This window comes from Pseudomonas sp. FeN3W (assembly GCA_030263805.2).
Taxonomy (GTDB): domain Bacteria; phylum Pseudomonadota; class Gammaproteobacteria; order Pseudomonadales; family Pseudomonadaceae; genus Stutzerimonas; species Stutzerimonas stutzeri_G.
Genome location: CP136010.1, coordinates 4,757,701 through 4,873,043, shown reverse-complemented (window position 1 = coordinate 4,873,043; position 115,343 = coordinate 4,757,701). Strand labels below are relative to the sequence as shown.

Annotated in this window: 108 protein-coding genes, 2 tRNA genes, 1 other RNA gene and 3 pseudogenes (2 of these 114 only partly in view); 49 read left to right on the top strand and 65 right to left on the bottom strand. The window is 62.3% G+C overall.

The annotated features are described in order from the left end of the window. On the top strand, positions 1-1,628 hold the 3' portion of the coding sequence (locus P5704_023055) for a patatin-like phospholipase family protein (GenBank protein ID WOF78836.1). Its footprint begins 559 nt before the window's first position; 1,628 of the gene's 2,187 nt are visible here — the last part of the coding sequence; its start codon lies beyond the left edge, outside the window; the stop codon is at positions 1,626-1,628. A gap of 244 nt (positions 1,629-1,872) precedes the next feature. Here the strand turns inward: P5704_023055 and P5704_023050 are convergent, their stop codons facing one another. Beyond that, complete coding sequence (locus P5704_023050) at positions 1,873-2,304, bottom strand: MarR family transcriptional regulator (protein WOF78835.1); 432 nt, start codon at positions 2,302-2,304, stop codon at positions 1,873-1,875. 181 nt (positions 2,305-2,485) lie between these two features. Continuing rightward, positions 2,486-4,615: a DNA helicase RecQ gene (gene recQ / locus P5704_023045; GenBank protein ID WOF78834.1), complete on the bottom strand. Its 2,130-nt coding sequence runs from the start codon at positions 4,613-4,615 to the stop codon at positions 2,486-2,488. A gap of 160 nt (positions 4,616-4,775) precedes the next feature. Between recQ and P5704_023040 the strand changes: the two genes are divergently transcribed. Together P5704_023040 and P5704_023035 are read left to right on the top strand one after the other, a co-directional pair. Then, on the top strand, positions 4,776-5,363 hold the full coding sequence (locus P5704_023040) for a YecA family protein (protein WOF78833.1): 588 nt from the start codon (positions 4,776-4,778) through the stop codon (positions 5,361-5,363). 241 nt (positions 5,364-5,604) lie between these two features. Further along, complete coding sequence (locus tag P5704_023035; protein WOF78832.1) at positions 5,605-6,024, top strand: YbaN family protein; 420 nt, start codon at positions 5,605-5,607, stop codon at positions 6,022-6,024. Positions 6,025-6,192: 168 nt separating this feature from the next. On the opposite strand, the gene P5704_023030 is transcribed toward P5704_023035, so the two are convergent. Next, complete coding sequence (locus P5704_023030) at positions 6,193-6,777, bottom strand: DTW domain-containing protein (protein WOF78831.1); 585 nt, start codon at positions 6,775-6,777, stop codon at positions 6,193-6,195. Positions 6,778-6,864: 87 nt separating this feature from the next. On the opposite strand from P5704_023030, the gene P5704_023025 reads away from it, so the two are divergent. Further along, entirely contained in the window at positions 6,865-7,536 is a 672-nt protein-coding gene (locus P5704_023025; protein WOF78830.1) for a glutathione S-transferase, read from the top strand. 13 nt (positions 7,537-7,549) lie between these two features. Here P5704_023025 and P5704_023020 read toward each other — a convergent pair whose 3' ends face one another. Both P5704_023020 and aceK read right to left on the bottom strand, forming a co-directional pair. Continuing rightward, entirely contained in the window at positions 7,550-7,672 is a 123-nt protein-coding gene (locus P5704_023020; protein ID WOF78829.1) for a PA1414 family protein, read from the bottom strand. Positions 7,673-7,864: 192 nt separating this feature from the next. After that, positions 7,865-9,586, bottom strand: coding sequence for a bifunctional isocitrate dehydrogenase kinase/phosphatase (gene aceK / locus P5704_023015; GenBank protein WOF78828.1), 1,722 nt, complete (start codon positions 9,584-9,586; stop codon positions 7,865-7,867). 126 nt (positions 9,587-9,712) lie between these two features. On the opposite strand from aceK, the gene P5704_023010 reads away from it, so the two are divergent. Continuing rightward, entirely contained in the window at positions 9,713-10,627 is a 915-nt protein-coding gene (locus P5704_023010) for a DMT family transporter (protein ID WOF78827.1), read from the top strand. Between the two features lie 24 nt (positions 10,628-10,651). Here the strand turns inward: P5704_023010 and cysK are convergent, their stop codons facing one another. Beyond that, entirely contained in the window at positions 10,652-11,626 is a 975-nt protein-coding gene (cysK, locus tag P5704_023005) for a cysteine synthase A (protein ID WOF78826.1), read from the bottom strand. 123 nt (positions 11,627-11,749) lie between these two features. On the opposite strand from cysK, the gene P5704_023000 reads away from it, so the two are divergent. From P5704_023000 to P5704_022965, 8 genes are all read left to right on the top strand, one after another. Continuing rightward, positions 11,750-12,820: a DUF748 domain-containing protein gene (locus P5704_023000; protein ID WOF78825.1), complete on the top strand. Its 1,071-nt coding sequence runs from the start codon at positions 11,750-11,752 to the stop codon at positions 12,818-12,820. Positions 12,821-12,963: 143 nt separating this feature from the next. Beyond that, positions 12,964-13,812 carry a MoxR family ATPase gene (locus P5704_022995; protein WOF78824.1) on the top strand — a complete coding sequence of 283 codons (849 nt, stop codon included), beginning with the start codon at positions 12,964-12,966 and terminating at the stop codon, positions 13,810-13,812. A 52-nt stretch (positions 13,813-13,864) separates the two neighbouring features. Further along, the gene (locus P5704_022990) at positions 13,865-14,269 is read left to right on the top strand and encodes a GFA family protein (GenBank protein ID WOF78823.1); all 405 of its coding nucleotides are present in this window, start codon (positions 13,865-13,867) and stop codon (positions 14,267-14,269) included. A gap of 50 nt (positions 14,270-14,319) precedes the next feature. After that, positions 14,320-15,498 carry a VWA domain-containing protein gene (locus P5704_022985; GenBank protein ID WOF78822.1) on the top strand — a complete coding sequence of 393 codons (1,179 nt, stop codon included), beginning with the start codon at positions 14,320-14,322 and terminating at the stop codon, positions 15,496-15,498. An 89-nt stretch (positions 15,499-15,587) separates the two neighbouring features. Next, entirely contained in the window at positions 15,588-16,133 is a 546-nt protein-coding gene (locus tag P5704_022980; protein WOF78821.1) for a hypothetical protein, read from the top strand. A gap of 351 nt (positions 16,134-16,484) precedes the next feature. Further along, positions 16,485-17,669, top strand: a complete 1,185-nt coding sequence (locus P5704_022975) for a PepSY domain-containing protein (protein ID WOF78820.1) — start codon at positions 16,485-16,487, stop codon at positions 17,667-17,669. After that, entirely contained in the window at positions 17,666-18,199 is a 534-nt protein-coding gene (locus P5704_022970) for a thiamine pyrophosphate-binding protein (GenBank protein ID WOF78819.1), read from the top strand. Before P5704_022975 ends, P5704_022970 begins: the two co-directional genes overlap by 4 nt. Further along, complete coding sequence (locus P5704_022965) at positions 18,199-18,519, top strand: hypothetical protein (GenBank protein WOF78818.1); 321 nt, start codon at positions 18,199-18,201, stop codon at positions 18,517-18,519. The genes P5704_022970 and P5704_022965 overlap by 1 nt, the downstream gene beginning before the upstream one ends. A 16-nt stretch (positions 18,520-18,535) precedes the next feature. Here the strand turns inward: P5704_022965 and P5704_022960 are convergent, their stop codons facing one another. The 9 genes and pseudogenes from P5704_022960 to P5704_022920 form a co-directional block, all read right to left on the bottom strand. Further along, entirely contained in the window at positions 18,536-19,909 is a 1,374-nt protein-coding gene (locus tag P5704_022960) for an efflux transporter outer membrane subunit (protein ID WOF78817.1), read from the bottom strand. An 11-nt stretch (positions 19,910-19,920) separates the two neighbouring features. Continuing rightward, the gene (locus P5704_022955; protein WOF78816.1) at positions 19,921-21,867 is read right to left on the bottom strand and encodes a MacB family efflux pump subunit; all 1,947 of its coding nucleotides are present in this window, start codon (positions 21,865-21,867) and stop codon (positions 19,921-19,923) included. Beyond that, positions 21,861-23,021, bottom strand: a complete 1,161-nt coding sequence (locus P5704_022950; protein WOF78815.1) for an efflux RND transporter periplasmic adaptor subunit — start codon at positions 23,019-23,021, stop codon at positions 21,861-21,863. Before P5704_022950 ends, P5704_022955 begins: the two co-directional genes overlap by 7 nt. Positions 23,022-23,192: 171 nt before the next feature. Continuing rightward, positions 23,193-25,621, bottom strand: a pseudogene (locus P5704_022945) (TonB-dependent siderophore receptor). A gap of 197 nt (positions 25,622-25,818) precedes the next feature. Beyond that, positions 25,819-26,787: a FecR domain-containing protein gene (locus tag P5704_022940; protein ID WOF78814.1), complete on the bottom strand. Its 969-nt coding sequence runs from the start codon at positions 26,785-26,787 to the stop codon at positions 25,819-25,821. Beyond that, positions 26,784-27,275 (bottom strand): sigma-70 family RNA polymerase sigma factor, encoded by a 492-nt coding sequence (locus P5704_022935; GenBank protein ID WOF81314.1) that lies wholly within the window; start codon positions 27,273-27,275, stop codon positions 26,784-26,786. Before P5704_022935 ends, P5704_022940 begins: the two co-directional genes overlap by 4 nt. 120 nt (positions 27,276-27,395) lie before the next feature. Beyond that, positions 27,396-27,911, bottom strand: a complete 516-nt coding sequence (locus tag P5704_022930; protein ID WOF78813.1) for a DUF2937 family protein — start codon at positions 27,909-27,911, stop codon at positions 27,396-27,398. Continuing rightward, entirely contained in the window at positions 27,905-28,687 is a 783-nt protein-coding gene (locus P5704_022925; GenBank protein WOF78812.1) for a class II glutamine amidotransferase, read from the bottom strand. Before P5704_022925 ends, P5704_022930 begins: the two co-directional genes overlap by 7 nt. A gap of 35 nt (positions 28,688-28,722) precedes the next feature. After that, positions 28,723-29,190 carry an MFS transporter gene (locus P5704_022920; GenBank protein WOF78811.1) on the bottom strand — a complete coding sequence of 156 codons (468 nt, stop codon included), beginning with the start codon at positions 29,188-29,190 and terminating at the stop codon, positions 28,723-28,725. Between the two features lie 269 nt (positions 29,191-29,459). Between P5704_022920 and P5704_022915 the strand changes: the two genes are divergently transcribed. Continuing rightward, positions 29,460-29,900 carry a universal stress protein gene (locus tag P5704_022915; GenBank protein ID WOF78810.1) on the top strand — a complete coding sequence of 147 codons (441 nt, stop codon included), beginning with the start codon at positions 29,460-29,462 and terminating at the stop codon, positions 29,898-29,900. A 48-nt stretch (positions 29,901-29,948) separates the two neighbouring features. On the opposite strand, the gene P5704_022910 is transcribed toward P5704_022915, so the two are convergent. Further along, positions 29,949-30,641 (bottom strand): hypothetical protein, encoded by a 693-nt coding sequence (locus P5704_022910; protein ID WOF78809.1) that lies wholly within the window; start codon positions 30,639-30,641, stop codon positions 29,949-29,951. Between the two features lie 169 nt (positions 30,642-30,810). Continuing rightward, positions 30,811-32,721 carry an ATP-binding cassette domain-containing protein gene (locus P5704_022905; GenBank protein WOF78808.1) on the bottom strand — a complete coding sequence of 637 codons (1,911 nt, stop codon included), beginning with the start codon at positions 32,719-32,721 and terminating at the stop codon, positions 30,811-30,813. A 292-nt stretch (positions 32,722-33,013) separates the two neighbouring features. On the opposite strand from P5704_022905, the gene P5704_022900 reads away from it, so the two are divergent. Next, positions 33,014-34,936, top strand: a complete 1,923-nt coding sequence (locus P5704_022900) for a transglycosylase SLT domain-containing protein (protein ID WOF78807.1) — start codon at positions 33,014-33,016, stop codon at positions 34,934-34,936. Between the two features lie 55 nt (positions 34,937-34,991). Here P5704_022900 and P5704_022895 read toward each other — a convergent pair whose 3' ends face one another. From P5704_022895 to yegS, 3 genes are all read right to left on the bottom strand, one after another. After that, positions 34,992-35,792 (bottom strand): MOSC domain-containing protein, encoded by an 801-nt coding sequence (locus P5704_022895; GenBank protein WOF78806.1) that lies wholly within the window; start codon positions 35,790-35,792, stop codon positions 34,992-34,994. Positions 35,793-35,872: 80 nt separating this feature from the next. Further along, on the bottom strand, positions 35,873-36,805 hold the full coding sequence (locus P5704_022890; GenBank protein WOF78805.1) for a chemotaxis protein CheV: 933 nt from the start codon (positions 36,803-36,805) through the stop codon (positions 35,873-35,875). Positions 36,806-36,922: 117 nt separating this feature from the next. Further along, a complete protein-coding gene (yegS, locus tag P5704_022885) occupies positions 36,923-37,834 on the bottom strand; it encodes a lipid kinase YegS (GenBank protein ID WOF78804.1) in 912 nt (303 codons plus the stop codon). Positions 37,835-38,209: 375 nt separating this feature from the next. Here yegS and P5704_022880 point away from each other — a divergent pair, with 375 nt between their 5' ends. From P5704_022880 to P5704_022830, 11 genes are all read left to right on the top strand, one after another. Continuing rightward, positions 38,210-39,637, top strand: coding sequence for an undecaprenyl-phosphate glucose phosphotransferase (locus tag P5704_022880; protein ID WOF78803.1), 1,428 nt, complete (start codon positions 38,210-38,212; stop codon positions 39,635-39,637). Between the two features lie 155 nt (positions 39,638-39,792). Further along, positions 39,793-40,230 carry a low molecular weight protein-tyrosine-phosphatase gene (locus P5704_022875; protein ID WOF78802.1) on the top strand — a complete coding sequence of 146 codons (438 nt, stop codon included), beginning with the start codon at positions 39,793-39,795 and terminating at the stop codon, positions 40,228-40,230. A gap of 13 nt (positions 40,231-40,243) precedes the next feature. Further along, positions 40,244-42,460: a polysaccharide biosynthesis tyrosine autokinase gene (locus P5704_022870; protein ID WOF78801.1), complete on the top strand. Its 2,217-nt coding sequence runs from the start codon at positions 40,244-40,246 to the stop codon at positions 42,458-42,460. 130 nt (positions 42,461-42,590) lie between these two features. Then, positions 42,591-43,670 (top strand): glycoside hydrolase family 5 protein, encoded by a 1,080-nt coding sequence (locus P5704_022865; protein WOF78800.1) that lies wholly within the window; start codon positions 42,591-42,593, stop codon positions 43,668-43,670. An 18-nt stretch (positions 43,671-43,688) separates the two neighbouring features. Then, positions 43,689-44,876, top strand: a complete 1,188-nt coding sequence (locus P5704_022860) for a polysaccharide pyruvyl transferase family protein (GenBank protein ID WOF78799.1) — start codon at positions 43,689-43,691, stop codon at positions 44,874-44,876. A gap of 2 nt (positions 44,877-44,878) precedes the next feature. Next, complete coding sequence (locus P5704_022855) at positions 44,879-46,111, top strand: oligosaccharide flippase family protein (protein WOF78798.1); 1,233 nt, start codon at positions 44,879-44,881, stop codon at positions 46,109-46,111. A gap of 64 nt (positions 46,112-46,175) precedes the next feature. Further along, positions 46,176-47,426 carry a Coenzyme F420 hydrogenase/dehydrogenase, beta subunit C-terminal domain gene (locus P5704_022850; GenBank protein ID WOF78797.1) on the top strand — a complete coding sequence of 417 codons (1,251 nt, stop codon included), beginning with the start codon at positions 46,176-46,178 and terminating at the stop codon, positions 47,424-47,426. A gap of 44 nt (positions 47,427-47,470) precedes the next feature. After that, a complete protein-coding gene (locus tag P5704_022845) occupies positions 47,471-48,724 on the top strand; it encodes a hypothetical protein (GenBank protein WOF78796.1) in 1,254 nt (417 codons plus the stop codon). Further along, positions 48,684-49,559: a glycosyltransferase family 2 protein gene (locus P5704_022840; protein WOF78795.1), complete on the top strand. Its 876-nt coding sequence runs from the start codon at positions 48,684-48,686 to the stop codon at positions 49,557-49,559. Before P5704_022845 ends, P5704_022840 begins: the two co-directional genes overlap by 41 nt. Continuing rightward, entirely contained in the window at positions 49,552-50,319 is a 768-nt protein-coding gene (locus P5704_022835; protein ID WOF78794.1) for a WecB/TagA/CpsF family glycosyltransferase, read from the top strand. Before P5704_022840 ends, P5704_022835 begins: the two co-directional genes overlap by 8 nt. 448 nt (positions 50,320-50,767) lie before the next feature. Then, a complete protein-coding gene (locus P5704_022830) occupies positions 50,768-51,868 on the top strand; it encodes a polysaccharide biosynthesis/export family protein (protein WOF78793.1) in 1,101 nt (366 codons plus the stop codon). A gap of 239 nt (positions 51,869-52,107) precedes the next feature. On the opposite strand, the gene P5704_022825 is transcribed toward P5704_022830, so the two are convergent. Together P5704_022825 and pap are read right to left on the bottom strand one after the other, a co-directional pair. Then, positions 52,108-53,292: a thiolase family protein gene (locus tag P5704_022825; GenBank protein ID WOF78792.1), complete on the bottom strand. Its 1,185-nt coding sequence runs from the start codon at positions 53,290-53,292 to the stop codon at positions 52,108-52,110. Between the two features lie 316 nt (positions 53,293-53,608). Beyond that, positions 53,609-55,108, bottom strand: coding sequence for a polyphosphate:AMP phosphotransferase (gene pap / locus P5704_022820; protein WOF78791.1), 1,500 nt, complete (start codon positions 55,106-55,108; stop codon positions 53,609-53,611). 330 nt (positions 55,109-55,438) lie between these two features. Between pap and P5704_022815 the strand changes: the two genes are divergently transcribed. Next, complete coding sequence (locus P5704_022815) at positions 55,439-56,176, top strand: 4'-phosphopantetheinyl transferase superfamily protein (GenBank protein ID WOF78790.1); 738 nt, start codon at positions 55,439-55,441, stop codon at positions 56,174-56,176. 184 nt (positions 56,177-56,360) lie between these two features. After that, on the top strand, positions 56,361-56,768 hold the full coding sequence (locus P5704_022810; protein ID WOF78789.1) for a PA2817 family protein: 408 nt from the start codon (positions 56,361-56,363) through the stop codon (positions 56,766-56,768). Between the two features lie 126 nt (positions 56,769-56,894). On the opposite strand, the gene ihfB is transcribed toward P5704_022810, so the two are convergent. The 4 genes from ihfB to P5704_022790 all read right to left on the bottom strand — a co-directional run bounded on the left by ihfB (position 56,895) and on the right by P5704_022790 (position 62,632). Next, positions 56,895-57,179, bottom strand: coding sequence for an integration host factor subunit beta (gene ihfB / locus P5704_022805; protein WOF78788.1), 285 nt, complete (start codon positions 57,177-57,179; stop codon positions 56,895-56,897). 257 nt (positions 57,180-57,436) lie between these two features. Next, positions 57,437-59,107 carry a DEAD/DEAH box helicase gene (locus P5704_022800; protein WOF78787.1) on the bottom strand — a complete coding sequence of 557 codons (1,671 nt, stop codon included), beginning with the start codon at positions 59,105-59,107 and terminating at the stop codon, positions 57,437-57,439. Between the two features lie 339 nt (positions 59,108-59,446). Next, complete coding sequence (locus P5704_022795; GenBank protein ID WOF78786.1) at positions 59,447-61,609, bottom strand: methyl-accepting chemotaxis protein; 2,163 nt, start codon at positions 61,607-61,609, stop codon at positions 59,447-59,449. 273 nt (positions 61,610-61,882) lie between these two features. Continuing rightward, positions 61,883-62,632 carry a spermidine synthase gene (locus P5704_022790; GenBank protein WOF78785.1) on the bottom strand — a complete coding sequence of 250 codons (750 nt, stop codon included), beginning with the start codon at positions 62,630-62,632 and terminating at the stop codon, positions 61,883-61,885. Between the two features lie 132 nt (positions 62,633-62,764). Between P5704_022790 and P5704_022785 the strand changes: the two genes are divergently transcribed. Next, positions 62,765-64,114 (top strand): 3-deoxy-7-phosphoheptulonate synthase class II, encoded by a 1,350-nt coding sequence (locus tag P5704_022785; protein ID WOF78784.1) that lies wholly within the window; start codon positions 62,765-62,767, stop codon positions 64,112-64,114. Between the two features lie 130 nt (positions 64,115-64,244). On the opposite strand, the gene efp is transcribed toward P5704_022785, so the two are convergent. Then, positions 64,245-64,811, bottom strand: coding sequence for an elongation factor P (gene efp / locus P5704_022780; protein WOF78783.1), 567 nt, complete (start codon positions 64,809-64,811; stop codon positions 64,245-64,247). Between the two features lie 163 nt (positions 64,812-64,974). Then, positions 64,975-65,511 (bottom strand): annotated as a pseudogene (locus tag P5704_022775) (HNH endonuclease). 64 nt (positions 65,512-65,575) lie between these two features. On the opposite strand from P5704_022775, the gene P5704_022770 reads away from it, so the two are divergent. Beyond that, positions 65,576-66,738 (top strand): IS3 family transposase gene (locus P5704_022770; protein ID WOF78782.1). Its coding sequence is split into 2 segments (ribosomal slippage): positions 65,576-65,831 and positions 65,831-66,738, totalling 1,164 coding nucleotides; the frame shifts between segments, so codons are not numbered across the junction. A 9-nt stretch (positions 66,739-66,747) separates the two neighbouring features. Here P5704_022770 and ltrA read toward each other — a convergent pair. From ltrA to ffs, 3 genes and pseudogenes are all read right to left on the bottom strand, one after another. Continuing rightward, positions 66,748-67,950 (bottom strand): annotated as a pseudogene (gene ltrA, locus P5704_022765) (group II intron reverse transcriptase/maturase). A gap of 1,200 nt (positions 67,951-69,150) precedes the next feature. Next, positions 69,151-70,305 carry an elongation factor P maturation arginine rhamnosyltransferase EarP gene (gene earP, locus P5704_022760; protein ID WOF78781.1) on the bottom strand — a complete coding sequence of 385 codons (1,155 nt, stop codon included), beginning with the start codon at positions 70,303-70,305 and terminating at the stop codon, positions 69,151-69,153. A 195-nt stretch (positions 70,306-70,500) separates the two neighbouring features. Then, an RNA gene (gene ffs, locus P5704_022755) (signal recognition particle sRNA small type) lies at positions 70,501-70,597 on the bottom strand. A gap of 309 nt (positions 70,598-70,906) precedes the next feature. On the opposite strand from ffs, the gene P5704_022750 reads away from it, so the two are divergent. The 3 genes from P5704_022750 to P5704_022740 all read left to right on the top strand — a co-directional run bounded on the left by P5704_022750 (position 70,907) and on the right by P5704_022740 (position 73,526). After that, on the top strand, positions 70,907-71,893 hold the full coding sequence (locus tag P5704_022750) for an NAD(P)/FAD-dependent oxidoreductase (protein WOF78780.1): 987 nt from the start codon (positions 70,907-70,909) through the stop codon (positions 71,891-71,893). A 101-nt stretch (positions 71,894-71,994) separates the two neighbouring features. Next, the gene (locus P5704_022745) at positions 71,995-72,810 is read left to right on the top strand and encodes a MotA/TolQ/ExbB proton channel family protein (GenBank protein WOF78779.1); all 816 of its coding nucleotides are present in this window, start codon (positions 71,995-71,997) and stop codon (positions 72,808-72,810) included. Further along, positions 72,807-73,526, top strand: coding sequence for an OmpA family protein (locus tag P5704_022740; protein WOF78778.1), 720 nt, complete (start codon positions 72,807-72,809; stop codon positions 73,524-73,526). The genes P5704_022745 and P5704_022740 overlap by 4 nt, the downstream gene beginning before the upstream one ends. A gap of 4 nt (positions 73,527-73,530) precedes the next feature. Here P5704_022740 and P5704_022735 read toward each other — a convergent pair whose 3' ends face one another. Then, positions 73,531-74,463: a ZIP family metal transporter gene (locus tag P5704_022735; GenBank protein WOF78777.1), complete on the bottom strand. Its 933-nt coding sequence runs from the start codon at positions 74,461-74,463 to the stop codon at positions 73,531-73,533. A 188-nt stretch (positions 74,464-74,651) separates the two neighbouring features. On the opposite strand from P5704_022735, the gene P5704_022730 reads away from it, so the two are divergent. From P5704_022730 to P5704_022700, 7 genes are all read left to right on the top strand, one after another. After that, the gene (locus P5704_022730) at positions 74,652-75,836 is read left to right on the top strand and encodes an efflux RND transporter periplasmic adaptor subunit (protein ID WOF78776.1); all 1,185 of its coding nucleotides are present in this window, start codon (positions 74,652-74,654) and stop codon (positions 75,834-75,836) included. Between the two features lie 4 nt (positions 75,837-75,840). Next, entirely contained in the window at positions 75,841-77,061 is a 1,221-nt protein-coding gene (locus tag P5704_022725; GenBank protein ID WOF78775.1) for an FtsX-like permease family protein, read from the top strand. Next, positions 77,054-77,785, top strand: a complete 732-nt coding sequence (locus P5704_022720; GenBank protein ID WOF78774.1) for an ABC transporter ATP-binding protein — start codon at positions 77,054-77,056, stop codon at positions 77,783-77,785. Before P5704_022725 ends, P5704_022720 begins: the two co-directional genes overlap by 8 nt. A gap of 154 nt (positions 77,786-77,939) precedes the next feature. Next, positions 77,940-78,803: an MBL fold metallo-hydrolase gene (locus tag P5704_022715; GenBank protein WOF78773.1), complete on the top strand. Its 864-nt coding sequence runs from the start codon at positions 77,940-77,942 to the stop codon at positions 78,801-78,803. A 22-nt stretch (positions 78,804-78,825) separates the two neighbouring features. Beyond that, positions 78,826-80,574 (top strand): bifunctional protein tyrosine phosphatase family protein/NAD(P)/FAD-dependent oxidoreductase, encoded by a 1,749-nt coding sequence (locus P5704_022710; protein WOF78772.1) that lies wholly within the window; start codon positions 78,826-78,828, stop codon positions 80,572-80,574. After that, entirely contained in the window at positions 80,571-82,349 is a 1,779-nt protein-coding gene (gene sulP / locus P5704_022705; GenBank protein WOF78771.1) for a sulfate permease, read from the top strand. The genes P5704_022710 and sulP overlap by 4 nt, the downstream gene beginning before the upstream one ends. After that, complete coding sequence (locus tag P5704_022700; GenBank protein ID WOF78770.1) at positions 82,346-82,726, top strand: rhodanese-like domain-containing protein; 381 nt, start codon at positions 82,346-82,348, stop codon at positions 82,724-82,726. The genes sulP and P5704_022700 overlap by 4 nt, the downstream gene beginning before the upstream one ends. A 71-nt stretch (positions 82,727-82,797) precedes the next feature. Here the strand turns inward: P5704_022700 and P5704_022695 are convergent, their stop codons facing one another. Genes P5704_022695 through P5704_022680 form a run of 4 tightly spaced genes read right to left on the bottom strand, consistent with a single transcriptional unit; the run spans position 82,798 to position 84,182 of the window. Next, positions 82,798-82,998, bottom strand: coding sequence for a DUF2892 domain-containing protein (locus tag P5704_022695; protein ID WOF78769.1), 201 nt, complete (start codon positions 82,996-82,998; stop codon positions 82,798-82,800). Between the two features lie 13 nt (positions 82,999-83,011). Then, complete coding sequence (locus P5704_022690; GenBank protein ID WOF78768.1) at positions 83,012-83,431, bottom strand: DUF6691 family protein; 420 nt, start codon at positions 83,429-83,431, stop codon at positions 83,012-83,014. 2 nt (positions 83,432-83,433) lie between these two features. Beyond that, on the bottom strand, positions 83,434-83,868 hold the full coding sequence (locus P5704_022685; GenBank protein WOF78767.1) for a YeeE/YedE family protein: 435 nt from the start codon (positions 83,866-83,868) through the stop codon (positions 83,434-83,436). Continuing rightward, the gene (locus P5704_022680; GenBank protein ID WOF78766.1) at positions 83,865-84,182 is read right to left on the bottom strand and encodes a metalloregulator ArsR/SmtB family transcription factor; all 318 of its coding nucleotides are present in this window, start codon (positions 84,180-84,182) and stop codon (positions 83,865-83,867) included. The genes P5704_022685 and P5704_022680 overlap by 4 nt, the downstream gene beginning before the upstream one ends. A 181-nt stretch (positions 84,183-84,363) precedes the next feature. On the opposite strand from P5704_022680, the gene P5704_022675 reads away from it, so the two are divergent. Next, complete coding sequence (locus tag P5704_022675) at positions 84,364-84,654, top strand: metal-sensing transcriptional repressor (GenBank protein ID WOF78765.1); 291 nt, start codon at positions 84,364-84,366, stop codon at positions 84,652-84,654. A 222-nt stretch (positions 84,655-84,876) separates the two neighbouring features. Here P5704_022675 and P5704_022670 read toward each other — a convergent pair. Continuing rightward, positions 84,877-84,952: transfer RNA gene (locus tag P5704_022670), tRNA-Gly, on the bottom strand. A 15-nt stretch (positions 84,953-84,967) separates the two neighbouring features. Continuing rightward, positions 84,968-85,043 (bottom strand) — tRNA-Glu (locus tag P5704_022665). Positions 85,044-85,272: 229 nt separating this feature from the next. On the opposite strand from P5704_022665, the gene P5704_022660 reads away from it, so the two are divergent. Together P5704_022660 and P5704_022655 are read left to right on the top strand one after the other, a co-directional pair. Next, the gene (locus P5704_022660) at positions 85,273-86,028 is read left to right on the top strand and encodes a hypothetical protein (GenBank protein WOF81313.1); all 756 of its coding nucleotides are present in this window, start codon (positions 85,273-85,275) and stop codon (positions 86,026-86,028) included. A 36-nt stretch (positions 86,029-86,064) separates the two neighbouring features. Then, entirely contained in the window at positions 86,065-86,742 is a 678-nt protein-coding gene (locus P5704_022655; protein WOF78764.1) for a glutathione S-transferase family protein, read from the top strand. Positions 86,743-86,784: 42 nt separating this feature from the next. On the opposite strand, the gene P5704_022650 is transcribed toward P5704_022655, so the two are convergent. From P5704_022650 to msrB, 3 genes are all read right to left on the bottom strand, one after another. Further along, on the bottom strand, positions 86,785-87,675 hold the full coding sequence (locus tag P5704_022650; protein WOF78763.1) for an ATP-binding protein: 891 nt from the start codon (positions 87,673-87,675) through the stop codon (positions 86,785-86,787). 88 nt (positions 87,676-87,763) lie between these two features. Next, the gene (locus tag P5704_022645; protein WOF78762.1) at positions 87,764-88,246 is read right to left on the bottom strand and encodes a glutathione peroxidase; all 483 of its coding nucleotides are present in this window, start codon (positions 88,244-88,246) and stop codon (positions 87,764-87,766) included. A gap of 26 nt (positions 88,247-88,272) precedes the next feature. Continuing rightward, a complete protein-coding gene (msrB, locus tag P5704_022640) occupies positions 88,273-88,671 on the bottom strand; it encodes a peptide-methionine (R)-S-oxide reductase MsrB (protein WOF78761.1) in 399 nt (132 codons plus the stop codon). A gap of 190 nt (positions 88,672-88,861) precedes the next feature. Between msrB and P5704_022635 the strand changes: the two genes are divergently transcribed. The 4 genes from P5704_022635 (at position 88,862) to P5704_022620 (ending at position 92,234) form a co-directional block, all read left to right on the top strand. Next, positions 88,862-90,073, top strand: coding sequence for a pyridoxal phosphate-dependent aminotransferase (locus P5704_022635; protein WOF78760.1), 1,212 nt, complete (start codon positions 88,862-88,864; stop codon positions 90,071-90,073). 3 nt (positions 90,074-90,076) lie between these two features. Continuing rightward, a complete protein-coding gene (locus P5704_022630; GenBank protein ID WOF78759.1) occupies positions 90,077-90,547 on the top strand; it encodes a hypothetical protein in 471 nt (156 codons plus the stop codon). Between the two features lie 88 nt (positions 90,548-90,635). Continuing rightward, positions 90,636-91,508 (top strand): protease HtpX, encoded by an 873-nt coding sequence (htpX, locus tag P5704_022625; protein ID WOF78758.1) that lies wholly within the window; start codon positions 90,636-90,638, stop codon positions 91,506-91,508. 81 nt (positions 91,509-91,589) lie between these two features. Then, the gene (locus P5704_022620) at positions 91,590-92,234 is read left to right on the top strand and encodes a DUF2959 domain-containing protein (GenBank protein WOF78757.1); all 645 of its coding nucleotides are present in this window, start codon (positions 91,590-91,592) and stop codon (positions 92,232-92,234) included. Between the two features lie 25 nt (positions 92,235-92,259). On the opposite strand, the gene P5704_022615 is transcribed toward P5704_022620, so the two are convergent. From P5704_022615 to ccmA, 15 genes are all read right to left on the bottom strand, one after another. Further along, a complete protein-coding gene (locus P5704_022615; GenBank protein ID WOF78756.1) occupies positions 92,260-92,919 on the bottom strand; it encodes a thiopurine S-methyltransferase in 660 nt (219 codons plus the stop codon). Positions 92,920-92,981: 62 nt separating this feature from the next. After that, positions 92,982-94,370 carry a sigma-54 dependent transcriptional regulator gene (locus P5704_022610; protein WOF78755.1) on the bottom strand — a complete coding sequence of 463 codons (1,389 nt, stop codon included), beginning with the start codon at positions 94,368-94,370 and terminating at the stop codon, positions 92,982-92,984. Positions 94,371-94,375: 5 nt separating this feature from the next. Next, positions 94,376-95,563 carry an ATP-binding protein gene (locus P5704_022605; protein WOF78754.1) on the bottom strand — a complete coding sequence of 396 codons (1,188 nt, stop codon included), beginning with the start codon at positions 95,561-95,563 and terminating at the stop codon, positions 94,376-94,378. Between the two features lie 169 nt (positions 95,564-95,732). Then, the gene (locus P5704_022600) at positions 95,733-97,202 is read right to left on the bottom strand and encodes a sigma-54 dependent transcriptional regulator (protein ID WOF78753.1); all 1,470 of its coding nucleotides are present in this window, start codon (positions 97,200-97,202) and stop codon (positions 95,733-95,735) included. A gap of 375 nt (positions 97,203-97,577) precedes the next feature. After that, a complete protein-coding gene (locus P5704_022595; GenBank protein WOF78752.1) occupies positions 97,578-97,874 on the bottom strand; it encodes a flagellar protein FliT in 297 nt (98 codons plus the stop codon). Positions 97,875-98,025: 151 nt separating this feature from the next. Beyond that, on the bottom strand, positions 98,026-98,466 hold the full coding sequence (locus P5704_022590; protein WOF78751.1) for a hypothetical protein: 441 nt from the start codon (positions 98,464-98,466) through the stop codon (positions 98,026-98,028). A 17-nt stretch (positions 98,467-98,483) separates the two neighbouring features. After that, complete coding sequence (gene ccmI / locus P5704_022585; GenBank protein WOF78750.1) at positions 98,484-99,704, bottom strand: c-type cytochrome biogenesis protein CcmI; 1,221 nt, start codon at positions 99,702-99,704, stop codon at positions 98,484-98,486. After that, complete coding sequence (locus P5704_022580; protein ID WOF78749.1) at positions 99,701-100,171, bottom strand: cytochrome c-type biogenesis protein; 471 nt, start codon at positions 100,169-100,171, stop codon at positions 99,701-99,703. Before P5704_022580 ends, ccmI begins: the two co-directional genes overlap by 4 nt. Continuing rightward, entirely contained in the window at positions 100,168-100,698 is a 531-nt protein-coding gene (locus tag P5704_022575; protein ID WOF78748.1) for a DsbE family thiol:disulfide interchange protein, read from the bottom strand. Before P5704_022575 ends, P5704_022580 begins: the two co-directional genes overlap by 4 nt. Before the next feature lies 1 nt (position 100,699). Continuing rightward, positions 100,700-102,673 (bottom strand): heme lyase CcmF/NrfE family subunit, encoded by a 1,974-nt coding sequence (locus tag P5704_022570; GenBank protein WOF78747.1) that lies wholly within the window; start codon positions 102,671-102,673, stop codon positions 100,700-100,702. Beyond that, positions 102,670-103,137 (bottom strand): cytochrome c maturation protein CcmE, encoded by a 468-nt coding sequence (gene ccmE, locus P5704_022565; GenBank protein ID WOF78746.1) that lies wholly within the window; start codon positions 103,135-103,137, stop codon positions 102,670-102,672. Before ccmE ends, P5704_022570 begins: the two co-directional genes overlap by 4 nt. Next, on the bottom strand, positions 103,134-103,310 hold the full coding sequence (gene ccmD / locus P5704_022560; GenBank protein WOF78745.1) for a heme exporter protein CcmD: 177 nt from the start codon (positions 103,308-103,310) through the stop codon (positions 103,134-103,136). Before ccmD ends, ccmE begins: the two co-directional genes overlap by 4 nt. Then, positions 103,307-104,062: a heme ABC transporter permease gene (locus tag P5704_022555; protein WOF78744.1), complete on the bottom strand. Its 756-nt coding sequence runs from the start codon at positions 104,060-104,062 to the stop codon at positions 103,307-103,309. The genes ccmD and P5704_022555 overlap by 4 nt, the downstream gene beginning before the upstream one ends. 92 nt (positions 104,063-104,154) lie before the next feature. After that, on the bottom strand, positions 104,155-104,826 hold the full coding sequence (ccmB, locus tag P5704_022550; protein ID WOF78743.1) for a heme exporter protein CcmB: 672 nt from the start codon (positions 104,824-104,826) through the stop codon (positions 104,155-104,157). Beyond that, positions 104,823-105,458, bottom strand: a complete 636-nt coding sequence (gene ccmA, locus P5704_022545) for a cytochrome c biogenesis heme-transporting ATPase CcmA (protein ID WOF78742.1) — start codon at positions 105,456-105,458, stop codon at positions 104,823-104,825. The genes ccmB and ccmA overlap by 4 nt, the downstream gene beginning before the upstream one ends. 136 nt (positions 105,459-105,594) lie before the next feature. On the opposite strand from ccmA, the gene P5704_022540 reads away from it, so the two are divergent. Together P5704_022540 and P5704_022535 are read left to right on the top strand one after the other, a co-directional pair. Next, on the top strand, positions 105,595-107,124 hold the full coding sequence (locus tag P5704_022540) for a flagellar hook-length control protein FliK (GenBank protein ID WOF78741.1): 1,530 nt from the start codon (positions 105,595-105,597) through the stop codon (positions 107,122-107,124). Continuing rightward, positions 107,121-107,447, top strand: a complete 327-nt coding sequence (locus tag P5704_022535) for an EscU/YscU/HrcU family type III secretion system export apparatus switch protein (protein WOF78740.1) — start codon at positions 107,121-107,123, stop codon at positions 107,445-107,447. The genes P5704_022540 and P5704_022535 overlap by 4 nt, the downstream gene beginning before the upstream one ends. Here the strand turns inward: P5704_022535 and P5704_022530 are convergent. From P5704_022530 to P5704_022490, 9 genes are all read right to left on the bottom strand, one after another. Next, positions 107,428-107,868 carry a rhodanese-like domain-containing protein gene (locus tag P5704_022530; protein WOF78739.1) on the bottom strand — a complete coding sequence of 147 codons (441 nt, stop codon included), beginning with the start codon at positions 107,866-107,868 and terminating at the stop codon, positions 107,428-107,430. The genes P5704_022535 and P5704_022530 overlap by 20 nt on opposite strands. Before the next feature lie 137 nt (positions 107,869-108,005). Continuing rightward, positions 108,006-108,419, bottom strand: a complete 414-nt coding sequence (locus P5704_022525; GenBank protein WOF78738.1) for a DUF2802 domain-containing protein — start codon at positions 108,417-108,419, stop codon at positions 108,006-108,008. A 3-nt stretch (positions 108,420-108,422) separates the two neighbouring features. After that, positions 108,423-108,902, bottom strand: a complete 480-nt coding sequence (locus P5704_022520) for a chemotaxis protein CheW (GenBank protein ID WOF78737.1) — start codon at positions 108,900-108,902, stop codon at positions 108,423-108,425. An 84-nt stretch (positions 108,903-108,986) separates the two neighbouring features. Then, entirely contained in the window at positions 108,987-109,802 is an 816-nt protein-coding gene (locus P5704_022515) for a CheW domain-containing protein (protein WOF78736.1), read from the bottom strand. An 87-nt stretch (positions 109,803-109,889) separates the two neighbouring features. Next, a complete protein-coding gene (locus P5704_022510) occupies positions 109,890-110,678 on the bottom strand; it encodes a ParA family protein (GenBank protein ID WOF78735.1) in 789 nt (262 codons plus the stop codon). Positions 110,679-110,765: 87 nt separating this feature from the next. After that, on the bottom strand, positions 110,766-111,608 hold the full coding sequence (gene motD, locus P5704_022505) for a flagellar motor protein MotD (protein WOF78734.1): 843 nt from the start codon (positions 111,606-111,608) through the stop codon (positions 110,766-110,768). Positions 111,609-111,613: 5 nt separating this feature from the next. Next, on the bottom strand, positions 111,614-112,354 hold the full coding sequence (locus tag P5704_022500) for a flagellar motor protein (GenBank protein WOF78733.1): 741 nt from the start codon (positions 112,352-112,354) through the stop codon (positions 111,614-111,616). 16 nt (positions 112,355-112,370) lie between these two features. Continuing rightward, complete coding sequence (locus tag P5704_022495) at positions 112,371-113,486, bottom strand: chemotaxis response regulator protein-glutamate methylesterase (GenBank protein WOF78732.1); 1,116 nt, start codon at positions 113,484-113,486, stop codon at positions 112,371-112,373. A gap of 53 nt (positions 113,487-113,539) precedes the next feature. After that, on the bottom strand, positions 113,540-115,343 hold the 3' portion of the coding sequence (locus tag P5704_022490; GenBank protein ID WOF78731.1) for a chemotaxis protein CheA. Its footprint extends 392 nt past the window's final position; the window shows 1,804 of its 2,196 coding nt (coding positions 393-2,196); the start codon falls outside the window, past its right edge; its stop codon occupies positions 113,540-113,542.

Sequence of the window (115,343 nt, the reverse complement as noted above, 5' to 3'; positions counted from 1 at the left end):
GCGCCAGCATGTCGATTCCGGCCGTGTTCGCACCGGTTGAGCTGGACGGCCGCCTGCTGGTGGATGGCGGCATGGTCGACAACATCCCGATGGACGTGGCGCGCGACATGGGCGTCGACCGCCTGATCGTGGTGGACATCGGCACACCGCTCAAGCCGCGCAACGAATTGTTGACGGTGGTCGACGTGCTCAACCAGACCACCACCATGATGACTCGCCGCAACTCCGAAGCGCAGCTGGCCACCCTGCAGTCGCAAGACCTTCTGATCCAGCCGCCGTTGGCTGCTTACGGCTCTACCGATTTCGCCCGCGCCGAACAGCTGGTCGACGCCGGTTACCGTGCAACGTTGGCTCTGGAGGGACGTCTTGCCGAAATGCGCATCACCGCCGGTGGCAATCCGGCATTGAGTCTTGCGCGTTCCAGCGACCCGCGTACACCGGTCATCACCGCAATTCGGGTAGAGAACGATTCGAAGGTCAGCGATGCGGTGATCCGTCGGCATGTCCGTCAACCGATCGGCGAACCGCTGGATCTGGAGGATCTGCAGAAGGACATGGGCACGCTCTACGGCCTGGACTATTTCGAGCGCGTGGAATATCGCGTCCAACGCGGCAAGCTTGGCAATACGCTGGTCATCAACGCCCGCGAGAAGCGTACCGGCACCGATTACCTGCGGCTGGGTCTGAGCCTGTCCGACGACTTCCGCGGCGACAGTGTATACAACCTCGGCGCGAGCTATCGGAAGAACGGCATCAACGAACTGGGTGCCGAGTGGCTGACCCGTCTGCAGCTGGGCGATCGCCAGGAACTCTACAGCGAGTTCTACCAGCCGCTGGATGCCGGCTCGCGCTGGTTCGTCGCACCGAATCTGTTCGTCGAGGCGCAGAACGTGGAGTCCATTCTCGACAACGATCCGATTGCCGAATATCGCCTGCAACGCTATGGCTACGGTTTCAATCTCGGCAGGCAGATCGCCAACAATGGCGAGATACGCTTTGGGATCGGCCAAGCCTGGGGTGAGGCCGATGTGCGAATCGGCGAACAGGATCTGCCCGACTTCAGCTTCACCGAGGGCTACTACGAGCTGCAGTACTCGTTCGACACGCTCGACAACATCGATTTCCCCCGCGAAGGCGAGGACATCCGCCTGACCATGCGTCAGTACGACCCCAGCCTGAGTTCGGACCAGCGTTATCGGCAATGGCACCTCACGCTGGACAAGGCGCTCAGTCACGGTGCCAACACCTGGGTGCTCGGTGGGCGCTACGGTCGCACGCTGGACGACGCGGAAGTGGTGACCTCGAGCTTTCTGCTCGGCGGGGCGCGTCAGCTGTCGGGCTTTCGTCAGAATGCCCTGGCCGGGCAGAACGTCAGCCTGGCGCGCATGGTGTACTACCGTCGTGTGACGCCGCGAGCGTTTCAGCCGTTGGACTTCCCGCTCTATCTCGGTGGATCACTGGAGCGCGGCCGCGCCTGGAACGCCGACAATGCCTTCGACAGCGGCTATATCAACGCCGCGAGCATCTTTCTCGGCTACGACACGCCACTGGGGCCGCTGAACTTCGGCTACGGCTTCAATGACGAGGACGAACAGGCTCTGTATATGAATCTGGGGCGCAGCTTCTAAGGCGAACGTGGGTCGGCTGGCCACCGAGGTCGGGGCGCCTCCCAACGAGCACGGCCCGCCCGGTTTTCGGGATTGCCCAACAAACGCGCGGCCAAGCCATTGATTCGGCCGTCGCAGGGCTTGTCGCACAGTGTGGCGTTGGGCTTCGTCGCTGCGCGACTCAACCCACCCTACGGTCTACAGCCTGTGCCGCTACGTAGGTTGGGTTGAGCGCAGCGAAGCCCAACGAGTGCGCAGATAACGCTCAGCGCTTGTCCAGATTGGCGAGGATTCGCGCATGCACCTGCTGGCACTTGCGCAGATCGGCTTCGTCGATACCGGCGAACGCCTCGTGGCGCACCTGCGTGGAAATCGCCTCGATCTTCTCGATCAGCGGTCGCGCCGGTGCCCCCAGAGAAATCCGTTTGGCCCGGCGGTCCTCGGCGGATGCCTTGCGATGCACCAGCCCCTGCGCTTCGAGACTATCGAGCAAGCGGGCCAGCGTCGGCCCTTCAACGGCAACGCTTTGGGCCAGTTCGCGCTGGGTGGGTTCGTGGTCGAAACGGGCCAGGTGCAGCAGCACCAGCCAGCGCGCCTGCGAGAGTCCGAGATCGGCCAGGCGTCGATCCAGTTCGGCGCGCCAGCCACGGGAAAGTTGCGCCAATTGCATGGCAAAGCGATGTTGCTCGGCGTACATGTACTGCCATTCCTGCAAAAACTAATTATTAGTGAGCTAACCACAGCTCTGGAAAGCAGGCAAGACGACCTTCGAACCCTGATCGAGCGATAGAAGTCGTAATGATGGCACGGCGAGAGTTGCGGCCCGGCAGACACCAGCTATCGCAGCGGCTTCAGGCCGAGCCGCAGGATGCACCTGGTTACAATTCGAACTCGACCTGCAGTGCAGCACGCACGCAATAAAGCACTTGTTCGGGTACTCGCCCGGCGAACTGCTCGGCGACGGCGCTCACCGGTGGCAGTTCGCCCTCGCCGTCGAGAAAGGCCTCCTGGATTTCGCCGAGCAGATCCTCGGGCAGATCCAGCGCCTGCTCCAGACTCAGCTGTTGCAGACCGATGGCCTCGGCGAGCATGGCGTAGACGTTCTTTTCGCTGCAGTCGAGCTGACGCGCGATCTGTGCAGGCGTCATGCCGGCGCGCGCCAATGTGATCAATTCGTGTCGTAGATCGGCAGGCGACTTGGCCACTTCGACACCGCCTTGCAGGACCTCCAGGAAGGCCTGACCGTAACGCTCCAGCTTGCGTGCGCCGACACCACTGATGGTGGCCATGTCCGACAGTGAGGCGGGCTGGCTGCGCAGCATTTCCAGCAGAGTTGCATCCGGGAAGATCACATACGGCGGCACACCGTGTTCTTCGGCCAGCTTGCGGCGCAAGGTGCGCAGCGCCTCCCAGGTCTCGCGCTCCTCGCCACGTACCAGTTGGCTGGCGGGGCTCTTCGACTGGCCCTTGGCGGCCTGCTGCGGCTTGAGGTCGCGGCGCAGTTCCAGGGTGACCTCGCCGCGCAGCAATGGCCGGCAACTGTCGGACAGGCGCAGGCCGCCGAAACCGTCGAGATCGACGTCCGCCAGTCCCCGCGCGACCAACTGGCGGAACAATGTGCGCCACTCACCTTCGCTCAACGCCTTGCCGACACCGAACACGGACAGATGCTGATGGCCGAAACCACGCACCTTGTCGTTGTCGCGCCCCAGCAGGATATCCACCAGATGACCGACGCCGTAACGCTGGCCGCTGCGGTAGATCGCCGACAGCGCCTGACGCGCCGGCTCGGTGGCGTCCCAGGTCTGCACGCCGTCGGCGCAGTTGTCGCAATGGCCGCAGGGCGTGGGCAGTTCCTCGTCGAAGTACGCCAGCAGCGCCTGGCGGCGGCAACGGGTTTCCTCGCACAGTGCCAGCATGGCATCGAGCTTGTGCTGCTCGACCCGCTTGTGGCGCTCGTCGCCCTCGGAGTTGTTGAGCATCTGCTTGAGGAAGATCACGTCCTGCAGGCCGTAGGCCATCCAGGCATCGGCGGGCAGGCCATCGCGCCCCGCTCGTCCGGTTTCCTGGTAGTAGGCCTCCAGCGACTTGGGCAGGTCGAGGTGGGCGACGAAGCGCACGTTGGGCTTGTCGATGCCCATGCCGAAAGCGATGGTCGCCACCATGATCAGGCCTTCCTCATTGAGAAAGCGCTTCTGGTGGTAGGCGCGCAGCTCGTTGGGCAAGCCCGCGTGATAAGGCAATGCCGGAAAGCCCTGTTCGGAGAGGAATGCCGCCAGGTCATCGACCTTCTTGCGCGACATGCAGTAGACGATGCCGGCATCACCGCGGCGTTCGGCGAGAAAACCCAGCAGCTGCTTGCGCGGCTGCTCCTTGGGCACGATGCGATAAAAGATGTTCGGCCGGTCGAAACTGGAGAGAAACCGTTCGGCGTTTTCCAGATGCAGACGCTGGACGATTTCTTCCCGCGTCCGCTTGTCCGCCGTTGCGGTCAACGCGATACGCGGCACACCAGGGAACAGTTCGGCCAACTGGCCCAGTTGCAGGTACTCGGGACGGAAATCGTGCCCCCACTGGGAGACGCAATGGGCCTCGTCGATGGCGAACAGCGCGACATTCAGTCGCTGCAGGAAGGCCAGCATGCGCGGCTGCACCAGGCGTTCAGGCGCGAGATAGAGCATCTTGATCTCGTTGCGCCGAATGCGCTCGGCAATGTCGCGCTGCTCATCGGCGCTCAGCGTCGAGTTGAGCGCCACGGCCGAGACGCCCAGCTCGTCGAGTGTCGCGACCTGGTCGTCCATCAGTGCGATCAGCGGCGAAACCACCACTGCCAGTCCTTCGCGCAATAGTGCGGGAACCTGGTAGCACAAGGACTTGCCGCCGCCGGTCGGCATCAGCACCAGCGCATCGCCGCCACTGCCGACACGCTCGATGATCGCGCCCTGGTTGCCACGAAACGCGTCGTAGCCGAAAACGTCTTTGAGGATGCGCTGTGCCTGGTCGAGCATGCCGGTCTCCGAAACAAGGCGCGCAGTATACGCGAGCGAACCGTTGAGTTCAGGATCGCGCGACCAATACGGACGACGCGTCATCCGAAGGCACGAGTAGCCTGCGCCCCGCGCCTCGTCTAGAATCCGGGTTGTCTTCCAGCCCCCAAGGTAGTTCCCGATGTCATTCGCCGAGCAACTCGCCCGCCTGCAAGTCTTTCTTGATGCAGATGACCTGCACGAGGAAGCACTGGATTACATCGCCGCCCATGGCTACCTGACAGCGCTGTGCATCTGTTCCGAGCAGGTGCCCGAGCGTGAATGGATCGATGCACTGTTCTCCGAACCACCCAAGTACAAAGACGACACCGAGCGCGAAGCCATCGAGGCCACGCTGATTCAGCTCAAGGCACACATTGCCCGCCAGCTGGCCAGTGACGAGGACATGGAGCTGCCGTGCGAACTGGACCTGGGCGAGGAGCCGGACGAATCCGATCTGCGCGGTTGGTGCATCGGCTTCATGGAAGGCGTGTTCATGCGCGAGGCGATCTGGTTCGAGGATTCCGAAGAGGAAGTCAGCGAGCTGCTGCTGCCGATCATGGTCGGCTCGGGCCTGTTCGACGAGCAACCGGAATTCGCCGATATCGCGGACAACCCCGAACTGGTCGACGAAATGGTGGCGCAGATCCCGGAGCTGCTGACGGCGCTCTACCTGATCTGCCATGCACCCGAGGAAAAGCCAGCCCTGCTCAAGCCACGTCGCCACTGACCGGCTGCAACGTGGCCAAGCGCCAAGGTGAGCGTCACACCCACCTGCGACAGTGCGACTGCCGGGGCACAGTCGCTGGCGCGCTGCCCCACTGCCGGACCTGTCCCGCTGGCTAGCATCACAGGAGGGAAGGCATTGTTCTGCACATCCCGATGCTCATCACGAATCTGTTATGAGACTGGCGTGAGCCAGCCGCTTGGCACAGGTCGTAGCGAATCGAAGATCCGGGCTGACTAGCATCATGGCCCATCGCGATATCCAGCAGCATCGCAACCCTCTGATCCGATCGTTCCTGCTCGGCGTCGGCTGGCTGGCCGTGGTGCTGGGCGTTGTCGGCATCTTCCTGCCCGTTCTGCCGACCACGCCATTCCTGCTGCTGGCCGCGGCCTGTTTCGTACGTAGCTCGCAACGTTTCTATGACTGGCTGGTAGGCCACCCACGGCTCGGTCCATGGTTTCGTGACTACCTGGAAGGAAACGGTATTCCGCTCAAGGGCAAGGTATACGCCATCGCCACCATGTGGATCAGCATCGGCATATCCTGCTGGCTGGTGCCGCTGATCTGGGCCCGAGTTGGAATGCTGCTGAGCGCGACGCTCGTGACGCTCTACATTCTCAGGCAGAAGACATTGCCAGTCGGCAACGACACCGGCGTCAGGTAAATCAGCGCCACACGGCCACTGCGCGGTCGCAGGCAAACCCTCTAGTGGCCCGGGCGGTGAGTTGATGGAGGCCAATTCGGATGAGCATGACTCCAAGACAAGGAGCAGCGACACAGTATCGAGGCCATGGGTGCCGAAATTGACCAACTGAACTTACCAAACAGGCCACTAGGTATCGACATGGTTACGCCGATATACCTCCTGCCCCATTGCATCGATCTGCCCCTCGATCAATGCGTCGAACGGACGGAGCAATTCATCGAATCGGCTGGGGCTTTCCAGTAGGTTAAGTGCCGTGACGATCGCCTCGATGGTCGACAACGCGCCGGGCATTGGCGCCTTGCGCAAGCGATAGCGGGAGCTCAGCCCTTCTGGCAGCGCCACCCGCGGCAACCCAGCCAACCATGGATTGACGTGCAGGATCTTGCGCGCCTTTCGCCAAGTGCCATCCGGCACGATCAGGCGCACGGGTTGGGCGGCACCGGCCAGACTCCCGAGCGGCACGGCGTCTTCGCCGGGAAATAACAGATAGCTCGGCCGGGCGGCATCGGAATCGTCCTCGAAGCACTCGCCCACCCGCAGCTCTGCGTTGCGCAGCCCCAACACGGCCAGGCGCGCCGTATTGAGCGCATGACTCGCTTCACTGGAATGCTGAAGGATGAGCACCTGGGTACGGCTATTCAGTGTTGGTATCAGCGCGCAAAGGCACAGGGAGGACGGGCGCTGGCAGCGTGAGCATAGTGGACGGGACATGGTTCACCTCGGCGGCGGAGTCTGCCATATCGGGCACTGCTCTGCAGAGCGGCTATGCTTGCGACGTCCCCGCAATGAGGAGCAGGCATGATCACCGTCCACCACTTGAACCACTCCCGCTCGCACCGCGTCCTTTGGCTGCTGGAAGAGCTGGAATTGCTTTACGAGCTGAAGCGCTACCCGCGCGACCCGAAAACCATGCTCGCGCCAGCAGAGCTGAAAGCCGTACACCCGCTGGGCAAGTCTCCGGTGATCACCGACGACGACCTCACGCTGGCCGAGTCGGCAGCCATCCTCGAATATCTGCTGGAACGCTATGGCAACGGACGCCTGATGCCGCAGAACGGCACTCCGGAATACCGTCGCTTTCGCTACTGGATGCACTACGCGGAAGGCTCTGCGATGCCCCCACTGCTACTGCGGCTGGTATTCGACCGCGTCGCCAATGGGCCGATGCCGTTTTTTGTTCGCCCCGTCGCACGCGCTATCGCCAAGGGCGCTAACAGCGCCTTCATCGGGCCACAACTGAAGACCCATCTCGACTACATGGAAGCGGAACTGGAGAAGTCCGACTGGTTCGCTGGCAACGCATTCAGTGCAGCGGATATACAGATGAGCTTCCCACTGGAAGCTGCCCGTGCCAGAGCCGGCCTGGACGAGAGCCGCCCGCGCCTGATGGATTTTCTGCAGCGGATACAGCAACGGCCCGCTTATAAACGAGCCGTGGAGCGCGGAGGACCCGCCTTGCCCACCGCATAGACCCCCACCAGACTCAGTGGCGGCGGCGATCCTGCTCGCGCTGGGCGCGTACTGGAATAGGCTGCATACGGGGCGGTTCGATCAAACCAAGAGCGACCGCCAACTTCCAGAACATCTCGTTGAGCCTTGCTTTCATGGTCACACCCTCCTGCGAAATAACGGGCTACATCGGAGCCATGCGGGCTTCGAGGACAGCATAATTCAACTTCGGCTCCGGCGCTCGTGCGCTTTGCAAGCGCGAGCCCCGAATGAACGCCGCTTTGTTACGGCGCTTTACAACTGCGACCGAGGCGGCGCAAAGGCGTTCAAACGAATTCACCGCCGGTCTTCAGTTGCGATCGGCCTTGCGTCGATAAGGGAACACATCGATCACCTTGCCGCCGCTGATGGCGTCCTGCAGCCCTTTCCAGTAATCAGCATCGTACAGCTCGCCATGCAAGCTGGCGAAAAGCCGGCGCTGGCCATGATCTGCGAACAGAAAGCGCGGGAATTCCTCGGGGAATACGTCGTTCGGCCCCACCGAATACCAGGGCTCCGAGGCCATTTCATCCTCCGGATAGCGCGGCGGTGGAATATGGCGGAAATTCACTTCGGTGAGAAAGCTGATCTCGTCATAGTCGTAGAACACCACCCGACCATGGCGGGTGACGCCGAAGTTCTTCAGCAGCATGTCCCCGGGAAAGATATTGGCCGCCGCCAGTTGTTTGATCGCCAGTCCGTAGTCTTCCAGCACCTCGCGCACCTGCTCGTCGCTGGCATGCTCGAGGTAGAGATTCAGGGGCGTCATGCGGCGCTCGGTCCAGCAGTGGCGCACCAGCACGGTATCACCCTGCACCTCGACCGTTGACGGCGCCACCTCTAGCAGTTCGGCCAGGCATTGCGGATCGAATTTCGCCTTCGGGAAACGGAAATCGGCGAACTCCTGGGTGTCGGCCATGCGCCCTACCCGGTCGACGCTCTTCACCAGGCGATATTTCTCGATCACCGTGGCTCGGTTGACGCTCTTGATCGGAGAGAAGCGGTCCTTGATCAGCTTGAACACCGTATTGAAGCCCGGCAGCGTGAACACCGTCATCACCATGCCGCGAACGCCGGGCGCCATGACGAAGCGGTCGTCGGTATTGGCCAGGTGATCGATCAGCGCACGATAGAACTCCGACTTGCCGTGCTTGTAGAAGCCGATCGAGGTATATAGCTCGGCGATGTGCTTGCCGGGCAGGATGCGCTTGAGAAAGCCGACGAACTCCGCCGGAATCGGCACCTCGACCATGAAATACGAACGGGTGAAGGAGAAGATGATCGACACCTCCGCCTCGTCGGTGATCAGCGCGTCGGCAATGATGCCTTCACCCTCGCGGTGCAGCAGCGGAATGACCAACGGCCACTGTTCGTCGCGGGTGAAGATCCGCCCAAGCAGGTAAGCCCCCTTGTTGCGATAGAGCACCGAGACGAACAGCTCCACGGTCAGCTCCGGGTCCTTGCAGACCCAGTCGGGCAGGGTTTCGTGCAACTGCGTCTGCAGGCGTCGCAGGTCTCCTGGCAAGTCGCAGTACGGCACCGCGAATGCGTAATCGCCAAGGATCTGTTCGAGCATCCCGCTCAAGTCGCCGTTGGGCTGGTAGGTACGGGTTTGCGCCAGCCGTTCATGAGCACGCACCGCCGGCCGGGTGGTATGGATGAACATGGTGCCGTCGCTGATGCAGTCATGGCTGAACAGCCCACAGAAGATCGAGTTGTACCAGGTCTCCGACAGCTCGTCGTCGAAGCGTGGGTTGATCAGCTCGATGTAGGCGCTTTTGATCTGCGGCCAGGCCTCGACCTGAAGCAGGTCGGCGTGATCGAAACCGACCAGAAGGCCGCGCCGGGTTTCACCAACCTTCTCTTCGTAGAGGTTGATCCGCGCCGCCGATGCGCGCTGCGCTTCCTGCCATTGCGCCTGCTCGAAGCGCACCCGCGCGCCTTCGGTGATCAGGCGAAAGTGCTCTCGGTAGTCATCGAAGCCCAGGAGGATCTGCCGAGCAATTTCAGCGGTCAGTTTCTGCTGCACCATGATGCACCCACTGCAGGACATGAACGTCCGCCGAGCTTAGCAGCACGCAGTTTGAAAGTCGGTTTCGGATTGCCAGTTGGCTGATGGACGACAACACTTGCAGCTCCCCTCCGGTGGAGCCGCCCCATGCGTCCGCTCGACATGTTCCGCCTGCTTGCTCTCGCCGCCATCTGGGGTGCGAGTTTTCTTTTTCTACGCATCATCGCACCAGTGCTCGGCACCTTTCCCACGGCGTTCTTTCGTGTGCTGCTGGCAACCGCAGGGTTGCTGGCCATCCTGCTGTTGCTGCGCACGCGCTGGGATTTCCGCGGCAAGCTGGGGTTGTGCCTGGTGCTGGGCGTGATCAATTCCGGCTTGCCGTTCGCGCTGTATTCGGTGGCCGCGCAGCTGGTGCCGGCTGGCTATTCGGCGATCTTCAACGCCACCACGCCGATGATGGGCGTGCTGATCGGCGCACTGTTCTTCGCCGAGGAGCTGACGCTCGCCAAGATAATCGGCGTTTTCAGCGGACTCGGCGGCGTGGCATTGCTGATGCGAATCGGGCCGGTGCCATTCGACATGGAGCTGCTGCTCGGCGCGCTGGCCTGCCTGGGCGCCACCGCCTGTTATGGCTTCGGCGGCTTTCTCACCCGCCGCTGGATCAACCAGGGCGAAGGCCTGAACAGCGAGGTGGTCGCGTTCGGTAGTCAGCTCGGTGCGGCACTGTGCCTGTTGCCACTGTTCGGATTGTCGTTACTGAATGCGCCGCCGGTGGACTGGGGAGACTCGACGGTCTGGCTGAGTCTGCTGGGTCTGGGACTGGTCTGTACGGCGTTCGCCTACATCCTCTACTTCCGCCTGCTGGCGGATATCGGACCGGTCAAGACGCTGACGGTGACCTTTCTGATCCCGCCGTTCGGTGTGCTATGGGGCGTGATCTTTCTTGATGAGCCACTTTCGTGGGCTTACGTCCAGGGCGGTGCGTTGATCGCGCTGGCGCTGTGGTTGATTCTGCGCCAGGCGCCAATCACACGGCCAACGGCGCAGTTGCGACGCAGCTGACTTGCTCAGCTGCGTCGCCCTGCATCACTGCACCAGTTCCTGCTCGCTGAACATGTCGGTGAACAGCATGCTCGACAGGTAACGTTCGCCGGAATCCGGCAGGATCACCACGATGTTCTTGCCCTGCATTTCCGGACGCTCGGCCAGACGGACCGCGGCAACCATGGCCGCACCGCAGGAAATGCCGCAAAGAATGCCCTCTTCGCGCATCAGCCGCAGCGCCATCTGCTTGGCCTCCTCGTCGTCGACCAGTTCGACCTGATCGACCATGGACAGGTCGAGGTTCTTCGGCACGAAGCCTGCGCCGATTCCCTGAATCTTGTGCGGGCTGGGCTTGACCTCGTCACCCGCCAGGGTCTGGCTGATGACCGGCGAGCTGCTCGGCTCCACGGCAACGCTGAGGATCTGCTTGCCCTTGGTGTTCTTGATGTAACGCGAAACACCGGTAATGGTGCCGCCCGTTCCGACGCCGGCGACCAGCACATCGATGCTACCGTCGGTGTCGTTCCAGATTTCCGGGCCGGTGGTCTTTTCATGGATCGCCGGGTTGGACGGGTTCTCGAACTGCTGCGGCATGTAGTACTGCTCGGGGTTCGAAGCCGCGATTTCGGCCGCCTTTTCGATCGCGCCCTTCATGCCCTTCGCCGGTTCGGTAAGCACCAGTTCGGCACCCAGCGCCTTGAGTACCTTGCGCCGCTCCAGGCTCATCGATGCCGGCATGGTGAGCATCAGTTTGTAGCCGCGCGCCGCGGCGACGAAGGCCAGACCGATGCCGGTATTGCCGGAGGTCGGCTCGACCAGCGTCATGCCGGGCTTGATCCGGCCGCTGTCTTCGGCGTCCCAGATCATCCCGGCACCGATACGGCACTTGACGGAGTAGGCCGGGTTCCGGCCTTCGATCTTGGCCATGATGCTGACGCCCTTGGGACCAAGGCGATTGATCATGACCAACGGGGTGTTGCCGATGGAGCGTGCGTTGTCTGCGAATATGCGACTCATGGGAATGCCCTGTCCGAGGTGTACCAGACCAATCAGCCTATGCGCAGTCCAGGCGTCAGTCCAGCCGAACTCACGGCGGAAACCTGGGGTCCATCGTCTATACGCCCACATCTCCGGAACGCCATGACCCGTCGCCTGCTTCCCCTGTGGATTCTTCTCGCACTCGGCCTGCTGCTGATCGTGCTGCACCTCGCCCTGCCCCACCTGGTGCGCAATTATCTGAACGAAAAGATGGCCGACATGGGCGACTATCAGGGCCATGTCGAAGACGTCGATCTGGCTTGGTGGCGCGGGGCTTACCGCGTCGAAGGGCTGTTGATCGAGAAGAAGGACAAACGCGTACAGGCGCCACTGCTGAAGGCGCCAGGCATCGATATCTCCATCAGCTGGGACGCAATCCTGCGCCACCGCGAGATCGTCGGTGAGGTGATCTTCGAACAACCGCACCTGAACTTCGTCGATGGCGGCGACAGCGGCGAATCACAGAGCGGCGAAGGAGTCGATTGGCGCGATCAGCTCGAGGCCCTCGTACCGATCACGCTGAACGAGATTCGCGTCGTCGATGGGCAGCTTTCCTTTCGCAACTTCTCTTCCGATCCACAGGTGCACGTCTACGCGAACGATATCCAGGCCAGCCTGTATAACCTGACCAACACCGATGGTGCCGATGGCACCCGCACGGCAGCGTTCGAAGGCACCGGCAAGCTGTTCAACCATGCGCCGATCGAGGCGCAGGCCAGTTTCGACCCGTTTACCGACTGGGAAGACTTCGAGGTCAACCTGCGCGTCACCGAGGTACCGCTAAAGCAGCTGAACGACCTCAGTCGCGCCTATGCCAATTTCGATTTCGCCGGCGGGACGGGTGATCTCGTCCTCGAAGTGCAGGCCACCGATAGTCGACTCGACGGCTACATCAAGCCGTTGCTGCGCAACGTCGATATCTTCGATTACGACCAGGATGTGGCGAACGAGGAAAAGGGTTTCTTCCGCGGCCTTTGGGAGGCCGTGGTCGGCGGCGGACAGGAGGTGCTGGAGAACCAGCGCAAGGATCAGTTCGCGACCCGTGTCGAACTGTCCGGCACCACCCACGAAACCGACGTGAGCCCATTCCAGGCCTTCGTCGCGATACTGCGCAACGCCTTCGTCGAAGCCTTATCGGCTCGTTTCGAACGGTCCCTGGGCGAGGACGAGTAATCATGCAGCGTCACCAGAAGCGCACTCGCAGCCATTCAGTGACTGAATGATGCGCTCGCGTTCACAGTCACGCGAGCTTCCCTTATAGTCCCCTCCTGACTACAACGAGCGCCTGCGTGCCAGGCCCGCCGAAGGAATCCGCAATGAAATTCGAAGGCACCCAGTCCTACGTCGCCACCGACGACCTGAAACTCGCAGTCAACGCCGCCATCACCCTGCAGCGCCCGTTGCTGGTCAAGGGCGAACCCGGCACCGGCAAGACCATGCTGGCCGAGCAGTTGGCCGAATCCTTCGGCGCCAAACTCATCACCTGGCACATCAAGTCCACCACCAAGGCGCACCAGGGCCTTTACGAATACGATGCGGTAAGCCGCCTGCGCGACTCCCAGCTGGGCGTGGACAAGGTCCATGACGTGCGCAACTACATCAAGAAGGGCAAGCTGTGGGAGGCCTTCGAGAGCGAAGAGCGGGTCATCCTGCTGATCGATGAAATCGACAAGGCCGACATCGAGTTCCCCAACGACCTGTTGCAGGAACTCGACAAGATGGAGTTCTACGTCTACGAGACCAACGAAACCATCAAGGCGACCCAGCGGCCGATCATCATCATCACCTCGAACAACGAGAAGGAACTGCCTGACGCCTTCCTGCGCCGCTGCTTCTTCCATTACATCGCCTTCCCTGATCGCGAGACGCTGCAGAAGATCGTCGATGTGCACTACCCCGGCATCAAGCAGTCGCTGGTCAGCGAGGCGCTGGACGTATTCTTCGACGTGCGCAAGGTGCCGGGCCTGAAGAAGAAGCCCTCGACCTCCGAGCTGGTCGACTGGCTGAAGCTGCTGATGGCCGACAACATCGGCGAGGCGGTGCTGCGTGAGCGCGACCCGACCCGTGCCATCCCGCCGCTGGCTGGCGCCTTGGTGAAGAACGAGCAGGACGTGATGCTGCTGGAGCGTCTAGCCTTCATGAGTCGACGCGCCAACAGCCGCTGATCGCTGCCGGCTTCGGTGGCGCCGGTCGCGCACTCACTGGAGGAAAGAAACCATGCAAACGCATACCGGTAGTTGCCTGTGCGGCGTCGTGCGCTATCGCATCGACGCCCCCATCGACGAGCTGACCCACTGCCACTGCAAGATGTGCCGCAAGGCTCACGGTGCCGCCTTCGCCAGTTACGCGAGCGTGCCCTTGGACGCACTGCATTTCATGTCGGGCAAGGATCAGCTGGGCGTCTACCACTCCTCCGAACATGTGACGCGCACCTTCTGCATCCGCTGCGGCTCCAACCTGCTGTTCGTCGACAACCGCGAGCATGAGGTCGGCGTCGCTGCCGGGACCCTCGATTCACCGCTGTCGGCGCCGCCGCAATCGCACATCTTCGTCGACTCCAAGGCGGCGTGGTACGAGATTCACGACGCACTGCCCCAACACAACGGCGACAGCCCCGGCTGAGCGCCCCGAACATTGCGCACTACCCCACGGTGCGCCTGAGGTTTTCTGCCATGCTGCTTGGCCTGTTCAATGAGATGCGCGCTGCCAAGGTGCCGGTATCGGTGCGCGAACTGCTGGACCTGATCGATGCGCTCAAGCACCGCGTCGTGTTCGCCGACATGGACGAGTTCTATTTCCTCGCACGCACGGTGATGGTCAAGGACGAGCGCCACTTCGACAAGTTCGACCGGGCCTTCGGTGCCTATTTCAAAGGTCTGGAAAACCTCGATCAGCATCTCGAGGCGCTGATCCCCGAAGACTGGCTGCGCAAGGAATTCGAGCGCAGCCTGACGGACGAAGAGCGCGCGCAAATCCAGTCCCTCGGCGGCCTGGACAAGCTGATCGAGGAATTCAAGAAGCGTCTCGAGGAACAGAAGGAGCGCCATGCCGGCGGCAACAAGTGGATCGGCACCGGCGGCACCAGCCCCTTCGGCTCGGGCGGCTACAACCCCGAAGGCATCCGCATCGGCGATGCCGGCAAGCGCCAGGGCAAGGCGGTGAAGGTCTGGGACCAGCGCGAGTACAAGAATCTCGACGATCAGGTCGAGCTGGGCACGCGCAACATCAAGATCGCCCTGCGCCGCCTGCGCAAGTTCGCCCGCCAGGGCGCGGCGGACGAGCTGGACATCGACGGCACCATCGACCATACCGCCCGCGACGCCGGCCTGCTCAACATTCAGATGCAACCGGAGCGGCGCAACGCGGTGAAGTTGCTGATCCTGTTCGACATCGGCGGCTCGATGGACGCCCACGTGAAGGTCTGCGAAGAGCTGTTCTCAGCCTGCAAGACCGAGTTCAAGCATCTGGAGTACTTCTACTTCCACAACTTCATCTATGAATCGGTGTGGAAGAACAATTTCCGCCGCACTTCGGAACGCACCTCGACCCTGGACCTGCTGCACAAGTACGGCGCGGACTACAAGGTGGTGTTCGTCGGCGATGCGGCGATGGCGCCCTATGAAGTCACCCAGCCGGGCGGCAGCGTCGAGCACTGGAACGAGGAAGCCGGCTACGTGTGGATGCAGCGCTTCATGGAGAAGTACAAGAAGCTCATCTGGATCAACCCTTACCCCAAGGATACCTGGGGCTACACCACGTCCACCGGCATCATCCGCGAGCTGGTGGAAGACCGCATGTATCCGCTGACCCTGAGCGGGCTGGAAGAGGGCATGCGGTTCCTGGCGAAATAACCGGGCGAGCCGGCGCAGGCCGGGTTCGCCAGCGCCTTGGAAATGGGCTACTCCTTACGACTCCGAGCACACGCCGCAGGAGAACGCCCGTGAATGACGAAGAACCACGCCAGTTGCCCACTGCCCTCTTTGTCGAGGCCCTGACCCTGGTCACATCGGTGCTGGGCGGCGCGAAGGATGGCAAGGAACTGCTGGAAAGCCTCGGCAGCCGGATCGACCCCACCAGGCCGCTGCGCTACGCCGTGCAGACCTGCGAACGACGCGACGACCATATCCTCGTTCGGGTCCAGGTTCGCAACAGCGGCGAGCACGGTGTCCATGTGCAGTCCCTCGACACCGAGGAGACGCTCAAGGCCGACATTCTCGAAGTCCGCGACATCACGGGACGCAACGCCCGAGTTGGATTCCAGCGTTCATCGGACAGCGGCGCCGCGCCCTCGGACGCTCCTCTGTTCCTCGACGCAGGAACCGCACGATTGCTGGAGATCAGACTGCAGGCCTTCGACGAGCGACGCCTGCGCAACGCGCCGTACGGCAAACTGGTGTTCGGCTACGTGGTGAATGGTGTGGCGAGAAGCAACCTGAGCGACGAGGTGGAATTCGCCTTTCCCACCCGTACCCGGCTTCTCTCGTGATATCGAGACTTCCTTCGCGAGGGGCGCGCCGTAGTTCAGTGTGCCCCATGCCTTGCGGGGAACGCCGCTTCCGAAACGATGCTTTTGCGTTCTGAGCGCTGAGTGGACGACCGATAACGGCTAGCGAACGCCAGACCGGCCTGCCAGTAACATTTTTTTTCATTTGCAGTTGCGGGTTTTCGCTCTCTCATCCGTCTTGTTCATTGAGACATCCAAAAAACCGCACCACGCCCTGCATGCGCAATGACATACGGGGCGCTCGGCTTGTCCTAACCGAGCCCAGCACATTGACGTGCCTGCGCAGCATCACCGTTACCGAATCCACCGCCCTCAGCCATAGACCTTGCCCTCATGTCCAAGAAGTCCCGCTCCAGACTCTGGTTTCTCGTTCACAGCTGGCTGGCCCTGCCGATCTGGTTCTTTCTGCTGATCATCTGCGTGACCGGCACCCTCGCCACGGTCAGCCAGGAGATCGTCTGGCTGGCCAACCCGGACGTGCGCGCCAGCAAGCCCTCGGCCGACGCCGAGCGGCTCGATTACGGCCAGATCCTGCAGGCCGTGCAGACGCAGGAGCCGAGGCTCGCCGTGCTCGGCCTGTCGCGCCCGCAGGAGGATCACTTCGCGCTGCTGGCGCAAGTCGCCTACCCCGACGCCACTACCGCGACCCTCTACGTAAACCCCTATTCCGGCGCCGTCCAGGGCACCAGCCCGCTGTTCGATTTTCGCCAGTTCACCCGCGCCCTGCACGGCTGGTGGCTGGCGCCCTGGACCGACGGCTACAGCTGGGGCTGGTATCTGGTATGCAGCCTCGGCCCGCTGATGCTGGCCTCGCTGATCACCGGCCTGGTGGTCTACAAGCGCTTCTGGCGCGCTTTCTTCAAGCCGCGGCTGCGCCTGAACCAGGGCGCGCGGGTGTTCTGGGGCGACTTCCACCGGCTATCGGGCATCTGGTCGATCTGGTTCATCGCCATCATCTCGATCACCGGTACCTGGTTCCTGCTGCAGGCGATCCTCTCGGACTTCGACATTCCCTACGTCGAGAGCCGCCCACCCGCGGTGATCCAGCGTGACGCGGTGACAACTACCGCCGGCCAGGCGCCGCCGACCCTGGGGCTCGACGAAATCACGCGGATCGCCCAGGCGCGGGTGCCGGGCTTCGAGCCCAGCTTCATCCGCCTGCCGGAAAGCGCCTATGGACCGGTCACCATCGGCGGGCGTGGCTGGTATCCGCTGATGAATCAGTCGCTATCCATCAACCCCTACGACGGCAGCATCGTCGGCACCAACCTGCTCGACGACCGCCCTGCCCTGTCCTTCGTCACCGAATCCATGTACCCGCTGCATTTCGGTGACTTCGGCGGACTCTGGCTGAAGCTGGTGTGGTTCCTGTTCGGCCTGCTGCTGACCTTCATGGTTCTGAGTGGCCTGCTGATCTGGAGCAAGCGCACGGTCAAGGCCACCGCTCAGCGACTGCGTCGCCCATCCCGCGCAACGCGCGGCACACACCTCGAAACCGCCGTGGAGAACACCCCATGAGCTCTGCTTCCACCGCCCCCGGTAGGCTGCGTGCGGCCTGGCTGCGCTGGCGCTTCCACCTCAACGTGCTGCTGCTGATCGTGCCGCTGGCGCTCATGTCGCAATACTTCCAGAACCAGGCCAAGTTTCGCGGCCTGATGGGTCTGGGCGAGCGCGAGATCGGCGAAATCCAGGTCGGCCCCTGGAGCGCGCGGCTGGCCGAACACGAACTGGGCGGCCCTCACGACGAGGGCATCTACGGCTTCCACAAACCGTTCGTGGTCGCCTTCTGCGAAACCTGCCTGCCACAGATCAAGGCGGCCTACCTGCGCATCGGCGAGCCGCAAAGCCTGCGGGCCGCTGGCGCCCTGCTGATGGGCAACCCCTACGCGCTGGAGGGCGAAGTGGTGGTGCCGCCGCGCGCCTCGCCGGACAGCGAACTCTGGCTGACCGTCGAAGGCTGGGACGGCAGCGTCCACCAGGCTTCCATTCCACTGGCCCAAGCCTCGCCCGATACCCGGGCCTGGCTCGAACAACGAGGCAACCGCTGATGCTCATTCGCCGGATCGAATTCACCCTGGGCGCCTTGCTGCTCGCCGGCGTCGTCCAGACCGCCGCGGCGCACCAGGCGCCTTTCTGCCAGTGCAAGGCCGTCGACGAACGCAATATTCGCTGCGTCGGCGGCTTCAGCGGCGGCGTGCCCGCCATCGGGGTGACGCTCGACGTGATCGGCTACGACCAACGCACCCTGGTGGCCGGCAAGCTGGACGAACAGGCATCCTTCACCTTCGAGCGGCCCGACGCGCCCTTCTACATCCTCTTCGACGCCGGCCCCGGCTACACCGTCGAGATCGACCATCAGGACCTGTGACCGCAAACAAGGGATTTCAGCGGGCGTCTACCTTGCGCCAGCCACCACCGAGCGCCCTGGCCAGCGCCACGCGGCTCTGTAGGCGAGCCAGGCGTAGCTGGGCGCTCCGGTCTTCGGCCTCGTACAGGGTGCGCTGGGCATCGAGCAGGTTGAGCAGATCCTCGGCGCCAGCCTGGTAGCGCCGTTCGGCCAGTTGCAGGGCGCGCTCGGCCTGGGCCTGGACCTCTTGCTGGGCCTGCCATTGAGCTTCCACGCCAGTGCCGGCATTCAGCGCCACCTGCACATCGGCGAAGGCTTCGATGATGCGTTGGCGGTAGCTGGCCAGCAGCTCCTCACGGCGGGCCGCGCTGCGCTCGCGTGTGGCGGCCAGGGCGCCGCCGTCGAAGATCGGCGCGGCCAGCGCGGCAGTCAGCGAATACAGCGGATCGGCGAGAACGCGGCTCAGGCTGCCGGCCGCGCCGCTGGCGCCAGCGGACAGGTCCAGGCGCGGCAACAGGGCGGCACGCGCCGCACGCAGGTCGGCATCGGCAGCGCGCAGTTGCGCCTCGGCGCTGGCCAGATCCGGACGGCGCAGCAGCAGGTCGCTGGGCAGTCCGGAGATAAACGAGGGTGCTTGCAGCGCCCCGAGTGAGGCCGAGGAGACCGTCGCCGGCTCGCCCTGCCCCAGCAATACAGCCAGCTCGCTGCGCACATCGTCAGCCTGCTGGCGCAGGGCTTCGCGGCTACGCCGCTGCTCGGCCAGCAGGCCACGTTGCTGGGCCAGTTCCAACGGCGTGGCGGCGCCCGCCGCCTGACGCGCCTGCACGGTAGCCAGTACCCGTTCGGCATTGTTCAGGTTGAGTTCGGCCAGGCGCAGGCGCTCGGCCAGGGCGGCCTGACGCAGCCAGGTATCGACCAGGCTGGCGGTCAGGCTCAGACGCAGGGCCTCGCGGTCGAAGCGACTGGCGGCCAGTTCGGCGCGGGCGACATCACGATCGGCGGCCAGGCGGCCCCACAGGTCCACTTCGTAGCGGGCGACGAGGCCGCCGCCATAGCGATTGCCGGCATTTTCGCCATTGCCACCCAGGCGGCCTTCGCGGCTGGCGCCGAGGTTGCCATCCAGGCGTGGCAGCAGCGCTGCACCGGCGGCACGGGCGCTGGCTTCGGCCTGGCGCAGGCGCGCAGCGGCGGCGGCCAGGTCCTGGTTGTCGTTCAAGGCCTGCTCAACCAGGGCGTCCAGCTCGCCGCTGGCGAAGCCGCGCCACCAGGTATCGGTTGGCGTTTTTCCATTGTCCCGGGCATGGCGCCATTCGCCTGGGGCGGCAGGCAGGTTGGCCGGCGTTTCGGCGGTATGGCTGCAACCGACCAGCAGCAACGCGCCGCACAACGTCGGCAGAAGGTATCGGGTCATGGAAAGTCCTGTCATTGCACGGCCAGAGCCACCACCGGGTCGAGCCGCACCGCAGTCCTGGCCGGCAGGTAGCCGAACACCAGGCCGGTGCCCACCGCGCAGGCGAAGGCCAGCAGCATCGCCGACAGCGAGAACACCAGCGGCACCTCCCAGAGGATCAGCAAAGCGCCGAACAGCAACCCGCTGACCACGCCGACGCTGCCGCCGACCAGGGTGACCAGCACCGATTCGGTGAGGAACTGGCGCATGATGTCGCGCTGGCGCGCGCCGGTCGCCATGCGGATGCCGATCTCGCGGGTGCGTTCGCGCACGGTCATCAGCATCACGTTCATCACGCCGATGCCGCCGACCAGCAGCGACACGGCGGCAATCAGGCCGAGCATCAACGTCATGCTCTGCCGCGTCTTGGCCTCCGCCTGCAGCTTGGCGGCGGAGTTGTACACGCGAAAATCCTCGCGACCGTGGCGCTGCAGCATGAGTTCTTCCACCGCGCGTTGCGCCTGTAACACCAGCTCGCTGCGCTTCACCTCGATCGCCACGTAGCTCTCGTCGCGCAGCTTGGGGAACACCCGCACCACACCCGTGCTGTGCGGCACCAGCACCTGCTCGTCCGGGTAGTTGCCACCGGCCTCGCTGCCCTTTTCGCTCATCACCCCGATCACCTCGAAGGGCGAACTGTCAATCAGGATGATGCTGCCCAGCGGATCACCGCCATCCGGGAAAACGCTGGTGTATACCTCATGGCCGAGCACCGCCACCGGGGCGATCTCGCGGTTCTCCGCGGCGCTGAAGAAGCGTCCGCGCGCCACGGGCCAATGGTGGATCTGCGGCAGCTCTTCGCCCACGCCGAGCACCTCGGTCTGCAGCGCCTGCTGGCCATGGCGAATCAGCGCCGGGTCGCGCAGGATCGGCATCACCCGTGCCACCTCGCGCAGCTCGCCGATGGCCGCGAAGTCGTCCAGCGTCAGCACGCCGACAGGGCCGCCAGTGCGTGGCACATCGCTGCCGATGTACATCATGTTGGCGCCCATCACGCCCATTTCGGCGACCACCTTCTGCCGTGCGCCTTCGCCGACGGCGAGCATGACGATCACCGAGGCCACGCCGATGACGATGCCGAGCAGGGTCAGCGCCGTGCGAAAACGATGGATCAGCAGCACGCGCCAGGCGCCGCGCAGCATCTCGCCCAGCTCGCCGAGAAAGGACGCGCCGCCGTCACGTCCGGCCTGGCGCATGTCCGGCGCGGGCAGCGCATTGGACGGGGCGGTGGCACCGCTGTCGCCGATCACTTCACCGTCACGGATCTCGATCACCCGCCGCGCCTGGGCGGCGACGTCGCGGTCGTGGGTGATGAGGATGATGGTGTGGCCGGCATCGGCCAGCTCGTGCAGCAGCGCCATGACCTCCTTGCCGCTACGGCTGTCCAGCGCGCCGGTGGGTTCGTCCGCAAGGATGATACGCCCGCCGTTCATCAGCGCCCGGGCAATCGACACACGTTGTTGCTGACCGCCGGAGAGCTGGTTGGGGCGATGTTCCAGGCGCTCCTCCAGGCCCATGCGCCGCAGCAAGGCCGAAGCGCGCTCGCGGCGCTGCTCGCTCGGCATGCCGGCATAGATGGCCGGCACCTCGACGTTCTCGCGCGCCGACTCGGTGGCGATCAGGTGGTAGCCCTGGAAGACGAAACCGAAGGCCTCGCGGCGCAGCCAGGCCAGCTGGTCGGCATCGAAGGCGGCCACGTCCTCTCCGGCGAAGCGGTAGCTGCCGGCGCTGGGACGATCCAGGCAGCCGAGGATGTTCATCAGGGTCGATTTGCCGGAACCGGAGGCGCCGACGATAGCGACGAATTCGCCCGCCTGGATCGACAGGTCGATGCCACGCAGCACGTCTACCGCCGGTGCGCCGTCGTCGCCGCCGTAGGTGCGACGGATGCCCTGCAGCTCGATCAGCGGCGCTACCACTGGAACCTCGGCATGCCGGCCTCGGCCTGCGCTTCGCCGGTCACCAGGCGTTCGCCCTCGTGCAGGCCTTCGAGAATTTCCGCCACCTGGCGATCCCGCGCGCCGACTTTCACCGCACGCAGTTCGGGCTGCCCGTCGTCGCCGAGAATGCGCACCTGATAGCTGCCCGGTTTGCCCTGCAAGGCATCCAGCGGCGCAGTGAGCACGCCCTTGGCCGAGGCGGTGACGAACACCACCTGGGCGGTCATCTGCGGCATCAGCTCGCCGTCGTCGTTATCCACCTCGAACAGCACGGTGTACTGCACCACCTTCTCCGTCTCGCTGCTGGCGCTGCCGTTCGAGTCGCCCTCGCCCACCGGGGCCGGCAGTACCTGGCGCACGCGGCTGTGCCAGCGGCGCTCGTCGCCGCCCAGGGTGGTGAAATACAGCGGCAGGTCCGCCTTGATCCGGCGGATATCGGCCTCGGAAACGCGCGTCCAGCCGGTCATGCTGGACAAGTCGGCGATACGCATCACTGTCGGCGTCTGGTAGGTGGCGTTGAGAGTCTGGCCCTGCTTCACGTCGACGCCCAGCACCGAGCCGGCGATCGGTGCGAAGAGGCGCGTGTAGCTGAGCTGCGCCTCGTTGCCACGCAGCCGTGCCTGGGCTTCGGCAATCTGCGCACGCAGCTGTTGCAGGCGTGCCTCGGCCGAGCGCAGGGTGGCCACGGCGATCTGCACGTCTTCCTCGCGGGTCGCCTCGTCGGCCAACAGGCGCTGCTGGCGACGATGTTGCTGGCGCGCCAGGTCGAGCTGCGCCTGCTGCTCGGCCAGTTGCGCGCGCAGGCCGTCCAGCGCAGCGCGATCGGCCTCCACCGTGGCTTCGTGCAGGCTGGCGTCGATTTCGGCAAGCAGCTGGCCCTTTTCGACGCGGTCGCCCGGCTCCACGTGCAGGCGCATGATCTGCCCGGACACCTGGGCGCCGACGTCCACCGAATGACGCGGCTGCAAGGTGGCGATGGCGACCACCTGGGCCTCGACGTCGCCGCGGCCGACCACGCTGGTTTCATAGGCCGTGGCCGGTTCGTCGCTGAGCCAGCCAGCCAGAAATAACGCCATCAGGAGCAGTGCAGCGAACAACCAGCGACGCCGGCCGGCGAGAAGGGAAAACGACATGCGTGGGCTCGACCTCTGTCTGAGCGTTGGATAACCATCCATGATCACCAAGCCAAGCCGGTTCGACAGCGCTGGGGAGCCAATGCCCAACCAACTCGGAGGTGATGACAATATGAAAATCGCGCCGCCTTCGAATACTTGCGTTGCGGCGCGGGCCTCCCGCCCTGTTTGCTAGAACGCGTGCACCAGCGTGGCTGTGACGTTGCGCGGATTGCCATACCAGCCGCGCGAACCGATCGCTGTGTAATAGTGCTCGTCAAGGGCGTTGTTGAGGTTCAGCGAGACGCTGGTTTCCGGCGTGAACGCGTAGTGCGCCATCAGATCCACCACGGCGTAGTCATCCTGGTGGAAGGTCTCGTTGTTCGGCCCGGCGCCCTTGTAGTACTCCTCGCCCTGCCAGCGCACACCGCCGCCGACCTTCAGCTGCGGCAGCGCGGACAGGCGATAGCTGGTAAACAGCTTGAGGGTGTCGCGCGGCACTTCGCTGAGCAGGCGCTCATCGTCCGAGTCCTCGATCACCGCATAGCTGTAGCTGGCCGAGACCTGCCAGTCCGGCAACAGCTCACCGGCCATTTCCACCTCGAAGCCACGGGCCTTGGTGCCAGACTCGGGGAGGGAATAACCGGGGTTGTCCGGGTCGGCCACCGGCAGATTGTCCTGTTGCACCTCGAACACGCTCAGGCCGGCGGTCAGGCGCTTGTCCCAGAACTCGGCCTTGAGGCCCAGCTCGTAGTTCTCGCCTTCCTTGGGTTCGATATACGTGCCATCGGCCTGCAGGCGGTCCTGCGGATTGAAGATGGTGGTGTAGCTGGCGTAGGCCGACCAGTTGTCGTTGATGTCGTAGATCAGGCCGACATAGGGCGTGACGATGCCGTTCTCCTGCTCTTTCGAGCGGCTGACATCACCACTTGCCAGAATTCGCGAGGAGGTGTCGCGCTGCCAGTCGATGACCCGCGCCCCGGTGATCAGCGCCAGATCGTCGCGCAGGCTCCAGCGCGCCGCTGCCACCAGGCCCAGCTGAGTCTCATCCAGTGCGTCCTCCACAAACTTGTTATGGATAGCGTCAGGTACCGCCAGCGAGCCATCCCAGGTATGGATGTTGTCGATATCCTGGAACGTCCACAGCGGATAGCCGCCATTGCGGTAGTAAGCCCGGTGGTGGCTGGCGCCCAGGTACAGCTCGTGCTCGCGGGAAAACAGGCTGAAGGGGCCGCTGGCCGACAGGTCGAACGAGGTCTGCCGCGGTTCGCCGGCCCAGCGCCCGGTCCAGGTGCTGATGCCGCTGCCGTCGGCGTTGACCGTGCCACTGGCTGCGGTGGCGAAGGCGTCGTCATAGCTGCGGCGGCTGTGCTCGGCGTTGAATTTCAGCTGCCAGCCATTGCTCAGCACATGTTCGAGCGTGGCGAACAGCGTCTTCGTCTCGCGCTCGTGGTAGCTCCAGTCGGCGCCGGAGTTGAACGAGCGCGACGGTTTGAAGTGGCTGCCGTCGCTGTTGTACATCGGGAAGCCGTGGTTACCCGCGCCGTCGTTGTCCAGGTCCTGATACTCGGCGCCGACGGTCAGCATGGTGGTATCGCTGAGGTCCCACTCCAGCACGCCGTAGGCCACCTGTTTTTCCAGCGCCTGGCGGTCGACATGGCTTTTGCTGTCGGTCTTCGCCGCGACCACCCGGCCGCGTACGTGGCCGCTTTCCGAGAGCTTGCCGAGACGTCCAGCTCGCTGCGGTAGTTGTCCCAGCTGCCGGCCTGCAGGGTCAGCTTGCGCTGCGTCTGCAGGGTCGGCTTCTTGCGGATCAGGTTGACCGTCGCGCTCGGGTCGCCGGTGCCCGACATCAGGCCGGTGGCGCCGCGCACCACTTCGACGCGGTCGTAGATGGCCATGTCGGCCAGATCGTCGTTGAAGCCATAGGTGCTGGGGCGGCTGATGCCGTCGACCTGGATATTGTCGATCTCCAGACCGCGCACATAGATCTGGTTGGCGTCACTGCCGGCGGGGCCCATATTGTTGGCGACCACGCCCGGCGTCTGCTCGAGCACCTGGGTGATATCGGTGAGATTCTGATCCTCGATCTGCTGGCGGGTTACCACGCTGACCGCCTGCGGTGTTTCGCGCATCGACAGGTTGAGGCCGGTCGCCGTGCTGGTCGAACCGGTGGTGTAACTGCCGGTTCCTTCGGTGGTGGCGCCAAGCTGCGTTCCGGTTACGGTAGTCGCGTCCAGTTCCAGGACATCATGGCCGTCCATCGCTACCTCAAGCGCATAGTTGCCGCCGGTGCTAACCGCGCGCAAGCCGGTGCCGGCCAACAGACGCGCCAGACCTTCATCCACCGAGTAGCTGCCATTCAGTCCCTGGCTGCGCTTGCCGGCGGTGAGCTGAGCATTGGCCGAGAGCAGGATGCCCGCTTCGCTGGCGAAGCGGTTGAGGATCTGGTCGAGGGGGCCCGCGGGAATGGCGTAGATTCGAGCCTGCTGGCTGGTGGCGGGCTGGGCCTGGGCGGCCGTCGCGAGCAGCAATGGGCTGGCTGCCAGCAGGCCGGCAAACAGGGCCCGGCGAACCGCCAGATTCAATCGAAAAGGGTTGGTTGCAGGCAGGTGCGGCATTCTGGATCATCCTCTTGAGAATGCTTCTTGGTTGAGTTCAAGAGGTATCCCGTGCAAGGTGACGAAACCGACAAGGGATTTGCGAATTATTTTTATGCCTGCCAGAACCGCAACAGCCTCTGCACCAAGCGCCGCTCGATGAAGAGCGCTCGAGGCTGAACGACAAGCGCATGACAGGTCGTCCAGCTTTCCAGCCTTCAGCGCTTGTTCGGCTTTGCAGACACGCTGATCCAGTAGCGGGTCAGGCTATGCACTTGAACCGGCAGAGACTGTTGCAGCGCAGCCAACACACGGTCGGTGTCGGCCAGCGGGAATACGCCGGTCAGCTCCAGGCCAGCCACGCTCGGGTCGCAGCGCAGGATGCCAGGACGATGTCGTGATAATTCGGCAAGGAAATCGCCGAGCTGCATGCGCTCGGCGACCAGGCGACCTTCATGCCAGGCGACGGCCCTGGTATCGGCACGGTCGACCTCGCCGAGGCGCTCGGCGCTGAACCATTGGCGCTGCCCGGCCTGCAAGCGGCTGGCCACGGCATGACGGGGGCGCAATTCCAGCTCGCCTTCGAACAGGTCGACGCGGCTGCCGCCATCCGTTTCGAGAACCGCAAAACGCGTGCCCAGCGCCTGGATATCGCCGGCGGCGGTCTCGACGATCAACGGTCGGCCTGCCGCGTCATGGCCACTGTCGAGCAGCAGTTCGCCGGCCAGCAGGCGAATGCGCCGCTCGCGGGTACTGAAGCGGATATCCACTGCGCTGCCACTGTTAAGGCTTAGCAGACTACCATCGGCCAGGGTGCGCTGCAGACGTTCGCCGGTGCCGCTGCGCAGGTCGGCCATGGCTTCGAGCCAGGGCAGGTGCGCCTGGGCGAGGTAGCCGCTGCCACCTGCCACCAACAGCACGCCGAGCAGTTTGAGGGCCTGCCGGCGGCGCGCGTCGGGCATTTCCCGCAGCACGGCACGGGCGGTATCGGCCGGCACGCCGGCAAGGGTACCTTGCAGCCGTTCCAGACGCGTCCAGGCACGCTGGTGCTCCGGATCGGCGGCGCGCCACTCGGCGAAGCGGCACTGCTGTTCGGCGTCCAGTCCGCCGTCCCAATGCAGCATCAGCCAGTGGCTGGCCTGCTCGACGATGGCGGGCGCTATGGGCGCTTCGGCAGAACGGTTCATTCGCCGTAGAGCACCTGATAACAGGCCTGGATGGCGCGCAGCATATACTTCTGCACCGAGCTGGCGCTGACCTGCAGGCGTTCGGCGATCTGCACGTAGGTCAGCCCCTCGAACTGCGAAAGCAGGAAGGCTTCACGCACTTTCCCGGGCATGCTGTCGAGCATCGCATCGATCTGCATGAGGGTCTCGACTATCATGGCGCGGGTCTCCAGCGACGGGGTTTCCGGCTCCGGCAGCGCGGCGATGCTATCGAGGTAGGCCTGCTCGATGCGTTGACGGCGCCACTGGTCGATCACCAGGTTGCGCGCAATCTGGACCAGATAGCAGCGCCCTTCCCCGCTGCCCGGCAAGCGGCCGCTGGTCAGCAGACGCAGGAAAGTGTCCTGGGCGATGTCGGCGGCGCGCTCATGATCGCCTAGACGGCGGCGTAGCCAGCCCTGCAGCCAGCCGTGGTGGTCACGGTACAGGCCATGTACCCGCTGTTGCATCGAGGCTGGATCGGGAAATGTGCTGGACAACCGGGACTCCCAGGAGAGGCGATGAAGATAAGAATCGATCGCATCTTAATGGAGGCCAGGTGTCTTGGGAAATGGCAATTTCCCGTCGGCTCAGCGCCGGCGCAGCCGAAAGCTGCGCCTGGGCCACAGCACGCTGGCCAGGGCCATGCCCAGCGCCTCCACCACCCAGGCCAACGCCAGCGCGCAGCCGATGCCCCAAGCGATGGCCTCCGGCGCCAGCAGTACCTGGAAGCGGTAGCCATTCCATACTTCGCTACGCAAGCGGGACTCGCCAGCGACTGCCACGTGCCATGCTCGTGCATACCAGGGCCGCTGCATGGTCTGCCATTCGCGCTCGAGCAGACGGGCACGCTCGACCAGCGCACGCACGCTTTGCGCATCGCTCTGGAAAACCGGGTCTTCACTGGCGCGGTAATGCTCCACCAGCACATCGAGGTCGCCATGAAAGAAACGCCGGGCGGTTTCCTGGAAACCCTGCAGCCCCTGCTGCGCCTCCAGCCGGCGTGCCTCGACGTGCTGGGCATAGGCATCGATGAATCCCGGCACCTGTACGCCCACCAGCAAGCCGAACGCAAACAGGGTCAGGCGCAGATAACTTCTCAGCATGCCGCCACCTTGCCCTTCGCGACGCACTCTCCCAGCTGCCAGAGGCTCCATTGACCGGGCTCGTGCAGAGTCCATTGCTCGTTACTGGTCAGCGGTTCGGTCGCCAGCACGGTGACGACATCGTCAGGGGTGGTCTCGGCATGGAAGTTCACCGTCAGCTCGGCATCTCTAAGCTGAGCTGGGCCGAACGGCGCGCGTCGGGTGATCTCCGCAAGCTTGGTGCTGCAGAAGCTGAACAGCCATTCACCGTTACTCAGCAAGCAATTGAACACGCCCTTGCGGCGATACTCGTTGCAGGCGCCGAGCAACACGGGTAGCAGGCTCTGCGGGTCGCAGCGGTCAGGGAAATCCAGTCGGATGCGGTTCAGCAGGTCGCAGAAGGCGCGCTCGCTATCAGTGTCGCCGACCGGGCGATATATGCCCTTGCCTGGCTCGAAATCCGAAAGCTGCCCATTGTGTGCGAAGCACCAGTGCTGCCCCCAGAGTTCACGGACAAAGGGGTGGGTATTGACCAGGGAAACCTTGCCGACATTGGCGTGGCGGATGTGGCCAATCACCACCTCGCTCTTGATCAGGTAGCGCTGCACCATCTTCGCCACCTCGGATTCACAACTGGCGACCGGGTCCTGAAACAACCGCAAGCCGCGCCCCTCATAGAAGGCGATGCCCCAGCCATCCTTGTGTGGTCCGGTCTTGCCGCCCCGCTGCATCAGACCGGTAAAGCTGAAAACGATATCGGTTGGAACATTGGCGCTCATGCCCAGCAGCTCGCACATGCGTCATCTCCGCTCGGTGTCTGTGAATCGCTCGACTACAACCTGGGTTCGGTGCGCATCTGCCCGCGTGACGGTGTGTAGTCCAGCTCATCATCGTTGTCATCTTCCATGCGCTCGCGCAGCGTCCGGCTGTCCTCGGCTTCGTCCGCGGTGTCGCGGCGGCGGTACTTCCGCTCGATCGGCCAGCGTATGGCGACGAGCAGCAAATACAGCCCGAACGCGATCAGCCCGTACATGGCCAGATCCGCCACGGCGCGCCAGGCGTTGTTGCCCACCTGGAAGACAAGGTCCATGGCGGTAATGGCCACGGCCGGCGCGAAGAGTTCCTTCGCCGGGTCGACGATGGTCGGCGTGAACAGCAATACAGCCGCGATCAGTCGCAATGGCTCGCGCAACCAGCGCCACATTCCGCGCGTCACCCGGAACCAGAACAGCAAGCATCCCAGCGCGGCTATCCCGTAGAGAGCCCAGGCGAGCGAGTAATCGGAGTCGAACATCAGCATGGCGTTTTCTCGGTGACAGCCGTTCACAACGGCCAGCGGCAGCTGGCGAGGCAACAGGGTGCATTCAGCATCGCCACGGGCATGCTATGCGTCGCAGCGACAAGGGCGGCCATGATAGCAGCCTGTGTCCTTCAGCCGTCATCGATGGTGACAACAAGCCACTGGCGAAGGCCGAAGCAAGGTCGTATAAACCTCTTAAACAAGGGGTTATCCCCAAACATCGCCGGGACGGCTGCCTCAGGCAACCGGCAAGCAAGGAGAAACACGCCATGCCCTACCAACACATACTGGTCGCCATCGACCTGACCGAAGACTGCCACCCCGTCGTGGCTCGCGCGCAGGCGCTGGCCAGTACCTCGAATGCCAGACTGAGCCTGGTGCACATCATCGAGCCGATGGCCATGGCCTTTGGCGGCGACGTGCCGATGGACCTTTCCATGCTGCAACAACAGCAGTTCGACCAGGCACGCGAGCGCATGAACGGTTTCGCCGACAGCTACCCCGGCCTGGCTCCGGAAAATCGCCACCTCGCCTATGGCCAGCCCCGCCAGGAAGTACACCGCCTGGCGAAGGAACAGGGCTGCGACCTGATCGTGGTCGGCAGCCATGGTCGCCACGGACTCGCCCTGCTGCTGGGATCGACTGCCAACGACATTCTCCACGGCGCGCCGTGCGATGTACTGGCCGTGCGTTTGAAGAAAGCCGATTAAGCCAGGTCGGCCGCGCAGGGTGAAGCCACTCTGCGCAAGCTGGCGAGGTCAGACCGCTTCGACGCCCTCGCCTGCACTCATCACCAACGGGCGGATCTTCTGCAACTGCGTCTCGAGCGAATAGGTCAGGCTCGATGCCATGGAAAAGAAGGTCAGGAAGGCCTTGAGGTTGGAGTCGGCGTGACAAGTGTCGTGAATGCGCTGCCAGAACGCCTGATTGACCAGTTGCAGCTGCTGGAATGAACGCACCAGTCCGCGCAGTTCCCAGTCCGCATGGCGCCCTTCGCGCAGGTTGAAGTACTGCCGCGCCAGATAGAGCGAGACCGCCCGCAGAACGAACTCGTTATTGCTGGCGAACGGCAAATGCTGCTTGGCCATGGGCTTGAGTCCGCCGAGCACCGGGCAGGCACTGGTCGCCATGATGACCCCGAGCAGTGCCCGCAGCCCCTCGTCCAGACCAACCTGCTTGGTGTACTCGCGCTCCGGGGTGCGCACCCATACCAAAGCCTTCTTCACTGCCGGCAGCCCCTGGAAATCCTCGATCACCCGGTGCAGGTCGACCGCCGCCGGGCAATGACTGAAGTCATCCTTGCTCAGTGGGCAATTCGAACAACGCTGATGCTCCAAACGGGTCCATTTCGGTGCCTGCGCGGCGACCTCCCTGTCGTAGTCACGATCCAGCTCGATCCTGTAGCTGAAGTCGTGTTCATCATCCAGGGTAATGCGGTATTCGATTGCCATTAACGCTCCATCATGACTGCATGATCCGATGCGGATACTTAACTACGCGCCAGCACGCCGGGCATTGATCCATCTCACTAAGCCGTGACGGGGAGCCGCATCGTCGGGCAATGATTGGGTGGCGCGGGCCCGCAACACCCCGCCTCCCCCGCCACTCAATCTGGCGGGATTACTCCTCCAGTTCGGCCCAGCGCTCCAGCAGATCATCGAGCTCCTGCTGCAGTGCTTCGAGGCGACTCAGTACCGCAGCGGTCACGTCTGCCGGCTGCTGATAGAACGCCGGATCAGAGATCTGCGTCTGGAGCGCCTCGATAGCCTGTTCCGCCTCGTCGATCTTGCCCGGCAAGGCCTCGAGCTCGCGCTGCAACTTGTAGCTGAGCTTCTTCTTCGCTGGCGCGACCTCGGCAGCTGCCGGCGCGACTGGCGCCTGCTGCACCTTCTTGGCCTCCTTCGTCTCGCCGCCGGACTCCGCTACACCCAACAAACGCGGCGAACCGCCCTGGCGCAACCAGTCCTGGTAGCCGCCGACGTACTCGCGCACCTCACCGCCACCCTGGAACACCAGGGTGCTGGTGACCACGTTGTCGAGGAAGGCCCGGTCGTGGCTCACCATCAATACGGTGCCCTGGAAACCGAGCAACACCTCTTCGAGCAGTTCGAGGGTTTCCACATCGAGGTCGTTGGTCGGTTCGTCGAGCACCAGCAGGTTGGCCGGCTTACTGAACAGCTTGGCGAGCAAGAGCCGTGCCCGCTCGCCTCCGGACAGCGCCTTGACGGGTGTCCGCGCCCGCTGCGGACTGAACAGGAAGTCGCCGAGATAGCTCAACACATGGCGATTCTGGCCATCGATGGTGATGAACTCACGCCCTTCGGCGAGGTTGTCGACCACGGTCTTTTCCAGTTCCAGCTGGTGACGCAATTGGTCGAAATACGCCACTTCGAGCTTGGTACCGAACGCTATGGAACCGCTGCTCGGATGAAGCTCGCCCAGCAGCAGCTTGAGCAAGGTGGTCTTGCCGGTACCGTTGGCACCGAGCAAGCCAATGCGATCGCCGCGCTGGATGACCATGGAGAAGTTCTTTATCAGCGGTTCGCCGCCGACATGGGCGAACGTCACATCCTCGGCGACGATGACCTGCTTGCCGGACTTTTCCGCGGTTTCCACCTGGAACGTGGCTTTGCCCTGGACATTGCGCCGCTCGCTGCGCTCGGCCCGCAGCGCCTTGAGCGCACGCACGCGGCCTTCGTTACGGGTACGCCGCGCCTTGATGCCTTGGCGAATCCACACTTCTTCCTGAGCCAGCTTCTTGTCGAACAGTGCATTGGCCGTTTCCTCGGCGGCCAGCTGCTGCTCCTTGTGTACCAGGAAGCTCGCGTAGTCGCCGTTCCAGTCGATCAGATAGCCGCGGTCCAGTTCGAGGATGCGGGTCGCCAGATTTTGTAGGAATGCCCGATCGTGGGTGATGAACAGCACAGCCCCATTGAAACCGGTCAACGCCTCTTCCAGCCAGGCAATCGCGCCGATATCCAGATGGTTGGTAGGCTCGTCGAGCAGCAGCAGATCCGGCTCGGACACCAATGCCTGGGCCAGCAGCACGCGGCGGCGCCACCCACCGGAGAGCTCGGCCAGGGTGCGGTCTGCCGGCAGCTGCAGGCGACTCAGGGTGCTGTCGACCAGTTGCTGCAAGCGCCAGCCATCCTTCGCCTCGAGCGCCTGCTGTACATGCATGAGCTTCTCGAGATCGGCCTCGTCCTGGATGTTCTGGCTCAGGTGATGGTATTCGGCGAGCAGCTCGCCGACGCCGGCCAGGCCTTCGGCGACCACATCGAATACCGTGCGGTCATCCGCTCGCGGAAGCTCCTGCGGCAGTTCGCCGATCTTCAGCCCCGGGGCACGCCAGATTTCGCCGTCATCGGCCGCCCGATCGCCTTTGACCAGGCGCAGCATGCTGGATTTTCCGGTGCCATTACGACCAATGATGCAGACCCGCTCGCCTCGCGCGATTTGCCAGGACACGCCGTCCAGCAACGGCGTGGTGCCGTAGGCGAGAGATACATCGGTGAACTTGAGCAGGGTCATGACTACCTCCGGAAAACAGGGCGCGCAGTCTAACAGATCACCATGGCCCACCCGCTGTGAGCGAGGTTTTATCAGCCATACGGGCTATAGCTTCCGTCTGCTGCCGATGGGCCATGCGAGCCATGGCGGGTACGCTCGTCGGAAGTCTGCGTTTGTTTGTTACGGGAGCTTAATGCGCGTTTTAACTGCCCCGTGCGGCAGGCTAAGCTAGCCCCTGCAACAGGCCGATTGCGGCTGTGCCCAGGCGCAGCCGATCACCTGTCATCTCAAGCCCCCGTTTTACGGATGTACCATGCGCGGCCGACTCTCCAGTTTGTGTTTCTGCCTGTTCGTTTCAACCCTCGGCCTGGATGCGTCCGCCGCCAGTCTCAGTCAGCAGCGCCAGTATTACGACCAGGCCAAGCAGGCCCTGGCCAAGGGCGACAGCGGTCCCTACCGGCGCCATTACAACGCCCTGCGCGACTACCCGCTCGAGCCTTATCTGGCGTACGACGACCTGACCCATCGCCTGAAATTGGCCAGTAACCAGGAGGTGGAGAAGTTTCTCGCCGAGCACGGTGACCTGCCACAGATCAGCTGGATGAAGCTGCGCTGGCTGCGCCTTCTGGCCGCGCGCGGGGACTGGCAAACCTTCATCCGCTATTACGACCCGAAGATGAATTTCACCGAACTGGACTGCCTGTTCGGCCAGTATCAGCTACGCAACGACCTGCCAGGTGCCGATGCCACTGCCGAGCGCCTGTGGCTGGTCGGCAAGTCGCAGCACAATTCCTGCGATCCGCTGTTCGAGCTCTGGGAAGCCAAGGGCCGGCTGACCGAGGAACGACGCTGGAAACGCACCAAGCTGGCGGTCGAGAGCGGCAATTACGGCGTGGCCAGCTATCTGGTCAAACGCCTGCCGACCCTGCAATCCCAGGGGCAGCTGATGATCGATGTCGCACAGAAGCCGCAGATGCTTCGCCAGCCGGATCGCTTCGCGCCAACCAGCCCGGCAATGGCCGACGTCGTGTCGATCGGATTGCGCCGCCTCGCCCGTCAGGATCCCGAGCAAGCGTTGAACCTGCTCGACGGCTACGCTCGGCGCTTCGCCTTCTCAGCCGAAGAAAAGGTCGCCATCGCCCGGCAGATCGGTCTGACACTGGCCAAGCGTTTCGACGCACGCGCCCTGAAAGTGATGGCCGAATACGACCCCGAACTGCGTGACAACACCGTCAGCGAATGGCGTGCCCGACTGCTGCTGCGCCTGGGTCAGTGGGATGACGCATACCGGCTTACTCAACGCTTCCCCGAAGAGCTGGCCAATACCAATCGCTGGCGCTACTGGCAGGCGCGCAGCCTGCAACTGGCCAAGCCCGAGAGCCAGCAAGCAGCACAGCTTTACCAGCCGGTCGCCAGGGAGCGGGACTTCTACGGCTTTCTTTCTGCCGACCGCATTCAGGCACCGTACAAGCTCAACCACCAACCACTGGCGCTCGATAGCAAGGTCGTGCAGAAAGTGCGCAACACCGCTGGCATCCGTCGCGCCCTTGAATTTCACGACCGCGGGCAGATCGTCGATGGCCGCCGCGAGTGGTATCACGTCAGCCGTCTGTTCAGCCGGGACGAACTGGTGGCGCAGGCGCGGCTTGCCTACGAAAAGGAATGGTATTTCCCAGCGATCCGCACCATCAGCCAGGCCCAGTATTGGGACGACCTGGATATCCGCTTCCCCATGGCGCATCGCAGCACGCTGATTCAGTCCTCCAGAGCCCGTGAGATTCACCCCAGCTGGGCGTTCGCCATCACCCGCCAGGAAAGCGCCTTCATGGCCGACGCCCGCTCCCATGTCGGCGCCACTGGCCTGATGCAGCTGATGCCGGCCACGGCCAAGGAAACCGCCAGACGTTTCAATATCCCACTGACCTCACAACAGCAGGTGCTCAACCCCAACACCAATATCCAGCTGGGCACCGCCTATCTGAGCCAGATCTACGGCCAGTTCAACGGCAACCGCGTGCTCGCCTCGGCCGCCTACAACGCCGGGCCCGGCCGGGTACGTCAATGGCTGCGCAACGCCGAGCACCTGTCCTTCGATGTATGGGTGGAGAGCATTCCGTTCGACGAAACCCGTCAATATGTGCAGAACGTGCTGACCTACTCGGTCATCTACGGACAGAAACTGAACTCGCCGCAACCGCTGGTGGAATGGCACGAGCGCTTCTTCGAATCGCAGTGATGCAGCCTTCAGGCAAACCGAACAGGCCTGCCCACTCGGGCAGACCTGGCTGGAATTACTCCAGCACTTCCACCGGCATCCCCACCTCCAGCTCACCGGAGCCTTCGGCGATCAGGTTCTGACCGAAAAAGACGCCGCCCTTCCCTTTGCGATACGTGAGCAGCGTATTCAGCGGTTCACGATCGGGATCGCGCTCGGCGGTGGACGGGTCGAGGGTGGGAATGACGCAGCGGGAACAGGGCTTGACGATGCGAAACGCCAACTGGCCGATGCGAATACGCGTCCAGCCGTCCTCGGCATAAGGCTGCGCGCCGCTGATCACCAGGTTCGGGCGAAACCGCAACATTTCCAGCGGGCGCCCCACCCGACGGGCCAGGTCGTCCAGAGAGCCCTGGCCGATTAGCAGAAAGGGAAATCCATCGCTGAATGCCGTGCGCTCGCCAAGCCGTGCGTAGTCGAGATCGACCTGAATACCATCGTCTTCGGGCAGATACACCAGGCGGCAGGGCTGACCGAGAAAATCCGTCAGCCAGGCTGCTACGGCCTCGCCTGCATCAGGCACCACGGCACTGGAACTCCAGATCTGCACGCAGCGCATCGCCTCGGCATCCGGCACGGCAACCAGCAGCTCCGGCATGCCCGGCGCGGCCAATCGTAATGCGCTTTCACCGTGCCAGCGCGCCTGCAACAGCGCCATCCTGGGTACGGTACGCTGGGTAAGAAAGCGACCGGTTCCGGCAGCGACCACCATCCAGCGCCGATCACCGACCAGACCCAGCGCGTCACTCGCGCATTGCTGCAGCGATTCGCCAGCGGCCGACTTGAGGGGGAAGCGATAGAGCGAGGAGAGATGCATGCTGCGCCTCCTGAGGGGAAGCGCAGCAGCATATCAGGGCTCGACTGCGTTGTTCAGCAGCCGACAGAGCGCGGGGCTGATCAGCCCTGCTCTTCCATTTTCAGACGGTCCTGGATCACGTCCACGAGCTTTTCCGGCTGAAACTTGGAAAGGAAGTTGTCGCAACCGACTTTCTGCACCATCGCCAGGTTGAAGCTGCCCGACAGCGACGTGTGCAGCACCACGTATAGATCACGCAGGCGCGGGTCGTGGCGAATTTCCGTGGTCAGACGATAGCCATCCATCTCCGGCATTTCGGCATCGGTGAAAACCATCAGCAACTTGTCGGTCAGCACCTCGCCGGCATCGGCCCAGGCCTTGAGCATGTTCAGGCCCTTCAGCCCATCGCTGGCGGTGTGAACCTTCAGCCCGAGCTGGCTGAGGGTTTCGCGCAACTGCGCGAGGGCGACGGTGGAATCGTCCACGCAAAGCACTTCGCGGCCCCTGGCGCGCTCAAGCATCGGATCGGCCAGGCGTTCGGCGGAAATGCTGGTGTCGTAGGGCACGATTTCGGCGAGCACCTTCTCCACGTCGATCACTTCAACCAACTCGTTATCGACCTTGGTGATGGATGTGAGGTAATGCTGGCGACCAGCCGTGGTTGGCGGCGGCATCACCTCTTCCCAGTTCAGGTTGACGATGCGGTCGACGCCACCGACCAGAAAAGCCTGCACGGTGCGGTTGTACTCGGTGACGATGATGGTGCTGCGCTCATCCGGCACAAGCGGTCGCAAGCCGATGGCGCGTGACAGGTCGACCACCGGCAGCGTCTGCCCTCGCAGGTTGACCACGCCGCAGACCGAGCTGTGACGGTGCGGCATCAGGGTCATCTTCGGCAGCTGGACGACTTCCTGCACCTTGAAGACGTTGATGGCAAACTTCTGCCGCCCGCCGAGCCGGAACATGAGAATCTCCAGGCGATTCTGCCCCACAAGACGGGCACGTTGATCGACTGAATCGAGAATGCCGGCCATTTCCAGGCTCCTTGGGAAAACATGGTAAAAGGCATATCGGCCGGATTCTCCAACGCTTTATGCAACGCGGGGTGTTTTTTAAGCCGTGCGGCGCAAGCGTCGGAATGTAAGCAGGGGTTATTGCTTGTCTGCATTGCGCAACAGCAAGGGAGAACCAGGTGGCAGGTGCAGGCGTAATGAGCCGGCACGAACTTCAAAACGCAGATGAGCACCGTGGAACGGTTCGCCATCCAGATTGATATCGATTTTCGTCGGCGCGTCCACCTCGAGCCAGGGCACCCGTGCGCTGACCGACACCGCCTCGACCCCGAGCAATCCGCCGCTGAGCAGCGTTCCCAACGTACCCACGGCATCGGCAGGCGCAGGCACGATGCAGACATCCAGCAAACCGTCATCGATGCTCGCCTGCGGACAGAGCAGCTGGCCGCCGCCCGCCTGGCGGCCATTGCCGATCCCTAGCGCCAGAAAGTCGCCCTCCCATTCGAAGTCCGGGCCACTGAATCGCCCTCGAGCGGCATCGATCTCGGCAAAGCGTGTCAGCCCGGTCAGCAGGTAAGCGCCGCCACCCAGAAAACGCTTGAGCTCTTCCGATGTGCTGGCAGTTACCCGCGAGCCGAAACCACCGGTGGCCATGTTGACGAATGGCCGACCGTTCATCATGCCGGTATCGACGGCCTCTGCCGGCTCATCCAGCAGCGCCAGCGCCTCGAATGGATCGAGCGATATACCGGCAGCCTTGGCGAAATCATTGGCGCTGCCCAACGGCATCAGTGCCAGGGACGCATCTGTCCCGACTTCCAGCATGGTTTCAGCAACTTCACGCAGGGTGCCATCGCCACCACCGGCGACCAGCATTCGGTAGCCCGCCCCCAAAGCTTCATGCACCAGCCGTTGGGCGTCGCCGGGCTCCCAGGTCACACGAACCGCCAGCTCCCATCCCAATTCACGCTGCTGTTCGACAGCCTCGCGCACCGCCTCATTGAGCGCCTGTTTTCCATGCAGTATCAGCAGCGCCTTGGCATCGCTCATGGCTCTTCATTCCTCGCTATTCGCACCGTTGCATAAGACAGGAGCCGTCGTCGGAAGTTGTGCGACACAAGCGCAGCGGTATTAATCCAAAAGTTCGATCAATCGCACCGTCGGTCACCGCACGCACGCCCGCCAGTCCCGCCAGGTCTCCATTAGTTCCGCCTAAAGCTCTTTCAAAACAGTGGTTTGCAGGCAGATCGCGGTTTTCATCATTTTTTTGGCAGGCCTCGGAGTAGTACTGAACTCATCCTGAGAGGCACGGTCGGAGCAGGAGTCCCGATCACGGTTGCGATGGCGGCCTGCTATCAATCCCCCGCGTGCCGCGGCGATTAATTCGAGATTTGAGCCAGCTTTGAGCTGAGGATGGAGCCTTGTATGCGCGTACAGTCAGTTGGAACCCTTGAATATGCTCACCCGAGTTTCGTCGATTACTTCCTCGCCAGCATTCGCCTGATACACGCCCTGACGGCCATCCTGCCGGGGCTCCTGCTTCTGGCCTTCATGGAACTGCCTACCAGCGGTCCGTTCAGCGCCTTCCTCGGCTTCTTCGCGGTACTGAGCGTCATCATTTTCCAGACCGTAGGTATCTACAGCGAAGAGGTGTTCAGCACTCTGCTGCGCTTCCGCGTGATGTTCGTCGCCTGGGCGGCAGCGTTCAGCTTCCTGGTCTTCATGCATCAGGGCATGGGATTGTTCGGCTATCTCGAAGCCAAACACCTGGCGTTCTGGTTCCTCACCAGCACCGTCCTGTTCGGCGCCGAGCGCCTGGCGATGCTCGCGCTGTTCCGTCGCCTGATGGCGCGCGGCATGTTCCTGCAGAACGCCGTGATCCTCGGCGGCACCGACAATGGTGTGCGCGTTGCCGAATACCTGCAGAACCACCGCGATATTCGCACCGGCGTACTCGGCTTCATCGACGATCGCCTCGAGCGTCTGCCCAAGGAGCTGGCCAACCTGCCGCTGCTGGGCAATACGCGCGATCTCGAACAGATGATCCGCGAAGAGAAAGTCACCCAGGTGCTGGTCGCCCTGCCCTGGTTCGCCGACAGCCGGATCGGCCAGGTGATCGCCGAGCTGCGCAAGCTGCCGGTCAATGTTCTGCTGGTACCTGACATGGTCGCCTTCCGCCATGCCGACAAGCGCATCACCGAGGTCGGCGGGCTGCCGACCCTGATCGCGTCGGATCTGCCGCTGCGCGGATGGTCACCGATGTTCAAGCGCCTGGAAGACATCGTCATTTCCAGCATCGCGCTGCTCGCCGCCGCACCGGTCATGCTGGCGGTCGCCCTGGCGATCAAGCTCGACTCCCCGGGTCCGGTGCTCTTCAAGCAGAAGCGCTACGGCTACAACAACCGCCTGATCGAAGTCTTCAAGTTCCGCTCGATGTACCACGAGAAGTCGGACGCCAATGCCGATCGGCAAACCACTCGTGGCGATGATCGCATCACCCGTGTGGGCCGCTTCATTCGCAAGACCAGCCTCGACGAGCTGCCTCAGCTGCTGAACGTCTTCCTCGGCAGTATGTCAATGGTCGGTCCGCGCCCCCATGCCACGGCCACCAAGGCGGCCGGTGTGCTGTTCGAGGATGCCGTAGCCGAGTACTCCGCACGCCATCGCGTCAAGCCAGGCATCACCGGCTGGGCGCAGATCAACGGCTACCGCGGTGAAACCGACACGCTGGAGAAGATCGAGAAACGCGTCGAGTTCGACCTCGATTACATCGAGCGTTGGTCCGTGTGGTTCGACCTCTACATCCTGGTGCGTACCCCACCAGCGCTGCTGCTCAACAAGGACGTGTACTGATCGGCAAACGCGCTGAACACCGCCGAAAAGATCAGAAAAGCCGCGTCAGAAAAGATGCGGCAGGAAGGAACTAATGACACTCCCAAAAATCTCACATTCGTTCACCCCGGGCCACACCCTGGCGGCTGCGAAGTTGCAGCCACGAGGTTGATCCCATGTTCAAGAACATCTTGATCGTCTGTGTCGGAAACATCTGCCGAAGCCCCACAGCCGAGGCGCTGTTCGCATACAGACTCAGCGGCCAGGACCTGACGATCAGCTCGGCAGGGATTGGTGCATTAGTAGGTAACCCGATGGACAAGACCGCCCATGAAGTACTGCAGGAGAACGGGCTGGAACTGTCAGCTCACTGCGCGCGCCAGGTCGACAGCCACATGCTGCACCAGGCGGATCTGATCCTTGCGATGGAGCATAGCCACATTCAGCACATTCGCCAGATCGCACCTGAAGTGCATGGCAAAACGTTTCTCATCGGTAAATGGCAGGACGAGCTGGAAATCCCGGATCCGTATCGCCAATCCAAACCCGCGTTTGAACATGTCCACAATCTCCTGACGAAATCCGTCGAGAGCTGGCTTCCTTACCTGAAATGAAGAAGGAACTTCGATGACAACCATGCCCCGCCCGATCTATGAAACCAAAGAGGACAAGGACATCGACTTGGCCCACCTCTTTGACACCTTCATCAACAACCGCCTGCTGATCCTGGGCATCACCGGGTTCTTTGCAGCCCTGGGGATCGCCTACGCCCTGCTTGCGACACCGGTCTATCTCGCCAGCGCGATGATCCAGATCGAGCCGAAGAACGGGCTACCGAGCCTGACTGACGTGGTCAATACCAATCCGCCGGTATCCCCGGCGCAAACCGAGATCGCGCTGCTCAAATCGCGCTCGGTGGTTGGTGGTGCCGTTTCCAGCCTGAATCTCGACATCAACATCACCCCGCATCACTTCCCGATCATCGGCGGCTTCATGGCGCGTCGCTTCGAGCCGAGCGAAGAAGGTGAGCTGGGTTGGCATCCGGCCGGCCTGGGCGGTTACGCCTGGGGTGGCGAAACCCTGAAGGTCACTCAGCTTGAAGTGCCGGACAAGGTCCATGGCAAGGAACTGACCCTCGAAGCGGCAGAGAACAACGGCTTCATCCTGCGTGACCAGGATGACGAGGTCGTGGTTCAAGGCGTCGTTGGCGAGCCGGTCGAGACCGAGGACTACCGCGTCACCGTGGCCGAGCTGAATGCGCGTCCGGGGACCACCTTCACTGTCGTCAAGAACCGTACCTACAACACCACGGAAAGCTATCAGCAGCGTCTGTCGGCCGCCGAACGCGGCAAGCAGTCGGGCATCGTCAACGTGACCCTCGAAGACCCCAACCCTGAGCACGCCATTCGTGTCCTGGAAGAAGTGGCCAACCGCTATGTCGACCAGAACGTCGCGCGAAATGCCGCCGAGGCCACGCAGAGCCTGGAGTTCCTGAACGAGCAGGTGCCGGCGGTGCGCAAGAAGCTGGAAGCTGCACAGACTGCGCTGAACAAGTACCAGACCGGCTCAGGCTCGGTGGACATCACGGCCGAAACGCAGTCGGTGCTGGATCGCATCGTCGATCTGGAAAAGCAGATCTCCGAGCAGAACCTCAAGCGGACCGAGATGGAACGTCGCTTCACCCGTCAGCACCCGAACTTCCAGGCACTGATGAACCAGATCAACCAACTGCAGATGCAGAAGCAAGAACTGGAGAAGCAGATCGGCACCCTGCCGTCGACCCAACAAGAGCTGCTGCGCCTGACCCGTGACGTGGAAGTTTCTTCGGAAACCTACTCCATGCTGCTGAACAAGACCCAGGAGCTGGACATCATTCGCGCCGGTACCGTGGGTAACGTGCGCATCATCGACCATGCTGCCGCTGACCTGGAAAGCCCGGTCAAGCCGAACAAGCCACTGGTGGTGATCGTCGCAACCCTGCTCGGCGCCCTGCTCGCTACCGCCTTCGTCTATGTGCGTGAAGCACTCAAGCGTGGTGTCGAGAACCCGGAAGACATCGAGCGTACCGGCACCCCGGTGTATGCCTCCATTCCGTTCACCGACAAGCAGGCCGCACTGGAAAAACGCCTGGCCAACTTCAAGCGTGACAAGAGCACCGCCTCTTACCTGCTGACCATCAACGACCCGGCCGACCTCGCCACCGAAGCCATGCGCAGCCTGCGTACCAGCCTGCACTTCGCGATGATCGAGGCCAAGAACAACGTGCTGATGATCACCGGCCCGAGCCCGGCGGTGGGCAAGTCCTTCGTCACCACCAACCTGGCCGCCGTGGTCGCTCAGTCCGGCAAGCGCGTGCTGCTGATCGATGCGGACATGCGCAAGGGTTACCTGCACAAGGTCATGCGCTGTGACGGTGACAAGGGGCTGTCGGACATCCTCTCCGGCCGCATCACCCTGTTCGATGCCATCCAGAAGACCCAACTGAACAACCTGCACGTGATCACCCATGGCCAGCTGCCGCCGAATCCATCGGAGCTGCTGATGCACGAGAATTTCTCGCGCTTCGTCAAAGAGATCAGCCACATGTACGACCTGGTGATCTTCGATACCCCGCCGATCCTGGCGGTCACCGACGCCGCGCTGGTCGGCAGCCAGGCCGGTACCACACTGATGGTCACCCGCTACGCGCTGAACGGCGTGAAGGAAATCGAGGCTGCCAAGCGTCGCCTCGAGCAGAACGGCCTGATCGTCAAGGGCGTCATCTTCAACGCAGTGGTTCGCAAGGCTTCAACCTACGGCGAGTACGGCTACTACCAGTACGAATACGCCAGCACCAGCAAATAAGGTGAGTGCATGGCGACGGCTCACCGTCGCCATGCAGAGCACTGCAGCCACCCCCACTTTCCTCACTGCCGAGCAACTGGCCTTCCGAGCGTCAGTGGAACTTACTTTTGCCCGAAGATAGGTGTTAGCGATGACCAGACACCCCAACCGGCCAGCACAACGCCTGACACGACTAGCCGTGGCACTGGTCGCCACACTGGCCGCAGTCGGCGTGAGCGCCGCCGATTGGCCAACCAGTGACAAGGGCCTCGCCCTACTCGGGGTCAATATCTCCGGCGCCGGATTCGCCCCGCACGTAACGCCGGGCAAGCACGGCACGAACTACTTCTATCCGGAAAAAAAACACTTCAAGTACTACGCCGATCAGGGCATCCGTCTGATCCGCTTTCCCTTCATCTGGGAGCGGGTTCAACACTCGCTCGATGACGGATTGAACTTCGACCAGATCCGGTTGTTGAAGAAGACCCTGGATCTGGCCGCGATGAATGGCCAGAAGGTCATTCTGGACATGCACAACTATGGTCGTTACCACGGCGAACTCATCGGCTCGAGCAAGGTGCCTTACGAAGCCTACGCATCGGTGTGGCGCGAGCTGGCCAAGCGCTTCAAGGGTCACCGCGGCCTGCTCGGCTACGACATCATGAACGAGCCCCACGGCACCGTCGGCCTCTGGCCAGGCGCTGCGCAGGCGGCGGTCGATGCGATTCGCGAAGTCGATGACCAGACGCTGATCTTCGTCGAGGGCGAACGCTGGTCCAGTGCGTATCACTGGCCGCAGGTGAATGCCAACTTCCTGATCAACGACCCGGCCGGGCGCATCGTCTACGAAGCGCACCTGTATTTCGACCAGGACTTTTCCGGCAAATACATGGAACAGACCAGCCGCGATATCGATCCGATGATCGGCGTCGAGCGCGCGCGCCCCTTCATCGAATGGCTGAAGAAACACGGCCAGCAAGGCTTCCTCGGCGAATACGGCATTCCCGACGACCTGCCCGAAGCAGCGGTCGCCATGGACAACCTGCTCGCCTACCTCAACGACAACTGCGTACCCAGCGCCTACTGGGCGGGCGGCCCCGGCTGGGGCACCTACAAGCTTGCAATCGAGCCACGCAAGGGCGAGGACCGTCCTCAGATGGAGCTCATGCGCAAACACCTGGCGAACGACTGCACTGCCATTGGCCCTACACCCGCGCACAACGCTGACTGATTCTGGAGTGACTCGAACATGAAATTCGGACTGCTATGGCACTCGTTCTCTTCCGGCAACCTCGGGGTCGGCGCCCTGAGCATTTCCAACATGCTGCTGATCGACGAGGCCGCGCGTAAATGCGGGATCACCCCGGAGTTCCTGATCATCGGTTCGTCCGGCCCCTGCGACTACCCGCCGTCCACCGAGCGTTTCAAGTACGAATTCATCGAGTTCAACGAGAAGGCGCTGCTGAAGAATCCCCACGGCCTGTACCAGGCGATCAGCTCCTGTGACGCGGTATTCGATATCGGCGAAGGCGACAGCTTTTCCGACATCTATGGTGCCAAGCGCCTGATCAAGCTGCTGGTCAGCAAAGGCATGGCCCTGGGCGGTCGCGTTCCGCTGATCCTCTCGCCGCAGACCATCGGCCCGTTCAAGTCGGACTGGGGCACCAAGGCTTCGGCCTGGGCGATGAAGAAGAGCACCATGGTCTTCGCCCGCGATCACCAGTCGTTCGACGTGCTCAAGCAGCTGAACATTCCCAATCGCGACGAAGTCATCGACGTCGCCTTCGCCCTGCCCTTCGAGCGCCAGAGCGAACAGCGCGACCCAAGCAAGCTGGCTGTCGGCCTCAGCGTGTCGGCGCTGCTGCATCACGGCGGATACGAAGGCACCGCCAATCAGTTCGGCCTGCGTGCCGATTACAAGGTACTGACGGACCGCCTGATCCGCACGCTGCTCGATCGCGACCACGAAGTGCACCTGGTGCCCCACGTGATCCCGATCGGCTTCCCCGCCGAAGACGACTACACCGTGTCCCAGCAACTGCAGCAGCAGTATCCCGAGCTCAAGCTGGCGCCGCGCTTCAAGGGGCCGATCGAGGCCAAGTCCTACATCAGCGGCATGGACTTCTTCGTCGGCGCGCGCATGCACGCGACCATCGGTGCGTTTTCCGCCGGTGTGCCGGTCGTGCCGCTGGCCTACAGCCGCAAGTTCGCCGGGCTCTATCAGTCGCTCGACTACCACCGCGTGGTGGACCTCAAGACCGAGGACACCGAGAGCGCACTGGAGCTGGTTCTCGCGCATCTGGACAACCGTGAACAGCTCAAGGCCGAAGTTGCCGCCAGCGGCGCGATCATCCGCCGCAAGCTAGACGCCTACGGCGTGGCGCTGGAGCAGATCCTCTCCACCCTGCACCAGCCTCAGGCCGCGTATCAGAGATAACCATGCGCGATCACGCCCTGATGGGGGTTACCACGGCGGCCCGCACCGCCGTGCAGCTCGGCACCCTGCTGATCCTCGCGCGAACGCTGGGGCCGAGAGACTTCGGCTTCATTTCGATCGTGATCACCTGGTCGACCATCGTCGCCCTGGTGACCGACTACGGCTTCGGCATGCGCGCCTTGCGCGACATCGGCGCCGAGCGCCATCGCGCGGGCGAGATCATGTCCGCCAGCCTGGCGGCGAAGTCCGTACTGGTACTGCCGGCCTGCATCGTGCTGCTGCCGATCATTCTGTTCGTCCTCGATCTGCACACCACCGAGCGCTTCGCCGCAGTGCTGTTCCTGCTCGGCACGATTGCCTCCTCCTATGGCGACCTTGGCCTGACGGTGTTTCGCAGCATTGGCCAGTTCCATCGCGAGACGAAGATCGTGGCTGCGACGGCACTGGTGCATTTCGTCCTGATCGGCGCGGCGATCCTGCTGCGCAACGATGTGCTGGCCATCGGCGCCGCCTTTCTGGTGTCACGTCTGATCTACGCGACTTTCGCCCTGCGCGCGCTGTCGAAGATCCTCGAACTGGGCGGCATCCTGCGCAACTCCTGGAAGGTGCTGGCCGAGCGCTTCAGGTCTTCCACCAGCTTCGCGGTGGACAGCGGTGCGACCAACATCTTCGCCCAGCTGGACGTCATCCTCGTCAACCACCTCGCCGGGCGCGAAGCCGCAGGCATCTACTTCGCAGGCTCGCGCCTGATCCAGGGCGCGGTGCCGTTCAGCGTGCTGCTGGCCAGCGTGCACATCCCTCGTTTCGCCTACCAGCTGCACAACAAGGCCGCCGGGCTGGCCCGCTATGGCCTGCGCATCCTCGGCGAATACGCGGGCATGGGACTGGTGTTTGCCCTGGCGTTCTTCTTCATCGGGCCGCTGTTCACCGACTACTTCCTCGGCGCCGAGTACGCCGAGCTGAACACCCTCTGGCTGGCCTTCGCCTGCTTCACCGCGGCACGCTTCATCGCCGCCGGCCTTGGCGTACAGCTGATGGCGATGGGCACAGGCTTCCTACGCACCTTCGGAATCATCGCCTCGGGCGTGATCACGGTGCTCTGTTACTGGATTTTCATCCCCTCGCACGGGATACAGGCGGCTCCCTGGGTGTCCACTCTGGGCATGGTCGTCCTGACGCTTATCTACGGTTATGCGGTGTTCAACATCTATCGCAAGCGGCGCCAGCCGGCATGACCGAACTCGTTAAATACTGCCGGTCGCGCATCGCGCTCGACCGGCCGCTCAAGGGAAGGCAGGTATGAAAGCTTCATTGAATCGCGTGCTGAACAACGACTTGTGCAGCGGCTGTGGCATGTGCAGCTCGGTCGCAGACGACGACGCTATCAAGATTCGTCTGACTGGCGATGGCTATCACCGTCCGGTCCTCAACAGCCAGTACCAGAACAAGCCGGTGGCCAACGCGCAGACCAGCGCCGCTTTCGCCAAGTCCTGCCCGGCGCTGAATCTGGATATTCGCCCGTACAAGTCGGAGAACTACCACCCGATATGGGGCGAGATCCTCGACACTCTCAAAGGCTACGCCGCTGATAACGAGATCCGTCAGGCTGGCTCGTCCGGCGGCGTGATCTCGGCGCTGGCGCAGTATTGCCTGGAGAACAAGCTGGTCGATGGCGTGATCCAGATCCAGGCTTCGCAGACCGATCCGCTGGAGAACGTCGCCACCATCAGCCGCTCGCGGCAGAACGTCATCGCCTCTTCCGGCTCTCGCTACGCGCCGGCCAGCCCGGGCGAAGCGCTGAGGTGGGTGGCCATGTCCACCGAGAAGTACCTTTTCATCGGCAAGCCGTGCGACGTCGCCGCCGTGCGCCAGATGCAGCAGCACAACCCGCGGCTAAAGGAGAACATTCCCTACATCGTCTCCTTCATGTGCGCCGGCACGCCGAGCCTGCAGGGCACCGAGCAGGTGCTGGACAAGCTGGAGGTAAAACGCAGCGACGTCACCGCCTTCCGCTACCGCGGCGACGGCTGGCCGGGGCTGACCAAGGCCACGCTGAAGAATGGCGACGAACGCACCATGACCTACAACGATTCCTGGGGAAAGGTGCTCAACCGCCACCTGCAAACCCGCTGCAAGATCTGCCCGGACGGCATTGGCGAATTCGCCGACATCGTCTGCGCCGATGGCTGGGAAGGCGATGAAAAGGGCTACCCCTCCTTCGAGGAGCGCGAGGGCAATTCGCTGATTCTGGTACGCACCGCAAAAGGTCGCGAACTTTTTCGCAACGCGGAGGCTGCTGGCGTTGTCAAAGCCGAGGCTTTCGATACGGGCGGCATCTTCTCCATTCAGCCGTTCCAGTACTACCGCCGCACGACGATCCTGCCGCGGCTGCTGGCGATGAAGCTGCTGTTGCTCAAGACCCCTACGTACAAAGGCTTCGAGCTTGGCAAAGGGGTAAAGGAGATCGGGTTCTACCAGAGCTTCAAGGCGTTCACCGGTCTCTTGGTGCGGCGCAAGAAGATCAAGAAGCGGGCGCTGGAAACAGCTTGAAAGGCTGTGGCGCTCAAGGAACCAATACCTAAGGACTCAGGTTGATGACGAATTTCAGTTCACGCTTCTTCTTTTTTCCGTTGCTGATACTGGCACTGATACTGCACTTCTCGGTGTTTGGTGACAGCCCGCACAACCCCTACGGCATCAAGGGGCTGAACGAGCTGTACCTGGCAGTCAGCATCGTGTTCACCATTCTGCTGTTGCTGGCATCGGCGGAAAACGCTCCGCGTGAATTTCGCATCCTGATGTACTACTGCCTGTACAGCACGGTCGTTTTTCTCTTGATGCCGGCGGTTTTCGCCTATTTCACCTACGGCCAACCGATCGTGTTCGGGCTCATCGAAGAGCGCCGCGTGCTGTTCTGCCTGGGCTTTGCGCCGCTGTTGTTCCTCGGCAAGCGCGTCAGCACCCTGCAGTTCGAACGCGCCCTGCTCTATGCAGCCTTGGCCGCCGCGTTCTTCTCCTGGTGCTTCAAGTTCGGTGTGATCCCCGACATGCGCCCGGAAGTGCGCTCGGATGACCGCCCGGATCGATCATCAATCGGTCCGTACCTGATCTGCCTGGCGTACTTCTACTGCATCCAGATCTGGTCGAAGGGCGCCTCGCCGATCAACGGGGCCGCGCGGAACAAGACCTTCTATCTAGTGATCGCCGCCCTACTGCTGCTGACCCTGGTGTTTGCAACCCAGACGCGCCAGCTGATCGTCCTGTGCCTGGCCTTCACCCTGTTCTGTCTGCGTGCCAAGGCCGTCATCTGGGCGGCTTCGCTATCGATTCTGCTGTCGCCTTTCTATTTCTACCCGAGCCTGCTGGAAATTCTCGGGCTCAACACGGAGTTCTACGACAGCACGCTGGAAGGCGTGGAAGACGGCGCCCGCTCGGTCACCATTTCTCTGATCTTCGACCATCTGGATCAGGTCAACTGGCTGCCCAGCGGCTCGCTTTCGCTGATGTGGCAGGACGGCTTCATCCCGTACTTCGGCGAGCACTTCTTCCTGTCAGATGTCGGAATCATCGGAACGCTGTTCCGCTTCGGCTTTCTGACCTTCCTCATCGTCCCGATGACACTGTTCGTCTATCACCGCATCGCTAAGAACATTGCCACCGACATGACCTTCATCTACTCGACGATGCTGGCCTTCTTCGTCATCTGGCCGCTCAACGGATTCTTCGAATACGGCCAACCGGTTTTCGCATTGCTGTTCGTCATTCACGCCCTCAGGGCCCGTCACCTTCGCCGCCAGGAACCCATCCATGAACGTCGCGCTTATCCTCAACTACAAGGCAGCTACTGAAACCATCAGTTGCGTTGAGAGCTTGCTCGCTCATTGCCCGACTCTCAACCATGTGGTGGTCATCGACAATGACTCCCAGGATGGTTCCGTGGTGGCATTCAACCAGTGGCTGGAAGCGCAGCCGCGCCACAACGTTACCGTTCTCGCCAACCCGGAGAACAACGGCTACGCCGGTGGCAACAACTACGGCCTGCGTTGGGCGCTGGACAATCTGCCAGTGACCACTTTCTGGATCGTCAACAACGACACCTATGTCGACAGTGATGCCTTTACACCGTTGCTCGATGCGCTGAAGGAGAACGATCGCCAATTCGTCGGCTCGGTCATCCTCAGCGCCGACACCGGGCGCCTGGAATGCTACGGCGGCGGCAAACTCTACCCGCTGCTGGGCAAGGCCAAGCTGCTGGGCAAGGACCAGACCCTCGAAGCCATGGCAAATACCAGCGAGCAGCCGGATTACCTGATGGGCTGCAGCCTGGCGTTCTCGGCCAAACTGGTCGATCGCATCGGCCTGATGGACGAGGCGTACTTCATGTATTCCGAGGAAGTCGACTGGCAGTTCCAGGCGAAGAAGAAAGGCGTTGCGATCCGCGTCGTGCCGAGCAGCCGGCTCTTCCACTACGGCTCGCTGAGCTCGGGCGGCCGCTCGGCCTTCTATCACTACTACCGCAATCGCGCCGCCACCCGATTCAACAAGCGCTTCTACGGCCAGGGTTTTGCCTTCGCGTCGGCCTGTTTCCTGTCGGCGATCACCGTCATCAAGGAGTTCAACCACCCCAGCCTCGCCTGGTCCGGCATCAAGGGCGCCTTCAAGGGAGTAACGATGAGTGTCTAACGAGACTAACCACGCGTTCGGTGTGAATTTCTATACCGGCAGCAAGGCGACGCTGCTGAACTGCATTCGCGAGGGGGTCAAGCAGCCCTACTCGTTCGTGGTGACCCCCAATGTCGACCACCTAGCGCAACTGCAGGATAACCCTGCACTGCGTGAGGCTTACGCCAAGGCTCGCCTGCGCCTGTGCGACAGCCGAATCCTGCAGCCACTGCTGCAGCGCCTCGGTGTACAGATCGAAGAAGTGATTCCGGGCAGCGACCTTACCGTCGACCTGCTGGAATGGGCAGACCGCGAGCGCCTGCGCATCGTCCTGATCGGGGCGACCGAAGAGGAATGCGTCAAACTGCGCGCGATCTACCCCGGAATCACGCTCTATCACCACAATCCACCGATGGGCTTCATCAATCGTCCGGATGAAGTGCAACGGGCATTGCAGTTCGTTCGGGAAAACCCGTCCGAACTAGTGCTCTACGCAGTCGGCGCGCCGCGCCAGGAAATACTTGCCAGTTCCATCGAAAGTCACGAACGGACCGGTATGGGCTTTTGTATCGGCGCATCCATTTCGTTTGCTACCGGCAGTATTAAACGGGCCCCGGTGTGGATGCAGAACTGCAAACTCGAATGGTTGCATCGCATGCTTTCCGAACCCAAAAGGCTGGTTAAGCGCTACGCACATGACGCGATGTTCATAGTTCCGGCATTCATGCGGGAAAAAAACTACCGCGTGCAGAAGGCCAAGCCGGCGAAACAGGACAGCTAATCCCAATGATCGAAAAATTGGGCGCAATTGCACTGAACGACGGTGAACCCAGCGAAATCGAGACGGTCTATCCCTTCTGTGTGAGCGTGACAGGATGGCAATTCAACATCTAACTAACCATGAGCGCCATCCCGCCTCGGTGGTAACGCAGCAGCCGTATGTGAAGAACTTAGGAATTAAACCTGCCCAACCAAACAGCCGCTGACTTTACAACCAGGAGGGAAATAAAAACGCGTCTACGTAGCTGAATAGATAGCTGCTGGAGATGAACAATTCAGGAAGGAGAGAAACTTTGGCTACCGATCCAGTTTGGTCGCTGAGGAGTGTGGAGTGATGACTCCGGTCCTCTTGGAAAGGCGAAAAAAATACTCAAACGCCTCAGGCAGAAAAGTGAATCAAGCCGTCTCACTCTTTGAACAACAACCACTCCGTCAAGGATGAACAACCCATGAAACCATTTATCGCTCTAGCTTTTACTTCCGCCCTGGTATTGCAGGGCTGTGCGTTCGCTCCCGGCCAATACCTCGATCCCGATGAGTTCAAGGAAGGCGCCGAAGCCGAGCACGGCACCGTTCAGCTGATCCGCATCACCCCCGAAATGCTCAAGGGTCACCTCGCCTCTGACGCGGGCACCTCCAGCAAGCAGGAACTGCTCAACTACAAGCCCGGCGCCTACCGCATCGGCGCCAACGACCTGCTCTACATTACCGTCTGGGACCACCCGGAGCTGACCGCGCCGTCCGGCCCGCAGCAGCAGCTGGATGCCAACGGTCGTCTGGTACGCCCCGATGGCACCCTGTTCTACCCGTACATCGGCAACATCGAAGCCGCGGGCAAGACCATAGAAGAACTGCGTGCCCTGATTGCGCGTCGCCTGACCAACTACATCGACAGTCCGCAGGTCGATGTATCCATCCTGCGCTTCGGCAGCCAGCGCGTCGTCGTATCCGGTGCATTCGACACCGCCGGCGAAGTCCCGGTGACCACCGCTCCGATGACCATCACCCAGGCTATCGGTCAAGCCGGTGTGGATACCGAAACCGCGGACCTCACCGGTCTGACGCTCAAGCGCGACGGTCGTGAGTACATGCTTGACATGGATTCGCTGAACCGCCCGGACTCGTGGCTGCACCAGGTTTACCTGAAGGACGGCGACCAGCTGCACCTCCCGTACAACGACCAGCGCAAGATCTACGTGCTGGGCGAGGTCAACCTGCCACAAGCGCTGTCGTTCAAAGCCACCAGCATGAACCTGATGGACGCGATCGGCACCGCAGGCGGCATTCGTCAGGAGACTGCCGATGGTGAGGCGCTGTACGTGATTCGCGGTGCTGAAGACATGATGACCGAGCCGGCCAAGGTCTTTCAGCTGAACGCCGAGTCGCCGACCGCCCTTGCCCTGGCCAAACACTTCCCGCTGCAGCCGCAGGACGTCGTGTTCGTCGGTCCGGCCAACATCACTCGCTGGAACCGTTTCATCAGCCAGCTGCTGCCGTCGGCTAACGTTGTTGGCATCGGTGCCGCAGCGGAATACAACATCAACCGCTAAGCCGCACTGCGTGATCGTCTGACGATCACTTAAAAAAAGCCGCAGAGTCAATCGATCTCTGCGGCTTTTTTGTGCCCATGCTATGCATCTGACAACTACCAGACGCCTGTCAGATACAAGCCCTTGTGCGGCCAGCCGATCAGGCTCGATAGCACGGCTCGGCTTTATCGCGGGCCAAAAGAAAACGGGCTTGCTACGGCTTCGTAGCAGGCCCGTCTCAAGACGGTATCACCAAGCTGTTAGCGCACGGCTTCGAACAGGCCGGCAGCCCCCATACCGCCACCGACACACATGGTCACCACGCCATAACGCAGGTTGCGCCGCTGCAGCTCACGGACGATATGCCCGGCGGTACGCGAACCGGTCATACCGAACGGGTGCCCGATCGAGATCGATCCGCCATTGACGTTGTATTTCTCGTTGTCGATGCCAAGCGTGTCGCGGCAATACAGACATTGCGATGCAAAGGCCTCGTTGAGTTCCCACAGGTCGATGTCGTCGATCTGCAGCCCCTTGGCCTTGAGCAGACGCGGCACGGCGTATACCGGCCCGATGCCCATCTCCTCCGGCTCACAGCCTGCCACGGTGAATCCACGGAAAAAGGCGCGCGGCTTGAGGCCAAGTTCGATGGCCTTGTCCAGGCTCATCACCAGCGTCATGGACGCGCCATCGGACAGCTGCGAGGCATTACCGGCGGTAACCGAGCCGTCTTCAGCGAACACGGGCTTGAGCCCGGCCAGGCTTTCCAGCGTGGTGTCCGGGCGGTTGCAATCATCTCCCTCGACCACACCCTGATGCACGGTGCGCTCGCCGGTGTTCTTGTCCTCGGTGTAGTACTGGACATTCATCGGCACGATTTCATCGCTGAACAGCCCATCGGCCTGCGCACGCGCAGTACGCTGCTGGCTCTGCAGCGAGTAGAGATCCTGCTGCTCGCGAGTCACGTTGTAACGGCGTGCCACCAGTTCGGCCGTCTGGCCCATGGTGTGGTAGATGCCCGGCACACGCTCCTGGATGATCGGGTTGAACAGGTGATCGGTGTTGCGGCTCTTCAGGGTCAGGGTGATCGACTCCACCCCGCCGGCGACGATGATGTCGCTGCAACCGGAGGCAATCTGGTTGGCCGCGACAGCGATGGCCTGCAGGCCCGATGAACAGTAGCGATTAAGCGTCATGCCGGCGCAGCCGATGCCCAGACGGGACAGCACCGCGACGTTGCGACCGATGTTGTAGCCCTGGGCGCCCTCATTGGAGCCAGCACCGACGATGCAATCCTCGACGAGTGCGGGGTCGAGATCATTGCGCGACAGCAACGCATCAACGCAATGCGCGGCCATGTCGTCAGGACGGGTCATGTTGAACTTGCCACGGAAGGACTTGGCCAGGCCGGTCCGTACGCTATCGACGATCACTACTTCACGCATGACATACCTCGGAGACTAGGCGCGGTCGCGGGGATGTTGTGACGGCGCTGCGCGCACGGTTTGTTCCACGACCGCGGGGTGGACGGTGACCCGAGCATAGTTCGCGCCTCGCAGCACTGGCGACGACCATTCAGCTCGGATATGCACGGCCATCGCCTCGCCGGCCGGATAGCGCGCTTGGGTAGGCTTTTCAGGCTCGTATATAGGGTGCAAGGCAACCTCGCTGCAGATCGATTCGCGCGACCAACCCTGCGGCGGCTTCCCGGTCACAGGACACCGTCGACCCCATAAGCAACAGCCTGGCAACCCGCCCCGGTTAACGTCCCTTCTCGATCGCCGCCTCCAGCGCTTCATTCAACGTCCGCAGCACCTTGACCCTGGCGAAGCGCTTGTCGTTGGCCTCCACCAACGTCCAGGGTGCGATTTCGGTACTGGTGCGATCGACCATATCGGCTACAGCATGTCCGTAGTCGTCCCAGCGCTCGCGGTTGCGCCAGTCCTCATCGGTGATCTTGAAGCGCTTGAAGACCGTCTCCTCACGCTCCTTGAAACGCTTGAGCTGGGTTTTCTTGTCGATGGTCAGCCAGAACTTCACCACCACGATATCGGCATCGACCAGTTGCTCTTCGAAGTCGTTGATTTCCGAATAGGCACGCAACCACTCATCCGGGGTGCAGAAACCTTCCACCCGCTCGACCAGTACGCGGCCATACCAGGAGCGATCGAATATGGTGAACTTGCCGCGCTCCGGCACATTGCGCCAGAAGCGCCAAAGCCAGGGCTGCGCGCGCTCTTCCTCGGAGGGCGCGGCGATCTGTATGGTCCGGTACATCCGCGGGTCGAGCGCGCCAGTCACGCGACGAATCGCACTCCCCTTGCCCGCCGCATCATGACCCTCGAACAACGCCAGCACGCCCCGCTTGCGCAGACGGCGATCCCGCAACAACTGCGACAACCGCGCCTGCTCCTCGGCGAGCTGCTGCTGGTAGTCGTCCTTGGTGAGCTTCTGGCTCAGATCCAGGCTGTCCAGCAGGCTCAAATGATCCAGATCGATCTGCAGCGGCGCCGAATGCGGCTGCGACGCCGCCTGCCCCGGCTGCTCCGCGGCGGCCAGGGCGGCCTGCAGACCTTCGAGCAAAATGCGGCCGACGGTCAGGCTGCGATAACGCTCGTCCGCACCCTCGATCACATACCAGGGCGCAAAATCCCGGCTGCTGAGCCGCAGGATCTTCTCACCGTGGCGCACGAACTTGTCGTAAGTCTTCGACTGTTGCCAATCCAACGGGCTGATGCGCCAGCTGTGCAGCGGGTCATTCTTCAGCGAATCGAGCCGGGCGTTCATACGCTCCTTGGACAGATGGAACCAGAACTTGAAGATCAGCGCGCCCTCGTCACAGAGCATCCGCTCCAGGCGCTGCGCCCGCGCGGTGGCGAGTTTCAGCTCGGCACCATCGATGCGCCCGTGCACACGGTCCTCGAGCATCTTGCTGTACCAGTTGCCGAAGAAAATCCCGGTGTGGCCCTTCGGCGGCAGGCGTCGCCAGAAACGCCATGCCGGTGGATGCGCGAGCTCTTCGTCGCTGGGCACATCGAAGCTGTCGACACGTATCAGCCGCGGATCCATCCACTCGTTGAGCAGCTTGATGGTTTCCCCCTTGCCGGCACCCTCAATACCGTTGATTAGTATCAGCACCGGGAACCGCGCCTGGGCCTTGAGCCGGTACTGCGCCTGCAGCAGCGCTTCACGCAACTCTGGCACCGCCGCATCGTAGGTCTCCTTGTCGATGGAGTGACCAATTTCGGCTGATTCGAACATCGCTTTCTCCGTCCAGGTGATGCGCTCAACCCTAGCAGGCACCCAGAAGGCATAGCGAGTAGTGCGTGAAAAAATAACCATAGCCTTGGTACGGTTTATTCTTCCTGAAGCGGAGCTGCGGCCGTTAGCGACGATGGCGTGCAGTTGATTTGCACACCCTCTCCCTGCGGGGGACGGCGGGAAGCAGTCCAGATGCCAAGCATCAACCTGGAACGGGACCGATGCCGGTGAAACAGCGCGCTGAGCAACGGGTAATTCGCGGGGCGAAGTACGGCGCGTCCGCCGCAGCGCGATGACATTCACCGCCAGCCTTGAGGCAGAATAGCGACCATGAACGATCTGCCTTCCTACCCACGCTGCTGCACGCCACTCACCGACCACTGGCCGCTACCGCAAGCCTTGGCGGGTGTCAGCCTGATGAGCACACGCTTCGACCCGGCATTGCTCGATCCTGAGGATTTTGGCCGCTGGGAGATTCCCGCACAGAAAGGCGTCAGCAAGCGGCAGGCAGAGTTTCTCGCTGGACGCTTGTGCGCTCGGGAGGCCCTGCGAGGCCTGACCGGCACTGCATTCGTGCCGCCAGTGGGTGAAGACCGCGCACCGCAATGGCCGGCAGGCATCGTTGGTTCCATTACCCACGGCGCAGGCTGGGCAGGCGTCGTGGTGGGTTCCAGTCAGCAATGGAGCGGACTGGGACTGGATATCGAGCGCATTCTTGCCCCCGAACGAGCCGACCGCCTGGCCGCCGAAATCCTCACGCCCCGTGAACTGGAGCGCTACTCTCAGCTAAACGAAGACGAGCGCGCCGAATTGGTCACCCGAACCTTCTCGTTAAAGGAAAGCCTGTTCAAAGCGCTGTATCCACTGGTGAAGCAACGTTTCTACTTCCAGGATGCCGAAGTGCTGGACGCCACTCGTCAAGGCGTGGCGCGCCTGCGTTTGTTGATCGATCTGTCCGCAAACTGGCGCAACGGCATCGAGCTTGGCGGCCAGTTCACTACCTTCGAAGGCTACCTGCTCAGCTTGATCAGCATTCCAGCCCAGCCCGGCGAGATCGAGCCAAGCTAGTACGTCGCGCTGTCGGCAAAGCGATAGACGACCCCGTTTTTCAGCGCTGGCAAGCCGACGAGCCAACCATCGCCTCATCCGAAAAACCGAACCTGCGAGCTATAAGCGAGTCAACCAGACACCCCAATTCACCGGCGCGCACGCCTATAATCGCGCCTTTCAGAAAACCGACACAGGTGAACACATGGCCAATCCATACCACGATCACAACCTGGCCCTGCTGGCCCATCTGCGCGGCATCCTGCTCGCCATGGGCGAGGCCGAACAGCTCTCAGAAGAAAGCCACGCACTGTTCCTCGAGCGCTTCGACGAGCTGATCATGAACCTGCAGAACGTCCCGGAAGAGCGCCACATGGGCCAGGACCTGATCTGCCAGGTCTTCCACCGCTATCCCCAGATCGCCCATCTGGTCCCGCGCGATTTACTGTGGTACTTCGGCGGCGACTGCCTGCACTTCATGCCGGATGACGAGATTGCCGTCTTCCAGCAACTCGAAGAGCGCCGCTACGAAGCCGAGCAGAACGACGAACCGTTCGACTGGAACCGTGAAAAGCAGCTGCTGAGCATGCAGGACGAGGGTGCACGACACTAAGCTTTCACCTTCAACACCGTGAGGCTCGACTCAGCTTAAGCGCATTCGTGCATTTGATACTTGAGATGGCGCTCTGCGATGGGCCCGGCAGAGATATAAATCCACATTAACGACGCTGCAGGAAATTTATTCCTCGTCATTCACCCGATCCCGCAGCTCCTTCCCTGGCTTGAAATGCGGGACGAATTTTCCGTCAAGGCTGACGGATTGGCCGGTCTTGGGATTGCGGCCTACGCGGGGGGCGCGGTAGTGCAGGGAAAAGCTACCAAAGCCGCGGATCTCGATCCGGTCGCCAGTGGCCAGCGCCTGAGCCATCTGCTCAAGCATGGTCTTGATGGCCAGCTCGACATCCTTCGACGAAAGCAGCCCCTGCTGGGTGACGATTCGCTCGATCAACTCCGACTTGGTCATGGTTTTCCCTTCGTTTTCAAGCGGCTAGATCATTCGGATTGCGGTCGTTTGTAGCATGTTGTTCAGAGTTTGAACAGCCCGAGCGGGATTGACGACAAGGAGTGCTTTGTTTATCGGAGCACGACACGGAATGCAAAGGGCGGATGAGTGAACCAGTCCTCGGCGTGATCGATGAGAAGCGAGAGCCGAGGTGATCTTTCTTTGGGCAATAAAAAAGGCGGGCTAATAAGCCCGCCTTTCGTTTAACCAGCTACCGATCAATCCTCGCGATAGCGACGCAGCTTGAGCTGCTTGCCACCGACGCGGGTGTCCTTGAGTTTGCCAAGCAAGCGTTCGAGACCGTCTTCCGGAAGCTCGACCAGGCTGAAGCTGTCGCGCACCTGGATGCGGCCGATGGCTTCGCGGGCCAGGCCGCCTTCGTTGAGGATGGCGCCGAGCAGGTTGCGGGCAGCGATGCCGTCACGCGCTCCAAGCGGCGTACGGCAGCGGGCGCGGCCTTCGGCCAGCGGGACCGGAGCGCGACGCTCGCGATCATCACTACGCTCAGGACGATCCGAACGCTCGGTGCGCTCACGCGGGCTGCTGGTCGGAACCAACGGTTGCTCTCTTTCCACCTCGGCCAGGGTCAGAGCCTGACCATTGGTGGCCTTGCGCAACAGCGCAGCGGCCAGAGCACGTGGGCTGCAACCGATGTCGGCGACCAGCTTGTCGAGCAACTCGCCATGGGTGGCTTCGGCATCGGCAACCAGCGGAGCGAGGCTGTTAGTGAGTTTCTTGATGCGGGCGTCCAACACCTGCTGCGCATTCGGCAGACGGGCTTCAGCGACCTTCTGGTTGGTCACGCGCTCGATAACCTGCAGCATGCGACGCTCACGCGGGGTGACCAGCAGCAGCGCACGGCCTTCACGACCGGCACGGCCGGTACGGCCGATGCGGTGTACGTAGGATTCCGGATCGTAGGGCATGTCGACGTTGAATACGTGGGTAATGCGCGCCACGTCGAGGCCACGGGCGGCGACGTCGGTGGCGACGACGATGTCCAGGCGGCCATCCTTGAGCGATTCGATAACGCGCTCACGCTGGTTCTGGGCGATATCGCCGTTCAGCGCAGCGGCCTTGTAGCCCTTGGCTTCCAGCGCGGCGGCCAGATCCAGCGTGGCTTGCTTGGTCCGCACGAAAGCAATCAGGGCGTCGAAATCCTCGACTTCCAGCAGGCGCAGCACAGCCTGGATCTTCTGATCGGCATGGACCATCAGGTGTGCCTGCTCGATACGAGCGACGGTCTGGGTCTTGGCAGCGATCTTGATGTGCTGCGGCTCACGCAGGTGCTTTTCGGCAATCGCGCGAATGGAGTGCGGCAGCGTAGCGGAGAACAGAACAGTCTGACGGCTCTCCGGCATTGCTTCGAAGATCACTTCGAGGTCGTCCATAAAGCCCAGCTTGAGCATCTCGTCCGCTTCGTCGAGTACCAGGAAGCGGATGGTCGACAGCAGGCCACTGTTGCGGCTCAGGTGGTCAACCAGACGGCCCGGGGTCGCAACGATGACCTGCGCGCCCTGGCGAATGGCCTTGAGCTGCGGGCCCATGGGTGCGCCACCGTAGACCGCGACGACGGTCAGGCCAGGCATCTGCTTGGAATAGGTTTCGAATGCAGTGGCGACCTGCAGGGCCAGCTCGCGAGTCGGCGCGAGGATCAGTGCCTGCACTTCCTTGCGAGCGGGATCGATCTTGGACAGGATCGGCAGCGCAAAGGCCGCGGTCTTGCCGGTACCGGTCTGCGCCTGACCGATCATGTCGTGGCCGCCAAGGATCACCGGGATCGCCTGGGACTGAATGGGGGATGGTTCTTCGTAGCCGACTGCGCTGATGGCAGCCAGAACAGCGGAGTGAATACCGAGTGCGGCAAAGCCGCCGATTTCCTGGGTCATGGGTCTTGTCTCTGATGCTCCGCAAGACCCATTGTTCCGAAGCTGCGCATGCCGTGCAAAACCCGAAGGTCACCCTGGCAGCCTGGTCGGCGGGGTTGCGAAAACGTATGAATGATGAATCGTCAAGGATAGTCCGCTCGAAGCGGACAGCAGCCGAAGCGGCGCTTCGTGTGTTGCAGTACCTGAACGCAGGCTGGGTTTCAGCCGGCGCGTACTATACCGGATTAACGTGACGCTGTGCGGGTATTTTGCGCCCGGCGGTTGGGGGATGCCGGGCGCGTCGGTGGTCAGCAAGTCGCACAATGTCGCCATCGGACTCGCCTGCATCGAGTATCGCTGTCAGGCGGCCTCGCCGTTGGCGGCGCTGACACGGAAGCGGCCGACCAGCTGGTGCAGCTTGCCAGCGGTATGCCGAACGCGTTCGGCGCTGTCCTGCAGCACGCAGAGGGTCTGCCCCATCTCATTGGAAGCCTGGTCGACGCCACGGATGGTCTGGCCGTAATGCAGACTACGCTCGTTCAGACCCTTGATGATGTCGAACATGCGCTCGACCGTCTGGTGCAGATGCACGTTCTCCGACGATGCCTCCTCGGTCAGACGCAGGCTGCTGTCGACATTCTGGACCCCCCCTTCCATGAACGACACCGCCTGCCGCGTCTCGGCCTGCAGGCTCTCGACCTTGTGCCGGATGTCCTCGGCAGCCTTGGCCGTGCGCTGCGCCAGCGAGCGGACCTCACCCGCGACGACGGCGAAGCCGCGACCATGGTCCCCTGCCCTTGCCGCTTCGATTGCCGCGTTCAGCGCCAGCAGATTGGTCTGGGTGGTGATGTCGCTGATCAGCCCAACGATCTCATCGATCTCGCTCATGCGGCTGTCGAGCAGCTGAACACTCTGAGCCGAGCGCTGCACGACGTCACGGATCGATTCGGTACCGTTACGCACGGTGTCGAAACGCTCGCGGGCACGCTGCATGACCTCGTCCATGGCGCCTTTCATCTGCTCGGCGGTCATTGATGCCTGCTGAATTTCGCCAAGCTGCTCTTCCACCAGCAGTAACAACTGATGGATCGATTCGGCCACGTCGTTGGTGGTCTGCCCCGCCTCGCCGCTGCGCTCGAGCATCAGCTCGTTGTCCTGGCGGACATGCTTCGAGACTTGGATTACCTGGCCAACCACACCGTCCAGACTGTCGATGAAACTGTTGATCCAGCGCCCCATGTCGCCGCTCTCGTCGCGCTGCATGGTGCTGCTGTCGAGCCTTTGGCGCAAATTGCCCTCGCCCTCAGCCAGGGTGCGAATCACCTCGGTCATCTCCTGCATGCGCGCAGCCAGCCGTCGCGGCCCGAAGGACGCGAACGCCCAGGCCCCCAGCAGAAGCAGCAATCCGTTGACCAGATGCAGCACGGTGGTGGGCAGACCGCTGAACTCCTGCAGCAAACTGCCGATGGCGAACAGCGTGGTCACCGTGAGCAGATACGTCTTCATCAGCCCGACACTCAGCGAACGGCGACGATAGACCTCCTCCAGATCCGCCTCGCACATCATCCCCCACCGGTCTGCCGAGCCTTGCAGCTGAAAGGTAACGCCCTTGCCAATGACCGGAATATGGCGGTAGTCCGAGTAGCCGGGATAGGTGACGAACAGGTTGGCACCCTTGGCGATCGTCTCCCGCACCCCCGGATGCAACTGGCCGGTGGCCGGATCGATAAAGCGCAATTCCAGCTCGGTATGCTGCTGCACGCGCACCGTTCCCCAGCGCGTGTGCACACCACTTTTCAGGTTCTCGCCGTGGCTAAAGGTGGCATCTTCGAAGCGCGAGCGTGACAACGCCGTGCCAGCCTGGACGCTGCTGTCGAACCGCGACTCCACCATGAACAGGTAGTTGTCACCGGATTCCGGGTAGACGTGGCCGGCCTCGCGCTGGATGAGGTCACCGATCACATCGTTGGGCACCCGCGCGCAGATGCAGCCGAGACACTTACCGCCAACATGCACCGGCTGATAGAACATCAGGGTGACCGCATCATGGAAGCGCGACGTGCTCGCGCCCAGGCGCTGGGTCAGCGGATCACGGTAAGGCCCATGCAGGAACGGCTCGCTCAGCCCGCGCGCCACCGCTCTGCCATCGAGATCCTGTTGCCCGACATGAACCGCGCAGGTGGATGCCAGCACGCTGCCTTGCGGGTCGATGACGAACAGCTCGGAAATATCCGGCAGCTGTGCCCGTTTCCCCTCCAGCACATCGCTAGCGACGTGGCAAACGGCTTCGCCCAGGTTGGCAGCCAGGTCCGCAAGATGAACCCAGTGACTGGCGACCCAGTTCTGCAGGATGCGCACCCGTGACTGCGCAACGCCCTCGAACACCTGCTCCACCGCGGGATACACGCCACGATTCAACCAGCACGACCAGCGCATCGCCAGCTTGCCGGTTGGCCCTGACCACGGAAGCCAATGGCGCTCGCTAGCGGACAGATGCATCAGATTGCTTTGAAGATGAGGCACGGGCGATTCCTTACTGCCGACAAAACATGCTGGCGTTTTGCAATTAGCAGACCAGCCATGCCGTTACGTTTGCTCATCAGCGCGGCGAGACACAGCGCTCCAGCATTGATGAACTGCTTGCTTCGTGAGCCCCAGATATTGAGTGGGACGAGTGAGGCCCCGCGATGGAGCCGCGCGTCGCGATTTCCGGTGCGGGACGGCTCCGGTCAGTACGCACCGATATGGAACAGCCACAAACCTTCAATACCGCCGACGCACCCGTTCGGTGCAGGGTTAGCTCGCGGGACGCAGCGCCGCAATCAACGAATCCAGCGAATAGCCCAGGCGCGGCGCCAACGCTTCAGCGCGCTGGCGCAGCCCGGTCATGTCCAGCTGCTGATCGAGATCCGCTGGCACCAGCAGCACCACGTTGCCCTCCTTCACGGGGCACTCCCAGTAATGCCGATGATAGAGGCCACGCAGCAGCGCCGCGCCCAATGGGCGGTCGTCATCGGTGCCCCACTGATTGATGATCAGCCAGCCGCCCGGATTGAGTTTTTCCTGACAGCGCTTGAGGAACGACCAGGCCAGATGCGCGGCATCCGGGCCTGCATCGTTGTACAGGTCGACGAAGATCAGATCGGAACTCTCGGCGGTATCCAGCAACTCGGTGGCATCGCCGATGCGGATATACAGCCGCGAGTCGTTCTGCAAGCCGAGGTACTGCATCGCAAGCTCCGGCACCGCCGGCCGCAGCTCGATGACCTCGACGTCCTCCAGCGGCAGGAACTGCAGACAGGCCTGGGTCAGGTTGCCGGCACCAAGCCCTAGAAACAGTGCGGTTTCCGGCTCTGCATGACAAAGCCCACCGAGAAGCATCGCGCGGGTGTAATCGTATTCGAGCCAGGCAGGATCGGCGGTGAATACGCAGCTCTGTTCGACCGCCGCGCCAAACTCGAGAAAACGGTAGTCGCCCACCTCGAGTACGCGAATCAGCCCGAAAGCGTCATGCACTTCGGCGAGCAGGCGTTCCTCTTTGTCCATCAATGTGCTCCGCAGCTATCCGATCACCAGCGTGTCGGCGAACGCATCTTACGCAGCCCCATAGGCCATCGCTATCTCCGGGGCCCGGGCGCTTCAGGTAAAATCGCCGCACTTTTATCAGTTGGAACGATCATGAACGACGCCTGGAGCCCCGATAGCTGGAGAAGCAAGCCGATCCAGCAGCAGCCCGAATACCCGGATGCCGAACACCTCTCGCGCGTTGAACGCACCCTGGCCGGCTTGCCACCGCTGGTCTTCGCCGGCGAAGCACGGGAGCTAAGACGGCAGTTCGCCGAGGTGACCCAGGGCCGCGCGTTCCTGTTGCAGGGCGGCGATTGCGCCGAGAGTTTCGCCGAATTCTCGGCCACCAAGATTCGCGACACCTTCAAGGTGCTGCTGCAGATGGCGATCGTCATGACCTTCGCGGCCGGCTGTCCGGTGGTCAAGGTAGGGCGCATGGCCGGCCAGTTCGCCAAGCCCCGCTCGGCCGGTGACGAAACCGTCGATGGCGTGACGCTGCCGGCTTACCGGGGCGATATCGTCAATGGCATCGACTTCAACGCGCAAAGTCGCGTGCCGGACCCGGAGCGTCTGCTGCAGGCCTACCATCAGTCCACCTCCAGCCTGAACCTGCTACGCGCATTCGCCCAGGGCGGCTTCGCCGACCTGCACCAGGTGCATCAGTGGAACCTGGACTTCATCGCCAACTCCCTGCTGGCTGAGAAGTACCACCAGCTCGGCGCACGCATCGACGAAACGCTGAAATTCATGCGCGCATGCGGCCTGGATGGCGCGCCACAGTTGCGCGAGACCAGCTTTTTCACAGCTCACGAGGCACTGTTGCTGAACTACGAGCAGGCTTTCGTCCGCCAGGACAGCCTCAGCGGCGGCTGGTACGACTGCTCCGCGCACATGCTGTGGATCGGTGACCGCACCCGACAGCTCGACGGCGCGCATGTCGAATTCCTGCGCGGAGTGGGCAATCCCATCGGCGTGAAGGTCGGCCCGAGCATGGACAGCGAGGAGCTGATCCGCCTGATCGACATCCTCAACCCGCAGAACGACCCCGGTCGCCTGAACCTGATCGTGCGCATGGGCGCCGACAAGGTCGAAGCCGGTCTGCCGCGACTGGTGCGTGCGGTGCAGAACGAAGGTCGCCATGTGCTCTGGAGTTCCGACCCGATGCATGGCAACACCATCAAGGCGTCCAGCGGTTACAAGACGCGGGACTTCGAAAAGGTGCTCGCCGAAGTGCGTCAGTTCTTCGATGTGCATCGTGCCGAGGGCAGCTACCCCGGCGGGATTCATATCGAGATGACCGGCCAGAACGTCACCGAATGCATCGGCGGTTCGCGGCCGATCACCGAAGCCAGCCTCAGCGATCGCTATCACACCCAGTGCGACCCGCGGTTAAACGCCGATCAGTCGCTGGAAATGGCGTTCATGATCGCGGAAACCCTGAAGCAACTGCGGCCCAACTAATGGCGAGGTAGAAGCCGCAGGCTGCCGGTCACGGTGCGCGACACTTGTCGCGCACCGATCGACAAGTGAAAGGACATAAAAAAACCCGGCGCCAGGCCGGGTTTCTTTTTCGAGCAGTCTGCGTGGCCTATCAGGCCTTGACGCGGGACTTGTACTCGCCGGTGCGGGTGTCGATTTCGATCGAGTCGCCGATTTCGCAGAACGCGGAAACCTGCAGCTCGGCACCGTTCTTCAGGCGGGCGGTCTTCATGACCTTGCCGGAAGTATCGCCACGTACGGACGGCTCGGTGTAAACGATTTCGCGAACGATGGTGGTCGGCAGTTCGACGGAGATCACCTTGTCGTTGTAGAAAACGGCTTCGCAGATGTCGGTCATGCCGTCTTCGATGAAGGTCATTACACCTTCCAGGTCGTCTTTTTCGATTTCGTACTGGTTGAACTCGTCGTCCATGAACACGTACAGCGGGTCGGCGAAGTAGGAATAGGTCACTTCCTTGCGCTCGAGGATGACCGGCTCCAGCTTGTCGTCAGCCTTGTAAACGGTCTCGGTAGCCGAACCGTTGAGCAGGTTCTTCAACTTCATCTTGACCACGGCACTGTTACGGCCGGACTTGTTGAACTCGGCTTTCTGGATGACCCAGGGTGCGCCGTTGATGATGGCCACCTGGCCGGCACGGAACTCTTGTGCGGTTTTCATACGAAATATCCGAAGGGGAATTAGAGACAAAAAAGTCGGGTAGGGACAGACCATTACTGGCCCGCCCCCCCCTTAGAACCGTACGTGCGACTTTCATCGCATACGGCTCAAGCTTACGAAAAGCCAGTCCACGACTGGCCGGCAGCTATGGCGGGCGATCCTATCATTTCAGACCGCAGTGCCGCAAAGTCACCTTTCCGTGCTGGCTGTGCACCAGCGCATGACAGTTGGGATGAAGCAGCACGCGATTGCTCAAGGTATCCGGTCCGCCGTCCACACGCCTGATGACGTGATGGTCGTGCCAACCGGTCTCCTTGCTGATCGCATGCCCGCACAGGGCACAAAGCCCCTTCTGTCTGCGAAAGATACTGAGTATTTGCCCCCGATAACGCAGCTTGTGCTGCATCCGTTGGACCCTCAACGCCTCCCACTTCAGCTCATGCGCCGCGTCGTAGGGCTGATACTCACCCGGTAAACGCTTGTGACGCACGATGGCGGTTTCCGCCAGCCCGTACAGCCGCCGGAATTGCCTCTCTCCCTTGCCATTCTTGTAGGGATACGCAAACACCCAGTTCTGCCCGCCTATGGATCGGAAGTATTTTTTCCTGATCCAGTCAGCCGACTTCTTCGAGTGCCTACGCTTCGCCCACCTCCAGAGTCGCCAGAAAATCAGGCTATCCAGCTTGCTGAAGGTCTGTTTTGTAGTGGTCTACTGATCCCGGACACCGATTTAGGCGAAAATCCTCGCCATCAAGAGGTGTTCGATGAGCAAGCAACGACGTACGTTTTCCGCCGAGTTCAAACGCGAGGCTGCTGCCTTGGTTCTGGATCAAGGCTATAGCCATATCGAGGCCTGCCGTTCGCTGGGCATCGTGGATTCGGCATTGCGCCGCTGGGTGAAACAGCTTCAGGACGAGCGTCAGGGCGTCACGCCGAAGAGCAAGGCGCTGACACCCGAGCAGCAGAAGATTCAGGAGCTAGAAGCCCGGATCAACCGGCTGGAACGGGAGAAAGCGATATTAAAAAAGGCTACCGCTCTCTTGATGTCGGACGAACTCGATCGTACGCGCTGATAGACCAGTTGAGTGAGCAGGAGCCGGTAGAAGTGGTCTGTTCAGCTTTCGATGTGGCGCGGTCGTGCTACTACGCCCATCGCCTTCGACGTCGCCGTGTCGATGCTCGTCGCGTTGCGCTACGTAGCCGGGTCAACGAGTTGTTTAGCCAAAGTCGAGGCTCGGCTGGCAGCCGAAGCATCCTGGGCATGTTGCGCGTGGACGGCGTGACGATTGGCCGTTTCCGTGTGCGTCGGTTGATGCGTGAGCTGGGCCTCGTCAGCAAGCAGCCGGGCTCGCACGCTTACAAGCAGGCCACAGTTGAGCGCCCGGATATCCCGAATCGGTTAAACCGCAAGTTCGCAGTCCAGCGCCCGAACCAGGTGTGGTGCGGCGACATTACCTACGTCTGGGCACAAGGTCGCTGGCATTACCTGGCCGCAGTGCTGGATCTGTACACACGACGGACGATTGGCTGGGCGTTTTCCACGAAGCCGGATGCTGAGCTAGTGATTAAGGCTCTCGACATGGCTTACGAACAACGCGGCCAGCCACAACAGGTGCTATTCCATTCGGATCAGGGCAGCCAGTACGCCAGCCGCCTCTTCCGGCAACGGCTATGGCGCTACCGGATGCAGCAGAGCATGAGCCGCCGAGGAAATTGCTGGGACAACTCGCCGATGGAGCGCCTGTTCCGCAGCCTGAAGTCGGAATGGATCCCAGCAACTGGATATCTGACAGCCTTGGAGGCTCAGCGAGACATCAGCCATTACCTGATGCATCGCTACAACTGGATCAGACCGCATCAATTCAACGACGGGCTGCCGCCTGCGGTGGCCGAAGAAAAACTTAACCCACTGTCCGGGATGGGTTGACCACTACAGTTTTGCCACGACCGGGGAGTGGTATTGCGCCCACCCCTTCAGTACCGGGTTCAGCTGGCCGATCAACGCATCCTGCGTCAGTGCCCCGCTGTTTTTGATGATCTCGCCTACTTTCCGATAGAACGCCGTAACGTTCTTCTTCGAGGGTTTGATCAGCAGCTTGGCCTTCCTATACGGCGATTTCGGCACGTACTTCCTGAAATTCCACCCCAGAAAATCGAAGCCTTGGTGGATATGTACGGTCTGCGTTTTCTCCCGCGAAAGCGCAACCCCTCGTACCGACAGGAATTGCTCTACCCAGGGCTTGACCTCGTCCTCCAGCAGCTCTTTCGAGGCTGCCGTCACGACGAAGTCATCCGCATAGCGCACCACATACACCTTGGCTTGCTGAGCTTTTGTTTTTCCCATTTGCTGCACCAGATGGCACTTCAGTTGGGCTTCCAAGCCATTCAAGGTGGCGTTTGCCAGACAGGGCGAGATAATTCCTCCCTGCGGCGTCCCGGCCTCCGTAGCCATGAGTTGTCGCCGGTCGATAACCCCGGCCTTCAACCACTTGCGCAGCACCGTCCTGTCCATCGGAACATTCCGGCACAGCCATTCATGGTTAATGTTGTCGAAGAAACCTTTGATGTCCCCTTCCAGAATCCAGACCGGCGCCGTTTGCGGCGACAGCAGGTGGAAAAGCTCGACCATTGCGTCAGCAGTCGAACGATCCGGGCGAAATCCATAGGATTTCGGATCGCTGGTGCTTTCGATTACAGGTTCCAACGCTTGCAGATACAGCGCCTGCATGGCCCGATCCAACATCGTCGGGATACCCAGTGGGCGTTTCTCTGGCTTGCCGGGCTTCGGTATCCATACCCGCCGTAGCGGCTTGGGCCGATAGCCTCGCTTTTTCGACAGACGTCCCACGGCCTGGAGCTTGGCCTGAGGCGTTCCCCAGGTTTCTCCGTCGACACCCGAGGTCTTGCGACCCCGGCTCTCCGTGACTCGCCGTACAGCCAGACAGCGGCCATAAAACGAGTGGGTCAGCAATCGTTGCAGGCGTTTAACCCTGCGCCAGTCGCCTTCCCGAGTTGCCTGCGCAATCTTTAGCTGCGTCCTCCAAACGGTTTGTTGAATCCTGGCCCAATCAAGAGCGTGCCAGTTCTTCATCCCGTCGAAGGACGCAGACGCGACCGGTGTTGCTGGTTGCGTTTTCATACTGTCCTCCTGATATGCACGACATTCAGGACGGACCACTCCCCTATGGGCAGTAGTCGCCCATAGGGTCGTTTGTTATCGCTGGAATCAGCGGCTATGTTTTGCGCTCGTAAACCAGATGCACGTCAGCCAAGGTTGCCCCTGCCGGTGATGTTTCAACCGGTATGCCACCCATTACAGGCAGCCCTTCGCTTTTTGCATCCTCCCATTCCCCACACCCATCAGCGCCCCTTGCGGTTTGCCTGCCTGACCGATGCTGCTGACCAGGCGAGTGGTCGGGATTGCCACGTTCCCCGAGTCGCATCTATTCCCCGTTTAGGCTTCGTCTTTCCCCCGGCAATCGTTGCGGTACCGCAGCACCTAGTCTGATGGTGATGACCGACTGCATTGCCATTTTGGCTGGGGCCAATAATTGCCGTAGGCCCGTTGATACTTACGAGGGTTCTGGCGACGATTCACATGCGTTAGCCATGCGGGTTAGGTCATTAGCCTCGTCACGTCCGTGCAATTCGGACGCGAAGCGTTCTCCGTCACCGGATAACACCCTCTTGCGAGCGAGACATTGTTAATCGGGCTTCACACCCCAGGGTTGGCCCCTGACGCATGCCGATCTAATGAACTGGCGGGTACACGCCAGGCGCGGTACTCCCTGAACAAGCAGAGCTGAGCAATGCGATTCGGAGCTTGACGCTCCGCGCTTGGTTTAACGTCCCCCAACGTCTCACGACGGTGATAAAGGCTCGATGCCCAACGTGAGGGACGAAATCTGCCCAGAGGGCGGAATTCACCCTCTGGGTTAGACATTATTTGTAACAATCGAGCTAGGCTAGATTGCAACTTTCTGGTTTCTACACCCTATTGCGGACCCATTTTGGGTGCGAATTGATGCAGATTCATTGCCTAGCCTCGTAAAAACGCAGAGCGTCCGAAGCGTAGGATTACCAGGCTGAGCCGGGTACATTAGCTGCTGTTTTAAGCATTAACCCCTTGAAACAAAGGGTTTGGAGCCATGGTGCAGTTAACCAAACCAAGCGCGACACGTGCACACGTGTCGCACCAGGCCGCGTATCATAGGGTCTGTTCCCGCCTGGTCGCAAGCCACGTTGCTGCGCCAAATGGCGCCATGCGGAGCGGCGTACAACAAGGCGCGGAGATCAGGCCACGGCGTTTCCCCACCATAATTGAAGGTGCGGTCGCACGCTAAGCGTGAACAGCACCTAGCCAATCGGTGTAGAAAAACACCAGCTTTCCGGCCAGATCGCCATTGGCCACCTGCTCGTGGGTCCAAGCTTCGGCATGTTGCAGCAAGGTCGGGTATTCGCAGACCACAGCCGTCCAAGCTTCGCCAGCCCCATGCCCGGCGTTCCAGGCACGCCAGAATTCGCGCAGCGCTGCGTTGGCCGTGGGCGACAGCTCATGCGCGTACAGATCGAGAAAGGCATGGAGTTTATCCCAGTGGGCATCGTCTTCCTGAGGATAGATGTGCCACACCAGCGGTCTGCCGGCCCACTGGGCGCGGATAAAGGACTCCTCCCCGCGCACTGCGTTGAAATCGCAGCTCCACAGCAGCAGGTCGTATTCGTCCTGAGTCATGAACGGCACGATGCAAAGCTGCAGACTGCCGCGCCGATGCTGATCGCCCGTCTGCAGGCTCGGCACGCCAAGCCAGGCGGCAACATCGCCAAGTACTCGCCCTTCCGGGACCAGCAGCTGGTTGCTGCGCGAATCGGCCGCGAGGGCGTCTAGCCAACCCGCGACCGCAGTGTTTTCGTAGGCGAACAAGGACAACAGGCGCGCGCCGGGCTGTCGCGCTACGCCGAGCGAGGCAAGAAAAGCGGTCTGTTGCGCCATATCGCTCTGAAATTCCGCACGGCGCAACATCAGATCGGCTTCACGGATCAGACCGCCGGTCCGGGCTTCGAAGCCCGGAAAGAAGAAGTACTTCTGCAAGCCGTTGGCCTGCAGTGAGGGCAGCGCATGGCAGCCGACGATCCAGTCCTCGGCACTCAGATACTCGAGGTTCAGCCAGAGGATGCGACGACCGCTGGCAGCCATGGCATTGATGTAGGGCTGGGGCAGATTGCAGGCGAACGCCTCGATGACCACATCGGCGGGCTCGGTAGCTGACCATTGGCCGGACCAGCGCCGGACCTCCACGCCCTCGTGCAGCTGCTGTTCCGCCTCGGCACTTGCCGCCGGGCAAAGCCGAGCGAAGGTATCCAGATCATCCACCCACAGCCGCACGTGCTGACCGTGTTCCGCCGCCAGCTGCCGGGCCAGGCGCCAGGTGACGCCGATGTCACCGAAGTTATCCACGACTGCGCAGAAGATGTCCCACTTCGCTTTTACAGACAAAACCGTGCTCCTCGAGCCGATACCGGCACTTCGTGCCTCTGGAAACGCTGCGCAGGATACAAGGTTGGCGCCAGCAACCGGTTGCCATGCCACAACACAGGAACGGCAGACGCGCGTATACGCCCGAGCCTGCAAAGGCGTCAGCGGATTCAGATAAAAAGAAAGGAAAAACGAGAAGATCGTTATGGAGGTGAACCCTACCAGCCACACCCCGGCACACAATGTCACCGCTGCGGCTGCTCCCTTCCGGGCCTGACCGGGTTCACGGCTGATCGTTGCGAGGGGACCGGCAGGGCCCACCATAACGAAACCCGCCTGGCGGCGAGCGGCGCCATTGTACCGGCTTATCAGCAACTTACAACCACAGACTGCTGCCACGCTTACGGCAGGCCAATTGCATCCTCTTCCATGAAGCGCCAGCAACCCGACTATCAATGGATTGAACCGGCGAGCGGTATGCGCATTGCGTCGAAAGCCTCTAGCCAAAGACCAACGTCTGTCCGAGGATGGACAGGCTCAAGCGCTATCGAACGCTTGTCATGAAACCATGCTGTGCAGCGAATTCGCTGTGCGGCTGATGGCAACAGCACACGAGGTAATCATGAGCAAGGCTCCAATCGCCGTCATCGGAACCGGGATCGCGGGGCTCTCCGCTGCGCGCGCCCTCCACGATGCCGGGCAGGCAGTACATCTGTTCGACAAGAGCCGCGGCAGCGGCGGCCGCATGGCCAGCAAACGCAGCGATGCGGGCTCGCTCGACCTGGGCGCGCAATACTTCACCGCCCGGGATCGTCGCTTTGGCGAAACCGTCCGCCAATGGCAGAGCGAAGGCTGGGTCGATCAATGGTCGCCCAGCATGTATCAGTCCCATGATGGTCAACTGAAACCATCTGCCGACGAGCAGGTGCGCTGGGTCGGCACACCGACGATGAGTTCGATCACCCGCGGGTTGCTGGGCGACATGCCGGTCAACTTCAGCTGCCGCATCACCGAAGTGTTTCGCGGCGAGCAGTTCTGGACGCTGGTCGATGCCACCGGGGTCAGCCACGGGCCGTTCAGTCAGGTGGTGATTGCCGTGCCGGCGCCGCAGGCTGCTGCGCTGCTCTCCAGCGCGCCCAAGCTCGCCGCTGTCGCCGCCAGCGTAGCCATGGAGCCCACCTGGGCGGTCGCGCTCGGCTTCGCGACTCCATTGAACACCACGCTGGAAGGCTGCTTCGTTCGCGACGATGCGCTGGACTGGATCGCTCGCAACCGCAGCAAGCCCGGTCGCAATGGTGAGCTGGATACCTGGGTTCTGCACGGCACCAGCAGCTGGAGCCGCCAGCACCTCGACCTGTCCAAGGAGGCGGTGATCGAGCATCTGCATGGTGCATTCGCCGAGCTGATCGACTGTGTGGTGCCAGCCCCGGAGTTCACCCTGGCGCATCGCTGGCTGTATGCCCGCCCGTCTCAGGGCCACGAATGGAACGCCCTGGCCGATGCCGGGTTGGGCCTGTACGCATGCGGCGACTGGTGCCTGTCCGGCCGAGTGGAAGGCGCCTGGCTCAGCGGCCAGGAAGCGGCACGCCGGCTGCTGGAGAATCTGTAGGAATAGCTGTCAGCGGCTGATCTGACCCAGGTCAGCCGTGCGCTCAAGGCCGGCTGCTAAGATCGCGCGCTTTCTGCACTGGCCCCTTCAGCGGAGTTTCGATGAATCCCTCCACCCTGATCGGCATCGTCGCGAGCATCGGACTGCTCGCCGTCGTCATGCTCTTCGCCGCCAAAGAACCCGCGTTGTTCATCGACCTGCCAAGCCTTGGCATCGTACTGGTCGGCACCCTGGCGGCGACCTTCATCAGCTATCCGTTACGCGAAGTCACCCGGGTATTCGGGTTGATCTGGACCGTGATGCGTAACGAGCGCCTCTACACCCGCCAGGACCTCGATGAGCTGGTGCAGATCTCGCGCCTGTGGATCAGTGGCGATCTGCAGGCAGTGGAAAAGGCCGTCGAGCAGGTCAGCAACCCCTTTCTGCGCACCGGCGTGCAGCTGGTGATCGACAACACCCCGGAAGAAGACATCCTGGAAGTCCTGCAGTGGCGCATCGCACGGCTGCGCGCCCGCGAGAATGCCGAGGCGCAGCTGTTCCGGGCGATGTCGAGTTATGCGCCGGCGTTCGGGATGATCGGCACGCTGGTCGGGCTGATCAACCTGATGTTCATGCTCGGCAGCGGCGACATGGACCTGATCGGCCGCAGCCTGGCGGTCGCGCTGATGACGACCTTCTATGGCGTGCTGCTGGCCAATCTGATCCTCAAACCAGTGGCCGTGAAGCTCGAGCGGCGTACCGAGCAGCGCGTGGCGTTGATGAATCTGGTGATGCAGGGCATCTCGATGATGTGCAATCGCCGCAGCCCGGCCTACATGCGCGAAACGCTCAAGTCGTTCATCGCCCACCACGACGACGAGATTCGCGACGGCAACCCCGCCGCACCGCGCAGCGCGCCGCAGGACGAACGCACGTGAACGGCCAGGCGCAGGGCAGCCGCTTCACCCGCTGGCATATCGAGCCACAGCGAGAGGAAGAGCAGGAAGCCTGGCTGATCACCTACCTGGACATGCTCACCCTGCTGCTGGTGATGCTGGTGATCATGCTCGCGCTGGCCGGCAAGGGCGAAGGCCAGCAGCGCGAACCGGCGATGCTGGAGGCCACGCCTGGCGATCAGCTGGTGACACTGCAGCCAAGCGTTTCCCCCATGGCGTCGATCGTGCCGTTACCGGTACCGGCGGCCGATACGCCGCAGGACGACACGAGCGAAGCGAAGCCCGACCTGGCGCTGGGCGACGATATCGAGGTGATCGTCAACGATGGCAGCATCAGCTTTCGGATCAGCAGCGAGATTCTCTTCGGCTCGGGACGCGCGGAGCTGGAAGACGCCGGACTGGACGTGATCGACCGACTGGTCCCGACGCTTGCCGCAGGCGGCCACCGGATCATCGTCGAGGGCCATACCGACAACCTGCCGATCCAGACTGAACGCTTCCCGTCCAACTGGGAGCTTTCCGCCAGCCGCGCCAGCAGCGTGGTGCGCTACCTGCAGCTGGCCGGCATCGAATCGACGCGGCTGAGCGCTACCGGCTATGCCGACACCCGACCGCTCGCCGGCAACGGCGACGAACGGGGTCGCGCCAGCAACCGCCGCGTCGAGCTGATCATGCAGACCGCGCCGGACAAACCCTGACGCGTCAACCCAGCGCGGTATCGAGAAACATCATCACCGCGAAACCCACCATGAGGCCCAACGTGGCGGGCGTCTGATGGCCGTTGCGGTGGGTTTCCGGGATCACCTCGTGGGACACCACGAAGATCATCGCCCCCGCGGCCAGGCCAAGGCTGATGGGATAGGCGATGGCGAAGCCGCTGGACATGCCGATGCCCACCAGCGCGCCGATCGGCTCCATCAGCCCGGATGCCGCCGCGACCAGTACCGACCCCAGCGCCGACAACCCCGTGGTGCGCAACGCCAGCGCAACGGCCAGGCCCTCGGGAATGTCCTGAATGGAGATCGCCATGGTCAGCGGCAGGCCGACGCTCAGGTCGCCATTGGCGAAGCTCACGCCGATGGCCATGCCTTCGGGGATGTTGTGTAGCGCAATGGCCAGCACGAACAACCAGACCCGGTTCAGGCGTTCGTAGTTGGGACCACAGGGCCCGGTGCTTTCATGTTCGTGCGGCGTGAAGTAATCCAGCCCGAGCATCAGCAGCACGCCAAGGCCGAGACCGACCACCACCGTCAATGCCGCGGCCGGGCCGTTGCCGAACAGTTCACGCCCCGCCTCCAGCCCCGGCAGGATCAGCGAGAAGGCGCTGGCGGCGAGCATCATGCCGGCGGCGAAGCCAAGCATGCTGTCCTGGGTGCGGGTGGAGATGTCGCGCAGGCCGATCGCCAGAAACGCCCCAATGGCTGTCGCCACGAAGCCGGCGCTGCCACCCAACAGCGCGTAGCGGACATTGCCCGCCTCGCTGCTCTGCAAGGCATTCGCGGTTCCCGCCACAAGCAGTAACAGCACCGCTACGGCAGTTGCGGCAAGACCGAAGGTGATCCAGGGGTTGGCTTGCGCCTGTGCGAGCCAGGCCGCGCGCAGGGTGGCCGCCGGGGTTTGGACAGTGGACGCCATGATTTCAGAATCCTCGATGTGGGCGGCCAGTCTACTCCGCGATGCTGCGCCCCAGCGCCTATGGTCGCGATAGGCGCAGAGCATCGTCTGACTGCTGCGCGCAATACCCGCGTTGTACCCCCATGGGTATGACCGTAAGCTTGGCGAGTTCGATGGCCCGGAGTGGCCGCATCAAGGAGTGGCCCGTCGTGCCCGCCGCAAAGTCCATTCGTCGCGCGCTTTTTCTGATCATCCCGGCCCTGCTGCTGGCCGCCTGGGTGATCTGGCGCCAGCTGCAAGGGCCGGAACGGCCCGGATATCGTCTGGAAACACGCCCACTGGTGCAACGCGTGGTCGCCAGCGGTGAAGTGGACAGTCAGTCGCTGGCGCAGGTCGGCAGCGAGATCACCGGGGTGGTCGCCGTGCGCCATGTGCGTGAGGGCGATGCGGTAAAGGCTGGGGATCTGCTGCTGGAACTGCGCGACGACGAGCAGCGCGCCCGCCTGCGCGAGGCGGAAGCGGCCCTGCAGCAGCTGATCGATTCCACCCGCCCACAGGCCCAGGCCACCCTGCGCGAAGCAGAGAACAACCTCGAACAGGCAGATCGCGAACGCCAGCGCCGCGAGACGCTGTTTGAGCGCAAACTCCTGGCCTCCGAGCCGCTGGAACAGGCTCGCCGCGCAGCGCTGACTGCCCGGGTGGTTCGCGATCGCGCCCGCTTCGCCGCCTCAGCCGTGGCCGAAGGTGGCAGCGAGGAACAGGTCCTGCGTCAGCGCCTGGAAGCGGCGCGCGCGAACCTGGCGAAAACCCGCATCCACGCTCAGGTCGACGGCATCGTGCAGACGCGCGAAGTCGAACCCGGTGACCTGGTACAGCCCGGCCGCATCCTGCTGACGATCGCCCGCGCCGGCAGTAGCGAGATCCTGCTGCCCCTGGACGAAAAGAACCTGGCGCCGATCGAACTGGGCCAGGCCGCCAGGATCATCGCCGATGCCTACCCGGATCGCGTGCTGCCGGCCCGCGTCAGTTTCATCGCGCCAAGCGTGGACACTGCCCGCGGGACCATCGATGTTCATCTCGACCTGCTCGAGCCCGCCGACTTCCTGCGTCAGGGCATGACCGTCTCGGTGAACATCGAGACCGGCCGCCGCGAACAAGCCCTGGTGTTGCCCAACGATGCGCTGCGCGCCCGCGACGGAACACGTGCCCAGGTATTGCGCGTCAATGATGGCGTGGTCGAGCGGGTCAGCGTGCGTCTGGGAATGCTGGGCACGGCACTGAGCGAGGTCAGCGAAGGGCTGGCCGCTGGCGATCTGGTGCTGATCGGCGACGCCGAGGAAGGCCAACGCGTGCGCATCCGCGAGCAAAGCGTTCCAACCGGCATTCAGGACTGACTGCATGCGCCTAGCCGACTCGCTGTGGACCGAGTGGAAGATCGCCCTGCGCTTCCTGCTGGACAACCGCATGCAGACGTTGCTGATCATGTTCGGCATCACCGTCGGCTCGGCGGTGATCGTATTCATCACGGCGCTGATCACCGGCCTGCAGGCCAATGTGGTCGAGCGCACCCTGGGCACCCAGGCGCATATCCGCATCCTGCCGCCGGACGAGGTCAACCGCATTCTGCCCGCCGGGGATCACAGCTGGTCGCTGATACTGGAGAGTCCGCGGGCGCAGCGCCTGCGCTCGATCATCAACTGGCAGGACGTGCGCGACGTGCTCGATCAGGACGCACAGATTATCGCGGTGTCGCCGGTAATCAGCGGCCCGGCCATCGCCCGGCGCGGCGTGGCCCGCGCCTCGGTGGCCCTGCTCGGCATCGACCCGCCGCGCTATCAGCGCATCATCCCGTTGGCCGACGACCTGATCGCCGGGCAGTTCACCGTGGGTGCCGGCAATGCGGTGATCGGCAAGGAGCTGGCGCGCGACCTCGGCCTGGGCATCGGCGACAAGCTGCGCCTGGATGCCGGCGAAGGTCGCGAGGCGGTCGTCGATATCGCCGGAATCTTCGAGTTGGGCGTGCGCGAGCTGGATGCGCGCTACGTGTACCTGGACCTGAAACAGGCGCAGACACTGCTCGACCTGCCCGGCGGCATCACGGTGATCGATACCACGGTCGCCGAGATCTTCGAAGCCGATCAGGTCGCCGAGCGCCTCGCACGCCTTACCGGGTTGCGCGCCGAAAGCTGGATGGAAACCAACGGACAACTGCTCAATGCGCTTGCCTCGCAAAGCATGACCACGGAGATGATCCGGGTATTCGTCGGCATCTCCGTGGCCTTTGGCATCGCCAGCGTGCTCGCCGTGAGCGTCGTCCAGCGCACCCGCGAGATCGGCATCCTGCGTGCCATGGGCAGCCCGCGCGGGCAGATCCTGCGCGTGTTCCTGCTGCAGGGCGGGCTGCTCGGGCTGCTCGGCTCGGCCTGCGGTGGTGGCGTCGGTTGGGGTCTGGTGCAGGTCTTCAATCTATTCGGCCCGCGGCTGTTCACCATCCCGGTCGATCCGACACTGGTGCCGCTGGCCATGCTGGTGGCGACGATCACCGGCGTTCTCGCCGCCGCGATGCCGGCGCGGCGTGCGGCGCGCTACGACCCGGCGGTGGCGATCCGATATGTCTGAAACCCTGCCAACCACTCCGACCAATGAAGTCCTGCGCCTGGAGCAGGTGCGCAAGGCCTTCAACATAGGCACGCCACTGGAAACCGAGGTGTTGCACGGGGTCGACCTGCGCCTGGAGCGCGGTGAACTGGCAGCGTTGATCGGCCCCTCCGGCTCCGGCAAGAGCACGCTGCTGAACCTGATCGGCCTGCTCGATACGCCGAGTTCCGGCGAGCTGTACGTACTCGGCCAGGCGACGCGCGACAGCGACGATGAAGCGCGTACGCACCTGCGCAACCAGGCAATCGGCTTCGTGTTCCAGTTTCACCACCTGATCTCGGCGTTCAGCGTGCTGGAGAACGTGCTGATGCCGCTGATGATTCGTCACGGCAAGCCATCACGCGCGGATATCGACCTGGCCCACGGCTTGCTCGACGAAGTCGGGCTGGCGCAGTTCGCCGACAAGAAACCTACGCAGATTTCCGGCGGCCAGCAGCAGCGGGTCGCCATCGCCCGGGCACTGGTGACCCGCCCGCCTCTGCTGCTGGCCGACGAGCCGACCGGCAACCTCGATACCCGCACCGCGCAAAGCGTGTTCGAGCTGTTTCACCGCATCAATGCCCAATTCGGCTGCGCGATACTGGTGGTGACCCATGACCCGCGCCTCGCGGCCGACTGCGAGCGGACCATCCAGCTGGTGGATGGGCATATCGTCAGTGACGCTGCCAATCCGTCCAACCATTAACGCGTCTACCGCTGCGCTCTGGTTGTCGGGCTCGAGGCGAATGGCGCGCAATCCACTAATAACTATTAAGTCTAAACATATAACCTAAATCAGGGCTAAGATCATTCAGACGAACATACCCCCACCGGTATGAAGCCTGGAGAGGAGCCCGCCCATGAATGCCCACGTCGAACCCTTCTTCGATCCCACGACCTTCACCTACAGCTATGTGGTCAGCGACACGCAGACATGCCAATGCGCGGTGATCGATTCAGTACTGGACTACGACCCGGCATCCGGCCGCACCTCCCATGCCACCGCCCAGCGCCTGGTCGACCATGTACGCGAGCACGACCTCAAGGTGCAGTGGCTGCTGGAAACCCACGTGCACGCCGATCATCTGAGCGCGGCGCCGTACCTCAGGCAGCAACTAGGCGGCCAGCTGGCGATCGGTGATCGCATCACTGTGGTGCAAGGCACCTTCGGCAAGCTGTTCAATGCCGGTTCCGACTTTGCGACCGATGGCCGCCAGTTCGACCACCTGTTCCACGATGGCGATACCTTTCAGGTCGGCAACCTCCAGGCGCGCGCCATCCATACCCCCGGCCATACCCCGGCCTGCATGACCTATGTCATCGGCGATGCCGCCTTCGTCGGCGACACCCTGTTCATGCCCGATTACGGAACCGCCCGCTGCGATTTCCCCGGTGGCGACGCGCGCACCCTGTACCAGTCGATCCAGAAGCTGTTCGCCCTGCCGGGCGACACGCGGGTATTCATGTGCCACGACTACAAGGCGCCGGGCCGCGAGGAGTTCCTCTATGAAACGACCGTCGCCGCCGAACGCGAGCACAACGTGCACGTGCACGCCGGCATCAGCGAGGACCAGTTCGTCGCCATGCGCACCGCGCGCGATGCCACGCTGGGCATGCCGACGCTGATCCTGCCTTCGGTGCAGATCAACATGCGCGGCGGAGAGCTGCCCGAGCCGGAAAGCAACGGCACACGCTACCTGAAGATCCCGCTGGACGTGCTGTAGCCGAAGCGTGGAGGACGTCGACATGCAAACAATAAAACGACTGACCCCATTCATCTCCGTCGCAGCCCAGTTGCAACCGGCAGACATGGCCCTGCTGGCCGGCGGCGGATTTCGCTGCGTCATCAACAACCGTCCGGACAACGAGGGTGAAGGCCAGCCGTCCAGCGATGCCATGCGCGCCGCTGCCGAGGCATCCGGCCTCGAATATCACCATCTCCCGGTGGTATCCGGTCAGATCACTGATGCCGACGTCGCGGCCTTTCGAGCACTGCTGGAACGGATCAAAGGACCGGTACTGGCTTTCTGTCGCACCGGGACACGCTCGGCCTCGCTCTGGGCACTGGCCGAGGCCCATCACCTCGACCCGCAGGTGTTGCTGCAGACAGCCCGGCAAGCCAGCTACGACCTCAGCGGCCTGCTGCCACGCATGCAAGGCTACTGGCAGTCGACAACCGACCTGCCGCTGCCGGGCGCCTCGAAGTTCGCCGTCACGCCGCGCTACGACGTCCTGGTGATCGGTGGCGGCGCTGCCGGCTGCGCGGTGACGGCCAGCCTGCTCAAGCGCGATCCCGAACTACGCATCGCGATCATCGAACCTCGTGACCAGCACTACTATCAGCCCGGCTGGACGCTGGTAGGCGCCGGCGTATTCGACCGCGCCAACACCGAGCGCGCAATGAGTCGCTGCATTCCGTCCAAGGCGCAATGGATCCGCGCGGCTGCCGAAGCCTTCGAGCCGGAGCACCAGCAAGTGGTGCTCGAAGACGGCAGTCGCATCGGCTACCGGGCGTTGGTGGTCTGCCCAGGCCTGAGCCTCGACTGGGACGCCATCGAAGGCGCCCGCGACAGCCTCGGCAAGTTCGGCGTGACCTCGAATTACGCCTTCGAACTGGCGCCCTACACTTGGCAACTGGTGCAGAACCTGCGCGGCGGCAAGGCACTATTCACCCAGCCACCCATGCCGATCAAGTGCGCCGGCGCACCGCAGAAGGCGATGTACCTGTCCTGCGATCACTGGCGCCAGCAAGGCGTGCTGAAGGATATCGAGGTCGACTTCTGTTCGGCTGGCGCGGTGCTGTTCGGCGTCGCAGACTTCGTGCCCGCGCTGATGCAGTACGTCGAGCGCTACGGCGCGCGGCTGAACTTCAACCACAATCTGGTGGCTGTCGACGGACCGGCGCGCAAGGCCTGGTTCAAGGTGACCGACAGCGCCGGGCAAAGTACCACGGTGGAGCGTGAGTTCGATCTGCTGCACATGGTGTCACCACAGCACGCACCGGACTTCATTCGCCACAGCGCCCTGGCCAATGCCGACGGCTGGTTCGAGGCCGAGCACGAGACGCTGCGGCATCCGCGCTTCGGCAACGTCTTCAGCCTCGGCGATGTGTGTTCCGCTCCCAACGCCAAGACCGCAGCAGCGGTGCGCAAACAGGCACCGGTGGTCGCCGAAAACGTGCTGAGTGTGCTCAAGGGCAGCGGCCCGCGGGCGATCTACGATGGTTACGGCTCCTGCCCGCTGACCGTCGAGCACGGCAAGGTGATCCTCGCCGAGTTCGGCTATGGCGGAAAGCTGCTGCCGACGTTCCCGCTCGACCCGAAAGTGCCGCGCCGCCTGGCCTGGAAGCTGAAGACCCAATGGATGCCGTCGATCTACTTCGAGATGATGCTCAAGGGCCATGAATGGCTGGCCGAGCCGAAGCATCTGGACTTCGAACCGCGCCCGGCCGAGGCACCCGACGCTTGCGACTTCACCCAGGAGAAGAAGGGATGAAGCAGCGCTTGGCCCGCTACCTGCCCATATTAGAGTGGGTCAGGCACTATGATCGCGCGGCCGCCGCCAAGGACAGCCTGGCCGCGCTGATCGTAACGCTGATGCTGATCCCACAGAGCCTCGCCTACGCCATGCTCGCCGGCCTGCCGCCAGTGACCGGCCTGTACGCCAGCATGCTGCCGCTGATCGCCTATACCCTGTTCGGCACCAGTCGCACCCTGGCAGTCGGCCCGGTGGCAGTGGTATCGCTGATGACTGCGGCCGCCTTGGCACCGTTGTTCGCCCCGAGTAGTGCGGAATATGCAGGCGCGGCCATGCTGCTGGCGCTGCTCTCCGGCGCGGTGCTGCTGCTCATGGCCGTGCTGCGCCTGGGCTTTCTGGCGAATTTCCTCAGCCATCCGGTGATTTCCGGCTTCATCAGCGCTTCGGGCATCCTCATCGCTCTCGGCCAGCTCAAGCACATCCTCGGCATCTCAACCGGAGGTGAAAACGCCGTGGAGCTGGTTTGGGGCCTGCTCGGAGCGCTGTCGCAAATGCATCTGCCGACGTTCATCGTCGGCACGACGAGCCTGCTATTTCTCTACCTGGTGCGCAGCCGCCTCTCCACTTGGCTGCAGCATTTGGGTATGAGTCCGCATATCGCCGGCACGCTGAGCAAGATCGGGCCGGTCGCCGCCCTGCTGCTGGCGATCGCGACAGTCAGCGCCTTTCACCTCGCCGAGGTCGGCGTGCGGGTGGTCGGCGTCGTGCCTGGCGGCCTGCCCAGCATGAGCCTGCCGACGCTGGATATGGCGCTGGCGCTGCAGCTGCTGCCGGCGGCGGTGCTAATCAGCCTGGTCGGTTTCGTCGAGTCGGTTTCGGTGGCGCAGACCCTGGCGGCCAAACGCCGCGAACGCATCGAGCCTAATCAGGAGCTGGTCGCGCTTGGCGGCGCCAACGTCGCTGCAGCCCTCAGTGGTGGCTTTCCGGTGTCCGGCGGCTTCGCTCGCTCGGTCGTCAACTTCGACGCCGGCGCGCAGACGCCACTGGCTGGCGCGCTGACTGCCGTGGGCATCGGCCTCACGGTGCTGCTGTTCACGCCACTGTTCCACAATCTGCCACACGCGGTGCTGGCCGCTACGATCATCATCGCGGTGCTCAGCCTGGTGGATTTCGCCGCACTCAAGCGCACCTGGCGCTACTCCCGCCAGGACGCCGCCGCCATGGCTGCCACCATGCTCGGCGTGCTGCTGGTCGGCGTGGAGAGCGGCATCCTGCTCGGTGTCGGCCTGTCGCTGTTGCTGTTCCTCTGGCGCACCAGCCAGCCGCATATCGCCGTGGTCGGTCAGCTGCCGGGGAGCGAGCATTTCCGCAACATCGAGCGCTTCGCCGTAATACAGAGTCCGAGGGTGCTCTCGGTGCGCGTCGACGAGAGCCTGTACTTCCCCAACGCGCGCTTCCTCGAGGATCGCGTCGCCGAGCTGGTCGGGCGCCATCCGCAGGCCGAGCACCTGGTGCTGATGTGCCCCGGTGTGAACCTGATCGATGCCAGCGCCCTGGAAAGTCTCGAGGCCATCACGGCGCGCCTGCACACGGCAGGCATCCAGCTCCACCTTTCCGAGGTCAAGGGGCCGGTGATGGACCGGTTACGGAACACCGATTTCCTAGAGCATTTCGGCGGTCAGGTTTTCATCAGCCAGTACGAAGCGCTGCTCGCACTGGACCCGGACACCACCCTCCACGCTCGTGAACGGCAGCGTGAACGCTTTGGCACCATCAAGGAGAACGCAGGATGAAGAACGCACATGACCTCGTCGAGCAGGCCCGGGCCCATATACAGGAAGTCGCGGTCGCGGATGCCGACGCCGCGATCCAGGCTGCGGACGCGCTGATCGACGTACGCGAGGCGGATGAGTTTCGTGAAGGCCATATCGCCGGTGCCCTCAACATTCCGCGTGGGCTGCTGGAGTTCAAGCTCAGCGGCACGCCGGAACTCGCGGCGCGGGACATAAACATCGTGCTCTATTGCAAGACCAGTGGTCGCGCCGCGCTGTCCGCAGCGGCGCTGCAGGAGATGGGCTATCTGCACGTCAAGTCGATTGCCGGCGGGTTCGATGCCTGGGTCGGCGCGAACAAACCTGTCGTGAAACCGAGCCTGCCCAGCTTCGAATAGCCGGATCGCACCGCGCAGACGAAAAAGGCCGACATCGATGTCGGCCTTTTGTTATTTCGCTTCCGGGAATCTCAGGGCTTGGAATCGCACGCCTTGCAAGTCTTGATACCGAGCAGTGTATATGCCGGGCAGAAGCGGAAGATGCCAGTGGCCAGCGGCAACAGACCGATCCAGCCCCAGGCACCGATCACGCCGCCCAGACTCAGGCCGATAAGCACCAGGCCGACAACGATGCGCAAGGCCCGATCAATGGTTCCAACGTTGGCTTTCATAAAGACCTCCCGGTCAGCAAGCGCGCCGGCGTTCCAGCGCGGAGAACAACAGCATTCCGCCAAGCATGGCGAGAACGAAAAGCACGACCTGCCAGTGCCCGCCGAGCAGCATGGCGATGGCCGGGCCCGGACAGATGCCGGCAATTCCCCAGCCCACCCCGAACAGCAGGCTGCCACCGATCAGCCGGCCATCCAGTTCGCGCTTGATCGGCAGCTGCATCGGCGCATCCAGCAGCGAGCGCTCGTGCTTCCTCGCCCAGTTGAAAGGCATCAGCGCCGTGGCGATGGCACCGACCATCACCAGCGCCAACGAGGGATCCCAGGCGCCCGCCAGATCGAGGAAGCCGATGACCTTGGCCGGGTTGGCCATTCCGGAAAGCAGCAACCCCAACCCAAACAGCAGACCGGCAACAAACGACGTGAATTTGCGCATGTTCAGCCTCCCAGCAGATGGCGCAGCACATAGACCGTGACTAAGCCGGCGGCCATGAATGCCAGGGTGGCGACGATTGAGCGTGGCGACAGGCGCGAAATCCCGCAGACCCCATGACCACTGGTGCAACCGGAGCCATAGCGAGTACCGACGCCGACCAGTAGCCCGGCCATCAGCAACCCGACCCAGTTGGCTTGGAACTCCATTGCCGGAAGGCTACCGAGCAGCATCCATAGGAGCGGCGCAAACAGGATGCCGAGCAGAAACAGCAGTTTTTCACTTCGCCCCTCGGCCTTCGACTCCACCAGACTGGCGAGCAGGCCGCTGATCCCGGCGATTCGGCCATTGAGCAAGACGAACAAGCTGGCCGCGGCGCCGATGAGGACACCACCGACCAACGCCGTCCAAGGTGTGAAGTTGATCCAATCGATGGTCATTGCTGCTCCCCTTCGCAGAACAGCTGATAAAGCGTCGTGATCACCGCCAGCGCCTCGGCGCTGCTGATCCGGTAGTAGACCTGCTTGCCTTCCCGGCGTGTGGCGACGAGTCCCTCCCGGCGCAATACGGCGAGTTGCTGCGAGAGCGTCGGCTGCTGAATACCCAGCAGCTGTTCCAGCTCGGAAACGTTGCGTTCGCCCTGCGACAGCTGGCAAAGCAACAGCAAGCGGTCAGGGTTGGCTAAAGCCTTCAGCAAAGCACCCGCGGACGCCGCATTGGCGCGCAGTTGCTCGATATCCAGATCAGGAGTCATGGGCAGCGATCAAACGATTAAGACGAAAACAATATATTTTTTTATATATTGTAAGGCAAGCCCCAGCCGAAAGAAGTTGGCCGCCGGCAGCGGCATCGCTAGCATGCCCCTACCCGTATATGAGCCACGTCCGCGATCAGAGCATCGCAGGCTCTTCTTCCAGTCATGTCGAGGTAGCCGCATGAATGACCAGACCATCCCCGTCGAATCCGCAGAGATGCAGGCCCAGCAACAGGCCATGCTGAAACGCTTGGCGAGAGTAGAGGGACAGGTACGCGGCATCCAGGCAATGATCAAGAGAGGTGAAGACTGCGAAGCCATCGCCCAACAGTTTTCCGCCGCTCGCAGCGCATTGGACAAAGCCTACCGACTGATGCTGACCTGCCTGATCGAAGAGGCATTGCACGACCAGACGCAAGATACCGGCGAGACCCTGGAACGGGTACGCAGCATCTTCACCAAGTACACCTGAGGATACACCACCACCTTGAGCGCCTTCGGCGCCCTTCGCCATGCGAAGCGATAAATAGCCAGGTTTGCGCGAATTGGCAGCGCCAGCGCATCGCAAACCAGGCAGGCGCTGAGATGACCAGGCACCGGTGTCTGAAAGGGATACGGTAGAAACGAAAAAAGCGACCCTTAGGTCGCTTTTTTCTTTCTTCGATCACCTTGGAAAAGGCAACCGAAGAGAATTTGGAGCGGGAAACGAGACTCGAACTCGCGACCCCGACCTTGGCAAGGTCGTGCTCTACCAACTGAGCTATTCCCGCTTATCTACAACAAAATGGCGTCCCCTAGGGGACTCGAACCCCTGTTACCGCCGTGAAAGGGCGGTGTCCTAGGCCACTAGACGAAGGGGACGTTGCCCGGAAACCACAAGCTTCATTCCGGCTTGCAGCGCTCTGTTTGGTGCTTCACGCTGCAAGTGGCGCGCATTCTATGGAGCCCCTCGGGAGTCGTCAAGCATAGTTTCAAAAAAAATTTGAAGGCCATATCCAAGCAACACGTAGAACTATCGGCCACATCATCAAGCCACTACACTCAAGCGAAAAACCAGCGGCCCAAGAGGTGCAGTCAAGTGTCTCCACTAATGATCACTGGATTGATCCTGGCCGGTGTGTTTCTGCTGGTTGGCATCGTCTACACCATTCAGATCGTCGAAAAAGGCAATCTGGAAAAAGCCCGTAAACGGGCTGACCTCACTGACCGTTGCCGCCGTTGCGCCGAGCTGTCCGACGGGCTCCCGGGACAGATGATGACTCCTGCGCTGAAGCTGTTACTGACACGCATCGAACTCGCACTCAGCGAACGCTTGCGGCCATTGGACAAGGGCAACGACAAACTGGGCGGACGAATGCAGACGCTGCAGGCCGAACTCGCCAAGGGCGAAGCGATCGAGGTGCGCAATGCACCGCGGCAGATCGTGACGGAAGCGCAAGCCAAGGAAAGCCGTTTCATGCTCGAGGATCTCCACGCCCAGATCGTTCGCGCCACCAAGGATGGCCTGCTCGATCAAGCCGAAGCCAAACGCTGGGTGCAGGACATCCAACGGATGTTGGCTATCCTGCACATCGAATTCTTTACCGGCCTGGGCAAGCTTGCGCTGCAACAGAACCAGCCGCAACGCGCACGCCTGGCGTTCGAACGGGGCATTCAGCATATTCGCCGTCAGCCTGCACCCGCGCCGTACCAGAACCAACTCAAACAGCTGGAAGCCCTCCTCGCACACGCCGACGCTCTGGTACTGAGGAACGAGGTGCCCAAGACAGACGAGCCAAATGAACTCACCGAAGGCATGAAGACCTTCGATGACGAAGATCTCTGGAAGAAAAACAACGTCTATTGATGGCTCATCAGCCCTGATCTGCTACGGAGAAATTCCATGACCTTGACCGTGTATGGCGTCCCCCTCTCCCCGTTCGTACGCAAGGTGCGACTGTGTCTCAAGCAGAAGGAGCTCGAGTATCAGCTGGAGACAGTCATGCCCTTCACGCCTCCGCAGTGGTACCTGGCCATCAATCCACTGGGGCGCATCCCCGCGCTCAAGGACGGTGACTGCACCCTCGCCGACTCCAGCGTGATCTGCCAGTACCTCGAGGAGGCCTATCCCGATACGCCTGCCCTTTACGGCTGCAACGCGCAGGAACGCGGGCGGGTCCGCTGGCTGGAGAAGTATGCAGACTACGAGTTGGCGCCACTGACCACCTTTACCGTTTTCCGCAACCGCATCCTCAAGCCGACCGCCGGTCAAGCATGCAATGAAGAGGCGGTGCAAGCCGCACTGCAACAGAAGCTACCGCCGCACTTCGATTACCTTGAGCAGCAACTCGGCCAGCGGGAGTTCTTCGTCGGCAACCAACTGTCGATGGCGGACATCGCCGTCGCCTGCCAACTCATCAACATGGCGCACGGTGGCGAGCAGCTCGATGCGCAACGCTGGCCAGGCCTGGCAGCACATCATGCACGCATGCTGGCACTGCCATCGGTCGCGAGCGTGCTGCCGGACGAGCAGCGTATGAACGCCAAGCTCAAGGAAATGGGCAAGGCCGCTACCGCCTGAATTCCGATCATGCCCGCTGCGAGGTAACGCAGCGGGCCGCCTTCAGCCTCGCGCTTCGAGCAGTCGCTTACCCACCCACTGCCGCGCGTACTGGTAGGCGCAGCGACCGTTGCGATTGCCGCGCCCGGTGGCCCAACGAATCGCATCCTTCTCCAAGGCTTCGTTCCACTCCAAAGCGAGATTGGCCTGACGCGCCAACGAATCGATCCAGTGGCGTACCACACTGAGGTAGTGCTGCTGGGTAAAGGGATAGAACGACAGCCACAAACCGAAGCGGTCGGACAACGCAATCTTGTCTTCCACCGCTTCGTTCGGGTGCAGTTCACCGTCGACCATCTGCCAGTTCTCGTTGTCACTCTGGCGTTCCGGCACCAGGTGCCGGCGATTGGACGTGGCGTACAACAGCACGTTCTCCGGTGCGCGCTCCAGCGAGCCATCCAGCACGCTCTTGAGCACGCGATAGTCGCCCTCTCCCGCCTCGAACGACAGGTCGTCACAGAACAGAACGAATGCCTGTCGCAAGCCTGACAATTGCTCGACGACGCGTGGCAGGTCCGCCAGATGGTCACGCTCGATTTCGATCAGACGCAGCCCCTCCGCGGCGTATTCGGCCAGCAACGCGCGAATCAGTGATGATTTGCCGGTGCCGCGGGCGCCCCACAGCAGCACATGGTTGGCCGGTAATCCATCGACGAACTGGCGAGTATTGGCAGACAGCAGATCACGCTGGCGATCAATGCCGATCAAGTCAGCCAGGCTCAGCTCCAGACTGACTTCCAGCGGTGCCAGAAAGCCGCTGCGAGCATCGCGCTGCCAGCGCGCCGCAAAAGTACGATCCCAATCGATGACCGGTGGCTGGCTCGGCAGCAGCGGCTCGATACGCGCCAATACGCCCTCTGCACGCTGCAGGAAGGCTTTCAACTCCACATCCATGATGACTCCAGATAGGAAAAGGCCCGGCTGGGCCGGACCCGACAACAGACAAACAGGCAGGTCAAATGCAACCGCCCTTACGCAGCAGTTAAAGCAATGTTTCGATTTCCGCTGCCAGCGCCTCAGGCGTGGTACGTGAGGAAAAGCGCTTCACCGTCTTGCCCTGGTCAGTGACGAGGAACTTGGTGAAATTCCACTTGATCGCCTTGCTACCCAGCAGTCCAGGTGCGCGCTTCTTCAACTCAATGAACAGCGGATGAGCATCCCCACCATTGACGTCGACCTTGGCAAACAGCGGGAAGGAGACACCAAAGCGGCGCTCGCAGAAAGCTGCGATTTCCTGCTCGCCATCCGGCTCCTGACGACCAAACTGATTACAGGGAAATCCGAGCACCGCCAATCCACGCTCGCCATAACGCTGCCACAACGCTTCCAACCCCTTGTATTGCGGGGTGAAACCACACTGACTGGCCGTATTGACCACCAGCAGCACCTTGGCACCGAAGTCCGCGAGGCTCTTCTGCTCGCCCTCGATGGTGACGCAGGGAATGTCCAGCAATGGATCGTGCATGCGAAGCTCCTTGCAACCGACGATGCTCAGGCTTCGCGCGGCTTCAGGTTGAGAGAGGCGGAATTGATGCAGTAGCGCAACCCGGTCGGTTGTGGGCCATCGGGAAATACATGGCCGAGGTGAGCATCGCAGCGCGCGCACCTGACCTCGATCCGGTGCATACCGTGACTGAAATCATCCAGACTGGCGATAGCGGTATCACTGACCGGCTGGAAGTAGCTGGGCCAGCCACAGCCGGAATCGAACTTCGCATCCGCATCGAACAGTGGCGCGTCGCAGCAGGCGCAATGGTAGACGCCAGGCGTCTTGGTGTCGTTGTACTTACCCGTGAAGGGACGCTCGGTAGCGCCCAGACGGCAGATCTGGAACTGCTCATCGGAGAGCTCCTCACGCCAGACGTCGAGCGGTTTTTCCAGCTTATCCATCGATACACTCCTCAGCTCAAAAAAGGCCGATCTGTACCTTTTCCGGTGGTCAGGGCGCACGTATCATGCGTCCCTCTTCGACGCCTAGTCTGGCAGCGGGGTTTCCGACTGCCAAGGCGCCCGGGTTCATGCCAAGCGCAACCAGCCATTTCCGGAACTGGCGCGTTTTCACTTCGGGACACTCAGGATCATGCAGGTCAGCAAATCGAACAAGCTTGCCAATGTCTGTTACGACATCCGCGGGCCCGTGCTCAAGCACGCCAAACGCCTGGAAGAGGAAGGCCATCGCATCCTCAAGCTGAATATCGGCAACCCGGCGCCGTTCGGTTTCGAAGCACCGGAGGAAATCCTCCAGGACGTGATCCGCAATCTGCCCACGGCCCAAGGCTACAGCGACTCCAAAGGCCTTTTCAGCGCCCGCAAGGCGATCATGCAGTACTACCAGCAGAAGCAGGTGGAAGGTGTCGGCATCGAAGACATCTACCTCGGCAACGGCGTGTCCGAGCTGATCGTCATGTCCATGCAGGCATTGCTGAACAACGGCGATGAAGTGCTGATTCCCGCCCCGGATTACCCCCTGTGGACCGCCGCGGTGAGCCTGGCCGGCGGCAAGCCGGTGCACTACCTCTGCGATGAGCAGGCCAACTGGTGGCCGGACCTGGCCGACATCAAGGCCAAGATCACGCCGAACACCAAGGCATTGGTGCTGATCAACCCGAACAACCCCACCGGCGCGGTGTACCCCAAAGAAGTGCTCGAAGGCATGGTCGAGCTGGCGCGCCAGCACAAGCTCGTTCTGTTCTCCGACGAAATCTACGACAAGATCCTCTACGACGACGCCGTACACATCTCTACCGCCTCGCTGGCACCAGACGTGCTCTGCCTGACCTTCAACGGCCTGTCCAAGTCTTACCGTGTCGCGGGCTTCCGCTCCGGCTGGGTGGCGATTTCCGGGCCGAAGCACAAGGCGCAGAGCTACATCGAAGGCCTGGATATCCTCGCCAACATGCGCCTGTGCGCCAACGTACCGTCGCAGCATGCGATCCAGACCGCACTGGGCGGCTATCAGAGCATCAACGACCTGGTATTACCGCCGGGTCGCCTGCTCGAGCAGCGCAACCGCACCTGGGAGCTGCTCAACGACATTCCGGGCATCAGCTGCGTCAAACCCATGGGCGCACTGTACGCGTTCCCGCGCATCGACCCGAAGATCTGTCCGATTCACAACGACGAGAAGTTCGTGCTTGATCTGCTGCTTTCCGAGAAGCTGCTGATCGTCCAGGGCACGGCATTCAACTGGCCATGGCCGGACCATTTCCGCGTGGTCACCCTGCCCCGCGTGGACGACCTGGAGCAGGCCATTGGCCGCATCGGCAACTTTCTCAAGACCTACCACCAGTAAGCGATGGACCTGCAGATCGACGACTTCTACAAGGATGCGGCGGGCGGCCTGCTCATGCTCTATCAGGCCTTCCCTCGCAAGGTCGCGCTGTACGTAGAGGATCTGATCGGCCGGGAAGAGCCGGACGAATTCGGCCTTCCCTCCAAGCGCCACCAGAGCTGCCTGAGCGCCCTGCTCTGGCTCGCCGAGGAAGGCTATCTGCGTTACGAGAGCACCATTCATTTCCAAGCGCTGGACCAGGCGGTGCTCACCGAAAAGGGCTTCATACGCCTGACACGAGCGGTGCCCGGGCAAATCACCGGCGACCTCAGCCTCCCTCCCAGCGTGCTGCGCATTCAGGCCAGCCTCGCCCACCAGCTTCGCGAGGCATTGAAGCACGCGGACAGCGAGCGCATCGCTCAGCTGGCCCGATTGATGTTCGAAAGCCAGTCCGGCGCACCGCTGCACCCCAACCTCCATGGGCAAGCGACATAGCTTGAAATAGTCGCCCGGTTGAATAGCTCAAGGGCGCCCCTTATATAGCCTATCGTTCTTCAATTCCTACCCTGGAGTCTGCCGCAACATGATGCGCATTTTCTTGTTCCTGGCCACCAACCTTGCGGTGCTGGTCATCGCCAGCATCACCCTCAAGCTGCTCGGGGTCGATCGCTATACCGGCCAGAACTACGGCAGCCTGCTGGTCTTCTGCGCGGTCTTCGGCTTCGCGGGCTCGCTCATTTCGCTGTTCATCTCCAAATGGATGGCGAAGATGAGTACCCGTACGGAAATCATCAGCCAGCCGCGCACCCGTCACGAGCAGTGGCTGCTGCAGACAGTCGAGCAACTGTCGCGCGACGCCGGCATCAAGATGCCCGAAGTCGGCATTTTCCCGGCCTACGAGGCCAACGCCTTTGCCACCGGCTGGAACCGCAACGACGCACTGGTGGCGGTCAGCCAGGGACTGCTCGAGCGCTTCTCGCCGGATGAAGTGAAAGCGGTGCTTGCCCACGAGATCGGCCACGTAGCCAATGGCGACATGGTGACCCTGGCGCTGATCCAGGGCGTGGTGAACACCTTCGTCATGTTCTTCGCTCGTATCTTCGGCAACTTCGTCGACAAGGCGATCCTGAAGAATGAGGACGGCCACGGCATCGGCTACTTCGTCGCGACGATCTTTGCCGAACTGGTGCTAGGCCTGCTCGCCAGCATCATCGTCATGTGGTTCTCGCGCAAACGCGAGTACCGTGCCGACGAGGCCGGCGCCCAACTGGCCGGCACCAGCGCCATGATTGGCGCCCTGCAGCGCCTGCGTGCCGAACAGGGCATGCCGGTCCACATGCCCGACACTCTCAAGGCATTCGGCATCAACGGTTCGCTGAAGCATGGCCTGGCCGGGCTGTTCATGACTCACCCGCCGCTGGAAGACCGCATCGAAGCCCTGCGCCAGCGCGGCTAAGTGCACCGAACGCAACAAGGGCGACGCAAGTCGCCCTTTTCGTTTGTCTATGCAGACTCAACCCGCATACAAGGAATCGCCATGCGCCGCTTCATATTCGCCTGCTTCGCGCTGCTCGCGCTCGGCGGCTGTCAGAGTGCCTACTATTCAGCAATGGAGAAGGCCGGTATCCATAAGCGCGACATCCTGGTCGATCGCGTGGAAGAGTCGCGTGACTCGCAGCAGGAAGCCAAACAGCAGTTCAAGGATGCTCTGGAGCGCTATCGCAGCGTCGTCGAGGTCAAGGGCGGCGACCTGGAGAAGCGTTACGCCGCACTCAACGAAGAATACGAAGCCAGCGTAGCGAGCGCGCGCGATGTCCGCGCCCGTATCGAAGCGGTCGAAGACGTGGCCGACGCGCTGTTCAGTGAATGGGAAAGCGAACTCAAGCAATACAGCAACGCCAGCCTGAAAGCCGCCAGCGCCAAAGAACTCAACCGCACCCGCGCGGAATACCGAACGCTGATCCAGCGCATGAAAGCGGCGGAGAAACGCATCGACCCGGTGCTCAGCGTACTGCGCGATCAGGTGCTGTTTCTCAAGCACAACCTCAATGCTCGCGCGATCAGCGCCTTGCACGGGGAATACCGCACGCTGCAGGGCAACGTCGACCAGCTGATGGCTGACATGCAGCGCGCCATCGACGAAGCCGACACCTTCATCCGCCGTCTACAGGCCGACGACTGATCGCTGCAGCATTACCTACGGCGGGTCAGCCCCGCCGTTGTAGCCAATGGAAATGCTCCTCGAGCCGCGTCAGACCACGCTCGCGCATTCGAGGGTTACGTTCCAGCACCTCCTTGGCTTCCAGCAGCTCCACACTCCACTCAGCGGCGTACAGGTCGCGCACCTCACTCGCACCCACCGCGAAGGGCGGCCCATCCATCTCTGCCTGATCATAATCCAGCGTAACCAGAAGCTGCTGACAGCCGGCTGGGAGGATGCTCGACAGCAGTGCCGCGTAGCGCTGACGCATCGCGTGCGGCAATGCGATCAAGGCGGCACGATCGTAGACCGCCTGGCACCCGAGGACATCGGCCGCGCTGAGCGCGAAAAAGTCGCCGCAACGGATCTCCAGGGTATCGGAGCGATAGACCTTGAACGGCCCACGCCGGGAAATTTCAGCTTCGAGTTGCTGTTCGGAAAAGAATGCTTCTACAGCCTTTTCACTCAGCTCCACGCCCACGACCTTGAAGCCCTGTCCGGCCAGCCAGGCCAGATCCAGGCTTTTGCCGCACAACGGCACCAGCACCGTCGCACCGTCAGGTAACGCCAGCCGTGGCCAGTGACGACGCAGGCCAGGATGGACATCGTCAAGGTGAAAACCGATCTCGTTGCGCGCCCAGCGCTCCTGCCAAAAGTCTTTGTGCACCTGGAAATTCTCCATCATGAGGATGGCGGCAGCTTATCAGAGCGCGGTTGAGAGGGGCTCGCTCAGCCCGCGTACAGCGATGCCTCGACATCCATCCCGGCGTCGCGCATCTGCGCCAGCTTGTAGCGCAGAGTGCGCGCACTGATACCCAGCCGATCAGCCGTCTCCTTGCGTCGTCCGCGTTCGGCACGCAGGGTATCGATGATCAACTGGAACTCGCGGCGGCGCAGATCATCCCCGAGCGCCGTACCGGCCCCAGCCCCCGCTGCAGCGCCCTCGCATGACTGCACCGCGCTGTTGGCGACAGGCATACTCGCAACACCATCCACCCCCGCCAGGCACAGGTCCTGCGGCTGGATCATGCCGCCCTGCTGAAGAATCAACGCTCGCTGTATCGCGTTGTCCAGTTCGCGCACATTGCCTGGCCACGTATACGCCACCAGGCAGCGCTGCGCCTCGTCCGAAAGCCGCGCAGGTGCCTGGCGCATCTTTTGGGCATGGCTGGTCAACAGGCGTTCGGCCAGCGGCAGAATATCCGCCGGGCGCTGCCTCAGCGGCGACCACGCCAATGGGAAGACTGAAAGACGGTAATAGAGATCTTCACGGAAGCGACCCGCCGCGACTTCGCCAGCAAGATCACGGTTGGTCGTGGCGAGCACGCGAATATCCAGCGCGATAGGCTTGCGCCCACCGACCCGCTCGACCTCACGCTCCTGCAATACACGCAGCAACTTCGCCTGCAGCCCCAACGGCATCTCGGATATTTCGTCGAGCAGCAGAGTACCACCGTCGGCCTGCTCGAACTTGCCCGGCTGGCTGGCAATGGCGCCGGTGAAAGCGCCCTTCTCATGCCCGAACAGGGTTGCCTCGAGCATGTTGTCCGGAATGGCAGCGCAATTGATGGCAGTGAATGGCTTGCCGTGCCTCGGCGACTGCTGGTGGATATAGCGCGCCAGCACCTCCTTGCCAGTACCCGACTCACCGGAGATCAGTACCGTGGAGTCACTTTGCGCCACCCGCCGGGCAAGAGCCAGCAGCTGCTGGCTGGACGGCTCGAACGCCACCGGTCCTTCTGCCTCGGTAGCAGCGATGCCGTTCACATGGCGCCCCAAGAGCTCAAGCAATGTACCTGGCTCGAACGGCTTGACCAGATAATCGACAGCGCCCTGGCGCATCGCATCCACCGCCCTCGTTACCGCGCCAAAGGCGGTCATCAGCAGCACGGGCACCTGCGGGTAGCGTTGCCGAACCAGCGAGAGCAGTTCGTGGCCATCCATGCCGGGCATGTTCACGTCACTGATGACCAGGCCGAACGCCTCTTCCTGCAGGGCACACAGGGCCGCTTCGGCGCAATCGACGGCACGGTACTCGTAGCCCCCCAGCTGCAGCGTGATGCCCAGGGCTTCGCGCAAGGCGTGATCGTCTTCGACCAGAAGTATCGTGGCGGCCATACAGGTCACTCCGGTTTGTGAGTGGCGGGAATCAGCGGCAGGCTCATCAACGCAGAGGTTCCGCGGCCAGGCCGCGAGCGCAACTGCAGCTCACCTTGATGGGCTCGGGCAACGGCTTTGGCCACTGCCAGCCCCAGGCCGGTTCCGGTGGTCCGGGTGGTGAAAAACGGCTCTCCCAACCGGCTCAGTGTTTCGGCATCGATGCCTTTACCACAGTCGCTTATGCACACGCGCAACGTTTCGTTGCGGCGATACAGGTGAACCTTCAGGCGCGGCGCTCCGGCGCTGGCCTGCAGCGCATTTTCGATGAGATTGAGCAGTGCTCCGACCAACGTATCGCGATTGCACAACACCTCCACCCCCTGCACGTCACACTGCCAGCGCACACTAGCACCCTGCAGACGTGGCTCGGCAGACGAACGCAGCGCTGACAGCAGCGCTGCAGGACTCAGTCGATCGTTCAACGGCAGATCACCGCGGGCGAAGATCAGCATGTCACGGACCTGATGCTCCAACTCGTGCAGACGAGCCTTCAGATTGCCGGCGAAGCGCTGCTGTTGCTGTTCGCTCAGGCCGCCCTGTTCGAGGTGACTGGCATATAGCAACGCGGTGGACAGTGGAGTGCGAATCTGATGGGCAAGCGAAGCCACCATGCGCCCCAGCGACGACAGCCGCTCATGACGCGCCAGCTGATCCTGAAGCCGGCGGGTCTCGGTAAGGTCGGTGAGCAGCACCAGCTGGCCAGGTTCCCCGGCAAGCGAGCGCGTAGCGATCGACAGGCGGCGACCATTGCGTAGCGATATCTCGTGCCCGTCGTCCCGGCGCGGCGCAAAACAGCGGCCAATAATCTCGCGCCAGGGCTGACCCACCAGCGGCTCGCCCAACAGCTCAAGGCCAACCGGATTGGCATCACGCACCACACCCTGCCCATCGATCACGACGACACCACCTGGCAACAGGTCGAGAACGCTCTGCAATCGCTGCGCGAGACGCTCTTTCTCCTCCAGCTCCTGTTGTCGAAGCTCGCCGGCCTCGGCAAGCAGCCCCTTGAGCTCGGCGACGCGTACCTGCAACAGCTCCTCGGATTCGCCTAGCTGCCCGGAGACCTGACGAAAGAGCTCGAGTGATCGAGTCAACGCCAGCACGTCTGGGGCATCGAATGAACTCGCGGAGGGCTTGGTGACGGAATTCACGGGTCGCTTGCGCCTGTCAAAAGAAAGTCGGTTGACGGAAACCAGCAATCTTCGTGCCCGGCACCTGGCGCTATCCAGACAACCCATCGGCGGAACTCAAGCCATACGAAAAAGACCATCTGATCCAGATGGCCTTTTGAACGTCTTTCTAGAATCGCTTAGCAGCGTGCTAGTCGCCCATATCGTCGTCGCGACGATTCATACCGTACTTGCGCATTTTCTCGACCAGCGTGGTACGGCGAATCCTCAACCGTTCAGCCGCGCGAGCCACTACGCCACCGGCATCTTCGAGGGCCTGATGAATAAGTCCCTGCTCCAGGTTGCCGAGGTACTCCTTGAGATCCAGCCCCTCGATCGGCAGCATCGCCTGAGCTTCGGGCACTACCATCGGCGCACTGATTGCCGCGCGCTCTTCCATCTCATCATGCAGGCTGGTCGCGTACTGCTCGTCATCGTCGTCGACATGGCGAAACTTCTTCGGCAGCTCCATTACCCCGATGACGCCATAGGGATGCATGATCGCCATGCGCTCCACCAGGTTGGCCAGCTCGCGGACATTGCCCGGCCAATCGTGCCGACACAGCGACATGATCGCCGCCGAGTTGAAACGTATAGAGCCGCGCTTTTCATGCTCCATGCGCGAGATCAGCTCGTTCATCAGCAGCGGGATATCCTCGACACGCTCCCGTAGCGGCGCCATCTCGATGGGGAAGACATTCAGACGATAGTAGAGGTCCTCGCGGAAGGTCCCCTCCTCGATCATTTTCTCCAGGTCCTTGTGCGTCGCCGCGATGATGCGCACATCGGCATTCTGCGTACGGTTGCTGCCAACGCGCTCGAATGTGCGCTCCTGCAGAACCCGCAGCAGCTTGACCTGCATCGGCAACGGCATGTCGCCTATCTCATCGAGAAACAGCGTACCGCCCTCGGCAAGCTCGAAACGACCCGCGCGAGCAGTAATCGCACCGGTAAAGGCGCCCTTCTCATGCCCGAACAGTTCGCTTTCCAGCAACTCCGCCGGAATCGCCCCGCAATTGACAGGCACAAAGGGCCCCTGACGCCGCTTCGAGTGGTAGTGCAGATTTCGCGCGACCACTTCCTTGCCGGTGCCGGATTCACCAAGAATCAGCACACTGGCTTCGGTATCGGCGACCTGTTCCATCATCTGCCGGACGTGCTGAACCGCTCGACTGGTGCCGACCAGGCTGCGGAAAAGATTGGGCTCGCGCTGGCGACCACGGGACTTCGCCTGATCGTACATTTCGCGATAGATCTGCGCACGGTGCAGGGAGTCGAGCAGCTTGTTATAGCTGGGAGGCATTTCCAGACTGGTCAGCACTCGGCGTCGCAGATCGTCCGGCCAGTCCGCCGGAGCGGGCTCACCGATCAGCATCAGTGGGACATTTTCATCCCATTTTCCCATCTGCTTGATCAGTTCGACGGCGCCGCCCTTTGAGGACACGTCACCCAGCATGACACCGTTGACAACACGGCTGGACTCGAGGCTGGCGACCGCCTCCTGCCATTCACTGCTTGAACAAGCCAGATGATCCTCGCTGAGAAAATTCAGGATGACAGCCAGGTCGCGCCGGCGGTCATGATCATCGTCTATCAACAAAATCTTGGTTTCACGCCACATCTTGTTTATAGGGCTCTAAAGAGGCTGAAAGAAAGCCTGCGCTCGCATCCTTGAAAGAACGGCGATCACACTCACGGCAGATGAACCGTAGATTAATGAAAAAATGAACTGAGTCAAATTTATGGCGTGAATTAACGACCAAAGAACAAGCCAAAAATCAGTACTTTGAGAGATACCTAAAGAGCGAAATGAAGACTTCGGAGCACGATGAGCGCGAAGATAGGCATTTACCAGGCATTAAGCGCCAATTAGTCGCTCGTCAACAAAGCGGTAGCGGCATAATGCCACATACTTTGTAATGATAAATACCGAAGGGATTCACCCGCAGTGAGCCTGAGATGAACTCGAAGCTGTCCGGGGGTGGGAAGGCAGAGCTTATGCGAACAACTGGTAGACCTTGGCGCCCTGTTGAGACTGATTCAGCTGCCGTAGCTCGCCAGCGACCCGTGCCTGTTCGATCTGGCAGGTCATCACCAGCTCTCCATACAGGTCAAGAAGCTCCTGCAACCGCTGACGCACCACGCCGTCGTCACGTTCGTGCGCCTGCATCGCCTCGTCTACGGCGTTGCGGCACTCGCGATCCAGCATGCTGATAGCGGCCCAGTCCTGCTGCGTAAGCGCATCGCGTAGAGCGGATCCAGTTTCTTCGAGACGCTTGACGGAAGCATTCATTATCGACTCCGGGGCATGAGCCCGTTGCGACGGCGTAGGCCGAACCAGCTGGGAACGTTGCAGTGCAACGGTGCTGATTCTTTATCGGCATCCAGCAAGCAGCCTTTAGGCTGAAGCGCAAAAAGTTAGCGCCGGCTGCAGTGCAGTAGCATCAATAACGGTCACGCAGGCCCGGCGGAACGCTTGGAGGCGCGACCGGCTCCCATGGGCCATCCGGGCGCCCTGCACAGAACCAGTCACCATCCCACCGGTAATACAGACGCTCCCGATAAAAGAGATCGCGCCCCTCCACGACATAGACCCCAAGACGATTGTCCCAGTGCGCAGCCACGTGCGGTGGCGGCGCATAACGCGGATGGCTTTTCTGAGTAGTTGGAGCCCTGGGGGCCGGTGGCGCCTTGATCGGAGGCGGCGAAATAACCGGACCACTGGGCTCGGGGGCGCGCGGCACCGGACTGGGAGCAGGCCCCTGAGGCGCGGAATCGTAGGGATTACCTGCGCAAGCGCCGAGCGCTAAGGTCAATCCGAGCAGCACGACCCGCGGGCCGAACCGCGCAAGCATAAGCGGGCGTGCTGACGAATTCGTGTCCATCTTTACCTCGTGGGTGTTCAGGGAGCCTCGGCGCGGTCGATCACCAGATCGACGGTGTTTTCGCTCGCGGTATCTAGCGCTTCGCTTTGACCCATCCACTCCCCTTTTGTTGCGTCGCCGGAACGGGAGACTCGTGCCATTACGGTGACCTGCTCGACGCTGGAAATTTTCATCGAAGGCACCATCGCATCGGCGTCGCCAAGCGTGACGGTTGCTGGCAGATCGGCGACCGTCAGGCGTTTCGCTGCCAGCGGAACGGGTGGCCCCGCCACTGCGCGAGCGAATACGAAAACCGTATCTTGCGGCGAAACCGATTCCGCCACCTTCGAGCCCAGCGCAACCTGAATCTGCAACGAGGCACCTGCAGTGCCTGCCTTTTCAGTCGCGGCTGATGCCTGTTCGGCGGTGGAACTGCCACCTTCCATCTGCTGCCGCGCCCGCTCGATGCCACCACGGATCGCTTCGCGCGAAGGATCGTTCTCCGGAAGCGCCGCAACCAGCTGCTCCCAGAAGCGCACGGCATCCTGATAACGCGCTTCCTCGAATGCCGCGATGCCGAGCAGGCCAAGACTGGTCACTTCCTGCGGATCGCCCTGCAGTGCTTCATCAGTAAGGGCTTGCAGCTTATCGGACCATTGACGATCACCGGCGAAATACAGCGCCTGCGCCAGCTGACCGAGCAGCTCGGGCTGACGACCCGCGATCTCCACTACACGCCCGAAGGCCTTGGCTGCGTCGGCTGGACGCTCCTGGTTCATATAAGTACGCCCCAGGAAGTACCAGGCTTCGGCAGAATCCGGTTGCTCCTGTACGGCCTGCTCCAGATGAGCGGTCACTTCCTCGACCGTGCGAGGCTGCTCCGAAAACTGCCGAGCCATCTGAACCTTGTCGCTGGCGCCCCAGTGCATATAGAGCCCGTAGCCCATAAGGGGCACCAGGACCGCTGCAATCAGCGGAGCGCTACGACCAAGCTTGGCGATTCGCGGCTTGTCGCTGTTCTCGGTGTCCTCCAACAGCTCGCGCGCAGCATCTGCTCGCCCAGCTTCCAGCTGCTCGGCAGTCAAGGTTCCGGCAGCGTGCTGAGAGGTCAACTCGGCGAGACGCTCTTCGTACAGGGCTACATTCAGCGCAGTACGGTCTTCTTCGGCCTGGGCTCTACGGCCACGCAAGATGGGCAGCAACAGAAAAGCCAATGCCACCAGCAGCAACGCACCGGCGGCTATCCAGAAATCGATCATGAGTCTTTTTTATCCAGAAGCTGGGCGAGACGCTCGCGCTCGGTCTCGGAAAGGGTTGATGCAGGAGCCTTTTCGACCCGGCGGCGACGCACCAGGATTACGGTCAGCACGCCGAAGCCGAGGACCAGCAATCCAGCCGGCCCATACCAGAGCAGCAGGGTTTTCGCATTTACCGGCGGGTTGTAACGGACGAAGTCGCCATAGCGATCGACGAGATAGTCGACGATCTGGTCATTGCTCTTGCCCTCCTCCAGCATGCGGAAGATTTCCTGGCGCAGGTCCATGGCGATCGGTGCGTTGGAATCGGCAATGTTCTGGTTCTGGCACTTCGGGCAGCGCAGCTCTTCGGTTAGGGTGCGGTAGCGCTCTCGCTCGGCTTCGTCCCTGAATTCATAGGTATCGATTGCAGCCTGGGCGGTCGTGACCAGGAACAGACCAAGCAGCGCACCGCGGATCAGTCGTTTCATTCGTCCACCAGCTCCTGATAGAGCGCTGCCAGCTGTTCGCGCCAGACACGATCATCGATCACGCCGACGAACTTATGGCGGATGATGCCCTGCTTGTCGATAAGGAAGGTCTCCGGGGCGCCATAGACTCCCAGGTCCAGACCGAGACTGCCGCGCTCGTCGCGGATGTTCAGCTGGTAAGGGTCGTGGAACTCGTTGAGCCACTTCAAGGCCGCGGCGTTGTCGTCCTTGTAGTTGACGCCAAAAATCACCACACCCTGAGCTGCAAGCCGGTTCAGCACCGGGTGCTCGACCTTGCAGGCGACGCACCAGGTCGCCCACACGTTGACCAGCGCCGGCTTGCCCTTGAGGTCCTCGGCGGTGATGACGCGCTGCTCGTCTTCCACCGACGGCAACGAGAACGCCGGTAGTGGCTTGCCGATCAGCGCCGAAGGCAGCTCGGAAGGATCGAGAAACAGGCCGCGATAAAGGAACACTGAAACCACCAGGAAAATCACCAGCGGCAGCAACATCAGCAATCTTTTCACATCAGGCTCCTTGTGCGGCCATGCCCAGCGCTTCACGCACGCGGGTCTTCACCTTGACTCGATAACGACGATCACTCGCCGCCAGCACGCCGCCAAGCCCCATCATCAGCGCTCCGAGCCAGATCCAGCGAACGAAGGGCTTGATGTGAACGCGTACCGCCCACGCTCCATCGCCCAGCGGCTCACCCAGCGCGACATAGAGGTCGCGGGTGAATCCCGCATCGATCCCTGCCTCGGTCATCGGCATCTGTTGCACGGTGTACAGACGCTTCTCCGGGTGCAGCGTGGCGATCTGCTTGTTCCCATCGAGCACGCGGATGGTCGCCTTGTCCGAGGTGAAGTTCGGCCCTTCATGATGCACCGCGCCCTCGAAGACGAACTCATAGCCGCCAAGCGACAGCGATTCACCCGGAGCCAGGCGCAGGTCACGCTCGGCGCTCTGGTGGCTGGTGAGCACCACGCCAATGGCGCAGACGGCCAGTCCGAGGTGCGCCAGATGCATGCCCCAATAGCTTGGCGCCAGGCTGCGCATGCCTTTTAACAAACCCTTGTGGCGCGTCTTGTCCAGCAGATCACGGATGCCGGCGATCACCACCCAGGCCGCCAGCAGCGACACCGCAAGCACCGCCCAGTTGAAGTCGCCGAACAACAACGAGCCCAGACCACCGAGCACTACGCTGGTGATCAACACTGGCGTGAGCATGCCGAGCAACCACTTCAGCGGGGTGTCCTTCCAGCGCACCAGGATGCCGACGCCCAGCGTCACCATCAGCGCGCCAATCAGCGGAACGAACATGGCGTTGAAGTACGGAGGACCGACGGAAAGCTTGGCACCGGACAATGCATCCAGCAGCAGCGGGTAGAGCGTGCCAAGCAGAATCATTGCCGTGGCGACGACGAGCAGCAGGTTGTTGACCAGCAGCAGCGTCTCGCGCGACCACAGGCCAAACCCGACCTGGCTTTTGACCACAGGCGCGCGCATGGCGAACAGCGTCAGCGAGCCGCCTACCACCATCAGCAGAAAGACCAGGATGAACACGCCACGCTCGGGGTCGGTGGCGAAGGCGTGGACGGAGGTGAGTACGCCGGAACGGACGAGGAAGGTGCCGAGCAGACTCAACGAGAACGCCGCGATTGCCAGCAGCACCGTCCAGCTCTTGAACACGCCGCGCTTCTCGGTGACGGCAAGCGAGTGGATCAGCGCGGTACCGACCAGCCAAGGCATGAACGAGGCATTTTCCACCGGGTCCCAGAACCACCAGCCACCCCAGCCGAGCTCGTAATAGGCCCACCAGGAACCCAGCGCAATACCCAGACCGAGGAACGCCCAGGCCACCAGCGTCCACGGACGGGACCAGCGCGCCCAAGCCGCATCCAGGCGTCCACCGAGCAACGCGGCGATGGCGAAGGCGAAGGCGACCGAGAAACCGACGTAACCCATGTAGAGCATCGGTGGATGCACGATCAGACCGAAATCCTGCAGCAGTGGATTGAGGTCGCGTCCATCCATTGGAACCTGCGGCAGCAGCCGCTCGAAGGGGTTCGAAGTGACGATAAGAAAGAGCAGGAAACCGATGCTGATCAAGCCCATGACGCCGAGCACGCGCGCCAGCATGTCTTCCGGCAGCTGACGGGAGAAGATCGCCACGGCGAAGGTCCAGCCGGCCAGGATGAATGCCCACAACAGCAAGGAGCCCTCGTGCGCGCCCCATACCGCGCTGAACTTGTAGTACCAGGGCAAGGCGCTGTTGGAGTTGTGGGCGACGTAGGCAACGGAGAAATCGTCGACCATGAAAGCGTAGGTCAGACAGGCGAAGGAGAAACCTAGAAAGGCGAACTGGCCCCAGGCGGCTGGTTGGGCCAGCCCCATCCATTGCCTGTCGCCACGCCATGCGCCGATCAGCGGTAACGTGGCCTGGACCACCGCCAGGCACAGCGCCAGAATCATCGCCAGATGGCCGAGCTCGGGAATCATTTCGCGTACTCCTGCTTACCACCCTCGTAGTGCTTCATCATGCCGCTCTTCTCCAGCGCCTGTGTCACCTCAGGCGGCATGTAGTTTTCGTCATGCTTGGCCAGCACTTCGTCGGCAATCAGGACGCCGTCCGAATTGACCCGACCCAGCGCGACGATGCCCTGCCCTTCGCGAAACAGGTCCGGGAGAATGCCCTGATAGCTGATGGTGATCGCCTGGGCGCCGTCAGTGACGCGGAAGGCAACGCTGAGTGAGTCGTTGGTACGCTTCACCGAACCCTCTTCGACCAGGCCGCCGGCTCGAATCCGGGTGCCTTCGGGGGCCTCCCCCGCGGCGATCTGAGTCGGTGTGTAGAACAGGTTGATGTTCTGCTGCAGAGCGGACAACGCCAGCGCCACGGCGATACCGACACCGGCGAGGATCGCCAGGACGATGAAAAGACGCTTCTTGCGCACCGGATTCACTTCGACTCCTCCCGGCGCAAACGACGCGCCTCATCTTGCAGGTAACGCCGACGCGCCAGGACTGGCAGCGCAACGTTGAGAATCAGGACAGCCAGGCTGATGCCATAGGAGGTCCAGACGTACACGCCATGATTGCCCATGGCGATGAAATCCGCGAAGGATGAAAAGTTCACGAGTTGTTTCCTACCAGAGCCTTGACCTCATTCTTCACCCAACTGGCGCGCGACTCGCGGCGCAGCACTTCCAGGCGCATGCGCATCAGCAGCACCACGGTGAAGAAGCAGTAGAAGCCGATCACCATCACCAGCAGCGGCAGCCACATTTCTACTGGCATGGCCGGCTTTTCGGTGACGGTGAACGTTGCCGGCTGGTGCAGCGTGTTCCACCACTCCACCGAGTACTTGATGATCGGGATGTTCACCACCCCGACGATGGCCAGCACAGCGCACGCCTTGGCCGCGCTGTCACGATTGCTGATCGCCTGTCCGAGCGCAATGATGCCGAAGTACAGAAACAGCAGGATAAGCATCGAGGTCAGCCGCGCATCCCATACCCACCAGGCGCCCCAGGTCGGCTTGCCCCAGACCGCACCGGTCAGCAGGGCGATGAAGGTCATCCAGGCGCCGATGGGTGCGGCCTGCTGCAGAGCCACATCGGCCAGTTTCATCTTCCAGACGAGCCCGACCACGCCCGCCACGGCGAGCATCACGTAGATCGACTGAGCGAGAAACGCAGCCGGCACGTGGATATAGATGATCCGAAAGCTGTTGCCCTGCTGGTAATCCTCGGGCGCGAACGCCAGGCCCCAGACCACACCGACGCTGACCAGCAACACGGCTGCCCAAGCCAGCCAGGGCAACCAGCGGCCGCTGATCTCGTAGAACCATTTGGGTGAGCCCAGCTTGTGAAACCATGTCCAGTTCATCGGATGACTCGTCGTCCAGCGAGACCTTGCAAATGCAGGCCCCGAGATTCGTTACATCGACCGGCGTGAGCGCCGGCCATCCGGGTGTGTCGCTATTCGCCAACGCTGATCTTCAGCCCGGCAGCTATCGCAAAGGGTGTAAGAGTCACGGCCAACGCGGTCAGACTGGCCAGCCAGAGCAGATGCCCGACAGCCGGCAAGCCTTGCAACGACGCTTGCAGTGCGCCACTGCCGAGAATCAGCACCGGGATGTAGAGAGGCAGGATAAGCAGCGCCAGCAGCAAGCCACCCCGTTTCAACCCTACGGTCAACGCCGCGCCGACCGCACCGAGCAGGCTCAGGATCGGCGTCCCCAGCAACAGTGAAATCAGCAGCACCGGAATGGTCCCAAGCGGCAGACCCAACATCAAGCCCAAAAGTGGCGCCAGCAGCACCAGCGCCAACCCGGAAAAAGCCCAGTGTGCCAGTACTTTGGCGAGAACCAGGAGCGCGAGCGGGTGCGGCGAAACGACCCACTGCTCAAGCGAGCCATCTTCGAAATCACTGCGAAAAAGACCATCCAGTGACAGCAGAACGGCCAGCAGCGCTGCCACCCAGACCAGGCCGGGAGAGATGGTTTGCAGAAGCTGGGTCTCCGGCCCTACCGCAAGCGGAAACAACGCGATGACGATGGCGAAGAACACCAGCGGGTTGGCCAACTCGGCCGGGCGACGGAACAGCAGACGCGTCTCGCGCGCCAGCAGAAGTGTGAATACGCTGCTCATGCGGCCCGCTGCCCCAGATCGAGCTCGCGATAGCCGGCAGGCTTTTCCGTCAGGCTGTGGTGGGTGGTGAGCACGACCAGTCCGCCCTGTTCGCAATGCGCGGCGAGATGCCTCTCAAGCTGAGCCACGCCATGTTTGTCGAGCGCGGTAAAGGGCTCATCGAGAATCCACAGGGGCGGTGGCGAGAGATACAGACGCGCCAGCCCCACACGGCGCTGCTGGCCTGCAGAAAGGGTATGACAGGGCACGTCTTCGAACCCGCGCAGTCCCACTTCGGCAAGTGCCTGCCAAATCGCCTCGCGGTTGGCCGGCTGATGCAGCGCGCAGAGCCAGGTAAGGTTCTCCTCAGCTGTCAGCAAACCCTTGATGCCGGCGGCATGGCCGATCCACAAAAGGTTGCGCGCCAGTTCGCCACGCTGAGCACTGAGCGACTGGCCCTTCAGTAAGACCTCACCGGCGGTCGGTTGCATCAGACCGCAAAGCAGGCGCAGCAGGCTGGTTTTGCCGCTGCCGTTGGGCCCCGCAATCTGCAGCATCTCCCCGCTCTCGAGACGCAGGTCCAGCTTGTCGAACAGCAGCCGCCAATCGCGCTCGCAAGCGAGCGCCACGGCTTCGAGAAAAGGAGTTGACACGGCTGGCGGCACCTCAAGATGAAAAAGGCCTGGCCGCTATACTCAGGGAGCAGGGCCAGGCGGGCGGAATTATACATAGCAACCTTTGGTGCCGAGGGCCGCAAACGCGAAAGGTTGTAAGAGTATTTGAGGAAAGATGACCGAGATCAAAAGTACCACTGCCCTGCCCCCGAGCAGCGCGCCGCGCCAGGCGACAGGGGCGAATGAGCTCGCGTTGAAGCTGCTGCAACCGATGCAAGGCCTTCTGGCGGCTGGCGAAAATGCCGAAGCGGAGGTCGTCAGCATCAGGGAAGCGGCCCAGGCATTTCGACTGGTATTGCGGCTAACCATGGGCAGTGGCCGCCAGGCGACCGTCGAGGTCAGCAGCAACAAGGCGCCGCCACCCGGTAGCGCATACGTCATCACCGCCCTGTCCGACACCCGTTTGCTGGCGGCGCCCCAGATCGCCGGGCGTCAGCCCGCCTCGATCATCGATCTTCAACAACTGCCGGTCGGCAGCGTCATCCAGGGCCGTGTCGTGGCAACCAGTCAACAGCAGTCGGAGGATGGGCAGAAAATCTTCAAGGCGGTCATCAGCCTGCTCAACAGCCCCGTCGCCGGGCAAAAACTGAGTATCGAGTCAGCCAACCCGCTGGCGCTGGGCAGCCTACTGACGGCGCAGGTCAAGGGTGACCAATCCCTCGCGTTCCTTCCGCTGAGCGGGCGCCTCGATCAGCTGCATCTCGGCGAGCAACTGGGCGCCCAACACAACCGCCAGGCCTCGCTGGAAGGCCTGCTCAAGGCTCTACAGGGTGGGGCCGGAGCGCTCCCCGAGGGGCTGCGCGGCGCAGCTGAAAAATTGCTGGGGCTGATACCCGAAATGCAGCAGTTAAGCGATGCCAAGGCACTCGCCGCAGCGCTGGCCAGGAGCGGCGCATTCCTCGAAGCACGCTTGCTGGCCGGGCAAACCGAAGGGCTGCAGGGCGACCTCAAGGCCGGGCTTCTGCGCCTATTGGCACAAATGCCCAATCTTCCCGGCAGCACGCCGCTAGCCGGTGCCCAGGCCAGTGCCGGCATGGGCCAGGCGCTGCCTGCGTTCGCGCGGCATGCTCTGGGTTCTCTGGCGCAAAGCAATGCACGTCAGCTCGCACTGGGTTTTCCGCTACCGACCCGGCTGCCGCCTGGCCTGGAAGAGGAAGCCGATCTCGAAATGCTGCTCAAGCTCGCAGCGGCCGCGGTATCCAGGCTGCAGACCCATCAATTGTCCAGCCTCGCGCAGACGCAAATCGGCCCCGATGGCGCCCTCCTTACCACCTGGCAGCTGGAGCTGCCGATGCGCGATCAACGCGATATCGTGCCGCTGCAAATCAAGCTGCAGCGCGAAGACCAGCCGAGACGCCAGGAAAAGGAGCGTGGCGAGCCGCTCTGGAAGATCGAACTGGCGTTCGATGTCGCACCGCTCGGACCACTGCAAGTTCAAGCGCAGTTGACGCGCGGCACCCTGAGCAGCCAGCTGTGGGCAGAGCGCAGTGCCACGGTCCAGCTGGTCTCGACCGAACTTGCCCATCTGCGTGAGCGCTTACAGGCAGCAGGGCTGAGTGTCGGGGAGCTGAGCTGCCGGCAAGGCACACCACCGCAGGGTCCGAGCACCACTCTGGAGCAACGCTTCGTGGACGAAAAGGCATGACCGACAAGCAACCACGCCAGACCATCGCGCTCAGCTACGATGGCGTCAACGCGCCGAGTCTGAGTGCCAAGGGTGATGACGAGCTGGCCGAGGCGATCCTCGCCATCGCTCGGGAACATGAGGTGCCGATCTACGAGAACGCCGATCTGGTGAGATTGCTGGCGAAGCTGGAACTCGGCGACGAGATTCCGGAAGCGCTATACCGCACCATCGCGGAGATCATCGCCTTTGCCTGGTATCTCAAGGGCAAATGTCCACCTGGGTTCCACGAACGAAGCGCAGGCGAACCTACGCCGCCCCTGCTCAGTGGGCCTGCGCGTTGAGCACGACGGCTGCACGATCTTCGCCAGTGACCTGTGGGAGATCATGCAGTTGCCAGGCGAAATAGCCTTCACGGAAATAGAACACCCGCTGGTAGCCCCAGGCCACGGCCATCCTTGCGGCTTCCGCGCTACGTGGGCAGATCTCGCTGTCACAGTAGATCACCAGCGGGAGCTCACGCGGCCATTCCGGCCCCGCCAGGCTGACGAAATCACTGGCCAGATCGAAGTGCACGGCGCCCTCCACGTGACCCCATAACCATTCGCGGTCGGCGCGCACGTCGATGAACACCGCGCCCAGCTCATGAAGGCGCTTGGCTTGAAAGACGTTTACGGTCATTGCGCCGTCGACATCGTCTGGCGCCTCAACGGCCTGAGCGCCAAGCGAAACCACGAACAGCAGCAGAATAAGAGTGAGCCGCATCATTGCCCTCCTCGTCCCGAGCGGGGACCTGGACGAGCTCAGCAATGCCGAGCTGATACGGATTGGAATGTGCAGGCTGTGGGAGGTTCCGGCTCAGGGACCGGAAGCTGCGACCAGTCGACGAAAAGAAACCGCAATCAAGGTTTCTTGCGGGCCTGATGCAATTTGCTCATCAGTTCCGCTTCGGATTGCGAGAGGCCGCAGGACTGCGTCAGATCATCGATGCTGGCGCCCATGCCGACCAGCTTCGCGGCCTGGGAGAAGGAGAAGTTGTTGGGGTCACGCTGCTCCAGCTGGGTAAGCCTGTCCGGCAATGGCGCCAGCGTGCGACTCAGCTCGCGCAACTCATCACCCATGCGCAAGCTGCCTTCCAGATAGGCATCCAGGCGACTGCTCAGCTCCTTGATGCGCTTGTCCCTGTTCGCATCGCGCTGCTGCTGTTGTTCGGCCAACAGCCGCTGCCGTCTGAGCAGCCACAGGCAGAAGCCCAGCAGCCCTAGACAGCAGAAGGCCAGCGCAACCAGCGATGCGACCAGCGACGCGATCAGCATGTATCAGATGCTCTCAAGCTCGGCCCATTCTTCTTCGCTCATCATCTTGTCGAGTTCGACCAGGATCAGCAGCTCGCCATTCTTGTTGCAAACGCCCTGGATGAACTTGGCCGATTCGTCATTACCGACGTTTGGCGCGGTTTCGATCTCGGATTGGCGAAGATAGACCACTTCGGCAACGCTATCGACCATGATGCCGATGACCTGACGATCCGCCTCGATGATCACGATGCGCGTGTTGTCCGACACCGACGCGGTTTCCAGGCCGAAACGCTGACGCGTGTCGATCACCGTCACCACATTGCCGCGCAGGTTGATGATGCCAAGCACATAGCTCGGAGCACCCGGTACCGGCGCGATCTCGGTGTAGCGCAACACTTCCTGGACCTGCATCACGTTGATGCCGTACGTCTCGTTGTCCAGACGGAAGGTCACCCATTGCAGTACAGGATCATCGGAACCCTGCGCAGACGTCATCTTCATAGCCCCACCTTCTTCAGTTACCGCAATGGCGGTCGATTCTATCGCCGGGCCGCGCAACAGGCGCGACCGTCAATTATTTGCTTTTCAATGCGTCCGCGGCTTCATCGCGCTCTGCATCTGCTTCACCGCGCCGCTGGCGATCAGTTCGGCCAGAGCGGTCACATCGACCAACGCACACATATGCTCGATTACCGTACCGGCCAGCCATGGACGCTGACTGCGCTGCGTGCGCCATTTGACCTCACTGGGGTCAAGGCGAATCGAGCGGCTGACCTGATGGACCGCCAGCCCCCATTCGTAGCCCTGAACCGAAATCACGTACTGCAACCCTTCGCGGAAGTCGTCACGGTAGCGATCAGGCATCACCCAGCGCGCGGTGTCCAGCACCTTCAGATTGCCTGCCTGGCTCGGCAGTATGCCAAGAAACCAGTCAGGCTGGCCGAACAGCGGCGTCAACTCCTGCCCGGCCAACGGATAGATGGAGCCCAGGCACACCAGAGGCACCGCCAGGGTCAATCCGGCCACATCGAACAGCAGGCATTCGAAAGGCTCCTCGCCCCAGCCCGGATGGGCATCAGGCGCGGCTTCGACTGGTTCGCTGGGCAGCTGCGGCGCAACCTCGAACTCCATGACCGGCTCAAGGGTCAGGACCGGCGGCGGCATTCGCACAGGCACTTCCACCACAGGGGCATCCACCACCAGCGGCGTCGGCTGGACTATTTCCAGACGCGGCGGCTGGTTCTGCCGCGTATCACGCAGCTGCTCCTCGAGCACGGCCGCCTGGAACTCGTCTTGACTGACCGAGTCCGCCAGTTCGATGGCAGCATCCTGCAACAGCCCGTCGAGATAGGACTGCAGCGCCTGCTGGGATCGGGTTTCGGTTAGGACGGTGCGGCTCATGGAACGAACTCGTTATGAGAATCTGAACAGGCTATCGGCCACTGGCGCGACAAACTTGAGCTGGCAGGCGCCGAGCGGCATGGCACTTCACGCCACCTGCGGAGACACTTGCGACGCCAACAGGTGCTTGAGCAAGGCCCGATAGGCAAGAACCGCGCGGCTGGCCGGATCGAACTGCGAAGGCGTCAGACCGGCGCGGCTGGCATCGCGCAGCCGCGTATCGACCGGAATGAATGCTGGCCAGAGATGATCGGCATAACCGGCTCGCAGTACCTTGAGCGTATTCATCGAGGCCTGGGTGCGGCGGTCGAACAGGGTCGGCACGATGGTGTAAGGCAGCGCCTGCTTGCGCGAGCGATTGATCATCGACAGCGTGCTGACCATTCGCTCCAGACCCTTCATCGCCAGGAACTCCGTCTGCACCGGAATCACCAACTGCTGACTGGCAGCCAGCGCGTTGACCATCAGCACACCGAGCAGCGGCGGGCTGTCGATGATGGCGTAATCGAAGTCCTGCCACAGCTGCGACAGGCTCTTGGCAATGACCAGCCCGAGGCCGTTCTGCCCGGGCGACTGGCGCTCGAGTGTCGCCAGCACGGTGCTGGACGGCATCAGCGAGATGCGCTCGTGACTGGTGGCCAGCAGCAGCTGCCATGGCAGGCCATCCGGCACGGTGCCCTGGTGCTGGAAGAGATCGAAGACGCTATGGTCCAGATTATCGGGATCGTGCCCGAAATAGCTGGTCATCGAGCCATGCGGATCCAGATCCAGCACGACGACGCGCTTACCGGAATCGGCCAGCAAGCCCGCCAGTGCGATCGACGTGGTGGTCTTGCCCACTCCACCCTTTTGATTGGCTACAGCCCAGACTCTCATTGATCTTCCACCCGGCGAAGCTGACCGGAACGGCATTGCCTGGATACGGCAAAGCGACGGTGTTTTGACGACTGCGCCCTGAAGCGCCTACATGGACGCAGCCGGTGCAGATTGTGTGCCAGCCCGCCGCAAGGCATCGTCGGGCCGTACGTTGCTGCTGCCCATTCCGGTGACACTGCGGCGCACGTCGAGATTGCGCGACACCACCAGAATCACCCGGCGGTTGCGCGCCCGGCCTTCGGCCGTCGCGTTGTCCGCCACGGGCTGAAATTCACCATAGCCCACCGCCGCCATCCGCGATGGATCCACACCCTGTGCCGCCAGCATTCGCACAACGCTGCCAGCGCGAGCGGCGGACAGTTCCCAGTTGGTCGGAAACTGGCTGGTACTGATAGGCAGATTGTCGGTAAACCCTTCGACATGGATCGGGTTGTCGAAAGGAGCCAGAATTCCGGCAACCTTGTCGATCAGCAGAAATGCCTGGTCGTTGGGTAGCGCATCGCCGCTGGGGAACAGCAGGCTGGAGTTGAGCTCGATCTCGATCCACAACTCATTGCCACGGATCGTCAATTGTTCGTTGGCAATCAGCTCGCCGAACGTCTCGCGCATGCTTTGCGCAATCCGCTCCAGCGGATCGAGGGTCGGTTTCCCCGCCGACGAAGACGGGCCGGAAAGATCCTCGACCTGGGACACATCCGCCTCGGTGGTCCGAGGTCGCTCCTCGCCGATGGGGATTGGCTTGACCGAACGATCGACCTGATTGAACACACCGACCAGCGAGTCGGAGAGGATCTTGTACTTGCCCTCGTTGATCGAGGAGATCGAGTACATCACCACGAAGAAGGCGAACAACAGCGTGATGAAGTCGGCGTAGGACACCAACCATCGCTCATGATTCTCGTGCTCTTCCGGTGGTCTGCGTCTGGCCATGGCGGTCAGTCCATGAAGCCTTGCAGCTTCATCTCGATGGAACGCGGATTCTCGCCCTCGGCGATGGACAGCACGCCCTCCAGCAGCATCTCGCGATAGGCGGTCTGCCGCTGGACGATACTCTTCAGCTTGTTGCCGGCCGGCAGCACCAGCAGGTTGGCGAAGGCAACGCCATAAATGGTCGCCACGAACGCGACGGCGATGCCACTGCCCAGCTGGCTGGGATCGGCCAGATTGCCCATCACATGGATCAGCCCCATTACCGCACCGATGATGCCGATGGTTGGCGAGTAGCCCCCCATGCTCTCGTAGACCTTGGCCGCGCGCAGGTCACGGCCTTCCTGGGTATACAGATCGACTTCGAGGATGCTGCGGATCACTTCCGGCTCGGCGCCATCGACCAGCAGCTGCAGGCCCTTACGTGCGTAGGGGTCGGGCTCCGTCTCCGCGACAGGCTCGAGGCCGAGCAGCCCTTCCTTGCGTGCGGTATTGCTCCAGGTAGTGACCATGAGAATGCCACGCGCAAGATCGATACGCGGTGGAAAGAAGATCCAGCGACCGATACTCATCGCCCGCATGAACACGGCGATGGGCGTCTGCAACAGGACGGCACCCAGGGTGCCGCCAAGCACGATCAGCGCGGCCGGTCCATTGAGCAACGCCGAGATATGGCCGCCCTCGAGAAAATTGCCCCCGACGATGGCGACGAACGCCAACAGCAGCCCGATCAGGCTGAGTACGTCCATTAGAGGCAGGCCTCCATCAGATGCACGCCTCGGCAAGATTGCGGCCGATATCGTCGAGCCCGTAGACCGCGTCGCTCAGGTTGGCTTTGACCACCGCCATCGGCATGCCGTAGATCACGCAGCTGGCTTCATCCTGCGCCCACACCTGGCTGCCGCTCTGCTTGAGCAACCGTGCGCCTTCGCGACCATCGGCTCCCATGCCGGTCAGCACCACCGCGAGCACCTTGTCGTGAAACGACTTGGCGGCCGAACCGAAGGTGACGTCGACGCAAGGCTTGTAGTTGAGGCGATCATCGCCCGGCAGGATGCGTACCGCGCCGCGGCCATCGATCATCATCTGCTTGCCGCCCGGCGCCAGCAGGGCAAGCCCCGGACGCAGCACGTCGCCGTCCTCGGCTTCCTTGACGCGGATGCGGCAAAGCTTGTCCAAACGGTCGGCGAAAGCCTTGGTGAAGGCAGCCGGCATGTGCTGGATGAGTACGATCGGCGCCGGGAAATTGGCCGGCAGCTGGGTGAGCACACGCTGCAGCGCCACCGGACCACCGGTAGAGGTACCGATGGCCACCAGCTTGTACGCCTTGCGCTTGGGCGCCGGCGAACGAGTTGCCGGCGCCGCGGGGGCTGGCGTTGTAGCACCTGTCCGGAACGCTGTCGTTGCCAATGTCGACGTAGTGCCACGCGAGGATACCGGCGGCGTGCTTACGCTCGAGGTACAGAACGTGCTGTAGCGACGGTTGCTGCGTGAAACGGTATGTACCTTCTCGCACAGCAGCTGCTTGACCTTGTCCGGATTACGCGAAATGTCTTCGAAGTTCTTTGGCAGATAGTCCACGGCGCCGGCATCCAGCGCATCGAGGGTGACTCGCGCGCCTTCGTGCGTCAGCGAGGAGAACATCAGCACCGGTGTCGGACAGCGCTGCATGATCTGCCGCACCGCGGTGATGCCGTCCATCATCGGCATCTCGTAGTCCATGGTGATGACATCCGGCTTCAGCGCCAGCACCTGGTCGATCGCCTCCCGTCCGTTGGTGGCGGTGCCGACGACCTGGATATTCGAATCAGAGGAAAGGATTTCCGAGACGCGCCGACGAAAGAAACCGGAATCGTCGACGACCAGGACCTTGACTGCCATACATCACTCCTAGCGGCAGCGCTCCCATCCGAGGTGAACGCTGCCTGACTGAATCAAATCCTGCGTGCGTACCGCTTGAGCATGCTGGGAACATCGAGAATCAGAGCGATGCGGCCATCGCCGGTGATGGTCGCACCGGACATACCCGGCGTACCCTGCAGCATCTTGCCTAGCGGCTTGATGACCACCTCTTCCTGCCCCACGAGCTGATCGACGACGAAGCCGATGCTCTGGTTGCCGACGCTGAGAATGACCACATGGCCTTCGCGCTGCTCTTCCTGAGCCGCGTCATGGACCAGCCAGCGCTTGAGGTAGAACAGCGGCAGCGCCTTGTCGCGGACGATCACTACTTCCTGGCCATCGACAACGTTGGTTCGCGACAGATCGAGGTGGAAGATCTCGTTGACGTTGACCAGCGGGAAGGCGAAGGCCTGGTTGCCGAGCATGACCATCAGGGTGGGCATGATCGCCAGAGTCAGCGGCACCTTGATCACTACCCGCGAGCCCTGGCCCTTGTTGGAGAACACGTTCACCGTGCCGTTGAGCTGGGAAATCTTGGTCTTGACCACGTCCATGCCGACACCGCGGCCGGATACGTCGGAAATCTCGGTCTTGGTCGAGAACCCCGGCGCGAAGATCAGGTTGTAGCACTCCAGATCGCTCAGGCGATCGGCGGCATCCTTCTCCAGCATGCCTTTCTCGACGGCCTTGGCACGCAGGACGTTGGCATCCATACCCTTGCCGTCATCACTGATGATCAACAGGATGTGGTCGCCTTCCTGCTCAGCGGAGAGCACCACCCGCCCGGTACGCGGTTTGCCGGCAGCTTCACGCTCCTCCGGCATTTCGATACCGTGGTCGACTGCGTTGCGCACCAGGTGCACCAGCGGGTCGGCCAGTGCTTCGACCAGGTTCTTGTCGAGGTCAGTTTCTTCACCGACCAGCTCAAGGTTGATCTCTTTCTTCAGACTGCGTGCCAGGTCGCGAACCAGGCGCGGGAAGCGACCGAAGACCTTCTTGATCGGCTGCATGCGGGTCTTCATCACCGCGCTCTGCAGATCGGCCGTCACCACGTCGAGGTTGGAGACCGCCTTGGCCATCGCCTCGTCGCCGCTGTTGGAGCCCAGGCGTACCAGACGGTTACGCACCAGCACCAGCTCGCCGACCATGTTCATGATCTCGTCCAGCCGTGCGGTATCGACGCGCACGGTGGTCTCGGCCTCGGCAGGAGGCTTTTCCGCCGGAGCAGCGGCAGCCGGCTTGCTCACCGCAGCTGCCGGAGCGGCCTTGGCCGGAGCAGCAGCGCGGGCAGGCTCAGGCTTGGGCGCCGGCTTGATCGGCGCAGCCGCGGCAGGCTCAACCGGTGTCTCGACGATCGCAGGCTCGAACTTGCCCTTGCCATGCAGTTGATCCAGCAGTGCCTCGAACTCGTCGTCGGTGATCTCGTCAGTTGCACCAGCTGCCGCATCGCCCTTTACCGGTTCGGCGCTTGCTGGCGCAGCGGGTGGAGCCGGGGCCGCTTCGAACTTGCCCTTGCCATGCAGTTGATCCAGCAAGGCTTCGAATTCGTCATCGGTGATTTCGTCACTGGCCGGTGCGGTGGCGGATTCGCTTTCCGCGGGCATCGAGGCGCTTGCAGTGGCAGAGAACTGACCTTTGCCATGCAGCTGGTCGAGCAGCGACTCGAATTCGTCGTCGGTGATTTCGTCGGTAACAGGACCCGCCGTTTCGGCCACAACCGGCTCACTGGCGGGCGGCTGAATGGCATCGAGCAGCTGTTCGAATTCGCTGTCGGCACCTTCGGACTGGGGCTCGGCCATAATCGACGGCTCGACTTCCGGCGCCGGTTCATCAGCC

Coding starts and splice junctions, on each gene's coding strand:
- P5704_022570 (WOF78747.1), bottom strand. CDS start 102,673: ATGATTCCCGAGCTCGGCCATCTGGCGATGATTCTGGCGCTGTGCCTG.
- P5704_022510 (WOF78735.1), bottom strand. CDS start 110,678: ATGAGAGTCTGGGCTGTAGCCAATCAAAAGGGTGGAGTGGGCAAGACC.
- P5704_022870 (WOF78801.1), top strand. CDS start 40,244: ATGACAACCATGCCCCGCCCGATCTATGAAACCAAAGAGGACAAGGAC.
- ccmI (WOF78750.1), bottom strand. CDS start 99,704: ATGATCGATTTCTGGATAGCCGCCGGTGCGTTGCTGCTGGTGGCATTG.
- P5704_023000 (WOF78825.1), top strand. CDS start 11,750: ATGACCCGTCGCCTGCTTCCCCTGTGGATTCTTCTCGCACTCGGCCTG.
- P5704_022655 (WOF78764.1), top strand. CDS start 86,065: ATGACCTTGACCGTGTATGGCGTCCCCCTCTCCCCGTTCGTACGCAAG.
- P5704_022830 (WOF78793.1), top strand. CDS start 50,768: ATGAAACCATTTATCGCTCTAGCTTTTACTTCCGCCCTGGTATTGCAG.
- P5704_022865 (WOF78800.1), top strand. CDS start 42,591: ATGACCAGACACCCCAACCGGCCAGCACAACGCCTGACACGACTAGCC.
- P5704_022850 (WOF78797.1), top strand. CDS start 46,176: ATGAAAGCTTCATTGAATCGCGTGCTGAACAACGACTTGTGCAGCGGC.
- P5704_022620 (WOF78757.1), top strand. CDS start 91,590: ATGCGCCGCTTCATATTCGCCTGCTTCGCGCTGCTCGCGCTCGGCGGC.
- P5704_023020 (WOF78829.1), bottom strand. CDS start 7,672: ATGAAAGCAAGGCTCAACGAGATGTTCTGGAAGTTGGCGGTCGCTCTT.
- P5704_022960 (WOF78817.1), bottom strand. CDS start 19,909: ATGACCCGATACCTTCTGCCGACGTTGTGCGGCGCGTTGCTGCTGGTC.
- P5704_022735 (WOF78777.1), bottom strand. CDS start 74,463: ATGGCGTCCACTGTCCAAACCCCGGCGGCCACCCTGCGCGCGGCCTGG.
- P5704_022700 (WOF78770.1), top strand. CDS start 82,346: ATGAAGAACGCACATGACCTCGTCGAGCAGGCCCGGGCCCATATACAG.
- P5704_023050 (WOF78835.1), bottom strand. CDS start 2,304: ATGTACGCCGAGCAACATCGCTTTGCCATGCAATTGGCGCAACTTTCC.
- P5704_022650 (WOF78763.1), bottom strand. CDS start 87,675: ATGGATGTGGAGTTGAAAGCCTTCCTGCAGCGTGCAGAGGGCGTATTG.
- P5704_022745 (WOF78779.1), top strand. CDS start 71,995: ATGAATCCCTCCACCCTGATCGGCATCGTCGCGAGCATCGGACTGCTC.
- P5704_022495 (WOF78732.1), bottom strand. CDS start 113,486: ATGGCAGTCAAGGTCCTGGTCGTCGACGATTCCGGTTTCTTTCGTCGG.
- ihfB (WOF78788.1), bottom strand. CDS start 57,179: ATGACCAAGTCGGAGTTGATCGAGCGAATCGTCACCCAGCAGGGGCTG.
- P5704_022695 (WOF78769.1), bottom strand. CDS start 82,998: ATGAAAGCCAACGTTGGAACCATTGATCGGGCCTTGCGCATCGTTGTC.
- P5704_022970 (WOF78819.1), top strand. CDS start 17,666: ATGAGCTCTGCTTCCACCGCCCCCGGTAGGCTGCGTGCGGCCTGGCTG.
- P5704_022880 (WOF78803.1), top strand. CDS start 38,210: ATGCGCGTACAGTCAGTTGGAACCCTTGAATATGCTCACCCGAGTTTC.
- P5704_022810 (WOF78789.1), top strand. CDS start 56,361: ATGGCCAATCCATACCACGATCACAACCTGGCCCTGCTGGCCCATCTG.
- recQ (WOF78834.1), bottom strand. CDS start 4,615: ATGCTCGACCAGGCACAGCGCATCCTCAAAGACGTTTTCGGCTACGAC.
- P5704_022555 (WOF78744.1), bottom strand. CDS start 104,062: ATGAACTGGACATGGTTTCACAAGCTGGGCTCACCCAAATGGTTCTAC.
- P5704_022660 (WOF81313.1), top strand. CDS start 85,273: ATGATCACTGGATTGATCCTGGCCGGTGTGTTTCTGCTGGTTGGCATC.
- P5704_022975 (WOF78820.1), top strand. CDS start 16,485: ATGTCCAAGAAGTCCCGCTCCAGACTCTGGTTTCTCGTTCACAGCTGG.
- P5704_022725 (WOF78775.1), top strand. CDS start 75,841: ATGCGCCTAGCCGACTCGCTGTGGACCGAGTGGAAGATCGCCCTGCGC.
- P5704_022635 (WOF78760.1), top strand. CDS start 88,862: ATGCAGGTCAGCAAATCGAACAAGCTTGCCAATGTCTGTTACGACATC.
- P5704_023010 (WOF78827.1), top strand. CDS start 9,713: ATGCGTCCGCTCGACATGTTCCGCCTGCTTGCTCTCGCCGCCATCTGG.
- P5704_022915 (WOF78810.1), top strand. CDS start 29,460: ATGCCCTACCAACACATACTGGTCGCCATCGACCTGACCGAAGACTGC.
- P5704_023030 (WOF78831.1), bottom strand. CDS start 6,777: ATGTCCCGTCCACTATGCTCACGCTGCCAGCGCCCGTCCTCCCTGTGC.
- P5704_022890 (WOF78805.1), bottom strand. CDS start 36,805: ATGGCCGGCATTCTCGATTCAGTCGATCAACGTGCCCGTCTTGTGGGG.
- P5704_022825 (WOF78792.1), bottom strand. CDS start 53,292: ATGCGTGAAGTAGTGATCGTCGATAGCGTACGGACCGGCCTGGCCAAG.
- P5704_022855 (WOF78798.1), top strand. CDS start 44,879: ATGCGCGATCACGCCCTGATGGGGGTTACCACGGCGGCCCGCACCGCC.
- P5704_022965 (WOF78818.1), top strand. CDS start 18,199: ATGCTCATTCGCCGGATCGAATTCACCCTGGGCGCCTTGCTGCTCGCC.
- P5704_022910 (WOF78809.1), bottom strand. CDS start 30,641: ATGGCAATCGAATACCGCATTACCCTGGATGATGAACACGACTTCAGC.
- P5704_022630 (WOF78759.1), top strand. CDS start 90,077: ATGGACCTGCAGATCGACGACTTCTACAAGGATGCGGCGGGCGGCCTG.
- P5704_022815 (WOF78790.1), top strand. CDS start 55,439: ATGAACGATCTGCCTTCCTACCCACGCTGCTGCACGCCACTCACCGAC.
- P5704_022860 (WOF78799.1), top strand. CDS start 43,689: ATGAAATTCGGACTGCTATGGCACTCGTTCTCTTCCGGCAACCTCGGG.
- P5704_022930 (WOF78813.1), bottom strand. CDS start 27,911: ATGCTGAGAAGTTATCTGCGCCTGACCCTGTTTGCGTTCGGCTTGCTG.
- P5704_022985 (WOF78822.1), top strand. CDS start 14,320: ATGCTGCTTGGCCTGTTCAATGAGATGCGCGCTGCCAAGGTGCCGGTA.
- P5704_022600 (WOF78753.1), bottom strand. CDS start 97,202: ATGTGGCGTGAAACCAAGATTTTGTTGATAGACGATGATCATGACCGC.
- P5704_022710 (WOF78772.1), top strand. CDS start 78,826: ATGCAAACAATAAAACGACTGACCCCATTCATCTCCGTCGCAGCCCAG.
- P5704_022520 (WOF78737.1), bottom strand. CDS start 108,902: ATGAAGATGACGTCTGCGCAGGGTTCCGATGATCCTGTACTGCAATGG.
- P5704_022590 (WOF78751.1), bottom strand. CDS start 98,466: ATGGACACGAATTCGTCAGCACGCCCGCTTATGCTTGCGCGGTTCGGC.
- P5704_023035 (WOF78832.1), top strand. CDS start 5,605: ATGGCCCATCGCGATATCCAGCAGCATCGCAACCCTCTGATCCGATCG.
- P5704_022540 (WOF78741.1), top strand. CDS start 105,595: ATGACCGAGATCAAAAGTACCACTGCCCTGCCCCCGAGCAGCGCGCCG.
- P5704_023040 (WOF78833.1), top strand. CDS start 4,776: ATGTCATTCGCCGAGCAACTCGCCCGCCTGCAAGTCTTTCTTGATGCA.
- aceK (WOF78828.1), bottom strand. CDS start 9,586: ATGGTGCAGCAGAAACTGACCGCTGAAATTGCTCGGCAGATCCTCCTG.
- P5704_022680 (WOF78766.1), bottom strand. CDS start 84,182: ATGACTCCTGATCTGGATATCGAGCAACTGCGCGCCAATGCGGCGTCC.
- cysK (WOF78826.1), bottom strand. CDS start 11,626: ATGAGTCGCATATTCGCAGACAACGCACGCTCCATCGGCAACACCCCG.
- P5704_022515 (WOF78736.1), bottom strand. CDS start 109,802: ATGAGCCGCACCGTCCTAACCGAAACCCGATCCCAGCAGGCGCTGCAG.
- P5704_022525 (WOF78738.1), bottom strand. CDS start 108,419: ATGCTGATCGCGTCGCTGGTCGCATCGCTGGTTGCGCTGGCCTTCTGC.
- P5704_022920 (WOF78811.1), bottom strand. CDS start 29,190: ATGCTGATGTTCGACTCCGATTACTCGCTCGCCTGGGCTCTCTACGGG.
- P5704_022895 (WOF78806.1), bottom strand. CDS start 35,792: ATGCATCTCTCCTCGCTCTATCGCTTCCCCCTCAAGTCGGCCGCTGGC.
- P5704_022935 (WOF81314.1), bottom strand. CDS start 27,275: ATGCAACAGCGGGTACATGGCCTGTACCGTGACCACCACGGCTGGCTG.
- P5704_022645 (WOF78762.1), bottom strand. CDS start 88,246: ATGCACGATCCATTGCTGGACATTCCCTGCGTCACCATCGAGGGCGAG.
- P5704_022750 (WOF78780.1), top strand. CDS start 70,907: ATGAGCAAGGCTCCAATCGCCGTCATCGGAACCGGGATCGCGGGGCTC.
- msrB (WOF78761.1), bottom strand. CDS start 88,671: ATGGATAAGCTGGAAAAACCGCTCGACGTCTGGCGTGAGGAGCTCTCC.
- P5704_022995 (WOF78824.1), top strand. CDS start 12,964: ATGAAATTCGAAGGCACCCAGTCCTACGTCGCCACCGACGACCTGAAA.
- efp (WOF78783.1), bottom strand. CDS start 64,811: ATGAAAACCGCACAAGAGTTCCGTGCCGGCCAGGTGGCCATCATCAAC.
- P5704_022535 (WOF78740.1), top strand. CDS start 107,121: ATGACCGACAAGCAACCACGCCAGACCATCGCGCTCAGCTACGATGGC.
- P5704_022990 (WOF78823.1), top strand. CDS start 13,865: ATGCAAACGCATACCGGTAGTTGCCTGTGCGGCGTCGTGCGCTATCGC.
- P5704_022580 (WOF78749.1), bottom strand. CDS start 100,171: ATGAAACGACTGATCCGCGGTGCGCTGCTTGGTCTGTTCCTGGTCACG.
- P5704_022950 (WOF78815.1), bottom strand. CDS start 23,021: ATGTCGTTTTCCCTTCTCGCCGGCCGGCGTCGCTGGTTGTTCGCTGCA.
- P5704_022720 (WOF78774.1), top strand. CDS start 77,054: ATGTCTGAAACCCTGCCAACCACTCCGACCAATGAAGTCCTGCGCCTG.
- P5704_022690 (WOF78768.1), bottom strand. CDS start 83,431: ATGCGCAAATTCACGTCGTTTGTTGCCGGTCTGCTGTTTGGGTTGGGG.
- P5704_022595 (WOF78752.1), bottom strand. CDS start 97,874: ATGAATGCTTCCGTCAAGCGTCTCGAAGAAACTGGATCCGCTCTACGC.
- P5704_023025 (WOF78830.1), top strand. CDS start 6,865: ATGATCACCGTCCACCACTTGAACCACTCCCGCTCGCACCGCGTCCTT.
- P5704_022685 (WOF78767.1), bottom strand. CDS start 83,868: ATGACCATCGATTGGATCAACTTCACACCTTGGACGGCGTTGGTCGGT.
- htpX (WOF78758.1), top strand. CDS start 90,636: ATGATGCGCATTTTCTTGTTCCTGGCCACCAACCTTGCGGTGCTGGTC.
- P5704_022790 (WOF78785.1), bottom strand. CDS start 62,632: ATGGACAAAGAGGAACGCCTGCTCGCCGAAGTGCATGACGCTTTCGGG.
- sulP (WOF78771.1), top strand. CDS start 80,571: ATGAAGCAGCGCTTGGCCCGCTACCTGCCCATATTAGAGTGGGTCAGG.
- motD (WOF78734.1), bottom strand. CDS start 111,608: ATGGCCAGACGCAGACCACCGGAAGAGCACGAGAATCATGAGCGATGG.
- P5704_022675 (WOF78765.1), top strand. CDS start 84,364: ATGAATGACCAGACCATCCCCGTCGAATCCGCAGAGATGCAGGCCCAG.
- pap (WOF78791.1), bottom strand. CDS start 55,108: ATGTTCGAATCAGCCGAAATTGGTCACTCCATCGACAAGGAGACCTAC.
- P5704_022940 (WOF78814.1), bottom strand. CDS start 26,787: ATGAACCGTTCTGCCGAAGCGCCCATAGCGCCCGCCATCGTCGAGCAG.
- P5704_022530 (WOF78739.1), bottom strand. CDS start 107,868: ATGCGGCTCACTCTTATTCTGCTGCTGTTCGTGGTTTCGCTTGGCGCT.
- P5704_022845 (WOF78796.1), top strand. CDS start 47,471: ATGACGAATTTCAGTTCACGCTTCTTCTTTTTTCCGTTGCTGATACTG.
- P5704_022800 (WOF78787.1), bottom strand. CDS start 59,107: ATGACCCAGGAAATCGGCGGCTTTGCCGCACTCGGTATTCACTCCGCT.
- P5704_022905 (WOF78808.1), bottom strand. CDS start 32,721: ATGACCCTGCTCAAGTTCACCGATGTATCTCTCGCCTACGGCACCACG.
- P5704_022925 (WOF78812.1), bottom strand. CDS start 28,687: ATGTGCGAGCTGCTGGGCATGAGCGCCAATGTTCCAACCGATATCGTT.
- P5704_022500 (WOF78733.1), bottom strand. CDS start 112,354: ATGGACGTACTCAGCCTGATCGGGCTGCTGTTGGCGTTCGTCGCCATC.
- yegS (WOF78804.1), bottom strand. CDS start 37,834: ATGAGCGATGCCAAGGCGCTGCTGATACTGCATGGAAAACAGGCGCTC.
- P5704_022840 (WOF78795.1), top strand. CDS start 48,684: ATGAACGTCGCGCTTATCCTCAACTACAAGGCAGCTACTGAAACCATC.
- P5704_022875 (WOF78802.1), top strand. CDS start 39,793: ATGTTCAAGAACATCTTGATCGTCTGTGTCGGAAACATCTGCCGAAGC.
- ccmB (WOF78743.1), bottom strand. CDS start 104,826: ATGAGCAGCGTATTCACACTTCTGCTGGCGCGCGAGACGCGTCTGCTG.
- P5704_022900 (WOF78807.1), top strand. CDS start 33,014: ATGCGCGGCCGACTCTCCAGTTTGTGTTTCTGCCTGTTCGTTTCAACC.
- P5704_022610 (WOF78755.1), bottom strand. CDS start 94,370: ATGGCCGCCACGATACTTCTGGTCGAAGACGATCACGCCTTGCGCGAA.
- P5704_022715 (WOF78773.1), top strand. CDS start 77,940: ATGAATGCCCACGTCGAACCCTTCTTCGATCCCACGACCTTCACCTAC.
- P5704_022785 (WOF78784.1), top strand. CDS start 62,765: ATGAACGACGCCTGGAGCCCCGATAGCTGGAGAAGCAAGCCGATCCAG.